The sequence below is a fragment of the Lysinibacillus sp. NPDC093692 genome, assembly GCF_050280125.1.
Classification (GTDB): Bacteria; Bacillota; Bacilli; order Bacillales_A; family Planococcaceae; genus Lysinibacillus.
Window position 1 is genome coordinate 1 of record NZ_JBNNUW010000002.1, and the last position, 115,343, is coordinate 115,343.

The window sequence follows — 115,343 nt, forward strand, 5'->3', positions numbered from 1 at the left end:
ACTTGATTCTTTATCCCATACATACCATTTGTCAGGTGTGTGTCCTGCAACAAAGTAGCGAGCTTCATCACGATATGATTGAGAAATGTCATTGACGAACACATCATCTAAAGAACCGTAAACACGCTTAGGATTGAGTAGTTTGATGAATTGAGGTTGTGGGATAGCTTTCATCTCAAGTACTCTTTGAGCAGTCTCAAGGGCTTCATCAGTCCATGTCACAACTTCGAAGTCACCTTCTAGTTCATCAATAGGCGACCAATTAGCTTCTAAGATTAAATCTGCTTCATTTACGGCTTCATCATCTGTGTAATAAAGAACCTCAACACTATCACCAAATTCCTCGTAGATGTCGAATGGCTCAGTAGTTGTAGATACAATAATATCGTCTGTAGACTCTGTATAAGCCACTATAGTAGGCAATTCACCAATGTAGTCATAAACACTATAAGGGTCAACACCTGTCTCTACAGTGATTAGAGAGGTGTCTGAGTCGGTGTAGTAAATAGCTTGAGGTTTGTCACCTAGTAAATCTTGAGCTTTGAACTCATTTTTATTTAATACAACAGAAGTAAATTGCTTATCCACAAAGTCAGACCACATAATCACTGATTTATATCCTGACAATTCTTTCCATTGATTCTCTTTGATTTGGTCAAGATTGTTCATTCCATATTGAATGAAGTTTTCTTCTGTTGGTGTAGTTGATTGCCAATCAGCACCATCATGGTATTTGTAATCTGAGTTGTGTTGAACTAGGTATTTGTCAGGAATAGGGGAGATTACTCTATCGTAGATTTCTATTTGGTCTATTTGCCCATTGAAATAATGTGCGCTTGAAACAGTGTGTCTTGCAATTATAAGATTGTTTGTAGGGGTGTTTGACTCTATTGATTTTGCTGTTGTAGTTATATCTGGAACGGTCATATCGTCTACATAGATTTTTATAGCATCATTATTTATTGAACCATCCCATGTAAAAAATACATCATGCCATTTTCCATCTAATATCTTTTTGGCTGTAGCTATTTGAAATGTTTGTATACTGTCTTGATGTAAACTAACCAAAATCGACCCATTTGTTTGTAATACAAATCTTAAACCACTACCAACTTCTGTTGTATTGGACAAAATATATTCAAAATTAGATAAAGAGCTATTATTGGATTTAATCTTAAATCTAACACTTTTTATTCCAATTGGAATAATTTTATTATTAAACTCTACATACTGATTAGTGCCATTAAAGCTCATAGCATTTCCTTTTCCATTCCAACCTGTTACACGAGTAGGGGAATTAACTACTGTTCCTGTGTATCCACCAATAGTATCCATAGCATTACCATTAGGTTCATCAAAACCAATAAATGTTTTAGCATACTTGTTTAAATTATCTTTACTATTAGCCATTGTATTGACCTCCAATATTCTTTCATATTAAAAGGACAACTATAAAACTAGTTGCCCTCAATCATTGCTGTTTTAAAATCACTACCAATAGGAATAGTAAATATTCTACCTTTCCCTAATGGTGTTCTGTTATTAGTCACAATTTCATATTCAGTTGTAGTTTTAGTAAAATCAATTGGTTGGCTATCAACTGCTGAATCAATCTCTCTTACTACTCCACCTTGAGCTAATATCATATATTCTGCTGTGTTAGGAATCTCTTTTACACGATTTGAAGTAGGAGATAAAACAAGGTTTTTATTGTCTTTAGTTTTGACAACTAAGCGCTTTTGAGTGAAGTCAGAAGGGGAGAGAGCCTTATTGTAGATTTGAAAGTCATCTATCTCCATATTATTCCAATATCTATAATTAGTGAAATTCAATGCACCGAAATGAAGTCCTCTTAAAGATGAATTACTTGAGTCCTCTAGCACAGCAATTTTTGATTTTGCTATAAGTTCTTCGTTTATATATAAGACTAATCCATACCCATCTAAAGTATTTTTATAGGAAATCAATATATCATACCATTCATTCAAATTTAATCCTTCTGTTGAGTTTACTGTGTATTTGATACTTTGATTTGTACCATAATATCCTTGGAAAATAAGTCTCATATCACTTTTATTGATAAAGGCATATAGTCCTGCTGAATTTGTGTTAACTGAATAGTCCTCAAATATGCACCCCTGTATAGCAGAAGGAGCAGATTTGATTTTTACCTTAAATCTTATTGTTTTATCTCCTATTGGAGCTTTAATTGTTGATGGCATATAATTATTAACTCCATTGAAACTCATAGCAGAGCCTTCACTATTCCAACCTTGCACTCTAGTTGTTCCGTTAACTGTGCCTGTATAGTCATTGCCTAGTTTGTCTACAACGTTTCCACTTGCTTCATCAAATCCAAACCATGCAACACCATGTAGAGTCATTAGTTGTTCAGTAGCCATTTATTTCACTTCCTTCTTGTTTTTCCTAAATGTGACCAAATCGTAGTCTAGCGATTACTAATACTACATAACCATTATTCTCTAACACATTTAGTCTTAAATATCTGAATTTTTCAGTATTATCAAAACGGTAGATTCTTTCTTCCGAAGGCAACCATCCAACTTCATTTTTAAATTCTGCAATTTTTTCAAAAGTAGAGTTATTATTAGAACCTAGTATTTCAAAACTTTTAGGTGAAGCTGTTATAGTTGAATCTCTACTTCTGATAGAAATAACATTAGTAAGTTTTTCTTCTCCAAAATCAATCTGAATCCATCCATTTGTAGTATTTGTTGGTGTCATCCAATAACTATCTGTTGATGTATCGTTATTAAAGGTTTGCCATATCATTCCTTTTATGTCAGAAAGATAGGAGCTTGCACTTGCAACCAATGGAGCAGGGGCATTATTAGATGTCATATTAATGTTGAACCAAACATTTTGTATATCTGTGTTCGCTCTAAACTCTTTAATATTTAAAGTATTAACTTTATCAATGCTATGTGTGAACACCTTCCCACTCACATTAGCAACAGGTGTGTCATTAAAGTATCTATGTTTATCAAAAGGCACATTTAATTGAATCTCTTTACCTTGTTCAATACCATGTAAAATCAAGTTTTTAGGAGAGTTATTAGGCATGTGAATTAGAGTGTTGTCTGCAAGAGAATAATATTCGTTTTTTGTTGGATTTTTAATAGTAATTTTATTGAAAATTAGACTATCATAGAATAACTTTAACTGTCCAATTGTACACAATGTTTGTGCATAACCATTGTTTGCAATTACTTTTAGTCTATAATATTTATACTCTACAGCTCTGCCTAATAAAAAATCCATATCTTGAGCCTTTGAAGTCCAAACAATATTTGTTCTTGTGTCTATAGTTACCCAATTTGAATTATCATCACTACCTTGAAATTCCCACGATTTAGCCATAGCTGTCAAATCGTTGTTATCAAAATTTCTACTTCTTATTGTGTATTGTGTGATTTTTGTTTTATGTGTAAATTCATAGCCTATATAATGTGGAAAAGCTGTATTTTTAGATGTCCAACTTTGGCTATCAACATTATTAAATGCATACCAATAATTATATAAGCTCTCTAGTAAACTATCTCCAAAAGACTGACCACTAGGTGTTGTGTCAGAAGTCATTATTGGAATTAAATTTTTTAGTTCTGTTGTCATGTAATTATTCCTTTTCTTATTGTCAAATTAAAAAAACAGCACTATTTAAAACTAATGCTGAATGGTTTTTTGTCTAATTTAGTTTTCCTAAGACCATCTTCTTTATCTATCGTTTTATCTTGTAAAATATAGTTTACATTAGCGATAATGTAATTTAAACCTGAAAATGAATTTCTACCATATTTAAGGAAATTTTCTAGTGATGATGAAGGTATCTTCTTTAAAGTTAATCCATTATAGCCAAATTGAATTTCCCCTATAACTATGTAATTAGTGCTACCATTAATTTCAATAATCTCTATTCTTAAATATCTAGCTTCAATCCCTCTAAATACAAACTCCCTATTTTCTTTTGTAGTCCAATTAGTTTGATTTTCTATAGTTCTTGCTTTACTAAAATTAATCCCATCATTGGAATATAGAATATTAAATTTTTTAGGTGTTGATGCTAGATAAGTTGTATCAGGTGATGCAGTAAGGATTAACCTATTAGCTTTTACCTTTTTACCGTAGTCAATCTGAATCCATCCTGTTAGTTGTCCAGTTGCACTAATCCATTCATCGTAATTACCAGAGATGTTAGTTCCATTAAAAGCTTTCCATGCATAATAACTACTATTATATTCACTACTAGCACTAGCCACTAGTGGAGAAGGGGCAAAATTCGAAGTCATTTTTGTTTCATACCAAATATCAACCGATTCTGTAGAGTAGGTTTTATTATTAGCTCTAAGTAGACTACCAAAAAGCTTCAAAGTATATTCCCAAGAGCATACTCCTGCATACAAACCTATATTCAATTTTGATTCATCATAGTTTGTGATATGATAGTTTGAATTAAATGTAGCATTGGAGTAAATATTTTTTCTAGTTCCTTCACCATAAAATAAGAAATTTGTGGCACAGTTTTCAATAGTGAATCCTGCACCTGAATAGCTTCCTACAAAATTCGTCTTAACCTCAAATACACAATTTGTGAATTTTATGGTAGATAAAGCGTTGTTTGAGTAAGCTAAACAAGGTGAAAGGCTATCAATCTTAAATAGACAATTAATAACCTCTCCTTTTACAGAGTTGCCACCAACACCAGTAATACAAGTTGGGTAATTACCACTTCTAGTTCCAACTTTAAAATCAAAAGTTATATGATAGGCTTTAGTTCCTTCATTTTGAAACATAATACAATGTGTATCTCTATTTTTATGTTTTGCGCCATCACATAAAAAAACGGTTTTTCCTTGTTCGCCAAAGAAAGAGATAGCTTTGTTATCATCCCATAGTCCACCTGAATCATAATCTCCTGCTATTCTAGTTACATCATATGTACCTGCTTTAGCATAAATAGCACCACCTGTTGTTCCACATCTTGAAATTGCATGATTAACAGTCATAAAAGGAGAGTTAATAGTGCCATTATTTGAATCAGAGCCATTAGTTGAATCAACGTAAAAGATATTGTTGAATGTTTGTTTAAAGCCATTTATATTTATACTGGGCATTATAGTTGCACCTGCACTTTCTCTTTTGTTATTCCAATTTTATAGATAGAGGTTTTCTGTCTAATTTAGTTGTCGTAAGACCATCCATGTTTTCTGAAATTTCATCTTGTAAAATGTAGTTTTTATCTATACAGATAGGTTGAATTTTAAGAAAGTAATGGCAACTGAATCACCTTGAGGTTCTTGTAACTTAAAATAATTTCATCAAGCCCTGTGTATACTCCACCGTTGTTTTCCAAGATGTTTATTTTGTAGTATCTGTACTTATTTTCGTTTTTAAAGTTGACTACTGTTACTTCAACATCAACCACTGTCCACTTGCTTACTGTTTGGAAAATATCAAATGAAATCGCATTATTTGAACCTTCAATGTTAAGTTTTTTAGGTTTATGCGTGTCAGGGATTCCTTTTGTAAATAGGGTAAAGTTATTAACCTTAACATTTTCACCAAAATCAATTTGAATCAACCAAAAGGAGTGCCATTAGGTGTTAACCGGTGCTCTATTCCTGTTTTATCTCCGTTGTAGGCTTTCCATGCAGGATAGGTTGTAGAGTAAACACTACTAGAACTAGCAACATAAGGCTTTGGTACTGTGTTGGAAGTCATTTTTGTTTCATAAACTGTGTTATTTGATTCTAGAGAGTATATTTTCTCTTCTTTTTTTAGTAAATAGTAAGGTATAACTGCTTTTTTTATGTACATAAAATCATCTGAATCTACATATCCATCTGTATAGAGTTTTGCGTCTATAGAGTAGATTTTTGTAACTAAAGAGTCTTTTATATGTTATAATTTCTTCTTTAACTTCAACATTGTAGTAACTATAATTGTATTTAGGTCTATTTACACCGCCAGTCCAATCCTAGCCTGCGTAAGTTCCTCTTTGGTATCTATATATCTTTTTTGAGTTACTGTTTATCGGTACGTAATATCCTCCACCTGATTCTTTATTTACTGCAATAGTTCCAGTTGATTCATCAAATATATATTTAGCATATCCAGTTGGGGTAGAAGATGTAGTTGTTGTTTGACCTACTACACCAGTATCAACTACAGAATAAAAAGGTCTTTTAAAAGTTGTGTATTTTTCATAGACATATTGCGATATTTTCACCTCACTTTTTAATCAAAACTAATACTAGTTGTTCTAATCGAGCTGTCTGAATAAACTCTGATTTTTCTGATATTTATTTCTAATTAATGAGTTTAGTCTTTTAAAAGAAGAGTCACTGCCATAAAATAAAATATTGTTATTTGAAAGACACTCCATCTTTTTCAAATAAGTTTTTTTGTCATACGCTAAAAGTCTAATTTAACTTACTGCCACTTTGTCGATGAAGGTAGAGTGAATACAATTCTATAGTACCTGTAAAATTTAGGATTTTTGAAATAGTATGTTTTTAGAGTTAGCCACGACAGCTCAGGAGATTCTATAGTTGTAGGGATTCAAATATTGTATTATCATTAGAACCTTGAATTGATATACACTTTTTGGTGTTATCCACACATTCATTTTCATTGAGTTATAGTTATATCCCATAAGACTTAAACCTTCTATTGTGCGACCATTAGCTACCCATCCTATAGCTGTTGTGATTCTATCAAAAGCAAACATGTAAGGTAACTTGTGCCTGCCACGATACTAGAACTAGATATTCCGCTAGGTGCAGTATTGGATGTCATTTTTGGAATAGCGTTGTTTAAAACTGTGATTCCCACTTTTTGGCTGAATTTTCTATACCTTCCTTTATTTAGAGTACCTTTGTTCATATCTAATTAAACAGCTATTGTATCTCCTAGCTTGTATGCTTCTCCAAAGTTTGTATTGGTAGAACCTATTCGAGTATTCCTGAGGAAGTATATGAGCGTTGATATGTGGACATCTGAGTGTTTCCTGTTAAACAACTTCCAATATCTTTTCCTAATACACGAATAAAGGTTAAACCAACTGCGTTAATAGTAATTTCTCAATACCATTTGCCACTTGTTATCAAACCTTTACTTACATAATAAGTAGTGCTAAATCCTTTGCTGATACTGTAAGGTTATCATTGTTCCATGTGACACTCATTTTTTCACCTCAGTTCTTATAGTTCTAATTTCAAAATATTTCTTTAAGTCAATTGTTTTACTAAATATTTTACCAACTCCATCTTTTTCTAAGACACCAATTCTTTGTTTCATTTCAGTAGGCATTAAAGTTGTAATTTCTCTGTCAAATAGTGGAGATAGAGAATCCATTCCCCGTTCTATGAATTGTGTTGCAGTAGGAAGAGTAGGGGAAACTGTAAGTAATTTTTTGGGGAAATACTCAGTTAAAATAGTAGTGTTTATATAAGTTCCATTACTAGCATATTTACTTTTATCTTTACATACTGTGCCAGTAGTCTCGTCCTGTGGATACCAAGCGACTAAATTATCAGACATACTATCTTCTTCTGAGAGTTGATACATGTTTGATGATATTTGTGACTCTGTTCTGACAACATTCCAAATTCTTGAGTCTTTTATTTCTCCTTTAAAAAACTCTAAATAACCCCCAGAAACAGGCTGATCCACTATATTTTAGCTCACCTTCCTTAACCCCATTTACATAAAATATAATGGTATTTCCATCAAATGTTGTTGCTATATGTGACCATTGGTTTAATGAAAGTTCATTTCCATAGCAATATCTATACGCACCACTCAAATAAAATCTTGAATAAGGTTTTCCATTAAGAAGACCTATGGAATGCCCTCCGCCTTCAACGTTTGACATGACTTCTTGATGTGTGCTAGAAGTTACATATGGTTTAACCCAGGTTTCTAATGTTACAACGTTATAGTTGTGGACTTTTGTTGTTCTCATATAAGGATTTGTACCGTTATAAAACACTGAACTAGTCTTTTCTTGTTCTACTTTTTTATATTCTCCATTATGTGTGATTAGTGATTTATCATCATTTTTTTCATATCCATAAACTATACTCTCTAATAATATTCGTAGTACTCCAAGTTTGATTAGATTGAGTATCTAAATTATACCAATTACCATCAATACCATTTGTAGTGTCAATACTTCCTTGTAGAACCCATGATTTAGGCATAGTAATTTTGTAACTCGCCTTCTTTCTTTGAAATAGAATCCCAAAAATCCATCTATAACTTCATTAGCAGTATAGAAATAATTTGAATCTACTTTATCAAAAGCCATCCATGTTGCATAAGAAGCACTAAGTACGCTAGAAGAAAATGCAAAGCCTAATGGTGAAGAGGTATTTGATGTTAATGTAGGTGCAATATATTTACTTGTTTTAGATTCTTTTTCTTCAATATATTCATTAGTGTTAAAATCACTTTTGGATATAATAAATTCATCTGTCACAAACCCTGCAAACAAATCAATTCTCACTTGAATGTACTTCTTAGTCTCAGACTGTATTGCTCCATCTTCCGCAATGACAATCCAATCAGACCAATTGACACCGTTATCTGAAACTCTAGTCAATAATGCGAATGAACTTGCGCCATTGACTGTATTATCTATAAAAACATTCTCGAATTCTTGGAAAATATCGCCTAAATCAATTACGTCAGAAGTCCAAGAGCCTTGTTCGACATAAACGGGATTTCCTTGACCATCAACATTAAATAGCTGTAAATAGCCTGTTGTTTTGTCAAGTGTTCCAGAGACACCGATAGATAATCCTATTTCTTTCTTTCTTTCTTCTCTATATTACCGCCTATAGTAGCCATATGAGCATTCTCTTATTTGATTACCCAATTAATTTGACCTGCACTATAAGCTTCCAAAGGGGCATAGAAGCGTTCTATTTCAATGCCTCTTGATTTGAATATCAAATGACCATTCATAGATTTGTTGGAAGTGATTTTAACTTCGATAAAAGGACTATCTTCAAAAGGAAGTGAAACAACAGGTTGAAAGAATAATTGAGTTTCTTCTTTTGTGTAAGTTGTCTTGTAGCCAAAATTAATTGACTTTAAGTTCGATTTTTGAATACCTTGTACATTGTTAAAATCAGTAAAGGCTTCTTTATATGTGATAAGGTCTTTGTTTTCAAAGTTTGTTGTTAAATGATATGTTCTTTCATCTTCATCATCTATGTACTCAATTTCAATCCTTCTACCATTTATGTTAAAAGAACCATCGGACATTTCGAAGAATAACTTCATCCCTTGACCGAACAAACCAAAACGTATGACTTGATTTTTTTGAATTAAATAGAAATCATTTTTCTTATGCGTAAGTAGGTCATACTCAGCATAGTTTTTACCATTTGCATAATCAGCGTTCCAGTTATAGGGAATACTGATTGCTTGATTGTTTCCTGAATTTGTGAATAACATTTTTATCAATCTCCTTCATTGTATTGAAGTATTTTTTTTAAAAACCATGAAAAATAGGGTAGGGGAGATAGCCCCGTACCCAGTAAAATCAATGTTTTATCTGTTGGATATCATTATGTTGCTTTTTATACATAACGGTAAGAGACACGTTGTACTAACAAGTTTTTACCTGCTGACGCTGTGATAGGTACATCGGCATACACAGAAATTTGAACAAAGTTACCACCTGCTTGGTGAGCATTTTTTCCATCAACATCAGTGTTGTTTGCTAAACCTAAAATCTCTTTAGCATTTGGTTTTTTTTCAATTTGGATAGCAACATATTCTACACTACCATCAATTACAGGATTTCCTTCAACAGTTACCCATGATGAAGGCTCTGTGCCATATGTTTCACCTGCTTTTGTTACTTTGTAAATAAAGCCATTTGGTTTTGTTGGTTGAACGTAAGTGTCTAATGTTAATATTTTTTTAGCAGACCAAACTTGAGCAGTAGATGCGTTCACGTTTGTAGTAGTACCTGTCGTACCTAAATCTTTCGTACCACTAGGGTTAGGTGTTCCTACGCCACCTTTACCAACAGGAACGAATGCATTTGCCCCTGTTTCTCCTAAACTATCTACACGAACTTTGAACCAGTTGTCTTTCACAGCCTCAACGATATTACCTGTTGAACTACCATCTCCACCTTTGCGATCACGAGTTGTGAAAACTACTTCTTCCATTTTAGAGCAATCTTCTGTTTCGCCACGATTATTCCAAATGTAGAAGACTTTAGTAGCTGACGCAGAGTCAGCGTCAACAGTACCGTAGTTTACTGTGCTTTTTACTTCGTTTGCCTTTGCGTTTGTTCCTTCGTACCATGATACTCTAGGTGCTAATGCCATAATTAAATTCCTTCTTTCTAGTTAATTTTAATCTTTATATTTACTGTCAGGTTGTATGTGTCATTATCAAAAGTAACCACGTTCAACCTGAAAACATCATTTTTGTTAACCTTTGCTTTTGTTAACTTGTGTAGTCTACTATCTTTGTAATTTCCTGCTTTGATGGTAACAGGGCTATTGATAATAGTAGACCAATTGACAAAATCTTTAGATAATTCTACATCTATTTCTGTAGCAACAGTTCCTTTTTTTGAGACAAATGCTTCAATATCTAAGATTTCTCCGTTGTGAGGGAATACTACATGAGGGTCTTGAACACCTTGCAGAACTTCTTGAGGACAAATGAAAACAATAGTTCTGTAATCTGTTTCAACGCTAATGTCTTCCATTTTGATATAATGCTCTTTTGACATAAGACCATCATATTTATCTGTGGCATTAGGAATGTTACCGCCTAAAGAATCTATCGGAATCCAATCTTTACCATTCCAGCGATAGCGAATACCTGTGTCATATACTTGAACAGTCCAACCAACATGTGGGTTAGGGTACTTCTTCGCTATATCGGCTTGTGTTTGCACAAAAGGTTGATAGATTAATACAGTAGTTTCATAGGCATCTTTGATAAGCTCAATGTGTTGTAGAGCTTTATCATTTGTTTCAAGAACAATATCGGTAGCATCTTTTGTTAAGTTTGTAGCGACAATCATGTTGTCTAAAACTTCTTCAAAGTTAGCAGTTTGACCGATTAATTCTTGAATCTGAGTTTTTGCTTCCTCAATAATTTTAAATAGTGTTTCTGTGCTATCTGTGCCATCGTAGTGAATAATCCTATTAGAAGGGTACAAAATGACACCTCTGCCTTTATACACAATAGAAATTGTTTCTGCCTCTCTATCTGTATTAAAGAATATAAAACCATTTGTGTAATCACAATAGAACTCGTTTTTTCCTAAACTGCTCTTAATAAACTTTTCATAGTTTACTTCGAACATGTTTGCAATCCTTACTCGATGTAGTTCATCAGGAATCTCTAATAAAGCCACACGTTGATTAACTACACGAGTAATGTCTAATCTATCAACGAAAGGGTCATTAGGTGTACCTTTTCGCCAAACAATATGAATAGGATTATTAAACTCTAAATAGTTTATAGGTTGTTTTTTTACTGTCAAATTCTCACCTTCTTTATGAACCTATTGTTACAGTAGAACTAGCTCCACCATTAATTTTTGAGCTAGTTCCTGCATGTGTAGTAACAGTAGAGTTGTCAGTAGCAACAGACTTACCATTAATAAATACATTGTTACTATTGCCAACTGTTACTGAGCCTTGAGCATTAGTGTGAGAACCACTAACATATACGCCACCACTAGGTAGCGAATATGAGTCATTCTCTGTGGTTTTGTCACCTTGAACAATTGGTGCTTTTCCTTCAATTGTTACGTTTGTTACTATTGATACTGTCTTACCTTTAACTGTTGCAGATGTTGGATGGTTTACCCATTCATAAATATCGTCAGAGTCCCAATCATTACAATAGCCTTCGTCATCCCAAGATACACAGTATGATGGGGTTTTTCCAATAAAATCATAAGTTTTATATGTGATATGGTTAGATGCAGTAGTATCAGAAATTGTAGAGTCTTTTAGAGCTATCTTTGCCATATAGAATCCTCCTAGTTTAAGCTAATCTTATTACCCTTGACTTCAACACCACTTGCTGAAATTTTGATGTAGTTATTAGTATCAAAACGAATCATTATATTATCTTTCTCCATAGAAATCCATGAATGTTGACCAAACTGCATTTTAGCATCTTGCCCTTTAACAACTCTGAAAAACTCAAACAGGTCAGTCTTAGCAACGAATTTTTTATCAGAGTGGAATCGAACTCCACCTTTAGACTCGAAGTAAACTGCTTGTCCTGCATCATCTGTGTCTGACTCATTGAAGTAGAATTTTGTCATAACACCATTAGGTGCATCATATTCAATAGCAAACTTTTTATTATCTTTGTAGACTTTTGCTTGCTCAGAACCACTACCGTATCCTCTACCATTTCCTGAACCGAAAATCATAACAGGGAAGGAGGTATCGCCTGTACCTTCGTAAGTGAACTCTAACTTTGTTTTTTCACTACCTGAGAAGAAAGTATTAAATCTCATGAAGTTTTTAGCAATATGGATAATATCTTGTTTCGTATTGCCTTTACCAAGTGTTTTCAGGCTATTTACTGTTAAATCTGAGATATATGAACCATCAATATCTTCAATCATTTCATCGTCATCACCCATGATGTATAACTTTTTAGCAAATAGTGAGCCATCAGTATCAACCCAAAATCTATCTTCGCCACTCTTGGTTTTAATTCTAATAGCGTCATTGGCATTTAAGAAGATGTCAGCGTTATCGCCATAGATTGTAATACCTTCTTGGTGGTCAAAAACAATTTTCTCACCTAAATTACCGTCAACAATTTTAAGGTTGTGAGTAGTAATGTCTTTCGCATAAAGTCTACCATCCAAACCAACCCAAAACTTTCTATCTCCATTAACTGTGATTTTAATACCATCATTAGCATTAAGGTAGATTATAGCACCGTTGTTGTCACCTTTAATTGTGATTCCTTTATACCAATCAAAAGTGATTTTCTCGTTCATATGAGCGTCTACAATGCGTAGATTTTTAGTTACAAGACCTTCTGCAATCAATGTGCCATCATCCCATAAAGGGTCATTTAACGAAGCGTAGAGCTTCTTAACCCATTTCCCATGCTCCCATTTCTCTAGAGCAAGACCGTTGGTAGCATTAAGGTAAGCACGATATCTACCATCATTTCTGACAGCTACGAAACCTTGTTTACCCATCATAAGGTTGTTATAGTAACTTCCCATATTAATACCTGAATAGAAAATCGAATCCTCAATAGCTTGCTTAAGCTTTGTTGATGCTTCATGATAGTCACTAAATACTTGAATAAAGAAACCTCTATCAGCAATCTCACTCGTTGTTTCCATCAGTGGATGCTTTTGGTCAATCTCAAGAAATTCATCTCTAATGATACCTTTTTTAGTAATAGGGAGGAATTGAGATAGGTAGGTTACAAGAGCTGTATATTTTTCAATGAGGTCTTTTGTGCTGTATCTCTCAATATCAGATATTGTAGTAGGGAATCTACCTTCATCTTGATTCCATGCTTCATCAAAGTCTGTTTCATTGTCTCTTTCACTCTTATTATATTTGTCAGCGTGTTTGAGAAGGGCTTTGTAGTCGGCGTGTATGCGGTGCAATTCTGTAGTAATCTGTAGTTTTTCAAGAGTTGTTAGTTTTCCGTCAGCAACAATTTTATCGAAAATACTTACATCAAAGAAATTGTTCTCTGCGTCTAGAATAAGGTCGCCAACATTATTAACAATCTTAATTCCTTCCGCAACCATATCTTTCGAATAAAGTGTTCCGTCAGGGTTAGCCCACATAACTTTTTGCCAATCATCATTTTTCCATCTTGAGATAGCGAAGCCAACACAGTCAGTTACTTCGACTTTTGTTACAGTGTTCCATGATTTTAGACCGAAACATTCTCCTTTTTCTTGGCGAATAATATTATCAAATTGATCTCGGAGATTATCTGAAACAAGACCAAGCCACATAACTTCTTTACCATCTGCGTTATAAATAGTAGTACGTGAGCCTTGAGTTTTCCATGCTCCTGATTCATCTTCGATATATAAATTAACACCTGAGATAAGTTTACCGAAGATATATTCGCCCCAAATACCGTCTTTGGAGATTGCATGTTTCCATGTGTTACCACGGTCATTTGTGATAGCCAAGAAGCCGTTTTGAATAACTAACCAACTATCAGGGTCGTCAAGCGATTTAACGATGATACCACGCTCTGAGATAGTTATTTGTTGGTCATAGCCTGCTAGGACAGCATTTTTTAATGAGTCCCACTTATTGTTGATAATTTCATTGATTTTACCGTTGTTTTCTTTCGATAGATTCCAACCATCTTTGTCCATCGACACAATAGTAGAAGTGAGGTCTGCTTTATTTAGCAAGTCCATCAACAATGCGCTACCATCTTTGAGGTCTTTCTCGTTAGCGATAGTTAAAGAGATTTCAAAATTCTCTAAGTCATAATTGATTTCAATGATTTTTGCTAGAATATTAACTTTGAGCCTATCGTATCGTATTCTGATACTGTCACCTAGACCTAACTTATCCCAATCATTTTGACACTCTATAACTGAGAGGAAATCAATAATGCTTACAGTTAATTGAATCTTTGGTTCTTGACTTTGTTTGAAAATTGTTTTAGCTTCTTTCATCAAATCTTCTGGGTGAGTGATAGAGTCATTTGTATACTCTTGGACAATGATAAAGTTTTGTAACTCTGCGTATTCATCATTAGTAAAGTTAGTAGAAGGTTTAAGTTTATCTAAGTGGACTTGCTTTTCACGTTCTGCATCTTGTACATCGAATCTAGCATTGTCAACGACTGCTTTTTGGTTAGATTCCTCAATCTCTTTTGCTCTAAGTAGTTCAATTACCTCAGCATGTCTTTCAGTTCCATCTTTAGTGCCTCTGTCGTTATATCCATCTTTACCCCAAAGACTCTTATCAGTTTGGAAATCAGCTAAAAGAACATCCCTTTCATCTTCTAATAGCATTCTTTCTACTGTTATTTTAGAAAGTCTATCAGATTCAATTGTAAGGATTGCTTGTAGAGCTTCAATTTTCTTAGAAATAGTTTCAAAGTCACTTTCTAAGCTTTTTACTAAGTTTTCATACTTTGTTAGCGCAATACATAAGTTATCACTCATGTAATCTGAGCTTTTAATAACTCTTTTGTTTTCTTTATCATATTCAAATGGATACATATAAAAAGAGAAGTCCTGTATATAGTCTTCTCCAAGTTGGTTTATTTTTCTGAATGTTAATCCATCTGAGCCAAATGCTCTTAGGCGAGTAACTGTTGTGCTACTATCAACTGATAGGTCAAAGCTTTCTAAGTATTTTCCATCACGAATATAAAATCCTTTATTTAATCCTACATTCTCAGCTTTATGAAACTCGATTACTAAATCCTCAGTGTTCCACTTGATTACAGCGTTCCATTTAGTCGCAATGTCATACATAACTTCTAATAGGGACATAGAGCTTACATTGTATTTTCTTTCTGCTGTTTCGGAAGTAGTGAAGTAGCTGTCAACATAACCGACAGTCCAACGTTTAATAGGAACTTCTAACAAGCTACCGTAAACATCTTCAAGAACACCATTTGCAACCTCTTTTAAGTTACCAACTTTTTCGTATTCACGAACATTTTTATCGCCTAATTGAACACCTAACGAGTAAGCTCTATACTCAATATAATCTTCATCACCATAACCTTTATTAGACTCATTGAAAAGAAAATATTCAGTCATATTACCAACAACATATTTAAAAATATATCGGTGCTTAATACGCTCGATATTTGGATTATCCATTGGGACTTCATCTTTAATAATGATTGTTGGAATTTTGAATGAAAGCTCATTAACTGTACTTAACTTTGTGTAGTATTGTACATCATAGGCTTCATTGATTTTAGCGATAGTGCTTTTATTTGGTTTACATAGAAAAAGACTTTTTTTAGGTAGTTTTAGGTTATAATCAATTTCACCTATCTTCACTATTCATTCCTCCTGTTTATTCTTGTAGAAGTATTGCTTTATGTCTAATGTCGAGGTCAAAGTCACCCTCAGATGTGATGTAGTTGCTTCCTCTAATTAGCTCTAGGTATTCATCGTTATGTGAATCATACCTGTAAACACCGTTAACTTGATTGCTTGAAACAATTTCTTCGTTCTCACAATCAATATATACTTCTTCGTTGTTATTAAGGTCTTTAAACTCAACTCTTTGACCTGTTGTAAAGTTAATAATTGCAATATTTCCTTTACCGTTTTTCTTTCTAATCCATAACTTAGGTTTGATAGGGAAGTCACCTGTATTCTCTAAGAAACCATATGGTTTTAAATTCATTTCAAAGGCTTGTAGATAAGGCTTGACAGACTCATTATCAGCAACCATGACTATTTGAAATTGGATATACAAACCTGTCAAAACATATTCATCTAAGAGGTCATAAGAAGTTATGTACATTCTTTTCCAATCAGTCCATTCGTTTTGATTGTAGGAAACTCTATAATAGTATTCTATCGTTTGGTTGTGAATGTTGATTGCTGACTCTTTGATATTTGCGATATATTTGTCTAAGTCATTTGAAATGAAGAAAGGAGGGGAGGTATAAATACCTCTAGGAACACTCAATCTTGACCAATTAGTCATAATATCACTCAACCTTACCGAATGGTCTAAATTCTGAGGAAATACCTACTTGTTTCCATTTAACTGTTGCTTCTTTTCTCCACACAACAGACTTGTCAATTACTGTAGTCCCTGTTACAACACTTGACCATACAGGTTCATTTTCACCTGTTAAGCCTTCTGTTTCACAAATGTAGTAATATAATTTACTACCGTTTGTAGGGAAGATTACATCATTAACTTTATAGTTGTAGTTAGGAAACCACTTATTGCCTATGGCATCATAAAACTCAACACCTTCTGATTGAAGGAAAGTAGGGGAGTTAACCATACTTTTCCCTGCTGTTACACAACGATAAATGTTTCCATTATCAGGTGTTGCTTTAATTTCTTGACCTACAGTGTAATTAACATTTGGTTTCCAACTAGGCGCATGTTTACCTTCACGAATATTTACCCAACCAACATAACTACCGATTACAGGGTTTTCATTCCAAATAATCTTTCCTTTTTCAATCATTTGACCAACAGCAAGGTTATTTGGTGAGCTTGTTGATTCTCTTAAATACTTTTCGATAGCGGAAAAATTTTTACCATAGTTAACAATTGTTTCTTTTATATCATCATTATCAAATGTGGTATTAGTAGTAATATCTAGTTCTAATCCACCATTAGTTTTTTCCATTAAGTTATTCCTCCCCAATTACTAGTAGTTGCATAAACATTTCCCCATGTTGATAGAGTAGTGTCTATTGTTAAACCATTAGATGTATTTTGCATATTGCTCATATCTCCCAAAGAGAAATTTGAATCATCTAATACAACATTAGAACCAACGTTAATATCACGAAGCTCAATGTTTTCCTTTGTTTGTTCAAAAGAGTAGCTGTATGGGGAATCACATCTAATATTTAATTCGATATATCCCTCATTTAATCCATTGTGAAATAGTTGACTATCACCCTCGAACATTGCATAAAACACTCTATTTGGGTTTGAATCAAACACTAGTGGCTTATAATGTGGTTGGAAGAACCAACGAGCTAATTTCCTCAGCGTGTCTTTGTTCTCCCAATCTGCAATAGCAAAAGACAAACTAAAAGAGAGTGGCTCATGTTCCACTCTCTGAAAGTAAGGTTTTTCACGATTTGCTATTTTTTTCTCGATGATTTGTCTGTTAGGGAGGAAGTTTTCTTCGAATAGACCATCGTCACTCCAAGCAATAAAAACTCCCATATCCTCAGAAGAAACACCATCATACATAAATTGTATTGCTTGTTTCATTTATCGTTTTCCTTTCTCTCTTAATAGTCTGTTTTTAATTTGGTCGCCCAATTTATCAATATCGTTCTTAGTTCCATTAAACTTGTCAATATTGACATGAACAACAGTTGAGTTATCTGTTGATGTTGGTGTACTAACTGTGCTTACTTTTGGTTGAGTAGGGAGGGCGATTGCACCGTTGATAGTTCGCATTATATTGTCCATGATAGAAGAAATGCGTAACATGCGTTCTGTGTCAAGGGGATTGCTCACAATCTCATTTTGGTGAAGTAGAGCTAACCTACCACCTTTACCATCTGTACCACCTGTAGAGCCAAAGCCTTTAGTCATACCACCTACATCCATACTAGCAGGAGAGCCAATAAAATCATTAGATTGATTTAATCTTAGATTACTAGCATATCTAATTAAAATATCTTTAAGCTCAGTGAAGCTAATAACACCTGAGTTATCCAACATGTACTGACCAAGTTCTGCCTGTTGTTTACCTGATAACTTGCTAAGTGATTGTTTATAGGAAACGTTAGGGGAGATAAGAGAAGTATTTTTCCTTCCTGAATCAGCAATTTTTGTAGCTGTCCCATTAATGGCATCTTTTTTGGATTTAGTGTCAGCTTGAGGCATTAGAGTTTCTTTCATGTATTTTGCAAGCATTACCTGCTTATCACCATGAGTCATAACTTTTCCTTTTTCTGCTGTTTGACCAAACTTTTTGATGTAATCTAAGTACTCTTGTGTAGAGAAACCACTATTACTAGCATTTTTATCGAAGTATCCACCAACTTGAGATAGTTGTTCTTTTGACATTGAGTCAAAGAGAGAGCCTAATGATTGGTTGGCGTCTATTTGAGAGCCTTCTTTTCTACCTTCGCTTGCAAGTTTATCAGCTTTATCTTTGATGTTTTTAATTCTAACTGCATCTGTTTGAGGATTTAGTTTGCCTGCAATTTCCTCATTCATAAACTTAGCCATAATAACTTTCATATCAGCATCGGTAAGTGATTTTGTTTTACCTGCGTTTTCAACTGTATTATGGGCATCAGTCTTGAAATCATGTTCACCTGTTACAGTGTCCTTTAGTCTATTCAAGTCTTCAATTTCTGCTTTTACCTCTTTGATTTTATCTAATAGACTTTCCATTTTATTTATTACATTCTCACGGATTTGAGCACCAACGGCTTCCATAGTACCATCGAATGTATCCTCAAGGTCAGGTAGACTAGCCTTTAGCATGTCAATATATTTATTGTATTCTGCTGTAATCTCTTCGTAGTGACCTTTCATCATAAGCTCTTTAAGTCTAATAAACTCAGCTTCGTCATTTAGTAAGTCAGAGTAATATTTTTCCCAATATTCTTTTTGTCTATTAAGATTTTTAAGAACCTCTTTGGAGTGTTCATCCTCTTTATCTTTTAGGTCTTCAATATGCTCAGTTTTATCGTCAAGCATATCATCAAGCTGTTGCTCACGCAGGTCTTTTTCATATTGGTATTTTTCTTCATTAATCTGTTTTTCAATCTCTGCAATTTGTTTTTGAAGCTCTTCTTTCTCTTTAATACCTTCATAAGTATTGACGTTAGAAAGAAGATTTAATTTGTTTTGTAGCTCTTGTTTTTGAGTGTTAAGCTCATCTAATTTATTGCCATGAGTTCTATCTCTATCAGCATCTTGTATCTCTCTGCGTTTAGCATCAATGATTTTAGTATAAGCTTCAAGCTCTTTGTCATACTGTTTCATCACTTTTTCGTGACGCTCTTCCTCAGCTTCAATTAACTTATCAATAGCACTAAGTTGAATGTCTTTAGCTTCATTTATGGCGTCTTTTAAGGCGTTTATCATATCATCTGCAAGCTTTTCACGCTTTTCTTCAATTTTATCTTCAATTGATTGTGTAAAGTTATCAATAGCATCTTGAGTGTCTTTAACAGATTTTTGGACACTAAGATATGATAAAGCAACTTCTTCAAGTTGCTCTTCGAGGTCTTGAAGCTCTTTTGAGCCTAAGTCCATACCTTGCATTTCTGCCTTCATGTCTATTTCTTTTTGCTTAACTTCTATAAGTTGCTTTTGATAAAGCTCCATATCAGATTTAAGAGTTTCTAAGTAGTCTCCTGAGCCTTCATCAAGCAACCCTCTTAATGACTGATTGTAGCTAAGCTCGAATTCAATATCATCTATTTTAATATCATGAGAAGTAGCGACAGCTTGAACCTTTTCATAATTTAATTGATGTAAAGCCTCATTAAGTTCAACAAGTTCTTTTTTTAGTTCGCCTGCTCTAGAAGTAAGTTCCTCATACATTTCAATTGTAAGATTCCCTTTACTTAGCATTTGGTTTATATAGTCAATTTCTTGTTTAGCAGTAGTTAATTGGCTTTTACGAGTGTTAGCCATAATTTCAAGAGTTTTTCTGTATCGTTCACTTGTATTATCAAGCGATTGAATCTTAACTTCTTCCCACTCAAGGGTTTTAGCAAACTTGTCTTGCTTATAATCGTAGCCTGATAATTTACCACTGATAATCTCGTTATAGTAAGCTTTGATTTGATTTTGAGATTGCAACATTTGCTGTTGTAGCTCATATCTTCTATCAATCAATTGGTCTTGTTGGTTTAAATCTAAACCACCTACATCATACATTTTTTGGATATATGCATATTCAGCTTGATAACTTTTTAGCTTACGTTGTTCGGCAGTATATTGTTTATTAACGCTATCTTCATACGCTTTTGAGTATTCAAGCATATTTTTTTGAAGTTCTGCTTGTTTTACAATAGCATTGTCTTCTATATCTCTATCACGTTTATAAGCATCCATTTGTGACTTGATAGCGTTGAAGTGATTTTCTGATATTTTATCATTATTAGCCATGATAGCTTGTATCATAGATTGTGATTCAGATTGCGCTCTTGCGTAATCATCATTACCTGAGCCACCACCTGCTGTAGCTCCTGAGCCTGCATAAGTGTTATAAGCGTTGTTTGCATAATTAACTCTGTTGTTGTGCCCTTTGCTACCTGCTTTTTCTCCATTACGCTCATAAAGAGTATTGAAGTTTGAAGCATGTTCGGTCGCAGTTAGTGTTCTGTTTAATGAATGTAGAGCTTGTTTTTCTTTGCCTTGAAGCTCTTTCCACATGAAATCAAGCTGTGTTCCTAAATCATTTGCACTAGTTCCTTTGCTCTTTGCGAAAGAGTTTAGTTCTGATAGTCTACTACCTCGCCACTGTGCAATACCAAAGGCGCTACCTTGAGCGTTTTTACCTGCTGTAGAGCTAAAGCTAGATTCTTGTTGAATATTCCCCATAATCCCTGCAACAGCACTATCGCTAAGTCCTTTAGATTTAAAGAAGTTCCAAACTGTGGCTTGAGTTGAATTTCCACTTGCCTTAGAACTACCACCTGAGGTTACACCTTGTCTAGCGCTAGTAATATATGAACTAGGATTGATAGTTTGGTTACTAGAATTTCTAATTTCATAGTGAAGGTGAGAACCATCTCCACCACTACCACTTCTAACAGTTCCAGTGTTACCAATTGTACCTAGCTTAGTTCCTGCTGTAATCTGTTGACCTTTAACAACAGATACATCATTCATATGAGCATAGTAATGTTTGTTGTTATTAGCATCTTGAATAATAACTAAATTACCATATGACTTATCTTCACCAATCTTAGTAGCGTCACCTGCTTTTAAAACTTTACCGTTGATGTTTGACTCAAGAATATCACCGATTTTACCATCTATATCAGTACCTCTGTGATTATCAGAACGAGTACCATATTGCGAAGTAATTTGTCCTGACCAACCTTTCGGTCTAACTGTACCACCTGTGCCTGAGACAGTTGTTGAACTTGAATTAGTTACTCCATTGAGGTCTTTTAGTTTTTGATTATATATGTCGTTTTGCTGTTGAAGTAATTTGTTTTCATCTGCAAGAGCTTGTCTATACTGTTTAGAGTAAGTAGGGTATTTCTTTTGTCTACTTTCAACCTCTTTTAAAGAAGTGTTAAGCTTATCAAGTGTTAAAGTATACTTATTAGTAATTTTCTCTAATTCTGATAGCTCTTTTTTTGCATCTTTTGTTGATTCACTGGCTTTATCACTAGATTTAGAGTAATTATCTGTTGATTCACTGGCTTTATCACTAGATTTAGAGTATTTATCATTAGAGGTACTTAAAGAATTGATTCCTGTGTTCAATTTTGCTAATTCTTGATCTAGTTTAGCTTTTGTTGCATCATATCTAGATCGGTATGCTATTGCAGTAGCCTTCATAGCCAATCCCGCAACACCGCTAAAACCAGACATAAGCAATGCATTTTTTTCATGGAAGTTTTTGGCTTTTTCTAATGCCTCTAGCTCTACTTGAAGATTTTCAACACGAGCTTTTGCACCAACGGCAGAATAGTAAGTTTGCTCTTCTTCTGAGTTGTACTTACCATCTGATAAGTTTTTGTAAGATTCAGTAAGAATCTTATTCATCTTATTCTCAGCCTCTATGCTTTCAATTCTAATCTCACCATTTTTAACAAGGTGAGGGTAGAGAGCCTTTAGCTTTTTCATAGCGTCTTCTAGTTTAGCCTGTTCATCTGTTGTTTTATTAGTTACGCTCGAAAGGTATTTATAAATACCTGTCAACTCGTTTGTCTCTGATATTTGTTTACCAGTGACACCTAGCATTTCCTCTCCTAGAGAGCTGAAACTTTTGATTTTCTGTGCGTACTCCACCATAGGGTCTATAACATCGGCAAGACCTTCTGCGCCTTCGTTATGAGTTTTGAAATATTCCTCAGCTTCTTTGCGCCCTTTACCTTGAGTTTCCATGATTTCTTTAATTGCTTTTTCTTCGTTAAGTTTAGATTTTATGAATGTATCAAGAGTTTTTTCATATGATTCATAAAGAGCAGTACCTTCTTTTATACCTGATTTAACAAGAGCATCTAGAATACTTTTCTTAATTTTAGAAAATGAATCACCATATTTTTTCTCAAGTTCTTCAGCATCAGTTATACCACTTTTTTTCATTTCAGAAATAGTATCTGCTAATTCAGTAAAGTTTTTCTCAATATCAGCATCTTTTTTACCTAACGCCATAGTTATAGCTTCATTGAAATCATCTAAATCAGACTCAGTTTCAGCTAAGTTGATAACACTGTTAGCAACATCTTCAAATACTTCTTGACCTTCTTTAGAGAAGTCTCCCGTCAATTTAATGGTATCTTCTAGGTCTTTTGTATATCCTGTTTTTAATACATTTAAACCTGACATAACATCTTTTTGACCTTGTAGAAGCTCGAAATAGATTTGTTCTAATCCTTCTTGAGTATTCTCTAACCTACGAATAGCACCATCAGAAAGATTTAACTCAGTCTTTTTAGCTAAAGCTTCTTTTGTTCTTTCAATTGCTAGTCTTACATCATCAATACTCTTTACAGATTTACTACTGTACCATTCTCCTTCAAGATTTATGCCCTTAGTAAGTTCATCCCTAAGTTCCTTGTAGTTTTTACTTACTAAATCCATTGTGTAGACATATTGGCCAGCACTTTTTAGGTTTGCTTCTTTGTCTTTATTGGCGTCTTTGATAGTGTCTCTGGCTGTCTCTTCTGCTTCTTCTTGCTCTTTTTTTCCCTTTTCAGCATTAAGTAGTTTTTGAACCTCAAGCTCTTGTTTTAGAATGTCAACTTTAGTTTCGGCTTGCATAGAAGAAACTAGAATTTTATTACCATATTCATCTTCACCTTTAACTAAGTTAGGAAGTAGTTTACCTAGTTCATTTTGAGTATCAAGTAATTCTTTATACTTTTGAGAATCTAGTTGTTGTCCTTTGCTTTCTGCTGAAAGTGTACTATATTTAGATAATAAGCTATCAATAGCTTTTTCATTGTCTGCAAATGACTTGATTTCTTGCTCATTTTTAGCTCTAAGTTCTTCCTTTGCTTTTTTAGCTTCCTCAGACCTAGCAGTAAAAAACTGAATAGCATAGCCTGCCACCATACCAGCAGCACCAAGACCACCAAAAGCAAAAGATAATAAATTAGCAGCTTTAGATCCTTTGTTCGATGCTTCTGTTGCTTCGTTGTTTGCACCTTTTAAATTTGTGTATGCTTCTGTTGTTGAAGTAATTGCTTCGCCAATCTCTAAAAATTTAGCTCCGCTGTCTGAGAATTGTTTTCCCAAACTGGTATCCTCAGACGTATTTTTTTTCAAGTCAGTCATTTTAGTATTAATATCTATAAGAATAGAGCGGAGTTCTTTAAGTGCTCCAATAGTTTCATTAAAGTCAGTAGGAGGTGAGGGTATTTCTTTTACATGAGAAGGTGCTTCTTTAACAGTAGCTTGTACTGTTTCTGAGCTAACGACAGGTGTAACATTTGCGACAACATCAATTTTGAACTTCGGTAAAGACATTTTATTAATCTGTTCTGAAATGCGTAGCTTCGTTTTTTCAACATCAAGCTCCATAACAGTTTTAAGACCTTGTAGTTCTTTCGTTTCAACAGTGTCTTTAATATGATTAAATGCGCCTTTAGCAAGTTCTAGTTTTACTTTTGCCTTAGCGAAAATAATTTTTTCTAGGCTTTTATTAATGTTTTCGACACTAGCCTTTTTTTCTAAAATAAGCTCAATTGGTTTTTGGTTTACTTTAACAGTCTCTATAAATTTGTTAATATTTGCTTTAGATTGTTGATAATTTACACCAAAAGAAATCTGTAGTGGTTGCACCTGAATTTTCTTTAAAGCACTCTTGACTGTAGTTTGTGTTGCTTGTTCATTAACATAGAAAATCAAAGATTTCTTAGCTTGTTTTTGGTTGTTTAGGAAAGTTTGAATGTTTGCTTTACTTTGTCCAACTGCAACATCAAAACTAAGGTTAATGTTTTTATTTTTATGCTTGTCTAAAAATGTTTTGATGTTTTTATTAGATGCACCAACATTTACACCAAAAGTTAGTTTTTTATCTTTCATTTCTTTAGATAAGAATGTATCAATCCTTTTTTTGGATTTATCTTTATCAATATCTAACGAAACCAAAAACTTTACTTCGTTATTTGTAATACTCAAAATGTTTAGCTCCTTCTTTATTCGTCGTTGTGCAACTATTTTGTTGCAGTCTAAAACCCTCAAGTAAACCCCTAACCGAAATAGGGTAGGGATGTAATTCAAAGTATTAGAAAATATCATCTAGTTCATCTGAATCATCTTTTATAACATAGATAGATGTTGTTTCAGTAGAGATGTGATTTAAAAGCACCTTAGCTTTATTAATGTCTTTTCCTTCTTCAACTACTAAGTGTGTCGCTCTTGAGCGTCTAAGTGCGTGGGGTGTTAGTTTATATCCTAAGATATAATTGAACTTATTAGTAAACCACGCATTGAAAGCGTCAGGACTAAGTTCTTTTGTTTCACCATTCTTAAACTTACGAACGAAAACATATGGGTTATCGTCTTCACCACGAATTTCAAGCCATTTTAAAATAGCTTGTCTAGCTTCTTTGCTATACATCAGTTTGATCGGTTTACCAACCTTACCTTTACCTTTACCACGAACATGAGGTGTTGCGTAGAAGTCTTTGTTCTTTACCTTAGGCATATCAAAGAACTCTTTTTTCATCTGAGCAATTTCTGCTCTACGTGCGCCTGTGCTGTAGCTTAATAAGAAGTAAGCAATCATTTGATACTCACCTTCTTTTTCAAGCTCTGCAATAAGCCTGTCAATATCTTCTTTCGCTACAATATTCTTTTCTCTCACAAGCTGTTTAGGAGGGGAGGGAATAGCCTTGTTGAAGATATTTCTAAATTCAGGGTAGTCTTCGCCATAGTAAAGTTCAATATAGTTACAAAGTGAACTTACTGCTGAGCGTTTGAACTTAACAGCATTAGAAGATAACTCTAATGACATCAAGTGATTCTGATAATCTAAAGCGTGTCTTGCTTTTAATTTGTGGATAGGGCTGTTGTCAAATTCATCTTTAACATATCTCACAAAGATTTTTAATGCGCTTGTATATTGTTTAAGTGTTTTATCTGATAGATGTTGTTGTTTCAAGAACTTATTAACAATCTTTCTATTCCACTCATTACATTCAAGCCATTCTTCATTAGTTACAGGAGGTATTTTAATTGCCATTTTCTCACCTCCTTCAATTGTTGATACCTTGCTCTAAAGCTTTTTTAAGGTGTTTGTTATAAGTAGTTTTATCTAGCTTTTCTGCTGTTGCTTTTGCAAATGGTCTAGGTTCAGCCCATTTTTCATCAGGGTTATACCAACCATTCTCAGAATTGCTAGAGGTGTGCTGTACATCACTTCCATTTTCAATTAGCTCTGAAATAAAATAGCCATCCATTGAATCACTAGTGAGGTTTTCAAAGTCAGAAGCGAAGGTATTTCCATTAAGCTTATGTTTTGTAAATACCATATTTCTAGCGTCAGAAAGACTGCCAGCATCATAACTACGCTCATAATAGTCATAGACTTCTGTGTAAACAGAATCTACCATTGCGTGTCTAAACACGTTTAGAACTTGTGGGCTTTTAATGGTGTCCTTCACTTTACCTTGAACATATTTTTCTAAATCCTTGATATTACTGAATGTAGGCAATTACATCACCCTAACTTATTTAAAATCTCCTTTTGTTTCTAATGCTTCATTAATTGCTTCTTGAGCCAATACAGCTTTTTCAGCAACCTTGTTTACACGTTCGATTACTTCTCCAACTTGATTTTGGTCAAAAATTTCATCGAAGAATAGGTCAAATAAACCAATCTTCATTAATGCTTCCATTGCCATAATCTTTTCTTCGAACGTGTCACCGATTTCATTTTTAAAGTGAGAGAAGTATTTAATAATAAGCAATAGCTCATATTTAATTAGTTGTTCTTCACTTTCAAAGAAACTGTATTCTTTTTCGATTGCGTACTGCATATCGTTGAATAGCTCAAGAGTTAGCTTCTCAACTTGAGTGCGGTCAAAGTATTCGTTATACTTAACTGTTTTTTTAGTCTCAGGGTCAACTACGAATGTAGACATTACATCTACTTTCTTAGATTCAGCTAGAATCTCTTTTAATTTAATTGGTGACTGTCTTTTTGTTGTCATGGTAAAATCTCCTTTTTATCGGTTAATAGTTTAGAAATAAAAAGGGGAGAGGTTGACCTCTCGCCCTAGTTTTTATGACATATTATTATATTTCTTATTTACGTGGTTTAAGCAGGATTGAACCCATTTCATCTGCACCTTTAGGGTTAATTACTGCAAAATTGATTTCAGGTGTGTAAACATTACCGTTCTCTAATGAAATATCAAACTCACCACTAGGGATTGTTTCAGGGAAATCAAATAGAATATCTGCTTTTACTTTTGCAGTATCTAAGTCATAAGCAATTGTTTTCATTTCTACTCTGTATTTTCCTGCGAACTTAGTAGAATCAATAGAAATTCTTTGACCTTCTACTTCCTCTTGATAGAATACATGTAACTCTTGTCCTGCTTTGAAAGTGCCATTAGCTCCTGCTAATTCAACAGCTTTCTTAGTTTTGTCTGTTAAAGAAACAACAACATTTAAAGTCTCTTGCGTACCATCAGGTAGTTCAACTTGTGCTTTAGTTCCTACGATAGCACCATCAGGTAATACGATTTCGTTTGCAGAAGTGGCGCTGTCTACAACAACAATACCTTTAGTATTTGCTGTGAATTGACCTTTACCGTTTTCTTCTACAGCTACACCTTGAGTCATTGCCCAATACTCAATATCAGCTACTGCTGAACGCATTGCTAAATCAATTGCTTTGTCAGTACGAATTTTGTAAAGTTTTTTGTTACCGATACCACCTTTAAGGTCTTCTTCTGAGATAGAGCCTTTGATACCTGCTAACTGTGCTTCCGCGTTTAGTACCACTTTACCTGTTTCTAGGTCAGTGATTGTTACATCTGCTGTGTCTTGAATTACGATTTTACCCATTGAGTAAATTCCTCCATTTATTTATATTGTGTATGAGCTACATTTGAAGTAGCCCACCAAATTTCTTGTCAAATTCATTCTTAGATATTACATCATCTTCTAATTTGAATAAGTCAATATGCTTATTCCAAGATTCAATGTTTACCTTCTCTGCAACTGTGGCAAATAGGGTAGATGTCTGATAGTTATAGATAGCTCCAACACGAGCATAAATAGCGTAAACTTGAAAAATGTTCATTCTACATACATCATCAAAACTGTTACTTGTACTTGCGACAATAGAAGTAACAATATCAACAAATGTCTGCTCCTGTGAGGATTGTTGTTTAAATCTTCTAGAGCGTTCAATAGCTCTTTGAATTTCTTCGTTAGGAGAAACCTTGTCTTCTGTGATTACATTCATATCCATAATTAATCTTCTGACAAAGTGAAAACTCTCACTAGATTCAAAGATTATTTCGTATTGTATTTCTTCATTTCCATCAAACACTAATTGAAAAATCTTCAAATAAGCATTTAACAACTGTCGTGTACTAAGAACAATCTCTAATAGGTCTGCTTCCTTGATTTCCGTTAAGGCTTTTAGACTTGATTCATCTGCCATAGCTTCTTTTAGTTGATTTCTATAGTTGTAGTAGATGTGTAGAGAGTTTTGAGCGATAAGATTTATCTCAGCAGCATGACTAAGATATTCTCGATAGGTTAAAAATCTGATAGAACCAAATTTCGTATCTACTGTTTCACCGAAAATAAATAAATTCTTATCGTAGTCTAGATTTTCAATGTGGTGCATTATTTCTTACTCACATTCATTGTGTATTGATGTAAGAAGCGTCTATAATGTGTTGGGGCTTCACGAGGGTTGCCTGATTTGTATTCGAGCTTACCAAAGCCTGCAATACGCTCTAACGCTATCAGCTCATTAATCCTGTCAGATATTCGTGATATTCTTAAATCTCTGTCAAATGATTCATGAATAAAAATGTCAATGTTAACCTCTTGTTGTGCTACTAGATAGCTTTCAATTACAGGTCTACGTCTACCTTCGTAAATGTAAATCTTGCATAGTTTATTTTCTATTAGGTCAGAGGTTTTTTCGCCTAAAACAACTCTCTCGTCAACTAGTTTCCAATAATCATCACTTTCAATGTTTACTAAGTTTGGTAACTTAGGGTCAAGTGGGTCGGGATGATAGTTTTCTTGAGTGTCATATCCTTTAGGCTCATATTTTAATAATCTCATTAGTTCTTCATCAGTGATTAAAATTTGATATATGTTTGAGAAGAACTCTACTGTTGAACTTTGTTTAATCATGTTATTGGAATCCTTTACAGTTGGATTTCAATGTAACCAATACCGTTCATTACATGTTCCATTGATACGGTAACTTGATACTGATTCTGATATATGGTTACAGTTGAGTTAATTTCAGGAATGTGATTTGCTAAGGTAGTTTTAAAATAACTGAACCATTAGGAAAGGGAATAGAGAGTTATCATCCTGAGAGTAAATCTTGTCAGTCATTATACAAGGCTTTTTAATATTTATTTTTTCTGTTTTATAGATTGGTCTAACCAACAGTGTTAGTAACCACCTTGATTTTTCTTTCGTTTTAATAGGGAACTCAGTGTTATAAAGTTCACCGATTAACTGAGGATATATTTCATCATCAACCATGTTTGTAACAAGGTAAGTGAAGTCTCTCCAAATCAGGAAAAAACAAGAATTTACGCCCATAAAAAGATCTAATGTCATTTACGATACTAGGGATTGGTAATGTTTCCTGCATATCAATAAAAACATAAGATAGGGAAGGAGAATCTAAGATATAGTTCACCATTTGTCTTTTTGTGGAATTTTACAAGTCTTTAATTGTGTTATCATTAGCTCGAACCCTTTTTCTACAAGCGCTAAACATTACATCATTCCTGTTCTAGTTTTTGTATTTGTTTTTCAATCGTGTCAATAGTTCCAAACACTTTGCTTTTAATGAATGGTTTATTGTCCTCTTTAATACACTCTTTAAGCAATCCATTAAGAATAGCATGAGTTTGAACAATCCATGCGCCATCATATTCAGGTGTGATTTCTTTTACGTTATGAACCTCAAAAATAACTGAATTAATGTGGTCAGGTAGCGTAGAAACACCTTCCTCATATAGTGGCAAAATCTTAAAGATAGAGCCTTTTAATGAGTGCATATAGTTTAAATAATCTAATTTTGCAATCATTGTGTGTTATCCTTTGATATTAAATAATTCTTTTACATAAGCAACGCTATATGAGCCCTTAAGAAGCGGGGTGAGTTGATTTCATTAAAATTAGCTCAGCTAAAGTAATGTATTGAACAACGCTAAATTTAGCCCATTCAAACTTTTCGCTAGTGCGACTGGGAAATTAAAACTAAATTGGTGTTGCTAATCGAAAAACGATTAAATCATTACGATTAATTTCTAGTCGTTTTTTTAGATCTAGCAGTAGTTTTTGTAACTTACGCTTCTTTTACAGCTTTCGCATATGAACCAACGATTTCAGCTATATCATTAGAAGCTTCTTTGAAGCCTACTTCATAACCTTCGTCATATGCTTCTTCAATAGCTGTTTCTAACGTGCTAGCAATTAACTGTGATACGGCAATATGAAAGGCTTGCTTAGGTTCAGTGCCGATTTCAATTAAATTTTCGAAAGCATCATATGTTGTACATACTTGACATTTTGTTTCTTCCATTGTTTTCATGCTCCTTAATACTTGATATAGAATGTAGCTTTACGACCATTTCTATCAAGCCATAGTAGTTTTTGGTGTGCCTTAGAAAGTAGGCGACTGTCTTTTGAATAGTTGTTCGTTCCCGCGAAACCACCATTTACTATTAGGTCTACGCCATGAATCTCATTCTCAAAATTCTTGTGAATATGACCTGCGAAAATAGCAGTAGGGAACTTTTGAATCATCATTGTTAGGTCTTGAATCACTTTGCTATAGTTGTCTAAGTGACCATGAACACCGAAGTAAGTTCTACCTAAGATTGTTGCTACTATGATTTCGCTGTCATACTTGTTGTCCATCATAGTAACATTCGGCAAGTTTTCTAAACGAGCTCCCATATACCATGTGACAAAATCATGGAAACTCTCAGTCTTAATTTCCTCCTCTTTGCGAGAAGAAATTCTGTCATGATTACCTTTGACACTGTAAACTTTAACTTTTTCAAAGTAGTTTGCTAGAATAGCGACAAGTCTAGCCAAAGCTTCAGCTACTGACTTAGTTTGCTCAACTGCGGTTTCTGTTTCACCAATCTTAGTAAGGCGGTGTAGATTGCCCTCAATTAAATCACCTAATTGCATGATATGAAGCTCTCTAGCTCCTGTTAACTCTTGATAAGCTATTATTTCATTAATTGTTTGTTCAATGCGTTCATAGAACACTTCTTCATTAAATGTGTTCCAATGGTTATCTGTTACCATTCCTTTGTGAAGGTCTGATAACATTAAAGTAAGAGATGTGTCACCATTATATTTAACATCTGCTTTCTTGTAGTTAAGTGGTCTAGCGTTGTTGATTTCATCTTTAATAGAGTCAATCAGCTTTTTAAGCAAGTTATCCAACCTTGCTTCGTGGCGTAAGAATTGTTTGTACTCACGCTTTTGGTCTTGAACTTGCATTTTAGCAATCTCAAGCTCTTTAATTTTGTCGTTTAATTCTTCTAGTTCTCCAGAGGTATTAGCGTTCTGCTTAATAGCGTAATCTCTACCTTGTTTGAAAGCTTTATACCATTTGCGATAATATGATTCACCGAAATTAAGTTTAAGCTCTTTGTTAAGAAGTTCACAAATACCTTCCCATGTAAGACCAAGAATCTTTTTGTTCTCACAGATTCGATACTTGTATTCTTCAACGATTTCATTAGGAAGTTGTTTAGTGTTCATCTATTAATCTTCCTTAAATAAGTCTTCTTCTTGTTCTGCATCTGTTTCAGAAGATACATTGAACTCGTTAATAATTGCGATTGAATCTTCTTCTTTGATAGAAAGAGTGATGTTTTTACCATTAAATTCTTCCAGTAATTTATTTAGGCTATACTTGAAATCGCCATCTTTAACAGATTCAGTTACGATTAACTCTCCTAAAGTCCAATCAATATCAAGTTTACCTTTTAGTTGTATTGAATTAGTGCGCTTTGCCATTATTTTTTAGCACCTGCTTTAACTGACTTTTGAACAGCTTTCGCTTGTAATAAGCCATTTGGTGTAACAGGGAAGATAGCAACGCCACCACTGTAATCTACAGCGTGATAAGTTTGCTTTTTATCGTATTCAACTTTTCCATTTTTCTTCACAGATTTGCCAAGTTTATCAAGCTTTACTGCGTAATGTGTGTATAAGTCAACTACTGCATATCTAAGACCATACATAGTCTTAATTTTTCTAATGTGTAACATTTCTCATTTCTCCTTTACTCTAGTAAATTCAATATTTTATTGTAGGGGCTAGTGGGATTGAACCAATGACTTTGGGTTAGGAATCTAACGTTTTATCACTAAACTAAGCCCCAATTACAACAAAAAACACTATTAGAATAGTACGTCTTTCTAATAGTGAATTGATTGTCTTAATATTCAGTTATGTAGTAGACACATTCACCTTACAGAATAATAATGATTCTTTAGCTTGTTTTAAGATTACTGTGTCTGAATCACACCCTATATTAAAGAAACAAAGAGAAAGGAGAGTAAATGAAAAATTTTATTCACTTTGCTTTGTTTCCTGAATATAAGATGTAATATGAGGGGGGAGACGATTCGAATCTACTCCGCTTTTGCAATAGATTGACATTCTGCGCAACTCCCATAGAGCAACCTACAGGATTTTACCCTGCGAATAATATAATTGCTGTCAATTCTCTTAAGCAATTAGTAGCTTCATAAGATTAAGCTCAGGAACAGAATCGAACTGTTGTTTCTTGATTAAAAAGCAGATGTAATGTAACTATCTAATCGAGCGCATAGTGGAGGAGAGCGTTGAACTCACAGAGGCTTGCTTATTAGACAAGGTGAAATACGGATTCACTCCTGTTGGCTGACTAGGCAGTGGTCGAACATGCAATGATACGATAAACTTTTTATAGATACTCTAATTTTATTAAACCATCTATTCTATACATTGTGTAATCATCTTTCGATATTGCTGTGTTTGAAGCAAAAATCTCAAGATTCTCTGCTTCTTCATCATAAATATCGAAATACCTATCCAACGCTATCTCAAATGCTCTTTCCTTCCAACGGTTATCTATACTATCGTCAGATTCTTTAGAATACAAGTAAGATTCATTAACTAGTTCGTTGTTAGTTTCATATGTTAAAATATAGTAATTCATAGTTATATCCTTTTTAGTAGGGCATAGGGTATTCAAAACTCTAAATACTCGAAAGAAAATCGAGTGCCGTAGTCCACGTCAAATGCCCCCAAATTTTATTGGCGCGCCATGAGAGATTCGAACTCCCAACCGACAGGGTAGAAACCTGTTGCTCTAATCCATTGAGCTAATGACGCATATTTGATTTTCAGCATTGAGCGTAGTTAAGGGAAGAACTACGCTCAAACTTTGATTCTGAGGAGGTTTAAGTTATGAAATCAAAAAGAACTTCTCACTTTATCTTGCGAAGGGTAGGTAGCACCCAAAGTTCTTTTAGTTGTTTTTGTAGTACTTGATTAGGTGTAACGCTCTCTAAGATTGCTTTGCACAAGTTTTGAGAGAACTTACTTACTAATTATGTCTCAGATGTTTACTTAATCCTAATTTATGTATTTGTCTTGTTTGTGAGTTTAGTTATTATCTTACTCATGTGTTCGCAAGATGTTAAAGAGGTAGGAATAACACCTTGCGTTCAATAAGTTTATTAGCAGTAGCTTAAATAGGTAAGTGACTAACCTTGTATATTTCATATTATATTATTATCTTACTTTAACAAACGGTTTTATCAAAATAATTTGAAAATAGTGGTTTTTTTAATAAAATCCGAATAAAAAGGTGAAATTCACACAGTATCACACCGATCATTTCCTGAATTAGTTAATAACTGTTTTTTCTAATACTTCCTTGAAAGTTTTTGAAACAGCAAACTTTGTAGCCAAGTGAGTTGGTTTAACCACTGGTGAACCATCTTGAGGGTTACGGTAAGTACGCTCAGGTTTTACTTCAACCTTGAACTGACCTAAAGTACCAAAACCAATATTAACTTGACTTTCAACGATAGCACGAACATACGCTTTTTCTACTGAATCAAGAACTGCTGTTCCGAAGTCTTTTGTTATTTGGATTTCTACGCTATCTGTGTCACCTTCTAAGATTTCTTTAGCTAACGCTTTTGATACACGCATCGTTGGTAGTGTATCTTGTAGTTCCTCAGCTAAGATTCCTGTAATAAAATCTGTACGACCTAATTTAGCCATTTTGATATAAGCTCCTTTTTCTCTGAAAAATAAAATGGATTTTATCGCCTTTGGGCAGCGAACTAATAATCCGATATATTATTATGTTATTTTTAGCGTAAGTTAATCTTCACTACTATTAATAGTGATTCCTAGTTGTTCCTTATCTTCTTCTGATAGACAAGAGAAATTACTATAGCGTTCTGAGCCTTTGCTAATTTCCTTTACTTTCTTATGAGATAAGACTTCTAGGTTCTTTTCCTCTTTAGTGAGGTAGTAAGCGAACATATCCAAAATTACTTTAGTGTTTTGCTTTTCCCAAGTAAACAATAGATATTCTTCCAATGTCATTGTCTGAGCTAGAAATTCAATTTCTTCTTTAAGAAGGTGTTCAATGACTTGCTTGCGTTGTGCAAAATTTAGCGAACTATCTAAGTTCACTGTTAGGTGTGGTAGTAAAATTTTCATTTTATTAATTAACCCTCTCATTCTTTAAGGCGGTGGGAAGTGACATTTGCAATACTTTTTTGTACAAGCTGATTTAGCGACATGTTTTACAAATGGAAAGTAAACGATCTTTTGCTGATTTATTGTCACTATAGAACTCGTTTGTTGCAGGTAGGTGTTCACCGCACTTATTACATTGTTTTGTTTTTAAACCTAGAGTGCTTGTGTAAATTACTCTACGCCATTGACGCTCATTCTCTTTCACGACTGCTTTGTAAACGGTCTTGAGCGCTTTCTTGACATTCTGATTCTCAATGCCTATAGCTTCACCGATTTCTCTATGGGTGTAGCCTTTTTCAACCATTTTAATAAGAAGTAACTGTTGATTCGTGAAGTTACATTGATTGATTAGTCTGTCCAATGAAGCATAAGTCGCTATCACTTCTTGATTAACAGCTTTAACCCCTGTAACGTCAAGTGTGCTACCGCCGCCTAAGAAAAGGTTATCATCATATTTGTATCTAAACTCTATTAAAAGCTCAACCACGCCAATGTCATTCATGACGAAGGGTTGAAACATTAAGTCCTTACTAGTAATGTGTGCCATGCTAAATCTTCCTTCCTATATAATGTAACTTTCACCAACCTTTTGTAGTTGATTTTGACTTTAGTTATTATATATTATTTCGTAATTTTTGGATGTGTTTTTTGAAAAATATTATTTTTTAATTATATATGTTTTTAATATAAATATATTTATAAAAGTAATGTAATGATATAAAATAAGAGAGTGACATGAAAAGGTTGCGTTTAAGTATATTCAGGAGAAAGCAGGGGTAAAATTGCCAAACATATTACACCAAAATACTAACCGCCTAAAAGTCAAGGTTGCAAAGGTGCTGTACTATAAGGAAGAAAGTATGTGGGGCATTGTGAGCGTTGCACCAACTAAGATAGAGGGTGACTTCGAACCTGAGCTGAATCGCTATAACAACTTTGTTATTAGAGGTAACATTCCAATGGCTATGAATGTGGGGCAAGAGTATGACATTGAAGTAACGGATTTGCAGACAGACGCTAAGTATGGTGAGTTCTATGAGATTATTCGTATTCATATAGAAGCACTTGACACAGTAGAAGCACAACAGCGCTTCTTACAAGCTGTTCTATCAGAGTATCAATCAAAGCTGATTCTTGAAGCATTTCCTAACAATATGATTGTAGATGATATTAGAGATAATATAATTGATATAACTACAATAAAGGGTTTCGGGGAAGCTACAGCTCTAAAGATTAAGAGAGAAATCAAGAGAAACAAAGACCTAGGAGCTTTAATTTCGGAACTTGCTGACTTGAACCCATCAGGGAGAATGTTGAATAAGATTGTTGAGAAGTTTGGAAATTCTACAATTGCGCTATTCAAAGCAAAAGAATCTTTATATTATCTATGTATAGTTTCAGGTCTAAGCTTCAAAAGAATTGACAACATAGCTCTTATGCGTGGGGAAGATAAGTTTGGTCCAAAACGCATTAAGGCTTACTCAGAATACTACTTTGATGAAATTGCTAATCAAGGGCATTCATGGGTCAATGAGCGGGAGTTCCTAGAACAGGCTATCAAGGAACTTGATGTTAATGGCACATATATTCGCGACTATATGAATTCAGAGGATGGTAAGAAAAACTTCTATTGGCAACAGGGGGATAAGAGAATTTCTTCTATTTTTATGTACAACAATGAGCGCAACACATTACGAAATTTACTGAGACTTGCTACTAGATATGAAGCACCAATTGGCTTTGATGTTGATGAAGCAATCAAAGACGCTGAGGCGGCGCTAGATGTAAAATATACTGACGAGCAAAAAAATGCTATTCGTGAGAGTGTTCTACACGGTGTGTTTATTATAAATGGTAAAGGTGGTACAGGTAAGACTACTGTAGTCAAAGGGATTGTCGAGGTATTAAACTCTTTAGGCCTTACTTATAAAGCATGTGCATTGAGTGGTAAAGCTTCACAGGTTCTTTTATCGAAAGATATTGACTCTGCAACAATTCACCGCACGTTTGGAATTGGTGTTAAGAAGTCAGATGATGAAGAAATCGGTGGTGGTAAATCATTCTATGATGTAATAATCATTGATGAAAGTTCAATGGTAGATGCAGGACTGTTTAACCAAATGTTATCTAAAGTTCAAGATGGTGCTAAGGTAATTTTAGTAGGGGACAGTGGTCAGCTTTCAGGTATTGGGCATGGGGATGTGCTTCGTGATTTACTTCAAACACAATACTTCAAAACTATTGAGTTAAATCAAGTTCACCGTCAAGCCCAAGATTCTGGAATCATTGAATTAGCTACAAAGATTCGTGAAGGTGTTCAAGTTTACTCTGCTAACCAAGAGGGCATGATAAAGTTTGGAAAGAACAAAGACATGATTATGGTCAACTATCAAAACAAAGAGGATATGCCCGAAAACGTTGAGAGAGTTTTAAGAGGTCAAGCAAAGAATATCAAAACACCTCAAGACCTAATGGACTTCCAAGTTGTTGTAGCTATGAAAGAACGTGGTGCTATGTCAGCAAAAGCAATTAATAACCTAGCTCAATCAGTCTTTAATGACCTAGAGAAGCCGTTTGTGTCTTACAATGGATATGACTTCCGGGAGGGTGACAAGGTTATTGTAAAGGGCAATAGCTACGAAATCAGCTACTATGATGATTTAGAGCATTATTATAATGTGCGAGACAATGAGTTAACTGAAAATGAGATTCAGGAACACTTATTAACATTGGAAACTGACGAGGAAAGAGTTGAGTTTTGTGATAGTATTCCAACACCAAACATTGGTGATTTATTCAATGGTACCATGGGAATAGTTGTAGATGTGTTTGAGAAAATAGACTATAACACAAACAAAATAGTTCAATGCTTGATGATTAACTTCGAGGGACTAGGAATTAAAGTTTACCAACAGTCAGAACTCGATAGTTTGGAACTAGCTTATACTGTAACTTGTCACCGGATACAAGGTTCAACTATCAAAAACGTAGTAGTTATATTAGATTACTCTGCATATTCACTTTTATGTAGACAGTGGGTATATACAGCAATCACTCGAGCTTCAAAGAAATGTGTATTACTTGTACAATCATCTGCTTTAGTTAAAGCAATCGGAACAGACGCTAGTGGAAACCGTCAAACATTTTTAGGTGATATGATTAGAGAATTACACAAAGCTAAAGGAGATTTAGAAATGGTAATTAAGCAAGTCGCTAAGTTGCAATAAGGTTACGCACAGTTGCATCATCTGCTTAGGTTATTAATAGTAATATTACAAAGGTGATATAATTATATATAAAAAATAAGTATAACACAGTACCAAAACGTCACTTTTTGTGTTTTAAGGAGAGAATGATTTATGCTAATAGAAAAAGTCTTGTTTAACAACTTCTTCAAGAAGGACAACAAAGACAACTTCATAAACCTAGATATTAACACTTTTGAATTGTTTGGTGAACTTCTAGCAGCAGGGAAGTTGAAAGGAAATAGGCATATGAAATTTGCCTTTAGTTGTAAATCAAACAGAGAAGCGGATGGATTATATAAGCAAGAAAAAGGGGTTATTAGATTCTATTGGTTTAACATCTACTACTCGTGATTTTCTAATCAGCAACATGAGGGGAGCGAAGTTACAACTTTGTCATACCTTGGCTATGAAGTAGCACAAGATTTTTTAGCTAAGTTTAATAGTCGCTATGTGTGTAAGGGACCGCTTTTAAATATATTCGTGAGGGTAAGGCCCGATTAGAAATTTATATAGAAGGTGATGGAAATTGCGAATGTGGTTGAAACTCAGATTTTAAGGAACGAATCAAAAAAATTTTGAAGAAACAACATTATTAAATAACGCTCATAATCAAAAATATAGTATATTTTAAAGTTATATAATAATATTTTCGATAGTGTGTATATATGGTTGTTGCAAATATTATTAGAATGACTAATAGTAGCATTGGAATTTCAATTGAACAATTTCTTAAAGCAACAGGAGCACAGAAATGAAAATACTTATAGATACAATTTAATAGTCATATCAAATTTCTTTGATACTGTTTTTGGTAGACATTATTCAATCATAACAGCTACTGTATATTACAGCGATAAAACAAGTTTCCTAAAAGGTTTGACAGAATTAGCGTTTATAACTAAACTTCCTAAAGATACGGTAAATATAGAAAAAATAGGTTTTTAGCTACTGTTATACTGAAAGGTTTATGTTGAATAAAAAAATCAAAATTGTATTAAAGTTATATATTTACATTGGTGGTAATGACGTCAGAGGAGTGCGACTGAGATGTTGTTAATCTGGATATATTTTAGTAAGTGGAATGGGGAAAGGTGATTAAAAACGGACTGGAAAAATGAGTTAAAAAGATTCGGAATAAGCGTAATCCAGCCCATTCTAATTAGAAAAAGTTATTGTGAGTAACTTAATAATATGTTATGATATAATAGTTTTTAGAAATGCATTATATAGCATGAAGGGAGACATATTGTTGTGAGTACTTACAATGACTTCATCCAATCAGTTAAAGATAACATTCATAAAATACATGAAAACAATAAAACTAGAAGGGAAGTAGAAAATCAATTAGCGATATATGGTATTAATAAAGGGGAACTTCAAAGATACTTTAATGATATTGACACACTTGATGAAATAGATATAAGAGCAATAGCACTAATAGGTGAACAAATATATATAAAATTTGGTATCGAAAGTCTTGACCTTAAAAAAACATTTAATAAAAATGAATTGAACGATATTAGAGTTTTTTATAACACAAAGCAAAATGATTATATAGATTATCCAATTGTGATACATGATGTAACAATGATTGGTCAAGGTAGTTATGTTTTTCCAATTGATTATAAATTCATAGCAAGGCTGTATAATAGTAATAAACTGAATTATAATTTTGAAGTTCAAAGGCAACCGAAATTTGTCAAAAGGAAAGACAGAGTTATCAAAGCCCCTTTTATCAATCAGAATAGTGTCAAAGAAATTACTAAGCACTTATTAAACGGTACGTTAGTTCCTACAAATATTGTGTATAATGCCAGTCTAGGTAGTTCTAATGAGAGTGAAGAATTAATCTACAATAGCAAAGAAAGAACTCTAACAATAACAGACGGAACACGTTTGGATATATTAGATGGTATGCACAGAACGATTTCCTGTTTAAGAGCTTACTCAGTGAATAAAGATTTGGATTTTAATTTTATTGGACTTCTTTTTAATTTCACAACGAAACAGGCTCAGAACTATCAGAGCCAACTAGCAAAAGCTAACCCTATTCCTAAGAGCAGAATACAGGAACTTGAAGCAAGTAGATACGCTGACTTTGTAGTTCAACAATTGCGCATAGATAGTGAATTGAAGGATAGAATAACGTCTAGAGACAGACTAGGAAAAGGCACAAATGAACTAGTGAGCTACGCTGTAATATCCAATGCAATTGACAGTACTTTTGAAATGAAAAATAAACTCGAAGCGCTTGGAAATTATAATTATTTATCAGAGTACTTTACTTACTTATTTGGTTACTTCCAAGAAGATTTAGAACAACTAGACAATGGTAACTTAATGTTTTATAACAAGATGTTCATAGGACACATAAAATTAGCAAAGCGAATGAAAGAACACAACATACCTTTAAGCAACCTCAATCATATTTTGAGTGGTATAGACTTCAATAGGGAAAATAAGATTTTTAAAGACTATGGAATAGTTGTAAACGGTAAGGTAGCTAATAAAATTGAAAAATCCATAATAAAACTATTTGATGATATTGAGCTAAAGGGGAAATAGATAATGACAATTCAAAACAATGTTTTAAAATTTGATAAATTATATAACGGTGAAGAAAAAAAGGCTTTTATTAATCAATATGAATCAGTTGATAGTCAGTTAACAATTTATTGGCAATTCCTAAAAGTAGCACCTTTTGAATTTCAAGCAAATAAAGATATGTCAGAAATGACAGGCGCAGAAATAAAAGAAATGTTATTAAGCGCTGAGTGTTCAACAATAACAAGTGCTATCAATCATATTAATACTTATAAACGATATATTGATTACATGACAACTACAAGCCCATTCTATGAGTTTGAAAGCTATTCAGAGCTTGCAAGTGAGATAGTAGCAAAGGAGAAAAACAAGCGCTACAGCAAAGAGGAATTAATGTTCATGTTAGATGAATTAAATAACTACACTGACCAAGCATTGTTACTAGCTTTATTTGAGGGAATCAAAGGTAAATCATTTAGTGAATTATTAACATTAAAAAGAGAAAATCTTCATGTGATAGAGGAAAAAGGCTTCGAAGACTACTATGTTGCAGATGTATATGACGAAGGAACTAAAGAAATTAGACGAGTAAGAATAAGCGAAGATCTTTATAAATTACTTATTTTGGCAGATAAACAAACAGCATATAGAACAAACAATCAAGATGAAATCATAGAGACCCCTTTTAATGAATATGAATATATTTTTAAGAAAGCAAAAAAAGGAAGACAGGGCGGTAATGTATTAGACAGACATTTCATCACTAGAAAGTTTGTATTCTTTAAAGAGTTCTTTGGTAACATCTATTTAACTGCGGAAGACATTGTTCAAAGTGGTATGATGTATATGGCATATACTTTGTTCAAACAAAGTGGAAAACTAGGAAAAACGGAGCTTTTAACTATTGGAGAGCATTACGATACTATTATGGCAACATCAAATGGAAAAGACTATTATAGAAATATAACCGACTTAAAAAGAAAAATATTTAATGAGCAATTAGGGAAACTATATAGTGAGCTAGAAGGTGTTGAATATTCTGATTGATACATTCTTTTTAGTGGCATTGTGCTTCCACAGTGTCACTAAAACATAGGTATTAAATTATCACTACACCTTAAAAACGACAATTAGTTGTTAATTTCAACATATTTGGTTGTCGGTTGTTAAATGTTTGTATAAGTAATATAATAATATTTAAGAATCGACAAGCGTATATGTGATAAAATGACTACTGCTAGTATAGCTTTTTGACACGGAAGCCCTTGTTTATGTTCTATCAAGATGTTATAATTGACTATGTTGTCAAAAGTAACTAATAGGGCAAGCGTTTCTAGTAATAGTTACATATACCTTCAAAAGAGAAAATAAAACATATCGTTGGGGGAAAAACTAAACAATGGCACATCCTATTAGTATTCGATTAATGATGAAAACACATGCAAGTAAGAAATTTGACGAGTTGATTGAGCAATTTGAATATGCTCAAATGCTTATTTTATTAACTAAAGAGGGAAACTTCCATAGTTATCCAATTGAGGATAGAGAACAAGACGATGACGAGTTCTATGTTGATTTGATTTTTGGAGACATGAAAGCTTTTAAAAAAGAAAAAGAAGTATTTGAAAAATTACAAAGTGTTCATTTTGAAAGTGATAATGGCGAACTATTTGAGTTTAAGTTTCTTGAGTCATTGAGTGTTATTGAAGTAGTAGAACTGTCTGACATCGACACTATCTTATACAATCCAAAAACACTTGAAGCGTTGCTCGATTAAGCTTTACAAAAAAAGTAGCAAAATGACTAATAAACCTTTATAGTAAGTCGATTATTTTATGATTTATGAAAGTGGTTAGTGTTTATAACACTAATCGTGTATCACAGAAAAATTTTATTATAGCCGATACAATCGTTTTGTATACAAGCGGTGCATGGGTACTAGAATAGTACTAAAGAATCATATGATTAAGAGCTTTAAATCAGTTATTTTTGAGTTGGTTGCCATTATGATAAACAAAATATCGATAAACATTTAGACAATCTAAAATTCAATCTAAGTGGTATGTTTCGTACTATGCTTATGTACATTGGTTGCAAATTGAAATTAAACAGCACCTCAAACTGAAGTGAATAAAATATCTTAAAGTAATCCTTATGTAATACCGAACTCATTTCATTTTAAGACGGGGCTTTTTAAAAGTTGGAGTGGAAGTACACCTACATAAGTTGAGGGTGTTGAAATCAAACAAACACACCAATGTAACATCGAGAAAGTTTTTCAGACGTTATTCATATCAATTTCATATTGGCCAAAACATAGTACAAGGTATTGTAACAGATGTGTGTTTATCTTATTTTCTAAAAATACCTTGCACTAACAGAAATGTTGTGTGAGGTATTTTTTGTTTTCACAAAACTCGGTTTAAACTACTCAGAAGTGCTGACTACATTTCTGATAAAATAGCAATTTTACTTGCGAAGGATAGGACAACAAACAAAAAACAACGTAATAAAAAGAAACTAGAAACTGCTATTATCAACGACTTATCTGTAAGCTACACAGTTGAAGTTAAAGGTAATGGCAAAAAAATTGCTTTAAATAGAACATACATTCGGTTTTGTGTATATTAGTAATGATTAGATTCTTAAAATATCCGTTTCAGATCGGAAATATTAGTTTCTATCAATCATATGACCTATAGCAACACAACACAAGCAGTGAGCTAAAAGTCATAAGCTATATAGGTGTTACTAGGGATAGACAGACATGTGAACGCACTACCACGTCTATGCCTAGAACCCTTATATAAGAAAGAAATGAAAGGTAATGGATAAGATGATGTTTTTATATGAAAGTCTTCATAGCTATCAGAAAGACTTGATAGATGAAGAAATTGAAGAATATATTAAAAAAATGATAATAACTAATCGTGGTTTTAATTACACTGAAAGTCAATTTCAATCTTTAATAAATGAAATAGTGATATATGGAAAACAAGTCAACAGCTTTTTAGGAGAAGCAGTCAATTGCTTTAATTTAAAACAACTAGTAGTCAAGTCAAGGGCAATAAAGATAGCCTATGAACTAGAGCAGAGCAATCTAAGAAGTAAAACAAAAAGAGCTCTAGCAAATAAAAGAGAAGAGATTGTAAATCAACTTCAAGAAAGCTACGATATAAGTAATGATATAATATCTTATAAGTATTCATTTAAAGATTTTTATATGAATACTGAAAAAATTTCAGAACCACATATGGAAGATGAAACAGTGTTTGTGTTTTTTGGAGAGCATTGATAGGTATAGCTATAGATGTTCTTTTGGATTATTCAATACCAACAGAAGATGATGTATATAACTAATTAAAAATATTAAGAAAATCATAAGTGCTATTAATCGTAAATCCACAATGACCAGTTGGGAATTAGACAAGTAGAGGAAGATTGGTTCGAATAAACTATTAAAAATTTCTTGATTTCTCGTTATATAAGAAATATAATGACATGTAATATTCTTATTTGATTTTCAAAAACAACATAATAACATTATGGTGAATTTATAATAATGCGTGACAAGGAAAAAGATGAAGTATGCATGAATAGCAGAGCAGGTTTTTTGACAATGGACCTTGTTAGCTTACGAGTGAACCTGATACAACTTAAATATTAGGCGACCAGTGAATCAAAGTGGGTTGCGGAAGATTGAATACAGTCCTTTAACTAACAAGTGTAAGGAAAGAAAATGATCTTCAGAGAGATGGTTCATTTAAATGTGAATGTAAAGGAGGTGGTAGCTCAAAAAAGTGATACAAGCTTTGTTCCTTTTCTTGAATGACTATACATATAGCTCTCATAACGCAATGACTAGCTCAACTGATTACAAGTCAAACAATACAACCAATACTAGCTTTAAAACTAACGCAAGTTCATAGAAGGGTGGTAGCTAAGTATTACGAGCGTAGAAAGTTGTTCTTTTAGAGCATTCCGGTTTCTTCATTGAGCTACCTGAACTTGAGTATGGCAGCATATATAAAGCTTTAACTATGCCAAAGGAACGTATTGAGGAAATCAAATACGTTTCAGAGAAGCTATAGGTTAAGGTGTATGTTCCAACACTAAATCAAGATGAAATAGTAAAGTAGGTTATTCTAGTTCCTTTCCTTAAATTAGATTACTTGAGCTTTGATACAGTGTTAAGTCCCTATGACGTCATTGTTACTAATATTAATCAAAGAAATTGAATTAAACAACGTTACACCACTCTTAGTATTGGAAGCATTCTCTATGAATAATGAAAGTCTTTCAAAACAAAAGCTAGTTTCAATTATCAGTCAAGACGTTTGGGGATACGCCCAAGTTGACTTCATTAAAAAGATAATTTCAATTATAGATGTATTGACTATCGAAGTGAGTGGAGGTACTTATGAACCTAGCGATTATAAGATAGATATTCTTAACATGCCTACTTATCCTTATAAGTTCTTGATATTTACGAGAATGAAAAGGGTAAAAGTAGGAGTTGAACTATTAAGACTTGTGGCACATTTGCTGTCCTATGGAAATTACATAAGTAGTGATCGAACACCTGAGGAAGTAGAAATTGTTTCTAGATTGTAACACCAACATACAACGCACCAATTCCCATTCAACTTAGATAATAGCTCATACGTTAAAAAACCTTTTCTTAGTAGCGGAGGCTAAAGTGTTGGGATTATTAGAGAACATGGAACAGTGAATATGATTATGTTTATCAAAATTTATTGAGCCACCTAAACGACAGGTAATTATTAATGGATTCCAAGAAAAGAGCTATATCATTGGCTCTTTTATCTGTAATGACAAGGATGTCGGTCTTTCATGTAGATAAGGTGGGGAGATTACCGAATGGGATTCTCAATAGCTAGCAATTGTTCATTTAGAGGAAAAATGAAAGAGGCAATATGATAATTACAGCATGGGTATTATTAATATTCTTTTGAGCATTTGGTTTTTGGACTACTGCTCAATACTACTTTGGTAAAAGGACTTTAGGTTATCGAGCTCGTTTAGGACGAACCTAACTTTATCAGAAACTTGTGGTGGCTACTCAAATGAATCAATGCAGATGTTAACTTGTGTAATCACTAGAATGGAAGAGACTAAAATTAAAACAGTAATCAAAGAGTTTGATAGTCATTCTTTATAAGAATCACAGTCGTTGCAGAAGTAAAAGGTGGTACTTTCACTAAAAGAGATATTCATTAAAGGTGGGCTTTTCCTACCCTTTTAATTAATAGATGATTAGGGGCTATTCAACATGACAATAATTACACTACAACACACACAAGATACATATGAGTCTTTACAATTATTCCGATCCATAGAAGAAATGAATAAAGCCGTAATGGCGCATAAACGCTTAAATAAGGAGCAATTAACTAAATCAACATATGCTGTCCTAGACTTCATTTCACAGTGGTCTTGCAAGTATGTAGGGGTGAGCTACCTTTGTCAGAAAAGAATCGCGGAGAGCCTAGAAATAAGCTATAAAACGGTTCAAAGATCTATTTCTAAATTAGTAGAATTGAACGTTGTGAAGAAGTTTAAAACAAAACGAGCTACAGGTGACAAGCGACAAAGCAGTAATATCATTGTAATTCAACCAGCTAAAGAAAATGTCCAACCCAAATGTCCACCCGAAGATACTCTTATCAATACTCAAAATATTAATAAAACAAATGATACAGAAAAAGAGGGTCTTTCTTTAAAAGAAGCTGATAAGGAATCTTTAATTAAAAAAGGATTAGTAAAGAAATTACCTGAAACATTACAACGTGTATTAGCCCCTTTCTTTGACGCAGATGAAATTTATAAATTAGCGGGAACTATTTATAAAGCTAAATCTAAGGTTGATAAAGCTATTCAAATTGAAGATTATTCAAATGAATACTACCAATGTATTCTAAGTGTTATAAATGCCTATAAACGAGGTAAAGCCGATTCATTACATGGTCTGTTGTTCCATGCTATTAAGGCTACAACAAAGACTATATGGCTTAAACAACGTGCTACAGGTGGTATTTGGTCTTCATTTTTAAGTTGATTTAAAAGTGATATAATAATAACAGAGATGAATTTCATGCTTGTGATGATTGTTGTTCTAACCATGAAAAAAGATATGTTTATAGTATTGTCTCCTAAAACGAGTAGACAATTTATTTGAACTTGAATAATCTAGAAATTTAAAATTTTAGACATTTCATTTGGTAAAACCATAAAATAATATATAATGACAAATGTATTTTTCGTATCTATGATATGAACTATAAAGGTATCACTTGAGAAGTAGTAAAAGAACTATTGGAGTTTTAGAACGCCACTATCAAGCAATATTGCAGGTTGGCGATAACGTTAAAGAGTGTTTTACAGTGTCAAAATTACTAGATAAGCATATTGAAACTGTCTGAACACATCTTGAGTCATATGAAATCATGTATGACATAGTAATTAGCATAAGAGAGGTTTGCTCAAAAGTTATGAAGTCAGAGGAACTTGTAACGATCGAAGGGAAATGAAGGTCTTAAATGACACATTTTGGAATTGATTGGAGAAAAGGAATTTGACTAAAGAAAGTATCAGGTTCGTGGGCATTGACCCATCAACTAAAACAGGTTTTGTTATTCTTGATTCTAACGGTGAGGTAGTTGTAGAAGAAGAAATTCGAGCAACAGCTACAAAAGACCCTGCTAGAATGATTGGAATAGCAAAACAAATTAAATCGTACTTGCAACCAAATGACAAAGTTGTTATTGAAGGTTTCGCTTACGGTGCTAAGGGTAAAGCAGTAGACTTCCAATATGGACTAGGTTGGTTAATCAGAGCTATGCTTTTTACTGAAAAGTTCGGTTATTCTGACGCTACACCAAGTCAGGTGAAGAAGTTTGCCAGCAACAAAGGGAACGCAAAGAAGGAAGATTTAGTGCTACCACTGTATAAGAAGTGGGGTTATGAACACCACTCAGATAATGTGCGTGACGCATACATTATGGCTCGTATGGCGTACAACATGTATAATCACGCTGGATTGCAGAAATACGAGCAAGAGGTACTGAGTAAAATGATAAAGCCAAAATAATAATAAATTGTAAAAAATAATAATTTATAAAAGGGTTATTAAAATCACTTTACAAAAATAACATAATAATATAATGTGAAAATTATATATTGGTGGCTTGTTAGTTACTTAACAAAAAGCATAATAAGATTTGAAAGGTAGGGATTGTAAAATGGCAGAACAATTATTACGAGAAGCATTAAATAAAATTGAGATAGTTGGTTTCGCTCAAGAATCAACACTCGAAAAGAAAGAGTTCAAAGACAACATAGGTAAACCTTACACATGTATAAGCGGTGACATTACTGTTAAAATCAGTGAGGAAGAAACTCAGGTTGTGTCTTACTTCGCAAAAGAGCTTACACAAAAAGGCGAAGTAAATAAAAACTACAAAGCCTTAACTACTATCATGAATGAACTAGTTACTGTTGCTGACGTTGCTCAAGGAGTATCAGAAGGTGAGCCTTCCCGTATTGAATGTCAAGGTAAATTAACTCTAAATGAGTACAAAGGCAATGATGGAGAAGTTAAATCATTCCCTAAAATTAGTGGTCAATACGCACCTATTCGCTACAAAGGCGAAGCAAAAGATTTCAATCCAAAAGCTAAGTTTGATATTGAGGGAATCGTGAAATCACTTAAAGCAGAAACAGATAAAGATGAAAATGAAACAGGTCGATTAAAAATTCAGCTTTACGTTCCTTTGTATGGTGGGAAAACAATTCCATTAACATTTGTAACAGGTGAAACATTGCCACAAGGCGGTAAAGACTACTTAACTGACAACTTCCAATCTCGTGCTTCTGTGCGTATTTACGGTGATTTAGTTAACAAGTCTAAAAAAATCGAACGTGTAATTGAATCAGGTTTCGGTGAAAACAAAACTGACGTAACTTATGAGCGTACTCGTGAGTTTATCGCAACAGGCGGTACATTATACGAGGAAGGTGTTCACAAAGAAGTATTCGACATTTCACTTCTTAAAGAAGCATTAGCTAATCGTGAGCGTCATTTATCAGCACTAAAAGAGAAAGAAAAAACTGATGATAAACCAAAACCAACAGCAGGTTTTGGTAATGGTTCTCAACAAACAAATGCTAAAACAAATGAAAAACAAGATGATGGTTTAGATGATTTATTTGGTGAAGATTAATTCTTCTAAGTAATGAAATAATATCGTAGATTTCGATAATTAAAAAGAAGGTTGACAATCACCACTTTCTTTTCTGAATAGGCGGTTGTCAACCTTCTTCTATTGAATAAATTTTAACAGAAAATGGAGAGTTAAACAATGACAATCGACTTATTAGCTATTCAACCACATCAAATTTCTCGTGATCTTCGTGAAAAAATCGTAGTAATCTACGGTGAGCCAAAGGTTGGTAAAACAACTATAGCTTCACAATTTCCCAAAGCTTTATTACTAGCGTTTGAAAAAGGCTATAACGCTCTTGCGGGTGTTATGGCACAAAACGTTACTAAGTGGGCTGACTTCAAGAAGGTATTACGACAACTTGAAAACGCTCAAGTTAAAGAAAAATTTGAAACTATTATTGTAGATACAGCAGACTTATCTTATGCTTCATGCGAGAAGTTCATTCTTCAACGTGAAGGCGTAGATAAAATCGGTGATATTCCTTACGGTGGGGGCTATAAATTAGTTCGTGACGAGTTCGATACAGTGTTACGGTCAATCCCAATGATGGGTTATGGTCTTGTAATGATTTCACATGCTCAAGTACAAACGATTACAGCAGAAGATGGAGCAGAGTATTCAAAAACAGTACCGACATTAACAAAACAGCCTCGTGGTATCGTGCTGTCAATGGCTGACATTATCGGTTACGCTAAGTCAATCGAACGTGAAGGTGAATCTAAAACAGCATTATTCTTACGTGGTACACAACAATTTGAAGCGGGTTCACGTTTTAAACATACACCACCTGTTATCAAATTTGAATATGAAGCCCTAGTGAAAGCAATCGCTGACGCTATTGAAAAAGAAGAAGTTGAAAAAGGTCAAACAACAGTAGTTGAAAAAGGAGTTAACTTATACGCTGAGGAAGAACTACTATCGTTTGAAGATTTAAAAACTGAAATCAAAGACCTTACAGCTAAATTAGTTGAAAAACAAGGTGCTAACGTTGCGAAAAAAACAATGAACAACCTTGTGGAACTACACTTAGGAAAAAGTCGAACTCTAAAAGATGTGACAGAATCGCAAATAGAACAACTGTCTTTAATTGCTTATGATTTAAAACAAATGTTGTAAAAATAGCGTAATGATATGTGAGTGGGGAGTGTTAGAGATAGCGCTCTCTATTGTCGCTTGTAAAGGGTGGTAAGTTGTGGCAAGAGCATTACCAAAGTGCAAAATTTGTAAAGAAGAAATCAATAAGAATGATGTATCTAGTTTTATTAAAAAGAGTAGTGGTTATTTCCATGTTGACTGTGAATCAGAAAAGGGAGATAAGGAAAAGAAGACATGTAGTTTCTGTAATGGAGAGTTCGAAAGCGAAAAGGATATTGTGAAGCGTGGTAGCTTAACAGTCCATCAAAGTTGCTTAGAGCAATATCATCAATCTAGTGAGAAGGTTGAAGTGAAGGTTAGGGTGAGAACCTGTCCTAAGTGTAAAGAGAAGGTCAATCCCCTTGACGTAGACGCTCTTGATACTGACACAGCAACTTATCACAAAGCTTGCTATAAGAGCATACAAAGACAAAAGAAAAACCGAGAGGAACTACTTGATTACATTGCATTGAAATACAATGTTGAGTTTCCAACCGGCTTTATGTTAAAGCAAATAACTGATTATCACAATAAACGAGGTTACTCATACAAAGCAATGCTAGTGACCTTAAAGTATATGTTTGATGTTGAAAAAGTTCCTACTAAGGAGGGTGTAGGATTAGGTCTTATACCTTTCTATTTCGAGAAAGCCAAAAGCTATCACCAAAAACTAAGAAAAGCAGGAAACTCAGCTAACAACGTTACTATAAACAACAAGACAGTGAAAATCAAAGCTGTTGCCCCTGTTAAGGCAAATAGAGTAAGTCGCTATGATTTAAGCAGCATGTAAGGAGAATGGGAAATGAGTAATAAAACACTCTTAGCTCTACAAGATAAATTTGCTTATATTCCAATATTCGCTAGACTTCTGAATGAACCTGATGAAGTGTTGAGTTTATCTAGTGGATATAAGCTAACACCGAATGATTTCCCTGAGAGATTTCATAAGATTTTATTCACAACAATAAATGAGCTTTATCATGAAGGTGTCTCAAAGATTGGTAAGTTTGAGATTAACGCCTATTTACTAAAAGGATTTACTAACCAACACCGAATATATAAGGACAATGGCGGTGATGAATATGTTGACAGAGTGATGGAACTAAATGAGCCTGATAACTTCGATTATCACTATAACAGAGTTAAAAAGTTTTCATTGCTTAGACACTATACTGAGGTTGGTATTGATATTTCAGACATTTATGATGTTGATGTTTTTGAGCTTAAAGATGAAGAAGAACAGTCAGAACGCTTCAATAAATTGACTATAGTTGACATAGTGAAACACATTGACAGCAAAATCATTGATATTAAGTCTGAATTTTTGATTGAAAAAGAAGGTGTCGGTAGTCACTTATCTGAGAACATTCGAGATATTTTCTTCAAGAAAACACTAGCTCTAAGTTATGGCGCTAACTTAACAAGTGGCTATCTTAACACAGCTTCTCGTGGCGCACGATTGCGAAAGCTTTACTGTATTTCAGGTAACTCAGGCTCGGGTAAAACTCGTTCGCTATTAGCCCACATCTTAAATATGTGTGTAACTGATATTTATACTGATGGTAAGTGGGTTAAAACCAACAACAAAGGGCGTGGATTATTTATCTCAACGGAGTTAGAGGAAGAAGAAATTAAGATTCCTGCGGTATGTTTCATTGCTGATGTTGAAGAAGAGAAGGTTCATAACAATGACCTAACGGACGATGAAATTAAGCGTTTAAAACACGCTTTTAAAGTTTTAGAACAAACACCTGTATGGTTCGAAGAATTATTTGACTTTGATGATGATGATATTGAACATGAAATCGAGAAACATGTAAACAAAAATGGTGTACAATATATTGGTTTTGACTATATGCATTCAACATTAAAGATGTTTGATAGCCTAGCAAAACAAGGCGCACGTAACCTTCAAGAGCACCAAGTATTGCGTATCATGTCAATACGTTTAAAGAACATCTGTAATCGCTACAATGTTTGGATTGGTACATCTACTCAGCTTAATGACACATGGAAACAAGGTGCATTAGACCAATCGGCATTAGAAGGCTCTAAATCTATAGTCAACAAACTGGACTTAGGGGCAATTCAAATTCCTCTTACAACTCAAGATGAGGCGTTGTTTGATGAAATTAAAAAGACCGCTAACTTAGGTTTCCATTTGCAACCTACTCACACAATCAACATCTATAAAAATCGTGGTAACAAGTGGAAGTTAATTCGCATTTGGGTACATTTCAATTTAGGTACTCTACGAATGACCGACTTATTTGTAACTAACTATAAAGGTGAAGTTATCTCTGATATTACACCAACTATGGTTGAACAGTTCCTAGAAGTTGATGAAAATGAAGAAACAGTTGTTTTCAACATCTATGCAGAAGATAAAGAAGAAATCATGGCTATCATAAAAGAAGCTAATAGCTATCAAGATGAAGGTAGCATTGGAGATTTATTTGGGGGCTAGGTGATTGAAATGTATGACAAAGATAAGTTGAAAAGTGAGCTAACAATTGAAGATATTAAGACAATTCTGACAGAGTTAGGGGTTCAACACATTGAATCACACCTAGAAAAAGGTCACATTATAACTAACACCATTTGTCATAACATTTCAGATGGAAAGATGAAGTTATACTACTACATAGATGATATGATTTTTCGTTGTTATACAGATTGCGGTAGTAATTTTGATGTATTTGACCTAGTGATTAAAAGCTATGCTTTAAAAGGCGTGGAAATTAATCTGATAGGTGCTATTAATTGGATTCTAAGAACTCTTGGAAAGACAAATGATTATACAACTAGACCAGAGGGTTTTGGGTATTCCTATGTTAGTAGACGAGAAGAATTAGATTGGCTTGATAGCTTAATAGTTAAGAAGCCTGTCAATATTGAAATGAAAGTGCATAGAGAATACACTTTGAAATTGTTTTCTAGAAAGCCTCACCCATTGTTCTTATATGACAATATCAGTGAGGAAACAATGAAAAAATATGAGATTATGTACTATGAGAAATCAAATAGAATTGTCATTCCTCACAGAAGACATGACACAGGTGAGTTGATTGGACTTAAATCTAGGTCATTAAACTTCGAGGACATTGATAATGGATATAAATACATTCCACTAAAGATACAGAATGTACAGTATTCTTACCCAACTTTCCAAAACCTTTATGGATTGTATCAAAACAAAAACTTCATTAAAAAGATTCGAAAAGTAGTTATTTTTGAATCTGAGAAGTCAGTAATGCAGTTTGAAACCTACTTTCCTAATCAGAACTTTAGTGTAGCTCTATGTGGTAGTAATATTAGTAAACAACAGGTGGAAATGCTAATTAACTTAGGCGTACAGGAAGTTATTATTGCGCTAGATAAAGAGTTCACAGTTCTCAACACAAAAGAGGCTAACATATATGAAGAAAAACTAGAGCGACTTTGCTCAATGTTTAGTAGCTACGCTAAGGTAAGTATGATATGGGACAGGTGGAATCTGCTAGATATAAAGGACTCACCTTCTGATAAAGGTAGAGGGGTTTTTGTTGAGTTATTCAAAATGAGAAGAACTATTAACACAAAGCAATGAATAACGCAATGGAAGAGCAATTAAAATATTAGAAGTATCAGTAGAAATTGCGATGTAGATTGCTTACTTAGATGAAGATACAAAAATCAATTTTGGCTTAACACCTGAAAAAGAAAAGAAGCAAAGGAAAATACCGAAAATATTGAATTTGCAATGTTATTTCTAGGTGCATAAAACTTTAAATTTAGGAAAATAAGAAACGGCAAAGATTATTTAAAAGTAATATAATGATATTATCGGAGAGTGAATTCGTTGTACAGGTTAATTAGCACATCCAATATTGTCACGGATGATTTCCTGGAAGTGATTCTAGGGAATCGTGGCATTACAGACAAAGAGCGGTTCTTAGAACCAAAAGCAAGTGATGAAATTCACTACTCAAACTTACACAACATAAAGGAAGCTGTAGCGCTGTTCAAAGAGATTGAGAACAGAGGGAGAGTAGAAGTGAGAAAGATAAGAGTTGCATTAATTATTGATAGTGATATTGATGGAAACACAAGTTCAGCTATTCTCGCTTCATATATCGAGAATCTATTCCCTCATATTGAACTTATCTTCTTATTCCATGAAGGTAAACAACATGGTATTACAGAGGATAAAGTGAAAGAGATTGTAGAGTTGAATAAGGAAACAGCTCTTGACTTATTAATCGTAGCTGACGCAGGAACAAGCGATTATAGACAACAGTATCTCATTAGTGAAAAACATGAAATACCTATCCTAATCCTTGACCACCACGAAGCTGAGAATGGTGAATCAGAGTTTGCTCTGGTAGTCAACAACCAACTATCAGATAACTATCCTAACAAGGCCTTATCAGGTGTAGGGATCGTATACAAGTTTTTACAGGCGCTTGACGATGAATATGGCTACATGGAAGCGGAGGAGTATTTAGACCTTGTAGCGCTTGGCAATATCGCTGACAGCATGGACTTAACAAGTCCTGAGACACGCTACTTAGTGTATGAAGGACTAAAAGATATACGCAATGGGTTCTTAAAGGAAATCATCTTAAAACAGATTGGTGACTTTAAGCGTGTATATCCCCACACCTTGGCTTTCGGTGTTATCCCTAAAATGAACGGTATTATCCGAGTAGGGAAACCGGAGGAAAAGATTGACTTATTCAATGCTTTTAGAGGGTTTGAGCAAGCTACAGTGAATCCTCGCTCTAAGAAAAGTGAGACACTTCCACAAAAGGTAACTCGACAATGTGTCAACGCTCATAAGCGTCAGAAGACAATGCGTGAAAAATGGGTTGTCAAAATCAGGGAGCAGATTGTAGAAAAGAATCTTCACGAAAATGCGTTTCTTTTGATTGAGCTAGAGGAATCATTTGACCGAGACTTAAGTGGCTACCTTGCTGGAGCGTTAGCAGGAGAGTATAGAAAGCCTGTTCTAATGTTAGTGTGGGATAGCAAGATAGAGCGCTTCTCAGGCTCTCTACGTGGTTATGATGGCACTATGAAGAACACTAAGGACTTTCTAGAGGGATTGAATTTGTTTGATTATCTAGGTGGACACCAAAATGCTTGCGGATTCAAGATTTCAAGAGATTCATTATTCAGTTTGAATGGTGCCATTAATAGCGCTTTAGAGGAACAGAATCTAACAGGTCATCAGAAGATTGATGTTGATTTCTATTTAGAAGATGGTCAATTAACTACTGAGCTAGTTAATAAAATTTTTGAATATGAGTACCTGTGGGGCAAGGGAGCAAGGAAGCCATTGTTTGCAATTGATATTGAAGTAGACACTAACAGGATTAAAAAGTCTTCAAGCTCAAACATGATTGAGTGGTATCACAACAATATCAAATTTTTACAATTCACATGCGATAGACGCTTACTTGACCTGATGGAAGACGGTCATATCGTTAACCTAACAATCGTTGGAAGCTTAAGTGTGAACTATTTCTTGGGAAAAAGCACACCACAGTTCATAATTGAAGATATAGCAATAGGTGAAAAAACAGAATTAACACCAATTGAAGAAGTCAAAGTAGATGATTTATTTAATTGGTAAAAATAACAAAATTGAATGTTTTATTATTGTGATGATGGCGATTTTATTAATATTTAGTAGAGGAAAATCTAGATGAAAAGGAGAGTAGCAATTATTAAAAAACACAATGAATTTTTTAATAATAATGAAAGCTATTGCCTTGTAGGTGAAGACAGGGCTATTTAGTTTACAATGTTGGCGACCTTGTTTCTTGATGCTTTTAGCTTAGGGCTCATAGATTGAAAACGAGTCTTTCGTGATGGGTTGGTAAGCTGATGATCTAATAGGCTTTATCAATTTTAAAGTCCCAATAGGTGAGTAATCAAATGAGATTTTGGAAGAAAAAGAAGAAAGCAAAACACGCAAAGAAGAAAGAGAAAGATGACATACTTGATTAGTTCTCAGATAGTGTAGACTATTATTGTTGCTTGTTTGAAATCTTTAAAAAGAGTAGGAAAAACTACTCTTTTTTTATTTACAAAAATAACAATATTATATATGATGTTGATTATTGGAACTATGTTTATTTAAAGAGGAAAAATAAGAATGAAAAACAAGAGTAAATACGACTTACAAAATGTTTGGTCAAAAAAATAAATTGAATTTATTACGAAAAAAAATTTTCTGTGAGTCAGTAGTATAGTGTAAATGCAAAAGAAATGAATAGTGATGAAATGCCTGTTAGAAAACAAATTGCTTTATTAATGAGTGAATTAGCGGCAAAGGGGAGATGGAAATGACAAATAAAATACATAAAAATGAGAATAAGCATTGGACTGATTCTCATTTAAATTATATTGAAACCAATTATGGTGTAAAAGACATTGAAGAAATGTCGAAATATTTAGGTAGGAGTGTTGAGGCTATTAAATGTTCCGCAACTAAACTTTGAGCAAGTCAAGACCCTAAACTTGCTCAAAGATTAATGACAACAAAAGAGCTTGCGAACTACGGACTACCTGCTAAAAAGTTTAAGAAACATGGAACTTCATACAATGACTATAGTTTTGGTGTTGAACAAGATAAGTTTTGGGATTGGCTCGAAAAACATAGAGAAAAAGTAAGTTTAGACCCTAATAAATTTGAGCGAAATGAAATATTGCCTGAGCCTGTTTGGTTGCAAGAGGTCATGGTAAATGGTGTTGCCTATGCCAGAAGAAAATGGTCGAAAAAGTTAGAAAAAACTGTTTGGGACATGTAGTACTTCAATCAAAAAAACATCACTGAAATATCAAAAGAGGTCGGAGTGACTTTCGGGAGTGTGCGAAGAAAGCTTGAGCGTGTGCAAAAACAAAAGACAAAAGAAGCTAAACAGAAGAATATCAAAAATGATATAATAATATATGGATTAGCAATAGGTTAATTCCTAAGGATATTTTTATTGATTGGAGAAGATGATATGTGCAAAACTTGTGAACTACACAAAGGAGACGTTTGGATATGCACATGCGAAGGTGAATGTACTTGTCGTATCGAGCTTCACGCACATACAGACGTTAGTAATATACGATTATTAGATAGTATCAACTCTGTTAAGGAGCTGATACAGACAGCGTGGGATATTGGTCTTAAAGGTTTAGCTATCACTGACCACGAAGCCCTTTCAGCACACGTAAAAGCCATTCAGACGGTTCGTGAGCTAAAGGAAAAGGGTAAGATAGGGAAAGACTTTAAATTGATTCTAGGCAATGAGATATACCTTGTAAATAGCTTAGAAGAAGTTAGAGATAATTATCAATCAGGTGTAACTAAATTCCCTCACTATCTCCTTTTAGCTAAGAACAAAGAAGGTCATGAAGCTCTCCGTATTTTATCCTCAAAAGCATGGGAGAACTCATTTTACACAGGTACTATGGAGCGAGTACCAACAGTCAAAAAAGACCTTGAAGCGATTGTAAAGCAGTTCCCTAATACACTGATTGCTACAACTGCTTGCTTAGGCTCTGAAAGCTCTTACTATATCCTAGAAGCTGATAAGGCTCGTTTAGAAGGGGATGTACAAAAGAAACAATATAATATAAAAAAATTAATGTATTTTATTGAGTGGAACATTGAGCTACATGGTAAAGATAACTTTTATCTTGAACTACAACCAAGTGCTGATTATGAGCAATCAACAGTAAACAAAGTGCTTATCAAGTTAGCACGAAAATATGGTTTAAAGCTAATTATCACCAATGACGCTCACTATCTACGACCTGAGGACATGCCTATTCATGGAGCATACCTAAACTCAAAACAAGATGAACGTGAGACTGATTCATTCTATGCTCATACTTACTTGCACAAGGCTAGTGAGATTTATGCGAAAATGAGCTATTTAGATAAAGGTGTTGTCAAAGAAGCTTTGAAAAATACAATGGCTATAGGAAAAATGATTTGTGACTACACAATTGAGGGTGACACTATCATTCCTGTAGCTAAGTTACCTGAGTTTGAGGTGGCTCACCTATTTAAAGGTGGCTATAAGAAATATGGCTACATTGAAAAAATGGCACACTCTGATAATGAACAAGATAGATACTTGCTTCATTTAATCGAGAAGGGCTTCAAAGAGAAAATTCCTTATCGTGAAATGTCAAAAGAAGCATTTCATGAAGTAATGGCTCGAATAAACATAGAGCTAGAAGAACTTTGGGAAATGTCGATTATCCTAAATCAATCAATGGCTAGTTATTATGTTACAGTCGCTAAAATCATTGAGCTAATTTGGGGTGATGATTGCGGTGAAGCTTCACGAGAAGAAGGTTCAATTGTGGGTGCAGGGCGAGGTTCTGCTGTAGCTTTTTTAATCAACTATTTAACTGATGTTACTCAAGTAAACCCAATGCTTTATGGTATTGAAGTTCCCCATTGGCGACACTTACACAAGTCTAAGCCTGATATTTCCGCGTTGGATATTGATATTGATGTAACTTCAACTAAAAAAGGCTTCCTCTTTGACCGAATGAGAGATTTCTTTGGTAAGAAACAAGTTATCCAAGTATGTACTTTCGGTACTGAGAAAGCAAAATCTGCGGTTCAAACAGCCTGTCGTGGTTTAAGTATTGATAGAGATGTAGGTTTATATATTGCTTCACTTATTCCTGTAGAACGTGGCGATATGTGGCCACTGAAAGATTGTCTTTATGGAAATGAAGAAAAAGGTAGGAAACCTATCAAACAACTTATTGATGAAATCGACATGTATCCAAGACTACGTGAAACAGCTTTAAAGATTGAGGGATTAATCAACAAGCGCTCAATCCATGCAGGCGGTGTACTTGTTCTTAATGAAGAATACACCAAGATGAATGCAATGATGAAAGCACCGAATGGAACACCTATCACACAGTTTAACTTAAATGATAGTCAGGCATGTGGAGCTATCAAGTTCGATATTCTTACAATTGAGGGTAACGATAAGATTCAAGAGTGTATGGAACTTCTATTAAAATATGGTGAGATTGAGTGGCAAGGGACACTTCGAAAAACATTCCATAAATACTTCCATCCTGAAATCATTGACAAGAGTAACCCTGAGTTATTTAAGATGATTGGTGAAGATAAGATTGTTGACTTATTCCAGTTTTCAACACAATTAGGCCAGGCTGTTATCAAGAAAGCTCAACCTAGAAGCCTTATTGAGCTTGTATCATTGAACTCTATCATGCGACTTATGTCAGAGGGTGAAGAACAACCAATTGATACATTCATTCGATACAAGAATGATATTAACCTTTGGTATGAAGAAATGCGCCAACATGGTTTAACTAAAAAAGAAGTCGCTATTTTTGAGAAGTACCTAAAAGCTTTAAACGGTGTAGCTGATACACAAGAAGCTGTAATGCTTATGGCTATGGATGAAAACATAGCAGGATTCACCGTTAAAGAAGCTAACTACCTTCGTAAAGGTATAGCCAAGAAAAAGGCAGATGTACAGGAAGAAGTAAAACAAAAGCTATTCTTATGGGGGAGAGAACGAGGAACCCGTGATGAAGTAATAGATTATTTATGGTTACAGATTTCACGAATGTTAGGTTACGCTTTCTCGATTCCTCACACTTTAGCGTATACTCTTATAGCTATGGTTGAAGCGAATCTATCATACAATTACAATCCCCTGTATTGGCAAACAGCATGCCTAACGGTTAACTCGGGCTCTTTGGAGGTAGAAGAAGACGCGAAACAGAAGTCAACCAACTATGGCAAAGTAGCAGAAGCCATAGGAAAGATGAAAGGTCGTGGTATTAATATATCACAACCACTCATCAATCGAGCTGAGTTCGGCTTTGTACCTGATATTGCAAATGACCGTATTATCTTCTCGATTAAAGGTATTGTAGGAATTGGAGATGAAGTAGCTCATACAATTCTTGCTAATCGCCCTTTCGCTTCGTTTGAAGACTTCTATGAGCGTATGTATGTTGAGAAGCGAATACAGAAAAAGCACGTTATCCAGCTCATTAAAGCAGGTGCATTTAACGAGTTTGGTCAACCAAGATATATTATGAGAGATTTCTTATTAAAAGAAATCGGCATAAAAGAGAGCCTGAATATGCAGAACATGAAGTCTATCATTGATTTAGGATTGTTAGATAATCCTGATTTGCATATCTATAAAGAGCTATTCAACTTTAAAGAGTATATCTCAAAGAGTGTTGTTCGAGTGGAAAAAGCATCAAACAAATGCAGTAAGACAGGGTTTTCTAAAGATAAGATTCTAGGGCTAGATGAAATTGCAAAGCAATTTTATGAGAAAACGTTTGACGGTAGTTCTGTTCGTGGATATAATTATGTTACTCTTGAAATATCGGAGAAACAATTCACTAAAGAGTATAATGAAAAGATAAAGCCTTTCAAAGAGCTAATAACTACGAAAGAGTTCATCAAACTTTATAATGAAGCCATGTTTAAGAGAGAGTGGTACAAAACAGCTAAAGGCTCAGTATCTAAATGGGAAATGGATTCTATCTCATATTATGAGAATGATCATGAGTTAATCAATGTGAACATGGAGAAATACAACATTGTTAACTTCTTTGAACTTGATGAAAAACCTGTAGTAGTAGGATATTCGCATTTCAAAGATAACAACATTCATAAGCAGAAGGTCTTTACTATTGTTGGTACTGTACTTGACAGAAACAAAACAAGACATACAATTACTGTATTAACACCTCATGGTGTAGTTACTGTGAAAACATATGCAGGAGCTTTTGCTCACTATGATAAACAGATTTCACGCAAAAAAGGCGAGAAAAAAGAAGTGATTGAGAAGTCGTGGTTCACTCGCGGTAATCTAGTGTTGCTCAATGGTTTCCGCAGAGAAGAACAATTTGTATTGAAAACTTACAAAGTCAAAGGTGAAGAAGTTCAACACACTGTAAACCTAATACTAGGTGTTGAGAAAAATGGTGACTTAATTCTTCAAGATGAAAGAGCAAGAGCTTACTAGGCTCATATTCTTACTACAGGAAGGAAGGAAGTTATATTCTATAAATGAAATTCAAGACATATGTCTATGTTTCAAATGTGACAAAGTAAGATTTCGTAGAATTTAGCGACAAGTTTAATGAAAAACACTAAGGTATCAAAAGTAATGTTATCAACTCTAGTGACAGGAGGGTTAGTTTTTATTTCATTAGTTTTTAATGTAACAGGCTATGAAGTAGAAGCACCGAATATAACAAAAGGAGAAACACAAATTGAGCTACCTTCAAGTGCTTTAGTTCCAACGTTTAAATCACCTGAACAGTCAGCAAAAGAAATCAAAGCTGAGGGCGAAAAACTCCAATATGAACGAGAAGAAAGAGTACGAATCGAGCATGAAAAAGCAAGATTAGCAGAAGAAGCTCGTTTAGCAAAGATTGAAGCAGAACGCAAAGCCAAAGAAGAAGCAGAGCGTAAAGCACGTGAGGAAGCTGAATGCAAGCGTCAAGCAATGCTACAGCGACGAAGAGAAATAGCGAGGCAAAAGCAAATAGCATACCAAAAGCAACAAACAAATGCGCAACCTCAAAAACAAGCGCTAGCAACAAATGGTGTAGCGTTCAATGGTAGCTACTACACACCATATTGTAACGGTTGCTCAGGTGTTACAGCAACAGGCTATGATGTTCGTAGTTCGATTTATGTTGATGGTATGCGAGTGATTGCTGTAGATCCCCGTGTTATCCCTTTGTACTCTATTGTTGAGGTTTCAACACCTAACGAGAAATTTAGGGCAATTGCTTTGGACACTGGTGGAGCAATCAAAGGTCACAAGGTTGATATTCTTGTAGCTGACAAACAAACAGCTTATAACTTAGGTAGACATACTGTTTACGTTAAAGTGATAAGAAACGGCAAATAGTTTCTTCAAAACTTTAAAAAGTAATATAATAATATAAAACTGGGTATGGAGTTATGGTTGCGGTTTTCCTCTATACCCATTTTTGTTTAAGGAGAAACACTATGGTGAATAAAGAGAAACTTATTTAATAAATAATTGATGAACTGACTAGCGTGGATTATAAGGGCTATCCATTGGGTGTAAATGGATTCACTGACGAAGTACGAACCAGGCTTGAAACAACTAAAATAAATAATGTTGAAGTACAGTATTTCCGAGATTCACAATATGCTGACGGTGAACCATCTGTAATCGTTCCCTCAATTCAAAGGGGGTTCGCCATGATGAAACTGAGCTTAGCTACTACTGAACTATAAAAATATTAGGGAGAAGCATTTACTTTATAAAAGTAACATGATAATATGTTTATAACTTATAGTGGTTAATGTAAACTCATTTGTACAGATGAGAATTCTCGTTCAATCAATATAAAAGGAATATAATGATATATAAGTGAAGTGAGAGATATGGTAGATGAAACAATTGAAGAAAACGAAATGCAACAATGGGAATCACTTAATCCAATAAGTTCAATGCAAGAAATTTTAGGTTTAATGCAAACTTTAGAACAAAACTTTTTCTTAGCCAAAAAAATGGAGGAAGGCTTAAATAATCGACAAGCGATTTATTACATGCACTTGAACTTGACCTAGATAGAAAAGAAATTAATGCTGTTTACAGGGCGAAACGCGAAATACGATTTAAGCGCAGAGATATAAAAGACATACTGATTAATTTAGTAGAAGCTCAAAACTTTATCAAAGCAAATTACAAATTTATTAATGAGTGTAATGAAGCCATAAAAAAAATGCAACGCACATCTCAGAAGGTTTCTAATCGCAAGTACTCTTATGCAATTGTGAAGCATTAGCAAAGGTCATTGATTTGGAAAATCACCCTGATATTATTCCTTTTATCCCACAAGAAGAAAGACAAAGTACAGAATTAATGTCACAAGTTGAAAAGTTCAGTCAAAGATGGGGTAAACAAAAGTGATAGACATTATTTTTGGGAGGAGGTGAAACCTATGAAACGTAATAGATTCAGAGTTTCACGCTTAATAAAAAGGATGAAAAATAATGTGATGACATAAGCTGAAGGTGATGCATCTACCTCAATATGTTATGAATAAATTACACAATGGAGAACAAGAGATTGTTATTCCAATTTGTAGGCAACTGCATGATAAATGTCTAGTTGATTATCTAAAAGAGTATCATAACAAGTTTAACTATTGGTAACTGGGAATAAAGGGAAAGATAATGACAGAAATAATTGAACAAAAGAAGTATAAGGGTAAACTCAAGGAAGAATACGCATTGAAGATATGTACGAAGGTGTAGCACTTGCGCTTTATGTAGCAGGTTATCAATTGTTCTTCATGGGAGCTGTTGACATGAGTTATGTCGATAATTGAAATGTTCCAATCAGGTGCTACTAAAGTATTGGAAATATAAGGAGTTTGAGGCTTTGTTAAAATTTGTTGCAACTCATATAGCATGGGCTATCTTAATAACCATAACAGCAATATCAGTAATATTGGGAGAGTACAAATAGGGTTGGTTAGGAGCATAAGAAATGACTAGAACAACAGCTAGACAAAAAGTACTTGAAGCACTACAAAACACACCAAGCGGTTTAACAAACAATGAATTGATTAAAATATCACCTAGTTTTAGAGCAAGGTTATCAGAGCTTTATGAGGAAGGTCATATTATTGAAAAAACACCACTACAAAATGGGGTGAATCTGTACCGATACAAAGGCTTTGAGAAAAAAAAGCTAAAAGATGCTTATAGTTCTTTGGTTCATGTTCTTTACGAAAATGGTCACAAAGATGTTGTGGAAAAGCTATCTACAATTTTAGGAGAAGCTAATGTAGTCCTTCACAGAAAAACACTGAAATAAGTTATTAAATCAATAAGAATCACAGTTAAAGCTGTTGACATAGATAAGTAACTAATGGAGAGGGTTGTTTAAAATGGAATCAGTTGAAATGGTGACATTATAAAAGCAGAACATGTACATCTGCTAGAAAAAAATGTGCTTCTTAATTATTAACAAGCTTGTGGTATAGATAATTGGAGTGGCTATGGTGAAGCAATGAATGATGGAGGAGAAGAATAATGTTATTACTAAATAATTATGACTTTACTATCAATCGCTTTCCTAATGGAGAGTAGAATCTCCTTAATATCTAGGAAGCAATCGTATTTTCAAAGCATAAAAGGTACATCACTTCATATTAAAATATCGAAGTGAAAGATTAGTTAAGGTTAATCAAATATATATATAAGGTGCATAATGGTATGTTAAATTACGATCAAGAGCAAGTTATGATAAACTCAATCCTTGATAGAAGGAGCAAACACTTAGCACAATTAGAGCGTGATTCTGCTTCTTCCTCTCAAAAGAAAGTTTGGAAGAGGTTTTATGACAGGCTACTAGGTAAATACTCTGTTTCTTCCGAGGTGAAATATTATGGCTAAACTAACGGACGAAACATTGGATTGGTTAGGTGATATGTTTGTTGAGAATGAGATTCTTGATAGGCATGGTGTTACTTTCGAGACGTTTGTGAATTGGTGGAAGATAGGTTTGCTAGAAAAATATGATTTAGTATTTTAAAAAACTTATTAAAAGCAATATAATAATATCGAATGTTATTAATTTAATTTAGAGGCGGTGAGAAACATGACAAACTATAACACTCAAAGGTTCGCAATAGAAGTTGAAATTATCACTACTAAATTAGTGGAAACACTTAAAAGTAAGAATGCTGATTATGGCAACAATGTTGACAAAAACATTGACGAATGGGGATTATCTTCATTAGCTATTCGCTTAGATGATAAACTCAGTCGATTCAAAAATCTAATCAAAGAAAGTAAAACTCGCCAAGTGTCAGATGAAGCTATCGAAGATACTTTATTAGACCTAGCAGGGTACGCGATCTTAGGTTATCGCAAAATGCAAGAAATGAACCATAAAGTTGTAGATAAGATTGACAAAGAGGTTGCAACAGTAATCGAAAAAGCATTAAAAGAAGCTACAACTCAAGATAAACGAACATTAGGATCAACAACTTTTACGTTCAACTGTTAAAAGTTATATAATGATGTATTTAAAAGGGGGATGTTTTTAACGTGGTTATTCTTTATACACGCACAGTATGCCCAAAGTGTACTTTAATCAAAACACTTCTTGATTCAGCAGAGGTGGCATACGAACAAGTCAACTTAGACTTTGATGAAAAAGCAGAAGTGGAGCTAAAGGAAAAAGGATTCATGGGCCTACCTATCGCACTTGATGAAGGTCAATATTATGCTGACGTTCCTTCAATTCAGGCTTTCATTGCTCAAAAGGCATGATAGCCTACGCTAGTAGAACAGGTAACGTGAGAGATATTGTGGGAAGACTAGATAAGTCTATTCCTATAAGGGAGATTACAGCTAGTACTATTGTTCAAGACCCCTATTACTTACTAACTTATACAGATAAGCTAGGGGAAGCGCCTGAGGTAGTAAGACAATTCCTATCTTCACATGAAGAAAATAGGGAAAATCTTAGAGGTGTAATCGCAAGTGGTAACACAAATTTTGGAAAGCGGAATTTTTGTGGCTCTGCTATTGAGATCTCTCAGTGGTTAAGAGTTCCAATAATACGCATGATTGATCTGCGAGGTAATCAGGATGATATAGCAACTATTAGCAGTAGCTATAGAAAAATGATTGCAGGTGAACAAGTTTGAAAAATTATTTAATGTTAAACAACGAGGTTCTTAATACTTACAAAACATTGGGTATTATTGACCGAAAGAAGGACAGAGAAGCTACAAGTGACTTCTTCTTTGAAGAGATCAATCGTAAAACAATGTTCTTCCATACGCTTGAAGAAAAGATTAACTACATAAAGCGTGAGAATTATTATGAAAAGGAATTCTTAGACAAATATTCATTTAAGTTTGTCAAGAAAATCTTCAAACTAGCTTATGATTATAAGTTTAGATTCCCAACGTTTATGAGTGCTAGTAAGTTCTACAGCTCATATGCACTAAAAACTCGTGATGGAAACAATTTCTTAGAGCGGTATGAAGATAGAATGGCTATAGTTGCCTTATATCTAGCTCAAGGTAAGCGTAAAGACGCTGAGGATTGGATTCATTACTTAATGCGTAGTTACCAACCTGCAACACCAACTTTCATTAATGTTGGTAAGAAAGCTCGCGGTGAGTTTGTGTCATGTTTCAAGATTGCTATGGCAGACAACATGAACTCAATCGCTCACAATATCGGAAATGCTCTACAGCTGTCGAAGCTAGGTGGTGGGGTTGGTATTTCACTAACTGATTTACGTTGTGCAAAGGACCCAATCAAAGGCATTGAAAACCGAGCGTCAGGTGTTATACCTGTTGCTAAGTTGCTAGAGAACTCATTCTCATATGCAAATCAATTAGGTCAACGAGCAGGTTCAGGCGTTATTTGGCTCAATGTGTTTCATGGTGATATTGAGGACTTTATCTCAGCTAAGAAACCAAATGCAGATGAAAAGATTCGCCTTGCTACTTTAAGTACAGGTATCATTTTCCCTGATATTTTCTTCGAGTTAGCTCGTCAGGATAAGGATATTGTTCTATTCTCTCCTTATGATATTAAGAATGAGTATGGTAAAACTATGTCTGAAATCTCGATTACTGACATGTACTACGAGTTACTTGATAACCCTAACATTCGAAAACTGAAACGCATTAATGCACGTAAGTTATACACTGACATTAAGAAATCTCAAATTGAGAGTGGTTATCCATTCGAAATGTTTGATGATAATGTCAACAAAGCACACCCATTGAAAAAGATTGGGCGAGTGAAAATCACTAACCTATGTACAGAAATCATGCAATTAATGGAAACCTCTGAAATCAATGATTATGATGAAGTAGATATTATTGGTCTTGATGTAAGTTGTAACTTAGGCTCACTTGATATTCACAATGCAGTTAAAGAAGAAGACTTCGATAAGTTAGTTAACGCTTCAATGCGGATGCTTACACAAGTTTCTCTATTAACTAACATTAACAATGTGCCTGCGGTTGCTCGTGCTAACCAAGAAATGCACTCAGTAGGATTAGGTGTTATGAACCTCCATGGTCACTTTGTTTCTCAGGGTATCATGTATGGAAGCGAGGAAGCCAACGAGTTCATTGACGCTTTCTTCACTGCATTAAACTACTACTCTATTAAGGCTTCTGTAGAGATTGCAAAGGAACGTAAGAACAAATTCTATCGTTTCGAAGATTCTGAGTACGCAAGTGGTGAATACTTCGAGCATTACTACAGAAAAGAACTAGTAATTACTTCTGAAAAAGCTAAACAGGCGCTAGGCAATGTTCCAATCATCACTATAGCCATGTGGAAAAAATTAGCTCAAGAAGTTAAAAAGCATGGTATGTTCCATGCATACAGATTGGCAATTGCACCTACAGGTTCAATTAGTTACATTAGAAGCTCAAGTGCTTCAATGTCACCAATCACAGAGCGTGTAGAAGTGCGAGACTACGCTGATTCGAGAACAATTTACCCCATGCCTTACCTTGATAATAACAACAAACATCTTTATGTTGAAGCATACGATATGGATATGTTTAAGATGATTGATTCCTACGCAATCGCTCAGAAACACGTTGATCAAGCTATTTCAATGACATTGTACATCAAAGATAATTGGACAACAGAACAGTTAGCTAAAGTGTATATTTACGCATGGCTAAAAGGGATTAAATCAGTCTACTATGTGCGACAACGTATGCAAACAATTGAAGAATGTGAAAGTTGTTCAGTATAAAAGAAGGTGTTATAGATAAATGGAAGTATTATCAGAAAGAGCGTATATACAAAAAAGATTTGAAAAAGTCTTTGAAGCTGTCAATTGGAATAAACAATTAGGCTTACATGAGGTCTTTTGGAAACAACAGGTCAAGCAGTTTTGGTTGCCTGAGGAAGTAGCTGTATCTAAAGATCTTTTAGGTTGGAAGCAATTTGAGTTTCAAGTAACCTATATGCGAGTTTTAGCAGGGCTTACTTTACTAGATACAATTCAAACTAACGTAGGTATGAATGAGCTTTCACGCTTTGTTAAGAAACTACAGCAGAAAGCATTGTACTCTTTGTTTGGGGCGTTTGAAGCAATTCATGCTAAATCATACAGCTATATCTTTACAACACTTGCAACGAACTCTCAGATTGATGAAGTATTCGAATGGGTTAAGACCAATCCATATCTTCAATATAAAGCGAGTAAGATTGAAGCAATTTACTCAGCTATTAAAGAAGATGATGATGTTTCACTATGGAAAGCGCATTTTTCTTCTGTGATGTTAGAATCATTCCTGTTTTACTCAGGGTTCTTCTATCCACTTTACTTAGGGGGACATGGGATACTTAAAAATAGTGCTGAGGTTATCTCATTAATCGTCCGTGATGAATCAATTCATGGGGTTGCAGTAGGTTACGAAGCTCAGGAAATGTTTAAGACGTTTGATAAAGCAACTCAGGATGAATTAAAGATTTGGGGCTATGAGCTTTTAGCAGACCTTTATATCAATGAGTTAAAGTACACAGATGATGTGTACGCTGAAACAGGGGTAGGTGGTAAGGTTAAGGCTTATGTGCGCTACAACGCAAACAAAGCTCTAATGAACTTAGGCTTAGATACTATGTTCCCTGACGAAGAAGTAGACCCAATTGTTTTGAACGGTATTCGTACTGATTCAGTGACACATGATTTCTTCTCACAAAAGGGCAATAGTTATACAATGGCTAATGTTGCACCTATCACTGACGAAACATTCAACTTTAAAGGGTACAATATTTAATTGGCGCTATCAAAAATAATATAATGATATTAAATAGAAAAATATTATTGGCGTTCAATCAAAACGCTGATAACACTAATGCAGAGCTCGAAGCCAACAAAAAGCTTCAAGATAAAATAAAACAACTCATCAAAGGAGATACAGAATAATCTATGCAGAAGCAATTTGTAAAACCACAGGTTAAAGATATTGTCTTTGACCGTAAGCAAAAATTTGAAGGGCGAGTATCTTATATCAACTTCCAAAATAAAACAGCAAAAATTGAAGTCATTGTTGATACAAATAAAGAGCTTCAACAACGTACAACAGAGCTTGTTGAATCCAAGCTGTACGACTTAATCGTGTTGGAGAAACATCCTCGTAAAGAGTTTGACAAAAATCGCCATTTTACACTCGTAAAAGAGTTCCAAAGTGCTTTTAATCACCCTGTAGCTGAGAAGCCAACAGCAATTGGAGCAGAAAGAGGTTTAAAACGTACAATTTGGGTAGGTGAGGAATTAGTTGAGTTCCTACACGCTTGCTCAAAAGACAAAGAACAGTTCGCTAAACTTTATTATGCTTTCCTCGAAGGGCTAGGTGAAGCATACAAGAAGTCACTAGCAACTAATTTCATCCAAGATAATACTGAGCGTATTGTCGCAATGGCAGACGCTCTAATAGACTCAGACTACTTCCTTAAAGGCTCGTTTGTGGAATTAGGTGTACTACCACAACAACTATTCGAAATTGTCCATGCTTCTAACATGAGCAAGTTGTTTACTGACGAAAATGGTAAAAAGCACCCTAAATATCGCGAGGATGGGAAAGTTCTTAAATCACCTGAGTTCTTCCCACCTGAACAAAAATTGAAAGAAGAAGTTTTACGTCAAGCTCAAGCTTAATGTATTAGCAGGGGGGTACCCTGCAATTTCTCTAAGAGGTAAACGATATGCAAAATTTCTCTAATACAGAGTGGGAAGGCCTAACAGAAGAAGAGGTTTTTCTGTTAAATCGAAGACTAGTTATTACTACAGTTAGAAGAAAGTTTCCTAATAATCAATACTTTTGTAAAGCTCATATGCTTGATCTAGATGATTTAGTGCAACTTGGGAACATAGGGTTACTAAATGCAATCAGAACTTTTGAGCCTATTAGAAAGAGTTCATTTCGAACGTATGCAATCAACTGTATATCATGGTCTATTTCTACCAATGCAAAGAAAGAATCTCTACGCACAGTTAATACTCAATCATATGATTTAGCTAATGTTATGAGTGTAGATACACCACTTAATATGAATGGCAATGAGGAAGAAGCGGTAATTTTCCTCAACACCATAGAAGCAAATGAAAATACTAGCGAAACTGCAGAAGGTAACTTGTTTCAGCAGCAGGTTATTGAGTTCTTAAAAGCAGATAAAGATATAGATGATGAATTGTTATATATTCTTATTGCTAGAACAAAAGAGAAAACAATGAGGGAGATTGCCAAACATTTTGACAAGCACCCTAACGCAATCAGTCAACGATTAAAAACTCAGAAAGCTATTCGAGTTAAAAATCGCTTGAGGAAATTTTTGAAGAATAGAGATTATTAATGTACCAAACAGCAGATAAGCAATACAACACAATTATTCAACAAATTCTAGATAATGGTATTATGGATAGTCCTGAGCATGTGCGAACTGTCTATGAAGATGGAGAGAAAGCACCTACAAAAGCGATTATCAATGTACAGATGAAATTTGACAATAGTATAGATGCTATTGTGTTAACAACAAAACGAGTGCCATTGAAAGACCCAATCAAAGAACTATTTTGGATTTGGCAGAAAATGTCTAACAAAGTCTTTGACCTACAGCAAATGGGCTGTCACGTTTGGGATGAATGGGAGCTTAAAGATGGAACAGTCGGAAATGCTTACGGTTGGCAACTTCGCAACAAATACCAGCGAATTATAGCTGACAGAACATTCCTAGAGATGGTTCGAAATGGAGAGTTATCTGAGAAGCCTGATGAAGTTCTTTCGGATGAAGAATTTGAGAACGCTGTGGCTTACTGTGAGGAATACATAGAGTATGTTGACTTAAATCAAGTGGATTACTTATTGTACATACTTAAAAAGAACCCTCACTCACGTAGAATTAAGACTACTCTGTGGTGTGTAGAAGACTTACAAGAAATGGCTTTACAACCATGTGTGTATGAAACACATTGGCAACTGTTTGATGGAAAGTTGGCACTTACTGTAAATATCCGTTCTAATGATATGGCATTAGGTAACCCTTATAACATCTATCAATACTCAATTTTGCACCGATTAATCGCACAGGTGACAGGTCATGAAGTTGGTGAGTTGTGTATCAACATTGATAACGCACATATCTATGACAGACACTTAGAGACTATCGAGAAGCAGATTAAGGGAGAGTTGCATGAGCCTCCTACAATTTGGATTAACCCTGAAGTAAAAAGCTTCTATGACTTCACAGTGAATGATATTAAGGTTCAAGATTACAAACATAATGGTACATTCTCTTACGAAATTGCTATATAAAAGGAAAAAGTAATATGAATTTGGCGAGTTAAAAGGAGAGAAACAAACAATAACCAAAGAAACTGAACCAAAATTTGAAGTGATAGGTTTTGAAAGAATAGACTTCGATTTTGAGCAAAAAGTTCTTAATGGAGATAATGAGGTCATTTGAAAAAGACATCAAGCTTTATGTAGATGAAGCTGGTACTTAAATACACGTGAAGATTCTAAAGATGTTGAATTAGGTGGCCTAACATTAAGCGTTTCGTGTGTGTAAAGCTTTTTAAACCACCAAAGAAATATGCCAAAGACCTAGATATTCTAGGTTTTTTCTTTTTGGGAAAAAGTTTAAACATTTTTCATAGCTTTACTTGTGTGATACTTTGCAAAATTCTGTAAAATTAATAGGTGGGTAAATTTACTGTTATTTTTCTAAAAAAGCGTTATGATAGTAGGAATGATATGGTAATACAGCACCAAAGAAAGTAGGAAAAGACATGACTAAGTATGAAACATTATTGTTTGACGTGGATGACACGTTATTAGATTTTGATTTGGCTGAAAATGCAGCACTTGACCGTTTATTTAAACAGGAAAATATTGCAGCAACTCCAACGATGATTGCGCGTTATAAAGAGATTAATGAATTTATGTGGCGTGCTTTTGAACGTGGTGAGGTGTCTAAAAATACATTACATAACACTCGATTTTCGATTGCATTAAAGGAATTCGGCTTAGATGTAGATGGGGAGTACTTTGAAGCGGTCTTTCAAAAATATTTGAAGGAGGCACATCATTTTGTAGATGGTGCCTACGAAGTAATCGAACAGCTCGCCGATAACTATGATTTATATGTCGTTTCAAATGGTAAAACAATGACTCAAAATAAACGTCTAGAGGATTCAAATTTAGCACAATTTTTTAAAGACATTTTTATTTCAGAGCAAACAGGCTATCAAAAACCAATGCCAGCTTTTTTCGATTACGTTTTTGATCGTATCGAACTTATAAATAAGGACAAAACCTTGATTATTGGTGATTCCTTAACATCTGATGTAAAAGGCGGATTACAAGCAGGAATTGATACTTGCTGGTTTAATATACGTGATATTGAAAATACAAGCGATATTCAACCACATTTTGAAATTAAAAAACTTCATGATTTACACATATTATTAGATAATAAAGTAACAATTTGATAAGTACATGTCTGAACTACGCTTCAACTGTTCGTAAGTCTGAACAGTTGAGGTGTAGTTTTTTGATTGAACAAATCTTGAAAAGTATTATACTTTTGGGAGTTGAATCCAGTAGTAGTTCGTGCATTCAGCCAAAGACATTGATGCCAATAACAGTTATGTTGGTGTTTTACATTCTTTAGGAATTATAAACAGGAAAACGCCATCTACATTTGATTCAAATGCTATCTTTAAGGGTGCCCCAAACGACAAGACAAATTTATTACAGATAAAATGCTAGTGGTGACATTAGATGTTGCACGTAGGATTTAATAGTAGTCAGTAAAAGTCGAGGACATGATGTCTCTCGACTTTTTTTGTTGTTTTTTTCAGTGAATGAATTTGGCGCTATTAGCATGAATTTTTTTAGTATTACGTATTATACAAAAGAGGTACCACATATAATTTTTTTTATTGCTACCTAGATAAGTCATAGTACAGTGAACATGCTAGTTAGAAGCATAAGAACAAAATCTATCGGTTTATTTATCTCATATAAAAAGTGCAGTTGCGGGAGAGGAATAGTTCATAATCTACAAGCATGGGGAGTGACAATAGTGAAAGATTCAGAAACCCTATTAATGAAATTACATTACTTTGCTAGTATGCTTGAGTTTTTAATTGACAAGCATAATCAAGATCAAATGGTAGGTTATTATTCAGAGCTAGAGGAAGTGATTGATGATTATTCTTCCTTTATAACTAACAGTGAGAATGAAAATCAATGGCATAATTTAAAACAAACTTATGAAATCTCACTATTAATCGAGAAGTTAAGAAAAATGTCCGCTGATTGTGTGAAAATAATGGAAAAACATTGGGCTTTGAAATACTTACATGAAACCGAAGAGATGACGGATTATTTTCGCAATATAGAAGGCTGCATTGAAAAAGAACATAGTGGCTTTCCTATTACCAATAAATCGAAGGTGTTAGTAGTTGGGTCAGGTCCGTTTCCAATAACATTATTATCGATTGCTACACGTACAGGAGCAGATGTTTTGGGTATTGATATTGACGATGAAGCTATTCTGTTGGGGAGACAAGTGGCTACTAAACTTGGAAATCATACAATTCAGATTGAAAATAAATCAGTGGATGAACTCCAATCCATTCAACAGATTAGTCATATTATTTTTAGCTCAACAGTCAACTGTAAATATGACATATTAGAACAATTACATGATTTAACAAATAAGGACGTGATGATTGCGATGCGTTATGGGAATGGATTAAAGTCTCTTTTTAATTACCCAATGGAAACAGTGGATGCAACAAAATGGCGTATAGTCGAGAAAATTGCAGTCTCTCAAGGTGTATTTGATATCGCTTTATATCAAAAAGTATAAATACTAAATTATAAGGAGAATCATATGACATTTTTCAAAAAGGTTTTATTATTAGGGACAGGGCCAACATCTGTTCAACTAGCTGTGAATTTTAGAAATCATTTCAATAGCAAGGTGGGGATTGCTGGTCGAAAATCTTCACGTTCAAATATGTTCTTTGAAAAAACAATCAAACAACAACTTACACTTAAAGCACATATACAAAATAAACAGCATCAGTCTGCAGCTGGAGAATGTGTGATTGATTGTCTTTTTAAAGGGTATAATACAATATCAGGAGATTGGGATACCATTGTTCTCAGCGTGACTACAGATGCCTATATAGCTGTATTATCACAAATTGATATCCAAGTTTTGAAGCAAGCCAAGTGTATTATATTGATTTCTCCTACATTTTGCTCGAATCAATTAATTTCTAACTATTTAAAACAGATATCCTCCTGTGTTGAGGTGATTAGTTTTTCTACATATTATGGTGATACTAGATGGTTAAACGGTGTGCCATCGAATGAAGTGTTAACAACGGGGATAAAGAAAACGGTTTATATTGGATCGAATCAATCAAAATCGGAACATATGGATAAACTAAGCGAGTTATTTTGTCAGCTAGGAATTCATGTGAAAGTTTTAGCATCACCATTAGAAGCAGAAACAAGAAATATTTCTTTATACGTACATCCAGCACTGTGTATGAATGATTTTTCATTAAAGGCAATATTTGAAGAGCAAGGGACTATAAAGTATGTTTATAAGCTTTACCCTGAGGGACCTATTACGTACACAATGATTCGCCATTTGCTGAATCATTGGAAAGAAATGATGAAAATAGTAACGCATGTGAATATTCAACCTCTAAACCTTTTGAAATTTATGGTAGATGATAATTATTCATTACAACCGTTAAGTATAGCACGACAAGATATCGAAGATTTTGAAAAACTGGAGTCTATACATCAGGAGTATCTGTTGTATATACGTTATGCATCGTTATTGATTGATCCATTTTCTAAACCAGATCAAGAGGGAAGATACTTTGATTTTTCAGCTGTGCCTATAAAAAGGATATTTTTGAATCATGAAGGTATATGGGATATCCCAAGAATGCCAAAAGAGGATTACTATCGCCTTAAAATTATTCAAGGGGTAGCTAGAGCTTTAAAAATTAAATCTCCAACGATTGATCAATTTATATTTACGTATGAACAAAAGCTCCGGCAAGTAGTAGCATCATCATCTGAGAAAATGTCCTTTTCAGAAGCGTTTCAAATAAAAACTTTTTCAAAAGATATTAATATGATTTGTAAAGAATTAATATAAAAACCGGTGATGGTGGACATTTCGGTGGCAACCTAATGTTTAGGGGATGGTATACGAATGAAGGACATATGTTACGTTTCATTTTAGTGTCATTTTACAGGGGAATGTTTTGTTTTTGAATGGAGTAGGTGTTTACCAACCCACAGATATTTATTGAACAGTAGATTCTAAAGGTATAAAAATCATTAGAACGGGCAAAACCTTTTATGAGACCAGTTTCCATGAAAGGGGAAAAGACGATGAATACTGTTTTAACTGTAAATAAACGCGATAAAGGGCGTCATTCATCATTAACTCAACTTAGACAGAACGGTGCTATTCCGGGCGTTGTTTATGGCTACCAAATGGAATCCACAGCGGTATCACTGGATGCCAGACAATTTGCAAAAATGTTAGCTCAATTTGGCAATAAAAATGTCTTCCAATTAGATGTAGACGGTCAACGGGTCAACGCAGTATTAACAGAAGTACAACGCTGTGCGTTAAGGGGCAATGTAAAGCATGTAGATTTTAAGTCCATCAATATGTCCGAAGAACTAGAGGTTGATATTCCAGTAACGGTTACGGGTCATGCTATTGGAGTTGCAGATGGTGGATTCCTATTACAGCCTAATCGTGAAGTTCGTATAAAAGTAAATCCGTCAGAAATTCCTGAAACAATAGAGGTGGATGTGACTGATGTAGCAATCGGGACATCACTTTATGTAGGAGGTATTCGCGAAAAGTTCTCTTTTGAAATTTTACAGGAAGATGACTATACATTAGTGACGATTACACCTCCTGCCGCTGAAAATGTACAGGATGACGACATAGTGGATGGGACCCCTGAAGTAATCGAGGCTACTGGGAAAAATCCATCTGCATCAGAAGAATAGCAACAAAAAAAGGAGCCATCTTACACGTACGGTAAGTGGTTCCTTGCTGTTTATTGCATAAACTGCTGTAAAGATTTGTTCGATTATATATAGTTGAACTGTATATTGCAACCGAATAAAAAAAGACAATGCAAAAGTGCATTGTCTTGTAAGCCTATACTACAGCGCTTTTCACGCCAGTCCATCTCATAAATAATTTTTCATTATACGTTAAAGCAAACTGTACAATCGGTCCGAGTCCGAAAGCCATTAGCACAGTACCAACGCCGATAGGACCACCTAGTAAAAAGCCGATTAAAGCGACACTTACTTCCATAGTTGTTCGAGAGCGTGTGACACTCCAACCAAGCTTATGAACCATAAGAAGCATTAATGAATCACGAGGACCAATCCCTAAATTTGCCACCATATACATACCGCAACCCCAGCCAAGTAATAGTAAGCCACATACATATGAAAGAAGTTGCATCCAAAAACCATCTATATCAGGAATCAAATAGTTAAAAATATCAATAAAAATTCCTGCTAAAAACATATCTATAAACGTACCCGGCAGTGGAAATTTCTTTGTAATTACTATATCAAACGCTATTATGGCTAGTCCGATGAGAATGGACCAAGTACCAATAGTTAATCCCATTGTTTTAGCAAGTCCAATATGTAATACATCCCATGAACCAACACCGAAAATCTGACCTTTAATTGTCAATGTTATACCTAAGGATAAAAGCAAAATACCCGTTAAGAAGAACAGACACCGTGTGAAAAATGCTTGCTTCATCATTATAACCCTCATTCTAAAAATTCATGTTGTACAACAAATTATTATAACAATAGATTTTAAAATGAATCGAATATTGTCAATTCGTATTTTTCAAAAAAATATGATTAGGTAAGATAAATCAGGACAAAATAGTAGGGATAAGAAAGGATGAGATGACATGACCTCTGTGCGAGAAGAAATACTAGAAGTTTTAAACCGTGAAAAAATAGGAACGATGGCGACCGTCGAGAACGGCAAACCGTACTCACGCTATATGACATTCCAACATGAAGATTTTGTATTATACACAGTTACGAATAAACATTCTGAAAAAATGGAGGAGCTTCGCAAAAACCCATATACACATATATTATATGGATACGAAAATGGAGGCTTTGGTGACACGTACGTTGAAATTGAAGGGAAGCTAACAGAGATTCTAGAGGAAGGAATAAAAAATAAGTTAGCCGAACTTTTTACAAGCATTTTCGTTGGTAATCAAGATGAAATGATTACACTAAAAATCGAGCCGATTCGTATGCGCTTGATGAATAAAAAAGGCGATCCACCTAAAGAGCTTGAATTTACAAACGACCATTAAGCAGTGGTCGTTTTTTGATTGCCGCATGATCATTGATTCTGTACACATTACTTTTTTTGTTATTATTAGTTAAAAAAAAGGTGGGATGGGTGGCTGCCCCCCAGGAAAGCACTTAGGCGTAAGTGAAATCAACCACTCGTTTTGCCGAAGGGGACATTTAAAAGGATGCAATAATTCTCAAAAAATTTCCTCGATCATTTTGTTTCAACATAATGAACCGACCTAAAAGCATAGCTGCTTTCAGGCGGTTTTTTAAATGGGATATATACGTGCTTTTAACTGCTTATTTAAAATAGAAGCCTGCGTCAGTGCTTGTTCATCGTGACGTATCTCACCAGGCTTGTTTGCCTCTCCAATAATGTACGAGGAGAACGGCATCTTTAAGAAGTCAAAAATATACTGGAATTGCTGGATCATTGGTAGACCCTTTATATATGGGGCATCACCACCGACAGCAAGAACAATGGCCTCGGTAGTTTGTAGTTTTTCTTTTAGCTGTGGAAAACGCTCATCTCGAATAGCATGACTCAGTCGATCCACCATGTTCTTCATTATTCCTGACATGCTGTACCAATAGATCGGTGTGGCAAAAATAACAACATCACTTGTTAAAAACGCTTGTATAATTTGATCATAATCATCATCTACAAACTGAAAGCCGTTGTCATCGTGGCGCAAATCGTGAATAGGCTCGACCGTTAAATTTTTTAGATCTATTTTTTTATGATGTAAGCCCTCTAATACATAATTAGCTAGTTGTTCACTATTACTATCGGCTCTAGAGCTACCAATAAATGCGGTAATGTTCATGAAAATCCTCCTCTGTCCTTCAGGTTATAACTAGTGTAAACTTAACTTTATTATCGATAAAGCTGAATGTTTCGATGAAATGTATCGAAAAAAACGATTTAGGGGTGGGGAAGATGGATATTAAACAGCTGCAAACGTTTTTAACAGCTTCAGAAACGTTAAGTTTTACGCAAACAGCACAGCTATTAGACTATGCTCAATCGAGTATTACAGCACAAATTAAATCGCTTGAAGAAGAGCTTGGTGTAGTCCTTTTTGAGCGGCTTGGAAAACGCATTAGCCTTACAGAGGAGGGTGAGCGATTACAACAGTATGCCCAAAAAATGCTAGATTTAAATATGGAGATGAAAAAAGCTGTATTAAATGAACAAACACAAGCGGTATTAAAAATTGGTGCACAGGAAAGCCAATGTGTATACCGTCTGCCAAGTGTTTTACAACAATTTCAGAAATCCCATCCACAAGTCAAAATCATTTTTAAACCTGTGCATACAACCGAAATAGCCAAAGATTTATTACAGTCAGGCAATCTAGATATAGCATTTATTACGGATGCATATAAGGAAACACCTATGTTACATCGTGAGCGACTTATTCAAGAGCAATTAGTTTTTGTAAGTGCACCTACTGATAGCAACGAGGAGAGAGCAGTATTTTCTTTACAGCAACTTTCAAATGAAACGATGCTTCTGACAGAGAGCGGTTGCTCCTACCGTAATCAATTGGAATTACAGCTGCAGCAGGAAGGTTCGCTACCAATACAAATGATTGAATTTGCAAGTATTGAAGCCATTAAGCAATGTGTGATGGCAGGCTTAGGTATTACATTCTTACCTAAAATGGTGGTCGAGAAGGAGCTAAAAAACCAACGTTTACAAGAACTGATTACAGCAACGAAATTAGCAGACATTTTTACGGATATCGCTTGGCATAAGGATAAGCATATATCTCCGTATCTCGCTGATTTTATAGAGATTGCTATGAAAATGTATAAGAAGTTTTAAGGGCATATATTTTTTACCCGGACCTTTTTTCAAAATGGATTCTTTTTGTTTACTGACTAAGCAATCTTTTAAAGTACACAGCTGTATCAAAAAAATGCGAATGAATTTTTTAATTCATTTCGCACTTTTTAGTTCTTTTCACAATTGAAGAGTATTATTGTGATTTATAAAGGTCCTTACAGTTCGACCTATGATAAATTTATTGTTTCTTCAAAGTCCCAGAAAAGTTCGTTCCTTCATCATGCTCTTTGCGACAATCTACCTCGGTAATTTTAAGCGCATTATTAAGACGTTCAAATTCTAATACACATCGATTGCCGTTTGAAGATTTATTCATCACGGCCTTCGTGTTAGAAGTAATCGTCGCTGTACCATCGACACTCCCTGCAGCTGTCCCATCATTCGCAGTAATGAAAATAGTAAAATTTTTGCTTGTTGCGTTTGAAATGTAGGCATCACGGCGATTAAAATCAGTGGAGCCTGTACCCCATTTATAGTAATACGAATAGGTACCATTCCAAGCACTATTAGAAGGTGCTGTCAGCTGCATTGTTTTATCAAGCTGATTTTGGCCATTTTTCGCTCGTGTATTTAATGAAGTATTACTTACATTTTCGTGAATTTTTTGTGCGTCTTCTGAAATCTCATAAAAATTTCTTTCATCCATACGGTGGAGCATTGTAACGACTTGAGCTCGCGTCATATTGTTTGTCACGCCAAAAAACTTCTGCAAGTTACGGTTTTCATACTGTAAGTTTTGACCAGTGGAAATGTAATAATCGAGTAAAAACTGTATTGATTGATCTAATCCACTTTTACCATTTGCTAAATGTGTAATAGCCTGTGCCACAACACCGCGCTTCACATTAGCTCCTCTAATAGTGTTATCGAAATATCCGTTTAATGGAACACCATAGCTTGCAAGTCGATTGTAAAATTCATCAGACCAGTTTGCTAGAGGGGTTTGTTTTTTTAGCTCATCATAAGGTGATTCGAGCTCGTAAAAATTAGCAAGTAGTTTTGCAAATTGTTGCTCCGTGATTGTTGCATTGGGCTTAAATGTACCGTCTGCATAGCCATTAACGATATCATATTCCTCTGCCCACAGGATGGCTTCATACGCATAGTGATCTTCTGGTACATCTTTAAAACCAGCAGCTTGCACAGTGTATCCACTTGCCACAACCAGTATGGGAAGCAATAAAGCGAACACTATTTTTATCATTTGTCTCTGTCATCCTTTCTTTCGTACTATTAATAGTTTGAAGGATATGGATAAAAACTGCAAATTTTTCTAGTTTATTTTAAGTAGAAAGGATGAGATAGAGCAATCCTATAAGCGATTCATTTAGGAAAGAAGGAATAAACAGAGATGTTGAATAGTTTCAATAAATATCTCCAAAAATGGATGCCTATTTTAACGCCACTAAGTTTAGTGATGGGTGTATTGTTGGGGAATGTAGGGCATCAGCTTTTATTTTTAGTGCCATGGCTTTTTGCATTTATGACGTTTGCAGGTAGTTTAAATATGAGTTTTGAAGGGATAAAAAATCTTCGGAAATATTCAAAGGTTATAGTAATAGCCCTTGTATTTTTACATCTGATGATGCCGATGTGGGCCTATTTTGTATCAACCGTTATCTTTCATGATCATTTACTAACGATTGGCTTTGTCTTAGCAGTCGCTGTGCCAACTGGAGTAACGAGTTTTATTTGGGTAAGTATTTGTGGAGGACATCTTCCATTGTGTCTTGCAATTATTTTAATCGACACACTTATATCCCCCGTAGTTATTCCTGCTTTACTACATATTGTTGTGGGGCAAACAATCGAAATTGATACTGCAGGTCTAATGTTAGATTTACTTTGGATGATTGTTGTACCTTCACTTATAGGTGTAGCGTTGAACGAGTTGACTAAAGGCAATATTGCGGTGACACTAGGAAAGAAATTAGCCCCTTTTTCAAAACTAAGCTTATTTACCATTGTGATGATTAATAGTAGCGCAATCGCTCCGTATATTACACACTTTAGTTGGGGGCTTGTCGGTGTTATTTTAGTCGTATTTGTTCTAGCTATATCAGGGTATGCGCTCTGTTTAGTACTCGGTCATATTCTTTGGAAGGATATAAGTATTATTACAATGTTCGTTTTTACTGGAGGGATGCGCAATATTGCTGTAGGAGTAGTGATAGCGACGACATACTTTCCTACAAAAACGGTTATGCCAGTAGTGTTTGGCATGCTATTTCAGCAAGTTCTAGCCTCGTTCTTTAGCCGAATAGTTGAGCAGTATCAGTTGAAAGTTGCGAAAGGCTAAATATCTTAGCAATTCTTTTGTGGAAGGTAAATAAATTTTTTAAGACTTACGCTATCGATTGTTATTAAGACGCCACATTAATTGTTCCAAAAGAAGGAGAGGCACAAAAATGTGATGTAAGATCATCAAATGAAAATAGCGAAATATGAGGTTTCCAATACGCCACCTTCAGAATATGATGAAGATAAGCAGTATCCATCGTTATGTAGGATGGGGGAGATATTCTATTTTAAAATTTTACAATAATAATAAATTGAAAGTAAATATCAGTTGTGCATGCGAAAGTATTATGAATGCTAATTATGTCTCATAAGAAAGAAGAGTGCGCGAATGAAAGAATTGGATGATTTGAAACTAACGATTCTTCCGTTAATTATTTTGCTGATTCTTATACTTTTTTGGAAACTGACCGAGTCTGTCGGAGCGGGTATGTTGATTATTATTTTCTGGATAGGCTGGCGGCGCCTTATTAGAAAATCACTATAAATTGAATATGAGTTACCGCCAGCTTTATTCAAAAAAGTTAAACATCGTTTGATACTGGAATCAAACGATGTTTTTTTGCATTTGCCTCTAATCTTCTGCATAGTTCTTACTTTTGAAAAACGACTATGTACGATTATTTGTAATTTTGTTACTATGTAGTAATTAATAAATGAAACAACAAGGAGATACGGCATGTGGCATTATCGGAATGTATGGATTATTTTATTGGGCGAATTTGTCGTTGGTCTTGGCTTATGGGCTGGGATTATAGGCAATCTAGCTTTTATGCAAGAGGTCGTTCCCTCTGATTTTCACAAATCATTAATTATTTCTTGCGGTATATTGGCGGGCTTAATAGTAGGTCCGTTGGCAGGACGTATTATTGACAATTCGCAGAAAAAAACAGTTATACAGTGGGCAAGTGTAGGACGAATTATAAGTGTTTTATTTATGTTTATGGCACTTTTTACAAATTCGGTTGTATGGATGATTCTTTTTTTAATTACGCTGCAAATAGCGGCAGCCTTTTATATGCCTGCTCTACAATCTATTATTCCAATGATTGTTAAGGATAAGGACTTAATCACACTTAATGCTTGGCAAATGAATGCCCGAACGATTTCAAGGATTATTGGTACGGCTGCAGCAGGATTCATGTTAAGTTTCTTTGACTTGAAATGGTTGTACATCATTTCATTTATTGTCTATATTCTGATGTTTGTTATTACGAGCTTCCTACAATTAGACGAGATGGCTGATCACTCATTATCAACTAAGGAAAAGGGAGGCTTTAAAGAAGTGTTACCGATGGTGAAGGAGCACCCAATTGTTTTAATGACACTTGTTTTAATGTTAATTCCAACATTATTTTTAGGTTCCTTTAATTTAGTTATTATGAAAATTTCTGAGATTCATCATTCAACGACAATATCTGGATTATTGTATACAGTTGAGGGCATTGGTTTCATGCTTGGTGCAGCTGGTTTAAAATTGATTACGGAACGGGTAAAAATTGGGACACTCCTCTTTACTTTAGCATTTATCATCGGTTCGATGGAACTCATGCTACTATTATCGGATATCAAGTTTTTTGCATTAGTAGCTTTTGGCGTTTTTGGTTTTTCAGTAGGCTGTTTTTTCCCAACAACCATGGTGATTTTTCAAAAGCAAGTGCCAAAAGATTTTCATGGCCGATTTTTCTCATTCCGTAATATGATTGATTCTGTCATCTTTCAGGTCGTCTTATTGTCAACAGGTATGATGCTAGATTTAGTTGGTTTAAGTGGATTGGGACTAGTTTTTGGTATAATCAGCTTAAGTTTAACGATCACTTTTTTACTATATTCAAAGAAAAAGAATGTTGTGATGCAGGCGTATTAATTAAAAAGGAACTGTCAAATCTGTATTCTACTTTGACAGTTCTATCTTCTTATTAAGTTTTATATACATTTTACATAGTAATATTTAGGATGCGGTCTATGGACGGTACTTCTGCTTTCTTACTTTTATGACTAACGAGGACAGGTTTGTTGAAGGAAAAAGTAATAGATGATATTTATATTAGAATTCTAAATAGTATTGCGATCTCTTGATAAAACATCTACTTGTCCAATCTCTGCAATGAATGATTTTGTTGAAGTTGTCGAATGGGCTGACAAAATGGTTATGTTTTAATCATTAAGATAAGTAGAAAGAAGGTATTGAAAGATGTTTGGAAAAACACAAGACCCGATAGAGACTTATATAGAATCACCCGATAAGCTAAAGAGCTTATATAGGCGAGTGTTATTCGTTGTTAGTCTCTCACAAGTTTTTGGTGGGGCAGGGCTTGCAGCAGGTATTACAGTAGGGGCTCTTTTAGCTCAACAAATGTTAGGAACGGATGCTTATGCAGGGGTACCTTCCGCTTTATTAACTTTAGGTTCGGCGGGGACAGCTTTAATTGTAGGGAAACTATCTCAACGTTATGGGCGTCGTACAGGGTTATCGACAGGTTTTATTGTCGGAGGACTCGGTGCAATTGGTGTAGTGATTGCTGCCATGATAAATAGTGTCATTTTATTATTCGCTTCTCTACTAATCTATGGCGCAGGAACTGCAACAAATTTACAAGCCCGCTATGCAGGGACAGATTTAGCCAATAATAAACAACGAGCAACTGCTATTAGCACAACAATGGTGATGACAACATTCGGAGCTGTGGCAGGGCCAAATTTAGTAAATATTATGGGTGAATTTGCAGTTTCTATTGGTGTGCCGGCTCTTGCGGGTCCATTTATCTTATCAGCAACAGCATATATCCTAGCAGGTCTGGTCCTTTTTATTATGTTGCGTCCGGATCCATTAGAAATAGCGAAACTGCTTGAAGCGCACAAACAAGAAAATGAGCATGGAAATAAGTCAGAATCCTTAAATAAAAAAGCTCACAATAAAAGAGGTCTTACAGTCGGTGCAACGGTGATGGTACTTACGCAAATTGTAATGGTTGCTATTATGACAATGACACCCGTACATATGAAACATCATGGCCATGGTTTATCGGAGGTTGGACTTGTTATAGGGTTTCATGTAGGTTCTATGTATCTTCCATCGCTCGTAACAGGTATTCTTGTTGATAAAATCGGGCGGACTGCCATGAGTATTGCTTCCGGAGTGACGCTGTTATTTGCTGGCTTATTGGCGGCGTTCGCACCAAGCGATTCTATGCTTCTATTAATCATTGCTCTATCTTTACTTGGGTTAGGGTGGAACTTTGGCTTAATAAGTGGTACTGCACAAATAGTAGATTCGACAGAGCCTTCGACACGTGCAAAAACGCAAGGGAAAATCGATGTTTTAGTTGCATTAGCAGGAGCTTCTGGTGGTGCTCTCTCAGGCATGGTAGTGGCTAATGCAAGTTATGCGGTATTATCTTTAGCAGGGGGGCTTTTATCGTTAGTACTTATCCCCATTGTAATTTGGTCAAGAAGAGCTTGAGATAAATTAGATGATACAAAAATTATTATAAAACTCTATTAAAAAAACAACTTAATTTAAGGTTCTTTTGTTGGCATACGGTACTCCGTAATGTAAATCAAAAGAACCTTTTCCTCTTAATAAAAACAAATAACTATGTAATTAGCTATTTGTTTTAACTGCTTCTGTTTAATTAGATGTCTTAATTACCTCATTAAAGGCTGCAATAATTACCTCGATTTTATATCCCGCTTCGAGTAATTCATTAGTTATTTGTTCATATGTTCATTCCTTGATAATTTTTAAATCTAATTAGTCGTTATAAAATTGTAAGCATTGACAATGATTAAATATTCAGTTTTGGATACAAAAGTACATTTAAAAGACCGCAGCGTGTTCAGAAGCTACAGAAAAAATTTGTAGGAATGCTAATTTGTAATAGGGATAGCGTTTTGCAATAATAACTTGAGGCGTAGATGAAGGAAATATAATTGACACATTTTGAATACATGGAGCAACTTTTTTTATGTAGGGATATGTTTTAGTACTTTGCCTCAATTGGTAAAAGTACCAAAATGATAATAATAAAAAAATGTTCAGTATAATATTAACCTAATTTCCAATACTAAATTTGTTTTAAAAATAAGGAAGGAGGTTTCTATAAGTGAGATATCTTAAATGGGGTGTAATTGGTGCTGTTATTTTGAGTGTAGCTAGAGGATTTCAAAAGGGTACTCTTCAACAGTTCACAAAAAATATTTCGAACAAATTAAATCTACAGAATACTCAACAAATGATGCAGCCAATGCAACAAATGGCACAATCATCGCAGCAAAAGTTTCAGCCTTTACAACAAATGAACCAATCTTCACAACAATCGAAGCAACCTCAACAACAAGTAAACGAATCTTCACAACAAATGAATCAATCATTACAAAATACAGCCATTAACTCTTCATCGAGTAATTCTTCGAAATAATAATGTATTCAAAAAAACAATTGCTATGAATTAGAGGAATCTGGTGGAAAAAGCTTTTTTGACATTAAAACAATTCCTCAAATTGACCTTAAGTAGGGGAAAAGATATTCAATGGAACAAATAAAGAATTTAAAATCGTTGAAAGAACTATTTAAATTTTCCGCTGATGTGATTTTTCAAACATATAACTTTTTTCAACATAAAGTACATTTTATCACATGTGATTCAATGATTGACGAACAGTTATTAAATGGTGTTGTTGTTACTAGAGTTCAATCCTTATTATCTGGTTTATCTACAGAATTATTAGAAATAAAAATAATGAACGATTTGCATATACCTAAATTGCAAAAAGTAAAAAAAAAATCCGATGCTATTACGCTGGTTTATACAGGGAATGTACTGTTGTATTTCGAAGAAGAAAACATACTTTTCTCAAGTAATATTTCAAAAAAACCAAATCGAAATCCAGAAGAAACCCTAATGGAATCAGTTTTAAAAGGACCGAGAGACAATTTTATTGAAGATATTTTAATCAACATCGCTCTAATACGTAAAAGATTACCCACCAATTCATTTAGTGTAGAGAATTTTGAAATTGGAAGGCGTTCTAAAACAAAAGTATCGTTGCTTTATATGCACGATATAACAAATAAAGAAATAGTGAATGTAATTAAGAAAGAGCTAAAACAAATAGACACAGATATTGTGTTTAGTGGTGATGTACTGATGGGGGAAATGGGAAAAGGAACAAAAATTATACCTAAACATGATTATACAGGTCGTCCTGATTATGCATTGCAAGCTTTAATGAGAGGACGAGTTATTATATTGGTTGATGGAGTATCGTATGCCATAATTGTACCAATTAACATAACATTACTTTTTAAAACAAGTGAGGATTATGAGTATCCCATTATTGTAAATTCTGTAGAACGATTAATGCGTTTAGTAGGTATTTTTATTAGTATATTTTTACCGGGATTTTGGATTGCTATATCGACATTTCATCAAGAGCAAATACCTGTATATTTATTAGCGTCGTTAGTAGAATCGAGAACAGGAAATGTATTGCCAGTCGCTCTAGAAATGTTTCTAATGCTATTAATGTTTGAATTGTTTTATGAAGCAAATCTTCGTCTTCCATCTATTATCGTGGGGACACTAAGTATTGTAGGAGGATTAATAATTGGTAATGCAGCGGTTAAAGTTGGATTAACATCTGCTCCAATGCTTATAGTTTTTGCTATTTCAAGCATTGCAGGTTTTACATTAGTTAATCAATCCTTTATAGCAGGGGCAGGTATTTTAAGGTTTTTAATTATATTTGGATCTGCTATTTTTGGCTTGTTCGGTTTTTTTATATCAATGTTCTTCATTTTTCTTTATTTAGCAAACGTACGGGTATACGGTGTTCCCTACTTAACTATTTTCGCAGATTTGGTTTGGGCTGATATAAAAACATCCTTGGTGCGTCAATCTCAAAAAGGATATAGTCAACGTCCAAAATTTTTAAAACCGCAAGATAAAACACGAACACATGAAAAGTGCTAGATGGGAAAATTAGGAGCTGGAAAAATGAGCAGTCTTTTTTTTATGATTTTCCCACTTTCGAAATAGAACGTTCGTACGGGTATATGGAACATACATTATTTTCTGTTGATAATCATTTTGTAAAAGGGGTTGGTTGTTCCAATTTGATGTATATGGAAATGAACGATTGTAAATTCTTAAAGATGTAGTAAATATAATTAAAACACGTATAGAGAAAGTTGGATTACTAAATGAATTTTCACAACACAATGCAACTGAAAGTTTTTCGAACTGTAGTTTTGGATACCGGTGGTGTGATATATCGAATTCCGGCAGAGACTATTACGCTATCGGAGAATAAATTCTTGTATCACCTGTTTAAGGTTATTAAGTAAATGAAACAATTTCTTTTCTTAATCAGTATACTATTGGTATTGTCTACTATTGCATGTCCTATCAAGGCGGAAACAAATACTGTTCCTATTATGAAAGAAAGTATTGAGAGCATGAATCAAGAAAGAGAAACAAGTTCATTAAGCCATATCAATATACCGAATAGACCTCCGAAGAATCCCTTCTTAGTAGATGGACTATCTGGGCTCTCTCATTGGGATCCTGCCCAAACGGATTCAACTGTGGTTCCAGCTCCTTCTGGAATTAAGAAAATTCCTAAAAAAAAGATTCAGCGCATTCCTGGAGGTTTAATCAATATCTGCTATGTAAGTGGTCCGGTATATCCTACAGGAGAACAGACTATTTGGTTGGCAAACAATAATCGTATTGCCAAAGTTCTGATTGATGATGAGCAATTTGAATTAATTTCCGAGTTTAAAATTCCTGGTCAGTCTTATTTATCGCCCCAAGATGCTGATGCAGTAACGGATAAGCTAGATAGTTTCGAAAGTGAGAACGAGTTATTGGCTTACATCAATAAGAACTTCCCTAAATACGCGGAAGATATTGCTGTTCGTGCTGGGGTGTATCCGATGATGGATTATGAAGGGAATTTTTATACCGTTGTGAATGATAGCATTATGGTTTTTGGAGACAAACATTCGTATGATCCATTTTCGGAAATTGAATTAAAACGGAAATTTACACTGCCAAAGGAGTTATTAAATCCAAACATGAAATTGTCAGATGCATTGTTAGGATTGAATCTTACTTATGACGGCAAAGTGGTCTTTGTAACAGGAGGCGGTGTAGTTGGGGTTATTGATCGTTATTTCAAAGAGCAAGTACAGTATATTAAGCTGAGTGGGGAAACTATTTCAAACTCCTTTTCTCTTGATGAAAAAGGCGGTATTTACGTGGTATCCAGTAAATATATGCACAAATTTGTTTGGAATGGTAAGAAGCTCAGTGATAATCCAAAGGATGGGGCCTGGAAATCAGAGTATGAAGTGGGAGAAGCAGCAGGTGGTATAAAACTTGATGTAGGGTCAGGATCTACTCCGACTCTTATGGGGTTTGGGGATGACAAAGATAAACTTGTCGTCATCACAGATGGTTCCAAAGTAATGAACATTGTTGCTTTTTGGCGTGATGAAATTCCAACAGACTTTAAGCAGCAGTCTGGAACAAAGTCTCGTCGTATTGCGGGACAGATGAAAGTGAACTTCGGCCAAAATAATTTGAAAGAAGCACAGTCAGAGCAATCGGTGGCTATATTGGGGTATGGTGCTTTTGTAGTCAATAACAGTCTTCCTGATAAACTTCCGACAAAGCTTGAAAACGTTGTTGTTTCTGGGGTGACACGACCAGGGCCAAAAGGTGTTGAAAAATTTGAGTGGGATTTTAAGACGCATGAGTGGAAAAGAGCATGGGCGAATCCAAATGTGAGTTCTCCATCGGTAGTACCTATGGTAAGTGCGGGTAGTAATCAAGCTTATTTCAATGGTTATGTTGATGGGGCTTGGGAGATTACTGGACTCGACTGGGATACGGGGAAGGTTAAAACGCGTCTAATTTTAGGAGACAGTCAAGCATATAATGGAGCTTATTCCTTGATTCAGGTTTTGCCAGATGGTGATATTGTTTACGGAGGTTTAACCGGATATCTGAGAATCGATGCCAAATAAATAGAATAAAAAATTTTTGTGGAGTCGTTTATTTAATAAGTAAATAAAAAGGTTTACTTCTTGTTAAAAAAGGGGTAAGCCTTTTTGTTACTACTGATAATGATGGATTATGTTACTCGATATAGCCAGTAGCGCTTACAACACAAATTAATCGCAATGAAGGTCTAGAGGGCTATTGGGACGGCAGATAAATTACAGGCCCAAATTCGGCTGCGCATCAGCTCCAGATCCTTGTGATGACAGGCCGTGATACGACGGAAGCCCGTTTCTATACAGAAGGCGGCGATGAATATATGGAGATGTCCGGATATTTATACGTAAGTGAATCCAACGTAAAACCGCTGGATGCAGGCCAATCATCCAAAATTAGCTGCAAGCAAACGGGCATGCGAGATGGTTTACGATCCCGCAAGCGATAGCAGGGAAAACGATGACCGTGGTGTTGTCATCAAAGAGTTCATTCGCGGTGTATGATGAGAAGGGAGTGTGCGTCAATTTTACCGTTGTGAGTGGCGATAACAAAGTAAAAATGCCGAAGGACGGAACGATTGTTTTTGTTGTATCATACAAGCACGATAAAAGAGGCTAAAATAGTTAATAGCCCTTAAAATAAAACAATCTAGAGGTATTTAAGATTGCAATAGAGATAATAGCGGATACATATCTAGATATTTTACATAAGTTAATTTAGATGAAAAAATTTAGGTAAATAAGGGAGTGTGTGTTCATGACTCAACCATTTCGGCGAAGTCCGGGTTCAACCCAACCACAGCCACGTCAAATAAGTCCAGGTTCAATACAGCCACAACCATTTATAAGTCCAGGTTCAATACAGCCGCAACCATTTATAAGTCCTGGCTCAATACAACCACAACCGTACCCACCATTTCCACCATATCCGCCTCAGTACCCACCATTTCCACCGCAGTATCCACCACAATATCCACCATACCCACCATATCCTCCACCACAACAAACTGGTGGATGTATTCAAAAATGGGCTAATATGAAGTTAAGAGATGGAAGAACTTTAAATGTATTTGTGACTTCTATTGATGAAAAAAGTTTAGGTGGCTTCCTACCTAGTGGCCAACAGGTTGCAATAGATTTAAATGAAATTACATTTATGACTTGTTAAGCTTAAAATGATTTAGCAATAAAAAACAACATTAAAAGTCAATAGGTAAAGTACTACCTTTAACACACGAGTCACCAAATGTCTGCTAATGACCTAAAGCAGACATTTTTTAATGAAGGATTTTAATGTACCATAAACCGTAATTTGCCTTAGGTACTAATCGTAATGTCGATGTTCGTTGATAACTTAAAATCCTAAATAAGGTTCCTTGCTGGGAATTCGTTATTGTAAGATATGATGTTACATTAAACAAAAGGTTAAGAACCATATTGACAATCTAATATTTTTTTATTATCATTTAAAAAAATAAAATTCCGTATAACCCCAATAATATGGTTTGGGGGTCTCTACCAGGAACCGAAATTCCTGATTACGAAGAAAGTACAAAACTTGTATTTTCTTTGTAGTCAGGAATTTTTTTGTATTTTAATCTAAAAATTTATTTCAGGAGGTCAAAAATGAACTTTTTAGCATTACCCAAAATTGAACTTCACTGTCATTTGGATGGAAGCCTAAGGGGTGAAACTATTATTGATATTGCACAGAAGGAAGGTATTCAGTTACCCTCTTTTGATAAGGATGAACTGCAAAAGGAGCTGATTGCTCCGTTAGAATGTGAATCCCTTGATGAGTATTTAAAAAGATTTTCTCTTCCTAATTTGGTCATGCAGTCCAAGGAGAACCTAAGAAGAATTACTTTTGAGCTATTTGAGGATGCAACAAGAGAAAATGTGAAATATTTAGAAGTTAGATTTGCCCCGTTACTTCATATATTACAAGGTCTTGATGTTGAAGAAGTTATTCAATCTGTTATAGAGGGAATGAGGGACGCCGAAAGCTGCTACGAAATAAAAGGAAATATAATCTTGTCTTGCATGAGGACAATGTCTGTAGAAAGCGCATTTGAAGTAGTTGAAAAGGGGAAAAAGTTCCTAGGAAACGGTGTGGTGGCAATCGACCTATGTGCATCCGAAGAAGAAGGCTTTTGTGAAAAATTCGTAGATCCAATTGCATTAGCTAAAAAATATGGCTACAGAGTTACTATTCATGCCGGTGAAACAGGAATTGGTAAAAACGTTCTAGATGCTGTTGAACTGCTAGGTGCTGAAAGAATAGGACACGGAGTATTTATTAAAGATTGTGCCGAGGCTTATAAGATTGTGAAAGAAAGACAGGTAGTGCTTGAAATGTGTCCAACAAGTAATGTCCAGACGAAAGCTGTTCATAATTATTCAGAACATCCGATTTATAAGTTTCATAAAGATGGAATAAAAGTGACATTTAATACGGATAACAGAACAGTATCTGATACTACAATGGAAAAAGAAATTTATTTAGTTGACAATGAATTTAATCTAACTGAAGAAGATTATCGACTAATTTATTTAAATAGTGTAGAAGCATCCTTTGCCGATCAAGAAACTAAAGAATGGTGTTTGGCACAATATTAAAGAAAATTAAAATTAGCAACACAAACTATCCCAAAACTCGAACATTTTTTTAGGGATAATGTAAATGAAACAACATAAAGAGCTTTGCTACTTATAATTTGTAGCAAGGCTCTTATCTTTTTGAGTAAAATTAAATAACTTTATTAATTCTTTTCAAAAGAGATACTAGTACATACACGGTTTATCAGAGATTGGAATTGTTATAGGATTTCATGTAGGTTCTATGTATCTTCCATCGCTCGTAACAATAATTCCTGAGATAAAATCGGACGAACAACCATGAGTATTATAAGTATTGAAAATATAATAATTTCTACTCTTTACTCCACCTTCCTTTTTGTCTAAGCAACTTTATTCGATATGAATAAACTTAATATATGAAGAGGAGGTGAATATAAAATGGCATCATTTGAAATTGGAGCGAGAAGTCTTTTCAATTTTCGAAACGAACGCTTTTTCCTATTAGTTGAAGATGAAATTACAATTCCAGAACAAGGTGTGGAGATTGATCCGGTTAATATCTATGAGATTGACCAACAAACTTTCAATTTTATTAGAGATGAAGGAGATACACCTGTGATTCGACCAGTTATTAATCTTCCAACTGTACCACCTGGATTTAAATTAGAACGAAAATGTATTTTTACAGTTGATAATGCATATTACGTAATTTATGATTTAGAAAATGGTACTGATAACAATGTTTTATTAAGAATCGGTGCAGCTTTATTTAACTCCTTGAGAAATTCTGGTGTTCGTGAATGTATTCCTCAAGATTTCATTAACTAAATGTTATTGCCATTTTAAATGTAGGGGTACAAAAAACAAGCGACCAATTTTATTGGGTGCTTGTTTTTTTATACGCCTGGCATGCAAATCCAATATCGAGTAAATGAGGCGGAGAGATGGTGTGAAAGTGTATACGCTTTTCTGGGGAGGTCTGATGGAAAAGTGAAGTATCTTCATAACCATTAGATGTAATTCCCAAGCCTTTGTTCAATGAGTAAAACGTTACAGGCAAGAGACCACTAAAAGTGTCATAGTAGATTGTTATATGGACATTTTTTACATAACGATATACCTCTAATTGTTTAATTGTTTAAGGAAAACATTCTTATTCTTATTGCGAATTTCAAAAGAATTTTAAAAATAATATGGAAAAGAGTATTTTTCTAAAAATTAAATTCATTTTATCTATATCTCATTTTGATACAATGAAATTAAAAGAAAAACATAGTGAAATTTATGAATTGAAAAGTATAGAAATGGAAAACAATGTAATTATAAGAGAAAGATTGGAGCAAATAATGCAAAAAACAATTTTAATTGTAGAAGACGAAGATATTTTACGTGAAATCGTTAAAGATTATTTATTAAATGAAGGTTACGATGTGTTAGAAGCAGCAGATGGAAAAGAAGCTTTAACGATATTTGAAGAACATGAAGTACATTTAATTATTTTAGATATTATGCTGCCAGAGTTAGATGGATGGTCTGTTTGTAGAAGGATTCGTAAAACATCTAATGTACCCATCATTATGTTGACAGCGCGTGTAGATGAAGATGATACATTACTTGGTTTTGAGCTAGGGGCAGATGATTATGTTACGAAGCCTTATAGTCCACCAATTTTATTAGCAAGAGCGAAACGATTAATTGAAAGTCGAAATTCTTCAGCAATTGAATCAAATGAAGATACATTATCCAGTAGTGGCATCTATGTACATTTTCCCTCACGTGCAGTAACTGTAGATGGAGAAACTATAACTCTAACACATACCGAATTTGAAATATTAACGTATTTAATGCAGAATCAAGGGATTATTATTACGAGAGAACAAATAATAATTAAAATTTGGGGTTATGAATTTGCTGGGGATGATCGTACAGTCAACAGTCATATTCGTAATTTACGTCATAAATTAGGACATAAAGCAACTTGTATTGTAACTGTTGTCAGGGCTGGATATAAATTTGAGGGGAATGTATGAAAAAAGGGATTGTATTCAAATTATTTTTGCTAACAACAGCATTATGTACACTTATTTTAGTTACTATTTTTATTGGACAAACCCTTTTTTTTAAGCAATATTATGCTAACAGAAAGGTCAATGAAATTAAAACAAGTATTGAGTCTTTTGAAAAAGAATATGTAAAGGCCGAGAATGATTTAAAAACAATTCAAGAGCTGGAACAAAATTTCTACCAAGAAAATACATCATGGATTACAACGTTAGATAGTGTAGGAAATATTAAAACTGCAAATGATTTTTCATTAGAAATACAATTAGATCCTTCTAAAAACAAGAATTTTTCTAATCGTGTCATTCATATCCCACTGTATAGTTTTATCGATGTAGAAGATATACATCGAACGGCTTTTCTTTTAGAGCAGGGCAATCGAATTACTATTGATGGCATACAAAAAGGTGAAACAATAGTTCCTGCAATTTTAACAGTTGAAAATGGTAATGTTGCTTTAGAGAATAAGCAACTATCAGAAATGTTATATGGAAAACAAACTGCAGAACCTATACCAAAAACAAACTCACAAATATATGTAGTAGGTAGTATTAAGAAAGTACAACTCCCACAGGGGATCGTAGGGACAAATTTTATTTATGCCAATCGTGTGTTGATCAACAGGATAAAACAATTTCAAGTGAATTTAATGATGAATGAAAATCATACTAATACTAATTTTGATTCTACAGAAATAATGGATTATGAAGAGAATGGTGTTAAATATAAACTAATAATTAAACCTATAAAAGATTCAAATGGTAAAACAAATTATATTTTTGCTATGACATCATTACAACCAGTAGATGAAGCCGTTCAGATGATACAAGATTATTATGTATATTTAATTATATTTGTATTGCTTCTTATAGTTTTAGTATCATTCTACTACTCCAAAAAAATTGCTAAACCATTGTTACAAATAAATAATACGACCAAAAAAATCGCGGATTTAGATTTTTCGGAAATGATACCTATTACTACGAAAGACGAAATTGGCAGTTTATCGCACAATATTAATACGCTTTCAAAAACTTTGAATTCGTATATTATTCAGCTACAGGAAGATATAGAGAAAGAGAAACAATTAGAAAATACACGTAAAGAGTTTATTTCCGGCGTTTCACATGAATTAAAAACGCCTTTAAGTATTATGAAAAGCTGTATTTCAATTTTGGAAGACGGGGTCGCTAGTAATAAAAAAGATTATTACTTTAAGGCAATGTCAAAAGAAGTAGATAAAATGGATACGCTTATCATTGATATGCTGGAGCTAGCAAAATTTGAGTCCGGTACGTATAAGATGGAAATGGATATTTTCTTTATTGATGAGATTATAGAATATATATACGAGCAAGTAGCTTTAGACATAACTAATAAGCAATTACATGTCCATAAATATCTTTCTAAAATTGAAGTAGTTGCAAATCAAAATAGAATTGAACAAGTAATTACGAACTTTATTACCAATGCTATTCGTTATACGCCAGAAAACGAAAATATTATTATTTCAACTATTGAAGAAGAAGAACGCGTAAAGGTATGTGTAGAAAATAAAGGGGCACATATCGCTCCAGAACATTTAGAGAAAATATGGGATCGTTTTTATAGGGGGGATACCTCCCGTAAACGTTCCAAAGGTGGGACAGGATTAGGGCTTGCTATTTCTAAAAATATTTTAGAATTACATGGCGTACAATATGGTGTATCAAATACTGAAGATGGCGTATTATTTTATTTCTATTTAAATAAAAACGTGTAGATTTAAGTTCTACACGTTTTTAATTTTAAACAAAATCGATCTTATCTGCATTTTATCTTTATCAGTATTCATTAATATTTTCATTAGAAAATGAGTTGAAAGCTGATAGGAGATAGTTGAAATGAACAAAAGAGCGATATTGTTTATAATTATTATGTTAATAGTAGGCACAGGCTATAGTTTAGTAAGTGCTAAAGGACAGAAAAATATACCAAAAGAAGATTTCCGCTTGAGTGGAAAAAAGAATGTCATTGATCCTGAGCATGGTGGAAGAGATAGAGGGACTACAGGAAAGCTCCTAGGAACAATTGAAAAAGACCTAAATTTAAAAGTAGCTCAAAATATAAAAAAAGAGATAGAAGGTAGAACGGATGCAAAAGTTATTTTAACACGTGAAGAGGATACTAGTTTACTTCCAGAAACGGATCAAAAAGAAGAATTACAAGCACGTGTCAAAGTAGCCAATGACCATTCAGCAGATCTATATATTAGCATTCATCATGATGCTTTTGAGGATACAAATGTAAAAGGAATAACAACTCATTTTGGAGTTAATAAAAGAAAAGACAAGCAATTAGCTAAAATCATACAAAGATCTATTTTTAGTAAAAAGATAGATACTCGCGATAGAGGTGTTCAAGGTAGTGATTTTCTTGTTTTAAGGGAAAATTCTTCACCAGCAATTTTAATTGAGTTAGGATTTACATCGAATGAGGATGATGAAAGAAGAATGAATTCAGCAGAATTTCAAGCTAAAACACAACAAGGTATTGCTGATGGCATTATTGAGTATCTTACTAGTTAACAAAAAAATAAATTGAAAATACAATTCTTTCTTTATTATTTAATCAGAGGGAATTGTATTTTTTGTATGTTGAATTAACTAACAGGACTCTTAGTTGAAGAAGATGTTTGTTTTTCATTTAACAATAGTGATTAATATAAAGCATTAAAAGCTTTACATTGACGTTGCGTAAATGATTAGGCTATTAGAAAAGGAGGAGATAACGTGGAAATAATAAAAATCAACTTAATCAATAGCTTAGAATTCTATGATAAGTGTTTAGTAGGAAATGGTAATGAGGACTCATTCCGATATGAATTGATGCAACCAATGAAAGCAATGTGGAATTATCTAAATGTACCGTTAAAAGCAACGCAATCTAATGGATACGATATTATTATGGCTTCAGCGATGTTAGGGATTTGGACTCCAAGAAAATCTATTCAACAGGTTAAGGATAATTTGCCAGAACTTATAGAGTCTAAGATCTTTGAAGACTATCAGGAAGTGATTTCAAAAGGAATTGATGAATTTGAAAAGATTGGTTATTCTATTCCACTAGAAGAAATCTATGTAAATATTCTTTTAGGGGATGAAGATAGTCAAGAAATGAAAGTAAATAAAGGATATTCAGGTTTTGGTGGTATACCAGGATTTATTATACTAATGGTTATTCCAAATGACTTTAATAAGAAACGATTAAAATCAGCTTTAGCACACGAGTTTAATCATAATGTACGTTTTACATTTGAACCATTTAATCATGGTGACGTGACTGTAGAAGAATATTTAGTATTGGAAGGCTTAGCCGAATGTTTTGCTGAAGAAATGTATGGGAAAGAATTGATAGGACCTTGGATTGAGGATTTTGATAAAGAAGAGATGGAGTACTCAATCGAAGTGATAAAAGAAGGACGAAAGACTAAAGGTTTTGGAGAAGTTTCAGCTTATATGTTTGGTGATGAGGTTGCAAAGAAGCAAGGGTACAGTCCTGTTGGTTTATCAGCGAATGCTGGTTATACGATTGGTTACCACTTGATTAAGCAATACTTAGCCAACAGTAGCAAGAGTATTGCTGAAGCGACACTGACGCCCACTGAAGAAATAATAAGAGTCTCTAAATTTTTCGATTGATAATTTTTAAATTTGCAGTTCACTTCATTTATAACTCATACAGTGAATCGTTAAGTGAACGGGCAACGGGGCTTTACTTCAATAAGGAGTAGAGCCTTTTTCTACTGAAACGAACGGAACAGGATAGTCAAACACAATGTGGATATATGTGGTAAAATAAATATTAAATAAAAGCTTGGAGAGTGAATGTAGTGAGGGTACTATTAGATTTCATAAGAATGTTTTTTTACTCATAATCTTTTATTTGATTTCAGGCAATATTATTGTTTATATCTACCGAAAATTAGGGATGAAATATTCGAATACTTATGGAATCATGATGGTAATCTCAATTTTAATTCTATTTACTGTATTATATCGAAATAAACTACAATTTAGTGGATGGTATAAAGGAGATGTTAATGACAAACTCTCAAAAACATTGACAAAATGGCTGATTTCAATTGCTCTATTATTATTATCACCTCCTATCCTAAGTTTCTTATTGCAATAACGAGGTGCTTTAGTGCAATAAGGGTTTCAAAAATAATCAAACTTTTAATAAAAAAATTTAATCTTCCATATTAAATAAGAGCATGTTTTGATCAATCTTTTTTCAAAACATGCTCTTTAGATTGTTCTCAAATAAAGATTGATAAAGTTATTTTAATCAAACTTTATTACAAATCTACGCCTTTGATAATGATGGATAGAAGATATACCATTAAAAGTAGATCGTGGTTAGGGAAGTATAGTAAAGAAGGAAACGTATAAGCATTTAAATACATTCGTTGTAGTTTAATACAATAAAATAGAGAGTGGGGAACACTCTCTATTTTAGTTATTTAAGGGCTTTATCAAATGTTTTTTCTATTTCATCAGAGTCTTTTGAAATTGCTAAGAGAATATAGCTATCTTTTGTTTTCAAGACATGTTTTTCTATTAGGAAATATTCTTCTGGTAAATAGTCTTTAAAACTTTTTGATTTTTTTTCGATTCTATTTGAAATTTTCTCTTTCATGGTGTCTACATTTTTCATATCTTTTACTTTAATCACAGTTATTTCATCAGCATTAATGTTTGTAGGGGCAGTAAAAAGAACAAAACTGTCCACTTCATCAGCATTTATGTTATATAACTTTTGAAGTTTTTTATGATCTCCTTCTTTCATTTCTTCTATATTTGTAGTTTGTTTTATTTGTTTTCCTATTTCTATAGCGGAAGGGTTATCAGATGTTTCTTGTTTTCCAGAACAACCACTTAAAACTACTAGTGTAATTGTGCAAGCAAAAATAGTAATAACAGATTTTATATTAAAAGATTTTATTATATTTCTCATAGGTTTAATTCTCCTTGTCGTTTAAATCAGTTATAGATGAATCCTCAAAGAAAGTATTTGCATTGTAAAGCAGTAGCATTTCTTCGATTTTGTTTTTTTGTATGAACATATTTAGGTTATCGGTATAGTATCTAAGATCAATTATATGAATTTCACTAAAATGTGATAGTAAAAAGGGAAGTAAGGCATTTGCATAAGAATCTTTTACAATTAATAATTTTTTTCCATTCGTATTTTCAGTTGTTATCTTCACGAATGGATGATTTCCGTTGAAAAAGACAGTATATTTATCTTTTTTCTTAATGTTATTCATCTCATAAAGGGATTGAGAGGTTTTCGCTTCATCGACATACTCCACTTTGTATTTGATAGCTTCCTTAGGCTCGTATATTTCAATGCTATCCGGATCTATATGTCTAAAACCTGCTTTTGAATATAGTGAACCATAGAAACTATTCGTAATTTTTTTTATGTTGAATGACCCTTTTTGGATAGGAGTAAATTTCATATTTTTACTCAACTCTAGGTAGGCATAATATGCGCCTTTAGTAGTCCAATGATGATCGGTTTTATAAAATATATATTCATTCTTTTTTGAACTCAATATTGGGTATACATCAATAAAATTAATTTCCTTATTCAAGGATTTCTTTACTTTATCAATATACGTAACCTCATCAACACGCGAAACATAATTAGGAAGTTTATTTTCTAAAATACTAATTGCCGTAGGTACCAACATTACGTGTTTTTGCACATTTGGATTTGCAAGATGAAAATTATTGATTGCTTCAATTTTACTTTTCACATCTTGATCTTCAGGTTTGTTAAATTTTTGAAATAAAAAACCATTCTTACCGATATACACTCCGTTATTTTCTTTTTTACCGATTGTTCGATCTATATCAGATTTCATGCTGATCCAAAAATCTCTATATGCAAACTGGTCAGAAATATATTTTTCATAGTTAGGAGTGAATTTTTTATCTAAAAGATTTTGAATAGAGAACGCGGGTAACTGTTCTAAGTTTCTATTCTCTGAATCTGAAAATGATTTGTTTGGAGTTAATAAATTAATAGTGAACATTCCACCTATAAACAGTGACAACAAACATGCCATTATACGTTTGTATATTTTTTCATAAGTATTCAAATAACTCACCTCTTTCAACTAAATATGATATAGATAAAAATTAAAATCTAAAATATAGGAATGGGTTATAAGTGTCGTTTACTAAATATGCAGTTGAAAGAACTACTAATATTACATAAAAGATTGGCATGCAAATAGCGCCTGGCAATTTCAATTGTTCTCTTATATAAACAAGTGCCTTTTTGGGGAATGGTGTTGAACAAATAGTTAAGATGCAAAATAGCATAAAATTAGTTGATAGATAATAGAGTGTATTATTATCCAAGAAAGCAGTTTGATTAAAGCCAAACATTGTTCCGATGAAACTAATTGCTACTGATAAGTTATCAAATTCAAAAAATACCCATCCAATTAATACGATAATAAGTGTGTACACATGTGCAATAATACGCATTCTATTTTTAAGCCATTTTAAAAGAAATAGCTTTTCTAGTGTTACAAATAATCCGAAGTACAGCCCCCAAACAACAAAATTCCAGCTAGCTCCATGCCATAATCCTGTTAAGAACCATACTATTAACAAATTTCTAAGCTGTTTGAGTAGTCCTGCCCGATTTCCCCCAAGAGGGATGTATACATACTCTCTAAACCAAGAGCCTAGTGAAATGTGCCATCTACGCCAAAACTCGGTGACACTTCTCGATATATAGGGATAGTTAAAGTTTTCTGGAAAATCAAAACCAAACATTTTCCCTAAACCTTGAGCCATAGCCGAGTATCCTCTAAAATCAAAATAAATTTGGAAGGCAAATGCAATAATCCCAATCCATGCTGTTAAAATAGTTAGGTCTGACATAGAGGTTGATTTAACACTCGTCCAAAGAAGTCCTATATTATTAGCTAATAGTACTTTTAGTGCAAGACCTCTAATAAATAGCTCCATTCCTTCGCCAAAACGATCTAATGTTACTTTTCTATCTTGTAATTGTTTATCAATATCGCTGTATTTTACAATAGGCCCTGCGACAAGTTGTGGGAACATTGTTACATAAGTACCGAAAGAAATAATATTTCTTTGTGCATGTACTTTACCTAAATATACGTCTATCACATAAGACATCGTTTGGAATGTATAGAAAGAGATTCCTATTGGAAGAGGGAGAGTCTCAACGTGAATATTTAAGTTGAAAAGGGTATTGATGTTGTCCACTACGAAACCATAATATTTGAAGAATCCAAGTAATCCTAAATTTATTATGATTGAGTTAATGAATATAGCTTTTGTAATACCCTTGCGACTTCTATATTTGTCTATAAGTACTCCATTCACATAGTCAAATAGGGTGGAGAATATCATAATGACTATATATACTGGTTCACCCCAGGCGTAAAAAATTAGACTGACTATAAATAATACAAAGTTCCGAAGAAACTTAGGGGATATATAATATAAAAGAATTGTTAATGGTAAAAATACAAAAAGAAAAATTAAGCTGCTGAATACCAAGATTCGTCACCTCCTAAATAGTTAAACTTACTTTTTAAAAATTTACAGTCCCTCTAGACTGTAAATTTTTAAATATGGACACTACTTAACAGAAATTTTTACAAGGTCGAGTAGCTGCGTATAATAATTAGCTTTAAAGTGTACGCCATCTTCATCATGTAAATCTGTATTTTTATCAAAAATCGGAGATAGATCAATGTATTCTGCTTTTTCAGCTTTTGCTAACTCTTTAAGTTTCGCATTATATTCATCAATGTGTATATATTGTGGAAACTCCTGTAATGCTTTATCCGTAACAGGTGTTACAGATAAAATGTGTATTTTTACATTAGGAAGCTTTTCTTTTACTTTTTGTATTAGTATTGAATAATTATCTAATGAATACTTGACTGGATTATCGATAGGGTTTCCTTCAAGATCCATTGGCATTAGTAAATCATTAATTCCAAAACTCATAAAAATATGTTCAGGGTTTCTTTCTACTACTTTGTCAACATCCCCCTCTAATGCCATAACTGTAACTTTACCTGCGTCAGCGATAACATTTATATCATCGATTAATTCTTGATAATTAAGTCCTTCTGTAACAGAATCTCCAAAAAACAAACTATTTTTAAAAATAGATTTATATATGTCTTCCGGTTTTTTTTCATGCGAGGTATTTAGTGTGACTGTATTCGAAGTTTTTTCAGTTCCCTTATCTGCACAGGCTGCGGAGGTTAGTGCAATAGCCCCCATCATTAGACAAATACATACTTTCTTTAACATCTTTTTCTTCCTCTCAAATCATATTTTTTGTAAGCGATAGTGTTTGCATAAGCATCTGGCGTTTACAAAATATAGATTAATGCTTTTGGATAAAGATAAGATGCAGATAAGATATAAATCATTTAAAGAATAGACAAAGTGAAGGAAAGGAACAAAAAAATTTAATGTTGTTATTATGCAAATTCAATTTAGAGAATATGTATTGTGATAATTAAAAAGGAAGCGAATTGTTGCTTGTAGCAATAGTTCGCTTCCTTTTGTATTAGTTTTATATAATAAATACGATTTTGTATGCCTTTAAGGGTTTATTTCATTTGATTTTTTAAGTACTCCAACCAAATTGAGTAAAATTCAGGCTTAAAATGTATACCGTCCTTCACATACAGATCTTTACTATTTTTGAATATCGGAGATAAGTCGATGAAATTTACTCGTTCGTTTTTCGCTAACGTTTTAAAACCTTCATTAAAATCATTAATATTTTGATAGCGCATTTCTTTCTGTGCACGTTCCGGTGTAACGGGTGTAATCGATAGGATATTTATCTTTGTGTCAGGTAATTTTTCTTTTATTTCTTGAATCAGTTGAGAGTATTGAGTTATAGCAGATTCTTTTGTATCGATAAGATTACATAGTCCAAGCAAAATAAATATATTTTTCGGCTTTTGGTTAACTACTTGTTCAACATCTTTATGAGCATCTCCAATTGATTTCCCAATAGCACTTACTACGTTAGCCTCGTCCAATAAATCAAGATCATGAAGTCCATCTGTTATTGAATCTCCTAAAAATACACTTGTTCTAAAAACGGATCCAAATGTAGAAGTATCTATATTAGACACAGGGGAGGATTCTTTTTCAAACATTGTGGAAGAATAATCCGATTTAGCGATTTTTTTCTCGCTATCGAGATTTCCGCAAGCCGATAAGACAGTAATTCCTAACAATGGGATTGTAATCAGTTTTTTTATCATAGACAGTTTCCTTTCGTATTATGTCTTGTCTAGGCTTTGCATATAAAGTGTTTTGCAAATCGTTCTGAATATAAGTTAATAGATGGAGATAAAGATTAAATGCAGATTAGATTGAGGTAAATTAAAGAATTAAAATAAGGTAGTTTTAACTATTAGAAGAATCAATATTTTCTATAGTAAATGAACGTGTTAATAGATCGTTAGCTAGTGGATCTGTACTACCATGATAATAAAAAGAAAAGACGTATCGTTCAGAATCCAAATGTAATCTTTCGAGATGTATCACTATCTTCAGTTACCTGGATAGCGCATTAGGAGTTACCATAGCAATTGTAGCAACATTGACACTTTCTCACGCACAGTCAGGCAAGATGTAAGTAAAGAATTAAAAATCATAATCCCTTAGTTGATAGGAAAATAATGAATTGGAATAAATAAAAGTAGTTAATAATTAGATTGATATCCTTAATCCAAGGAATGAGTTCAACAAAATTCTAGGAGAAAACGAAAATAAGTATAGTGAATGGCAAAATTTTTATTTAACTAATTTATAAAAAATACTATTCTTTCAAATTTTTATAACCAGGAAGAATAGTATTTTTATTTTGTTTGTATTGATTACAAATTGTAATGACATAAGTGTAAATAATACTATTCTTTAGCTTACTTAGATATTATCTGCATGTTATCTTTATCTATCTCCAATAGACTATTTATTGTAATAAACATTTGAAGATAATAAATCTAATAGAAAAGGTTCAGCTTTATAACAAGTAATAGTTAATAGAGAGAGGATAGACAAATAATGAAAGAATCAAAGAATAAAATAAATGTAATAAAGGTAGTAAAATCCCTAGGAATTGTTCTAGCAATATCTTTTTTCATATTCTTTTTTATTGGAAAGTTAAACTCTATTCCAGCAAATATGCAACAACATGAAAAAGAACTATATGATGCATCACCAAAGAAGCAAGAAAGCCCTGATAAAAAGCCAGTCGAGAAAGTTGTTTATTTAACATTTGATGACGGTCCTACTACATTAACAAGTCAATTTTTAGAAGTATTAAAGGAACAAAATATTAAGGCAACATTTTTTATGATAGGAAGTAATTTGCAAAATACAAATTATCAGGAAAGTGTAAAGCGAGCAGTAATAGAGGGACATTATATTGGTGCACATAGTATGTCACATAATAGTGATAAGCTATATAAAAAAGGACAATTCGTACCAGAGATGAAAGAAACGTTAGCGCTTATATATGATATTACCGGTACAAATCCTAAACTAGTTCGTCCACCGTATGGGTCTGCACCAGGATTGGAGAGTAAAGAAATTCGCAATCAAATTGCAGAATCTGAAATAATGGTGTGGGATTGGACAATTGATTCTCGTGATTGGGAATTAAAAGATAATCCAAATCAGATTATAGAAAATGTAAAAAGACAAACAACAGAAGATGTAGAAGTTGTTTTGATGCATGAAAAACCACAAACGTTCCATGCTCTTCCTGATATCATTAAATTTTATAAGGAGCAAGGATATGAATTTGGAGTATACAACGATGCAAGCCATTTTTATCTAAACTTCCAAAAGGATCACCGACTATAACAGATAAATATTATTTTTAGACTGTAGTTTTTGCTAATAAAAAAGGAGAACTTTTAATTTTTTTAAACAAATAATCAAGCAATATGCCGATCTTTCATAAAGAAAATCGGCTTTTTCCCTACTGAACACCTAGAGGGAAGAAACTATAAAAAGGGTCACTTGGGATAGGAGTGACCCTCAGTAACAAAATTCGGAGGTGTAAGGCTAAATTAGCTTTACATTACTATTTATATGTCGTGATGACGTTGTTTGTATAGTTCATAGCCTGAGAAACTAGATTTAATTTCTTTCAGCAACTGTCTTATGCGAAAGCACAACGTCTGTTGCGGAAGTCTCCCACCTCTATAGTTGGTCAGATGGATGTGAATTTAAGCTACTTTTCAGCGGGTGTAAAATAGCCGCGGCCTCGTTTCACGCTACAGCTAAGAAATGTAAATTGAATTTTTATCAGTTTTAAGCTTTAACCTTTAACCTTTAATCCTAACAATGAAGCAAATCCAACCGCTTGTTCCGAGGATACTTCACAGCCTTTCAAGCTTTCCAACGTAACATTAAGTCTTTCAAATTTACATGTGCTAATATCAATGCCTTGTAGTGACGTTTGCGAGAAATCAACATCATTAATATCACTTTGAGAAAATATTACCTTATTAAAAGAGCATTCATAATAGTTCGCACCCTGTAGATTTGAATTATCGAATATTACTTGTTTTAAACGAGTCTCAGAAAAGTTACATAAATTTGCAATACAATTTTCAAAAGAAACGTTTCCTAAATTAGATTCTGAAAAATCTAGCCCTAATGTTTTACAGTTTTTAAATTTGACTCGATGTATGATGCCTTCACAAAAGCTGGAATTAGATAAATCACAGTTTTCAAAAATTACATCAGTCAAATCAATTTTTCTAAAAGTAACATTTATGAATCTTACATTTTTAAAAATAACTTTTGATAAAATTAGTCTTTCGACATCCTCGTTATCAATTACAGTGTTAGAGATCATGCAGTTTGATAAATATGGTTCTTCTTCATAATAAATATCTTGAAAATTCGCTTTTTCTAAATGTAATGGTAATTTTGGTAATTCAATTTTGAAGCCTTTTGCCACAATAGCACACCTTTCAATACAGTTATTTACTACTAATATAAAAGTTTAAATAAAAGGCCTTAATTATATAAGACTATATTTTTTAGTAAAAGTGTGTGCAACATGATTGTTTGAAAAGATAAATTTATTAGTATTTTTAAAAAGTGATTTTATACATTTCTAAAAATCGTCAATCATAAATATTTTGCTGACCGTTAATCCTAATGGAGCGGTGTAGTTCAATAACGCATGATGTTATACTTTAAGGGAATTGTAAAAATTCGATGTTCATTTACTTAATTAAAAGGCTAAGAATATGTTAGTGAGGTATTTTAAATAATGATGAAAATAGTACCCCCTAAGCCTTTTTTCTATAAAGGTGGAAAGAAGGCCGTTTTACTATTGCATTCTTTTACTAGCAATACTATTGATATGAAGAAGTTAGGGAAGTATTTACAAAAGAACAATTATTCTTGCTACGCGCCATTATATAGTGGGCATGGTTTAACAGCAGAAGAACTTCTCACATATAGACCATCAGATTGGTGGCAAGATGTCCTAAACGGGTACCAATTGTTGAAGGATGAAGGTTTTGAAAAAATAGCTGTGATTGGTCTTTCTCTTGGTGGTGTGTTTGCATTAAAAGTTGGTCAAGAGTTGGAGATTAATGGTGTTGTCACAATGTCAGTGCCAACAAATAGGGAAGCGGCTTTTCTCCAAAAGCGTGTCTTTCATTATGCAAAAGGATACAAACAACTTGAAGGGAAAAATGAAGAGCAAATAAATTTAGAATTGAAACGTCTTCAGAATATGTCTATCGATTCATTAATTGAGTTCCAACAGCTAATTAATACAACGATGAATAAACTAAGACTTTTAACCTCACCAATTCGTATATTATATGGTGAATTAGATGAACCATTGTATAAAGAGAGTGCAGAGGTGATTTTTCAAAGCGTTGCAACAAATCAAAAAACAATAAAAGGGTATCCGAACTCTAAACATTTAATGACAATAGGCACCGACATTAACGACGTGAACAAAGATATTCTTACATTCTTAAATGATTTAACTTGGTAATTTCATGAAAAAGCAACTAATCTTTAAAGTGGGAATTTTATAAGGGAAGAGTAGAAAAGCGTTCCTGTTATTACAGGAACGCTTTTCTACATCTGCCTGTAAAGATACATTGGGATGAGATTAATTCCCTTATAAAAGAAAAGAGTGGTGAAAAGGTTACTTGAAAAATATGGAGATTAAATATTTGAACTACTATGAAAACAAAAAGTAGACGATCACCGATCATTTGACAACAAAATCGAGGGTTAAAAAAATTCGAATAATTTAAAATGATAATGGTGTTTTTACCATTAATGGATTTATTATTAAAAGATTTGCGTTTGGATTTATTTAACCTTTAATGTTCAGTAACATTAGTTTAAATTTATTGAATTAAAACTTACAAAATTATAAGGTACATGTCATCAAAATTAATTGTTAAAACTAAAATTGTGTTTTAGAATTACTATTGTTGAAAATTTATTAAAGGTCACTCGTCCTAAAATGAACCGTATTTTGTATTTGAAGATTGCAATCCATGACGAATGTAATAGTTAAAGTAAAAGAAACTAGAAAATACTGCTATCTGAATGTTTCTTTTATTCCTAATAAATTGGAAATATGAATAAACATTTTAATATACAATGAGGTATTCCTATATACCCCGTAAATGTTAGTTGAAAAAATAACATATGCTGGGGGTTTTTATGAAAGAGGTTTACAAAAGTATGGAGTAATGTACTAGCTGTCTTCAATTATATTTAACAACTTGACAGAATTCTAAATGGGGAGTAAGCTACATTAGCTGCGAAAAAAGCTATTGTGAAGTAACATTTTTTAAGTGAAATACTTATAATCTAAGTTAATACAGAATGTTAGCTTAAAATCATCGTATGCGATAACGGCTACTGACCTGCATCGGTAAAAACGCTACGTCTTGTGGCATTACCGAAATAACCGACATCGTTTCGGCCTTCACGCAGGCATAATTGATTGTTAAGTAAGTAAAAGAGGTGTAAAAATGAAAAATTTATTAAGTAAAAAAGATGGCCTTTTAAATAAATTTTTAGGGATATATTTATTAGCTGTTTTAATGTTATGGATGAAAACATACATCGCTCAAACAGCACAATTTAAACTAGGAGTAGAAGGAGTACTTCAACAATTCCTTTTACTAATAAATCCACTAGGTTCCGCAATGCTATTTCTAGGATTGTCATTTTTATTTAGTGGAAAGAGAAAATATACATCACTAGTTGTAGTATACACTCTGATGTCTATTGTTTTATATGCTAATATTGTTTATTACCGATTTTTTAGTGATTTCATAACATTACCTACTGTTACCCAAACGCAGAACTTCGGAGATTTAGGTGGTAGTGTTCTTTCTTTACTAAAACCTTATGATATCTTGTTCTTTGTAGATGTATTTGTAATGTTTTACCTACGATTCTCAAGAAAAGTACAAAAAGAGTCTAATCGTTTAGGATATAAAAAAGCAACGGCAATCATTGCATTTGCATTGGCAATATCCGTCCTAAATTTAGGGCTAGCTGAAGCTGATCGTCCGCAATTATTATCTCGAGGTTTTGATAGAAACTATATTGTGAAATATCTAGGAATGTATAACTATACGATTTATGATTCAGTAGAAACGATGAAAGCATCTTCACAGAGAGCTTTGGCGGATAGTAGTGATATTACAGAAGTGATGAACTATACAAAATCTAACTACGCCAAACCCAATGCAGAATATTTTGGTGCAGCAAAAGGAATGAACGTCGTCTATTTACATTTAGAATCATTCCAAAACTTTTTAATCGACTATAAATTAAACGGTGAAGAAGTTACACCTTTCTTAAATTCATTAGCAAAAGATAAGAATACAATGTATTTTGATAATTTCTTCCATCAGACAGGTCAAGGTAAAACTTCTGATGCAGAATTTATGCTGGAAAATTCTTTATTTGGGTTACCACAAGGATCTGCTTATATTACTAAAGCACAAAATACGTACCAAGCAGCTCCTAGTATTTTAAAAGATTATGGTTATACATCTGCTGTATTCCATGGTAACAACGGAAGCTTCTGGAATCGAAATGAAATTTATAAATCATTTGGATTCGATCACTTCTTTGATGCTAGTTATTATGATACTGGTTCTACAGAAAACATGGCTGAATACGGATTGTTAGATAAACCATTCTTTAAACAATCTGAAAATCTTTTAAGTTCGTTACCACAACCTTTTTATACGAAATTAATTACGGTAGGGAACCACTTCCCTTATAAAATGGATCAAAGCTTAGTTACAATTGATAAAGCTAATACTGGAGATTCAAGTGTAGATAATTATTTCCAAACAGCACGTTATGCAGATGAAGCAATCAAACAAGCATTCGACCAATTAAAAGAATCAGGTTTATATGATAATACGATGATCGTTCTTTATGGTGACCATTACGGAATTTCAGATAATCATAATGATGCGATGGAACAAGTCATTGGAAAAGAAATTACACCATATGAAAGTGCTAATTTGCAACGCGTACCATTATTTATACATGTTCCAGGAATGCAAGGTGGGACTAACCATGCTTATGGTGGTCAAACAGACCTTCTTCCAACGCTATTACATTTACTGGGAATTGATACGCAAAAATTTGTTCAATTTGGTTCAGACTTATTATCAAAAGAGCATGATGAAATTGTACCATTTAGAAATAGCGATTTTGTCAGCCCTACGATTTACTCAATTAATGGGAAATTTTATGATAATAAAACAGGTTTACTACTAGATGATAGTCAATTAGAGCTTGCGAAAACTATCAAAGATCAAGTAGATCTTAAACTGCATCTATCAGATAAAGTAGTGAATGGTGACTTATTGAGATTCTATACGCCAACAGATTATACGCCAGTGGATCCTTCTAAGTATAATTACTCGAAAGATGCAGATGTAGAATCTAATTAACTAGTACCATATACAAGCAGTTGAATTGATATTTAAGAGTTTTATTTTCATAATGTCACATCAGAAAAGCGCGAGAGATCAATGTTTCTAATATTGATTTCTCGTGCTTTTTATAGTTTTGAACCAGTGTTAACCTAGCCTCTTAACGGCGAGTTATTATGATTAGATAGTGATGATACTACGCATGATAAGAATTATTTTAACCATATTAAAGATAAAATTCTCTGGGTAGATTTAGGGGATGATGATTAAAATAGTATAAACCGGCAGAAATAAAGGTTGCCGGTTCTGGATGATGAGTATCAATTTATTTTGTACTGTTTTTATTTGCAAATTGACCAGAGGCTTGATTTTTGTTAGCTTCTGCTTGCTGGATTTGTTGTCTAATTTGATTAACATCAGTCTCATTCCCGAATTCTTCGTTCATCGAGTTTACTGAACCAGAAGCTTGATTTTTGTTAGCTTCTGCCTGTTGGATTTGTTGTTTAATTTGTTGAACATCAGTCTCATTCCCAAATTCTTCGTTCATCGAGTTAAAGTTTTGGTTGTTGTTATTCATGGATTTCACCTCCTGAAAGTAGTCTGTACAGAAGATGTTTTATTATTCGAATAAAATAATCCTAAGGCAGAGTTAATACCAGCTAACATTAACTGTATATTACCTCGTAATTTATTAATTATTGAACAGTTAAAAAAACCCAGTAATAAACTGGGGTAATCGCCGTATCCTAATTAACGATGAAAATACGGTAGAAACTTTGTTCAATAGGTCTCTTTGGGAGTGAAATGGCCGATTCCTTTTAATTCAAAGTCAAAAAATTTAAGAATTAGTTCATTTTCAGTTTCAATACAGTAAGATTGAGCAATATCGGCTTTTCCTCCTTGTATAATATTTGCCAGTATAGGAGAGAAAAGGGGTAAATCAGTCAAGCTTAAATGTTTCGCCCCTTGAAAATGCACAGTATATGCTTCTTTGAAGTGTTCATTTTTGGGGTTGTTTGCTATATAAATGGAGTTACTCTCAAGCTGTCTCCATACATCGTCAGAATAAATGTTAAGAAGATGGGGCGTAAAGTCTTTGCTGTTAGCTACAAAATCATCCATTTCTTTCTTATAAACAAGCTCACTAAAGAACGGGGCATCAATATTTACAACTGCACTTATATCATTACGCTCTCTGCCTAACCGCACACTTGCAGCACCGCCCATAGAATGCCCGAATACACCAATTTTCTCTGTATCGATTTGTTGATAAAGGGGGTTATTATCATTTTTTGACTTTTTAAGGATCGTATCAATGACAAAATTCATATCGTCTGTTCGTAATTTCATCCATTTTTGAATGAGATTGTACATTTCTTCATTCGAGTAAACGCCTTTATTCATATTTGTGACTTCATGACTAAAATCTGAATTGATCATAACTACTGTCCCATCCTCTGAACGAGTATAGAAGGAGTGATAGGGATGATCGATTGAAACGACTACATAACCGTGGCTTGCCAGCTCAGTATAGGTAGAACTGTTGCTTGTCTTGATACCGTATGCCCCGTGTGAGAACACCAATAAAGGGTATGTTCCATCTGCATTTTTGGGATACCAAAATTCTACATTAACAAATCTGTTGTCCCCGTTGTCAGTAAATTCCTCAATACGATTCTTGTCAATGTATGTGTCAGTAGCGGTTGCGACTTCATATTCTCCTGTCACTTTTGGTGATGGGTGCTGTGGAAAAATAATTACAGGTGAAAGTGCTAATGCAAATGTCAATATCATCATAATGGACTTCCACACAATGTTAGAAGTTTTGTATGGTTTGATATTTGTTTTGTTAAGAATAAGAGAAACAGTCCCATTTACGGCTAATAAGAAAAGAAGTATAGCAAGCATTATCCAGCGGAAAGCCCAGTCAATCACCGATGAAATAGTAAGTAGTACAAATATAATAAATACAGCAATTCTAATCCAATTCTTTATTTTTTTGTGGTTTTGCTTAGTTGAAAGGCAATAGATGGCAAAGGTAATCTCGAAAATCAAAGCGACTAATAAAAGTAAAATTCCCATATTCATAACTCCACCTCATTGGAAAAATTTTTTTGTAAAATCATCATATGAAACGGATGGAAGGATGTATATGGAAAAACGGTAAGCTGTATTCACAGGCCAATAAGATGCAAAAAAACGGCAAGCTCTAATGCTTACCGCAAAAATAATTTGTTATAGACAACAACTGCTTATTATTTATGACTAAAAATCCTTCTTAAATGCCTTTAGTTTTTCATTGATTTTTTTTGCATCTTTTTTATCATTTTGCCATGATAGTAGACGAACAATAATATAGATTACGGCAATTTGCAGTGCAAGAATGATTACTTCTGATGTGCTATTAATAAGATTAAAAGCGCTGCTAATGGCAATCAATAGAATCTCCAAAGTGAAGAAATGAATAATAATCCTTATTCGCATTTTCTTCTCGCTTAGATCGTAAGGAGAATATAAAATAAATCTGGTTAATGCACTTAAAAATGCAAATGCCATAATGATATAAATTGATTTCAAATCAAAGGCCATATCAGGATAAAACATTTGACGCAACAAAGTAATAATCATGATTATGGATGCGAAGATGATAAAGAAATTCTTAATGATCTTTTGCAGAAATTCAAAAAAATTCATATGTATCCCTCTTTACAAACCAAGCATTTTTTTTAGGACAGGCACATACTGCCTTGAAATAACAGCGCGTTCTCCGTTATCCAGCACCGCTTCGAATCGACCACTTATGGTCGGATAAACAGATGAAATTTTGGTGATGTTCAAAATGGTTGATTTCGATGCGCGAAAACAGTTTTTTCCTTTACATAATTCTTCTAACTCGTATAGTTTTTGTTTTGCCTCAAAAACGTTGTCCTTGCAGTAAATAAAAACTTTTCCCTCGACTGCCTCGAAATAATAAATATTATTTAGCTGAATGCGGTGAATACGATCATTTTGATTTCCAAGTAAAATAGGGGTTTCAATTTTCAGCTTGCTAATGATTTCATTTATTTCGTCATCAACTTCATGACACTTAATAAGAATCTCTTCTTCGAATTCTTGGCTTATTTTTTCTATTGAAATCTTCAAATGATCACCCACGAAAACTCAAATTATTTATTTCTGTTCAGTTTTGTAAACTCAATTGAAGCATGGCTAAATAGGTTTGTTTATCCTAATGATAACACCTTTTTATACAATTATTTGAATTCTTTCAGATTGCTGTATGGATTTTATATTATGATAGTAGCCAGAATCGGCTAAGTCAAGTGTAGGAGAAAGGGCGTTTTACAGATAAAGTATAAGAAATTTCACTAACGGAGCACGTAGTTTTACCAATGGTGACTGATATTTTTATTACGTAAACAAAGACTGAATCCAATAAAAATAGATCATGCGTATCCCTTAAAAGATGCAGCCAAGGTGCATTCTAGAATGGAAGATAGAAACTCGGTTGGAAGAATTCTGTTGAGGCCTTAGGTTAATTGATAATGAAAAGTGTAGTCCATTTAATCAACAATTAAAATCTATCATATCAATGAAGTGGCTTATTTTGATGCCATTGAAAGTTGAGTATGCATAGATAGAGGAAATATTAAAGGGTCACCGGAGGATAGTGACCCTTGTTGAGATTTAGTTGGGAGGATAATTTTAAGTCTAAATTTGTATTATCCTAATAGTTATGAGCAGTATAGGTGGCGGTATTAGGTATTAATATCTCATGAAACTAGTGCCAACAATAATTAGAAGAATGAATAGAACAACAATTAGCGCAAATGCTGAGCCATTGCCATATCCACTACCACTACCACAATATTCAGACATAGTAAATCCCTCCTTTCTTATACTTTATAATATGTAAAGTTGTCAAAAAGAGTTGCTATATTTATCTTAGGATGCCTTAGTAAAATGTTGAAAAAAATAGCATTAGATGATTATGAACGTAATTTTAGGCGCTGAACATTGGGAGAGGAAGTATAAAAGGGTCACCGGAGGATTGTGACCCTTAGTACAGATTTGAAGTTGTAAGGTTACATTAGTATTACCTTACACAAGTTATGAGCATTTGTGGCGGTATTGGGTATTAATATTTCATGAAACTAGCGCCGACAATAATTAAAAGAATGAATAGAACAACAATTAGCGCGAATGCTGAACCTGTACCATAACCGCCACCACTACCACTGCCACAATTTTGAGACATAATAAATTCCCTCCCTTCTTTAATTTATACTATGCATCGTAATCAAAAGGGATATTGATTATTAACTATACAATGCTTAAATAATTTTAGAAAAGGGGCGTGACACTCAAAAGTGATTAGTAATCAGTTCATTTTAACAATATAAAGTAATTGAATGCTATTACATGAAATTCAAGAAGGCAGAGGGATAGATTTTTTCTGAATTCTACAGGCAAGTTAACATGAAAAGGATCACTTTAAAATAAAAGTGATCCTAAAAGAAGGAGGTGTAAAGTTAATTAGCTATATCCTATTATTTTTTGTTGTGAGCAAAAAGGGTCCGAAGATTAATACATGAAACTAGCGCCGACAATAATTAAAAGAATAAATAGAACGACAATTAAAACGAATGATGAACCGCCATAGCCGCCTGAAGAGCCACCGCAATAGTATCCCATGAAATATTCCTCCTTTCTATTTCTATAATATGTATGGTTGTGGAAAGTAAGGGGGTATTTATCCTATTTAAATTTTTTTAGAATTAGGACTGCTTGCTTCTTTTGTGTGAAAACAATGTTAATTACAGTCATGTTCAGTTGGAAATGGCTTTATATAAATAGGAGGTAGCTATGTGTATAAAGACAATGGGCGAGGTGTGATAAGATTTGCTCTATGCAGGTCCAACAATTGAATACCCTTCCATTTGTATATAAATATAATTATATAG

Annotated in this window: 101 protein-coding genes, 1 tRNA gene, 2 pseudogenes and 1 riboswitch; of the genes and pseudogenes, 54 read left to right on the top strand and 50 right to left on the bottom strand. The window is 33.8% G+C overall.

What is annotated here, in order from left to right:
• The 34 genes from ACQKN4_RS02790 to ACQKN4_RS02955 all read right to left on the bottom strand — a co-directional run.
• The coding region (locus tag ACQKN4_RS02790; RefSeq protein ID WP_427482154.1) for a LamG domain-containing protein at positions 1-1,410 on the bottom strand (1,410 nt) is incomplete at its 3' end.
• Between the two features lie 47 nt (positions 1,411-1,457).
• Complete coding sequence (locus tag ACQKN4_RS02795; protein WP_427482156.1) at positions 1,458-2,402, bottom strand: LamG-like jellyroll fold domain-containing protein; 945 nt, start codon at positions 2,400-2,402, stop codon at positions 1,458-1,460.
• 25 nt (positions 2,403-2,427) lie between these two features.
• The gene (locus ACQKN4_RS02800; protein WP_427482158.1) at positions 2,428-3,633 is read right to left on the bottom strand and encodes a discoidin domain-containing protein; all 1,206 of its coding nucleotides are present in this window, start codon (positions 3,631-3,633) and stop codon (positions 2,428-2,430) included.
• A 41-nt stretch (positions 3,634-3,674) separates the two neighbouring features.
• Positions 3,675-5,132 (bottom strand): discoidin domain-containing protein, encoded by a 1,458-nt coding sequence (locus ACQKN4_RS02805; RefSeq protein WP_427482160.1) that lies wholly within the window; start codon positions 5,130-5,132, stop codon positions 3,675-3,677.
• A 146-nt stretch (positions 5,133-5,278) separates the two neighbouring features.
• Complete coding sequence (locus ACQKN4_RS02810; protein ID WP_427482162.1) at positions 5,279-5,599, bottom strand: hypothetical protein; 321 nt, start codon at positions 5,597-5,599, stop codon at positions 5,279-5,281.
• 396 nt (positions 5,600-5,995) lie between these two features.
• On the bottom strand, positions 5,996-6,247 hold the full coding sequence (locus tag ACQKN4_RS02815; RefSeq protein ID WP_427482164.1) for a hypothetical protein: 252 nt from the start codon (positions 6,245-6,247) through the stop codon (positions 5,996-5,998).
• A 953-nt stretch (positions 6,248-7,200) separates the two neighbouring features.
• Complete coding sequence (locus ACQKN4_RS02820; RefSeq protein WP_427482166.1) at positions 7,201-7,692, bottom strand: hypothetical protein; 492 nt, start codon at positions 7,690-7,692, stop codon at positions 7,201-7,203.
• On the bottom strand, positions 7,652-7,984 hold the full coding sequence (locus ACQKN4_RS02825) for a LamG-like jellyroll fold domain-containing protein (RefSeq protein WP_427482168.1): 333 nt from the start codon (positions 7,982-7,984) through the stop codon (positions 7,652-7,654). The genes ACQKN4_RS02820 and ACQKN4_RS02825 overlap by 41 nt, the downstream gene beginning before the upstream one ends.
• Positions 7,985-8,149: 165 nt before the next feature.
• On the bottom strand, positions 8,150-8,623 hold the full coding sequence (locus ACQKN4_RS02830) for a hypothetical protein (RefSeq protein ID WP_427482170.1): 474 nt from the start codon (positions 8,621-8,623) through the stop codon (positions 8,150-8,152).
• 260 nt (positions 8,624-8,883) lie between these two features.
• A complete protein-coding gene (locus tag ACQKN4_RS02835; protein ID WP_427482172.1) occupies positions 8,884-9,483 on the bottom strand; it encodes a hypothetical protein in 600 nt (199 codons plus the stop codon).
• Positions 9,484-9,608: 125 nt separating this feature from the next.
• Positions 9,609-10,370 carry a hypothetical protein gene (locus tag ACQKN4_RS02840; protein WP_427482174.1) on the bottom strand — a complete coding sequence of 254 codons (762 nt, stop codon included), beginning with the start codon at positions 10,368-10,370 and terminating at the stop codon, positions 9,609-9,611.
• 17 nt (positions 10,371-10,387) lie between these two features.
• A complete protein-coding gene (locus ACQKN4_RS02845; RefSeq protein WP_427482176.1) occupies positions 10,388-11,545 on the bottom strand; it encodes a hypothetical protein in 1,158 nt (385 codons plus the stop codon).
• A 13-nt stretch (positions 11,546-11,558) separates the two neighbouring features.
• On the bottom strand, positions 11,559-12,038 hold the full coding sequence (locus ACQKN4_RS02850; RefSeq protein WP_427482177.1) for a hypothetical protein: 480 nt from the start codon (positions 12,036-12,038) through the stop codon (positions 11,559-11,561).
• Between the two features lie 11 nt (positions 12,039-12,049).
• Positions 12,050-16,057 (bottom strand): phage tail protein, encoded by a 4,008-nt coding sequence (locus tag ACQKN4_RS02855; RefSeq protein ID WP_427482179.1) that lies wholly within the window; start codon positions 16,055-16,057, stop codon positions 12,050-12,052.
• Positions 16,058-16,073: 16 nt separating this feature from the next.
• Positions 16,074-16,715: a hypothetical protein gene (locus tag ACQKN4_RS02860; protein ID WP_427482181.1), complete on the bottom strand. Its 642-nt coding sequence runs from the start codon at positions 16,713-16,715 to the stop codon at positions 16,074-16,076.
• Between the two features lie 4 nt (positions 16,716-16,719).
• On the bottom strand, positions 16,720-17,379 hold the full coding sequence (locus ACQKN4_RS02865; protein ID WP_427482183.1) for a hypothetical protein: 660 nt from the start codon (positions 17,377-17,379) through the stop codon (positions 16,720-16,722).
• Complete coding sequence (locus tag ACQKN4_RS02870) at positions 17,379-17,978, bottom strand: distal tail protein Dit (protein ID WP_427482185.1); 600 nt, start codon at positions 17,976-17,978, stop codon at positions 17,379-17,381. The genes ACQKN4_RS02865 and ACQKN4_RS02870 overlap by 1 nt, the downstream gene beginning before the upstream one ends.
• Complete coding sequence (locus ACQKN4_RS02875; protein WP_427482187.1) at positions 17,979-25,046, bottom strand: phage tail tip lysozyme; 7,068 nt, start codon at positions 25,044-25,046, stop codon at positions 17,979-17,981.
• A gap of 106 nt (positions 25,047-25,152) precedes the next feature.
• Positions 25,153-26,112, bottom strand: a complete 960-nt coding sequence (locus tag ACQKN4_RS02880) for a tyrosine-type recombinase/integrase (protein WP_427482189.1) — start codon at positions 26,110-26,112, stop codon at positions 25,153-25,155.
• Positions 26,113-26,125: 13 nt separating this feature from the next.
• Complete coding sequence (locus ACQKN4_RS02885) at positions 26,126-26,584, bottom strand: hypothetical protein (RefSeq protein ID WP_427482191.1); 459 nt, start codon at positions 26,582-26,584, stop codon at positions 26,126-26,128.
• Positions 26,585-26,599: 15 nt separating this feature from the next.
• Complete coding sequence (locus tag ACQKN4_RS02890) at positions 26,600-27,082, bottom strand: hypothetical protein (protein ID WP_427482193.1); 483 nt, start codon at positions 27,080-27,082, stop codon at positions 26,600-26,602.
• Between the two features lie 94 nt (positions 27,083-27,176).
• Positions 27,177-27,944, bottom strand: coding sequence for a hypothetical protein (locus ACQKN4_RS02895; RefSeq protein ID WP_427482195.1), 768 nt, complete (start codon positions 27,942-27,944; stop codon positions 27,177-27,179).
• 37 nt (positions 27,945-27,981) lie between these two features.
• Positions 27,982-28,737 (bottom strand): hypothetical protein, encoded by a 756-nt coding sequence (locus ACQKN4_RS02900; protein ID WP_079561203.1) that lies wholly within the window; start codon positions 28,735-28,737, stop codon positions 27,982-27,984.
• Positions 28,737-29,258, bottom strand: coding sequence for a hypothetical protein (locus tag ACQKN4_RS02905; RefSeq protein ID WP_079561204.1), 522 nt, complete (start codon positions 29,256-29,258; stop codon positions 28,737-28,739). Before ACQKN4_RS02905 ends, ACQKN4_RS02900 begins: the two co-directional genes overlap by 1 nt.
• Positions 29,259-29,866: 608 nt before the next feature.
• Positions 29,867-30,175 carry a hypothetical protein gene (locus ACQKN4_RS02910; RefSeq protein WP_079561206.1) on the bottom strand — a complete coding sequence of 103 codons (309 nt, stop codon included), beginning with the start codon at positions 30,173-30,175 and terminating at the stop codon, positions 29,867-29,869.
• Positions 30,176-30,435: 260 nt separating this feature from the next.
• Positions 30,436-30,672 carry a hypothetical protein gene (locus ACQKN4_RS02915; RefSeq protein WP_079561207.1) on the bottom strand — a complete coding sequence of 79 codons (237 nt, stop codon included), beginning with the start codon at positions 30,670-30,672 and terminating at the stop codon, positions 30,436-30,438.
• 14 nt (positions 30,673-30,686) lie between these two features.
• Positions 30,687-31,871 (bottom strand): metallophosphoesterase, encoded by a 1,185-nt coding sequence (locus ACQKN4_RS02920; RefSeq protein WP_079561208.1) that lies wholly within the window; start codon positions 31,869-31,871, stop codon positions 30,687-30,689.
• Between the two features lie 3 nt (positions 31,872-31,874).
• Positions 31,875-32,129, bottom strand: coding sequence for a YonK family protein (locus ACQKN4_RS02925; protein ID WP_079561209.1), 255 nt, complete (start codon positions 32,127-32,129; stop codon positions 31,875-31,877).
• A complete protein-coding gene (locus ACQKN4_RS02930) occupies positions 32,129-32,383 on the bottom strand; it encodes a hypothetical protein (RefSeq protein ID WP_079561210.1) in 255 nt (84 codons plus the stop codon). Before ACQKN4_RS02930 ends, ACQKN4_RS02925 begins: the two co-directional genes overlap by 1 nt.
• A 680-nt stretch (positions 32,384-33,063) precedes the next feature.
• Positions 33,064-33,318, bottom strand: coding sequence for a hypothetical protein (locus ACQKN4_RS02935; protein ID WP_079561211.1), 255 nt, complete (start codon positions 33,316-33,318; stop codon positions 33,064-33,066).
• A 99-nt stretch (positions 33,319-33,417) separates the two neighbouring features.
• Positions 33,418-33,494, bottom strand: a tRNA-Arg gene (locus ACQKN4_RS02940).
• A gap of 516 nt (positions 33,495-34,010) precedes the next feature.
• Positions 34,011-34,394 carry an HU family DNA-binding protein gene (locus ACQKN4_RS02945; protein ID WP_079561212.1) on the bottom strand — a complete coding sequence of 128 codons (384 nt, stop codon included), beginning with the start codon at positions 34,392-34,394 and terminating at the stop codon, positions 34,011-34,013.
• Between the two features lie 102 nt (positions 34,395-34,496).
• Positions 34,497-34,862, bottom strand: coding sequence for a hypothetical protein (locus ACQKN4_RS02950; protein WP_427482199.1), 366 nt, complete (start codon positions 34,860-34,862; stop codon positions 34,497-34,499).
• Positions 34,863-34,914: 52 nt separating this feature from the next.
• Entirely contained in the window at positions 34,915-35,427 is a 513-nt protein-coding gene (locus ACQKN4_RS02955; protein WP_427482201.1) for a hypothetical protein, read from the bottom strand.
• 235 nt (positions 35,428-35,662) lie between these two features.
• Between ACQKN4_RS02955 and ACQKN4_RS02960 the strand changes: the two genes are divergently transcribed.
• The 35 genes and pseudogenes from ACQKN4_RS02960 to ACQKN4_RS03130 all read left to right on the top strand — a co-directional run bounded on the left by ACQKN4_RS02960 (position 35,663) and on the right by ACQKN4_RS03130 (position 76,185).
• Positions 35,663-38,107 (top strand): AAA family ATPase, encoded by a 2,445-nt coding sequence (locus ACQKN4_RS02960; protein ID WP_427482203.1) that lies wholly within the window; start codon positions 35,663-35,665, stop codon positions 38,105-38,107.
• A 132-nt stretch (positions 38,108-38,239) separates the two neighbouring features.
• Positions 38,240-38,479 carry a hypothetical protein gene (locus ACQKN4_RS02965; RefSeq protein WP_427482205.1) on the top strand — a complete coding sequence of 80 codons (240 nt, stop codon included), beginning with the start codon at positions 38,240-38,242 and terminating at the stop codon, positions 38,477-38,479.
• 900 nt (positions 38,480-39,379) lie between these two features.
• Positions 39,380-40,693, top strand: coding sequence for a DNA sulfur modification protein DndB (locus ACQKN4_RS02970; RefSeq protein WP_079561217.1), 1,314 nt, complete (start codon positions 39,380-39,382; stop codon positions 40,691-40,693).
• A 3-nt stretch (positions 40,694-40,696) separates the two neighbouring features.
• Positions 40,697-41,719, top strand: a complete 1,023-nt coding sequence (locus tag ACQKN4_RS02975; RefSeq protein WP_079561218.1) for a hypothetical protein — start codon at positions 40,697-40,699, stop codon at positions 41,717-41,719.
• 352 nt (positions 41,720-42,071) lie between these two features.
• Positions 42,072-42,449 (top strand): hypothetical protein, encoded by a 378-nt coding sequence (locus ACQKN4_RS02980; protein WP_079561219.1) that lies wholly within the window; start codon positions 42,072-42,074, stop codon positions 42,447-42,449.
• Positions 42,450-43,499: 1,050 nt separating this feature from the next.
• The gene (locus ACQKN4_RS02985) at positions 43,500-43,967 is read left to right on the top strand and encodes a hypothetical protein (RefSeq protein WP_427482209.1); all 468 of its coding nucleotides are present in this window, start codon (positions 43,500-43,502) and stop codon (positions 43,965-43,967) included.
• Between the two features lie 986 nt (positions 43,968-44,953).
• Complete coding sequence (locus ACQKN4_RS02990) at positions 44,954-45,286, top strand: hypothetical protein (RefSeq protein ID WP_427482211.1); 333 nt, start codon at positions 44,954-44,956, stop codon at positions 45,284-45,286.
• A gap of 454 nt (positions 45,287-45,740) precedes the next feature.
• Positions 45,741-45,854 (top strand): annotated as a pseudogene (locus tag ACQKN4_RS02995) (DUF2179 domain-containing protein); the annotation flags it as partial.
• Positions 45,855-45,965: 111 nt separating this feature from the next.
• Positions 45,966-46,751 carry a hypothetical protein gene (locus tag ACQKN4_RS03000; protein WP_079561223.1) on the top strand — a complete coding sequence of 262 codons (786 nt, stop codon included), beginning with the start codon at positions 45,966-45,968 and terminating at the stop codon, positions 46,749-46,751.
• A gap of 516 nt (positions 46,752-47,267) precedes the next feature.
• Positions 47,268-47,783, top strand: a complete 516-nt coding sequence (locus tag ACQKN4_RS03005) for a crossover junction endodeoxyribonuclease RuvC (protein ID WP_240518255.1) — start codon at positions 47,268-47,270, stop codon at positions 47,781-47,783.
• Positions 47,784-47,934: 151 nt separating this feature from the next.
• Positions 47,935-48,915 (top strand): hypothetical protein, encoded by a 981-nt coding sequence (locus ACQKN4_RS03010; RefSeq protein WP_079561224.1) that lies wholly within the window; start codon positions 47,935-47,937, stop codon positions 48,913-48,915.
• A gap of 138 nt (positions 48,916-49,053) precedes the next feature.
• The gene (locus ACQKN4_RS03015) at positions 49,054-50,034 is read left to right on the top strand and encodes an ATP-binding protein (protein WP_079561225.1); all 981 of its coding nucleotides are present in this window, start codon (positions 49,054-49,056) and stop codon (positions 50,032-50,034) included.
• Positions 50,035-50,110: 76 nt separating this feature from the next.
• A complete protein-coding gene (locus ACQKN4_RS03020; protein WP_427482215.1) occupies positions 50,111-50,842 on the top strand; it encodes a hypothetical protein in 732 nt (243 codons plus the stop codon).
• A gap of 12 nt (positions 50,843-50,854) precedes the next feature.
• Complete coding sequence (locus ACQKN4_RS03025; protein ID WP_427482217.1) at positions 50,855-52,519, top strand: DnaB-like helicase C-terminal domain-containing protein; 1,665 nt, start codon at positions 50,855-50,857, stop codon at positions 52,517-52,519.
• A complete protein-coding gene (locus ACQKN4_RS03030; RefSeq protein ID WP_427482219.1) occupies positions 52,520-53,641 on the top strand; it encodes a hypothetical protein in 1,122 nt (373 codons plus the stop codon).
• A 252-nt stretch (positions 53,642-53,893) separates the two neighbouring features.
• Positions 53,894-55,669: a DHH family phosphoesterase gene (locus tag ACQKN4_RS03035; protein ID WP_427482221.1), complete on the top strand. Its 1,776-nt coding sequence runs from the start codon at positions 53,894-53,896 to the stop codon at positions 55,667-55,669.
• 715 nt (positions 55,670-56,384) lie between these two features.
• Complete coding sequence (locus ACQKN4_RS03040) at positions 56,385-56,540, top strand: hypothetical protein (RefSeq protein ID WP_427482223.1); 156 nt, start codon at positions 56,385-56,387, stop codon at positions 56,538-56,540.
• A 33-nt stretch (positions 56,541-56,573) separates the two neighbouring features.
• A complete protein-coding gene (locus tag ACQKN4_RS03045; protein WP_427482225.1) occupies positions 56,574-56,849 on the top strand; it encodes a hypothetical protein in 276 nt (91 codons plus the stop codon).
• A gap of 198 nt (positions 56,850-57,047) precedes the next feature.
• Positions 57,048-61,085 (top strand): PHP domain-containing protein, encoded by a 4,038-nt coding sequence (locus ACQKN4_RS03050; RefSeq protein WP_427482227.1) that lies wholly within the window; start codon positions 57,048-57,050, stop codon positions 61,083-61,085.
• A 117-nt stretch (positions 61,086-61,202) separates the two neighbouring features.
• Complete coding sequence (locus tag ACQKN4_RS03055; protein ID WP_427482229.1) at positions 61,203-61,982, top strand: 3D domain-containing protein; 780 nt, start codon at positions 61,203-61,205, stop codon at positions 61,980-61,982.
• A gap of 506 nt (positions 61,983-62,488) precedes the next feature.
• A complete protein-coding gene (locus tag ACQKN4_RS03060; RefSeq protein WP_427482231.1) occupies positions 62,489-62,674 on the top strand; it encodes a hypothetical protein in 186 nt (61 codons plus the stop codon).
• A 925-nt stretch (positions 62,675-63,599) separates the two neighbouring features.
• Entirely contained in the window at positions 63,600-63,929 is a 330-nt protein-coding gene (locus ACQKN4_RS03065) for a hypothetical protein (protein WP_079561235.1), read from the top strand.
• A gap of 573 nt (positions 63,930-64,502) precedes the next feature.
• Positions 64,503-64,649 (top strand): hypothetical protein, encoded by a 147-nt coding sequence (locus ACQKN4_RS03070; protein ID WP_170938950.1) that lies wholly within the window; start codon positions 64,503-64,505, stop codon positions 64,647-64,649.
• Between the two features lie 66 nt (positions 64,650-64,715).
• A complete protein-coding gene (locus ACQKN4_RS03075) occupies positions 64,716-65,126 on the top strand; it encodes a nucleotide modification associated domain-containing protein (RefSeq protein ID WP_079561236.1) in 411 nt (136 codons plus the stop codon).
• 41 nt (positions 65,127-65,167) lie between these two features.
• Positions 65,168-65,392, top strand: coding sequence for a glutaredoxin family protein (locus ACQKN4_RS03080; RefSeq protein WP_079561237.1), 225 nt, complete (start codon positions 65,168-65,170; stop codon positions 65,390-65,392).
• Positions 65,389-65,772 carry a ribonucleotide reductase stimulatory protein gene (locus ACQKN4_RS03085; protein WP_079561238.1) on the top strand — a complete coding sequence of 128 codons (384 nt, stop codon included), beginning with the start codon at positions 65,389-65,391 and terminating at the stop codon, positions 65,770-65,772. The genes ACQKN4_RS03080 and ACQKN4_RS03085 overlap by 4 nt, the downstream gene beginning before the upstream one ends.
• Positions 65,769-67,862, top strand: a complete 2,094-nt coding sequence (gene nrdE, locus ACQKN4_RS03090) for a class 1b ribonucleoside-diphosphate reductase subunit alpha (protein ID WP_079561239.1) — start codon at positions 65,769-65,771, stop codon at positions 67,860-67,862. Before ACQKN4_RS03085 ends, nrdE begins: the two co-directional genes overlap by 4 nt.
• A 19-nt stretch (positions 67,863-67,881) precedes the next feature.
• Positions 67,882-68,892, top strand: coding sequence for a class 1b ribonucleoside-diphosphate reductase subunit beta (nrdF, locus tag ACQKN4_RS03095; protein ID WP_079561240.1), 1,011 nt, complete (start codon positions 67,882-67,884; stop codon positions 68,890-68,892).
• Between the two features lie 152 nt (positions 68,893-69,044).
• On the top strand, positions 69,045-69,773 hold the full coding sequence (locus tag ACQKN4_RS03100) for a hypothetical protein (RefSeq protein WP_079561241.1): 729 nt from the start codon (positions 69,045-69,047) through the stop codon (positions 69,771-69,773).
• 47 nt (positions 69,774-69,820) lie between these two features.
• Entirely contained in the window at positions 69,821-70,468 is a 648-nt protein-coding gene (locus ACQKN4_RS03105) for a sigma-70 family RNA polymerase sigma factor (RefSeq protein ID WP_079561242.1), read from the top strand.
• Positions 70,468-71,427 (top strand): thymidylate synthase, encoded by a 960-nt coding sequence (gene thyA / locus ACQKN4_RS03110; RefSeq protein ID WP_079561243.1) that lies wholly within the window; start codon positions 70,468-70,470, stop codon positions 71,425-71,427. Before ACQKN4_RS03105 ends, thyA begins: the two co-directional genes overlap by 1 nt.
• A 476-nt stretch (positions 71,428-71,903) precedes the next feature.
• Complete coding sequence (locus ACQKN4_RS03115) at positions 71,904-72,605, top strand: YjjG family noncanonical pyrimidine nucleotidase (protein ID WP_427482236.1); 702 nt, start codon at positions 71,904-71,906, stop codon at positions 72,603-72,605.
• A 596-nt stretch (positions 72,606-73,201) separates the two neighbouring features.
• Positions 73,202-73,993, top strand: a complete 792-nt coding sequence (locus ACQKN4_RS03120; RefSeq protein ID WP_240518257.1) for a nicotianamine synthase family protein — start codon at positions 73,202-73,204, stop codon at positions 73,991-73,993.
• 24 nt (positions 73,994-74,017) lie between these two features.
• Complete coding sequence (locus ACQKN4_RS03125) at positions 74,018-75,310, top strand: opine metallophore biosynthesis dehydrogenase (protein ID WP_079561245.1); 1,293 nt, start codon at positions 74,018-74,020, stop codon at positions 75,308-75,310.
• A gap of 239 nt (positions 75,311-75,549) precedes the next feature.
• Positions 75,550-76,185, top strand: coding sequence for a 50S ribosomal protein L25/general stress protein Ctc (locus ACQKN4_RS03130; protein ID WP_079561246.1), 636 nt, complete (start codon positions 75,550-75,552; stop codon positions 76,183-76,185).
• Between the two features lie 154 nt (positions 76,186-76,339).
• Here the strand turns inward: ACQKN4_RS03130 and ACQKN4_RS03135 are convergent, their stop codons facing one another.
• The gene (locus tag ACQKN4_RS03135; protein WP_079561367.1) at positions 76,340-76,966 is read right to left on the bottom strand and encodes a YczE/YyaS/YitT family protein; all 627 of its coding nucleotides are present in this window, start codon (positions 76,964-76,966) and stop codon (positions 76,340-76,342) included.
• A gap of 160 nt (positions 76,967-77,126) precedes the next feature.
• On the opposite strand from ACQKN4_RS03135, the gene ACQKN4_RS03140 reads away from it, so the two are divergent.
• Positions 77,127-77,549, top strand: a complete 423-nt coding sequence (locus ACQKN4_RS03140; RefSeq protein ID WP_079561247.1) for a pyridoxamine 5'-phosphate oxidase family protein — start codon at positions 77,127-77,129, stop codon at positions 77,547-77,549.
• Between the two features lie 252 nt (positions 77,550-77,801).
• On the opposite strand, the gene ACQKN4_RS03145 is transcribed toward ACQKN4_RS03140, so the two are convergent.
• Complete coding sequence (locus ACQKN4_RS03145) at positions 77,802-78,359, bottom strand: flavodoxin family protein (protein WP_079561248.1); 558 nt, start codon at positions 78,357-78,359, stop codon at positions 77,802-77,804.
• A gap of 113 nt (positions 78,360-78,472) precedes the next feature.
• Between ACQKN4_RS03145 and ACQKN4_RS03150 the strand changes: the two genes are divergently transcribed.
• Positions 78,473-79,363 carry a LysR family transcriptional regulator gene (locus ACQKN4_RS03150; protein WP_079561249.1) on the top strand — a complete coding sequence of 297 codons (891 nt, stop codon included), beginning with the start codon at positions 78,473-78,475 and terminating at the stop codon, positions 79,361-79,363.
• A 199-nt stretch (positions 79,364-79,562) separates the two neighbouring features.
• On the opposite strand, the gene ACQKN4_RS03155 is transcribed toward ACQKN4_RS03150, so the two are convergent.
• Complete coding sequence (locus ACQKN4_RS03155) at positions 79,563-80,588, bottom strand: S-layer homology domain-containing protein (protein ID WP_427482242.1); 1,026 nt, start codon at positions 80,586-80,588, stop codon at positions 79,563-79,565.
• 147 nt (positions 80,589-80,735) lie between these two features.
• Between ACQKN4_RS03155 and ACQKN4_RS03160 the strand changes: the two genes are divergently transcribed.
• From ACQKN4_RS03160 to ACQKN4_RS03225, 14 genes and pseudogenes are all read left to right on the top strand, one after another.
• Entirely contained in the window at positions 80,736-81,683 is a 948-nt protein-coding gene (locus ACQKN4_RS03160; RefSeq protein ID WP_079561251.1) for a bile acid:sodium symporter family protein, read from the top strand.
• A gap of 678 nt (positions 81,684-82,361) precedes the next feature.
• On the top strand, positions 82,362-83,549 hold the full coding sequence (locus ACQKN4_RS03165; RefSeq protein WP_427482246.1) for an MFS transporter: 1,188 nt from the start codon (positions 82,362-82,364) through the stop codon (positions 83,547-83,549).
• Positions 83,550-83,876: 327 nt separating this feature from the next.
• Positions 83,877-85,145 (top strand): MFS transporter, encoded by a 1,269-nt coding sequence (locus ACQKN4_RS03170; RefSeq protein WP_079561253.1) that lies wholly within the window; start codon positions 83,877-83,879, stop codon positions 85,143-85,145.
• 643 nt (positions 85,146-85,788) lie between these two features.
• The gene (locus ACQKN4_RS03175; RefSeq protein WP_176166745.1) at positions 85,789-86,103 is read left to right on the top strand and encodes a hypothetical protein; all 315 of its coding nucleotides are present in this window, start codon (positions 85,789-85,791) and stop codon (positions 86,101-86,103) included.
• 111 nt (positions 86,104-86,214) lie between these two features.
• Positions 86,215-87,657, top strand: coding sequence for a spore germination protein (locus ACQKN4_RS03180; RefSeq protein ID WP_079561254.1), 1,443 nt, complete (start codon positions 86,215-86,217; stop codon positions 87,655-87,657).
• A 413-nt stretch (positions 87,658-88,070) separates the two neighbouring features.
• On the top strand, positions 88,071-89,717 hold the full coding sequence (locus ACQKN4_RS03185; protein ID WP_427482249.1) for a hypothetical protein: 1,647 nt from the start codon (positions 88,071-88,073) through the stop codon (positions 89,715-89,717).
• A gap of 125 nt (positions 89,718-89,842) precedes the next feature.
• Positions 89,843-90,306, top strand: a pseudogene (locus tag ACQKN4_RS03190) (hypothetical protein); the annotation flags it as partial.
• 138 nt (positions 90,307-90,444) lie between these two features.
• Positions 90,445-90,855, top strand: coding sequence for a hypothetical protein (locus tag ACQKN4_RS03195; protein ID WP_427482251.1), 411 nt, complete (start codon positions 90,445-90,447; stop codon positions 90,853-90,855).
• A gap of 294 nt (positions 90,856-91,149) precedes the next feature.
• A riboswitch (purine riboswitch) is annotated at positions 91,150-91,248 on the top strand.
• A 65-nt stretch (positions 91,249-91,313) separates the two neighbouring features.
• Entirely contained in the window at positions 91,314-92,306 is a 993-nt protein-coding gene (gene add / locus ACQKN4_RS03200) for an adenosine deaminase (protein WP_427482252.1), read from the top strand.
• A 399-nt stretch (positions 92,307-92,705) separates the two neighbouring features.
• Positions 92,706-93,095 (top strand): spore coat protein, encoded by a 390-nt coding sequence (locus ACQKN4_RS03205; protein WP_079561258.1) that lies wholly within the window; start codon positions 92,706-92,708, stop codon positions 93,093-93,095.
• A 518-nt stretch (positions 93,096-93,613) separates the two neighbouring features.
• Complete coding sequence (locus ACQKN4_RS03210; RefSeq protein ID WP_079561368.1) at positions 93,614-94,297, top strand: response regulator transcription factor; 684 nt, start codon at positions 93,614-93,616, stop codon at positions 94,295-94,297.
• Positions 94,294-96,090, top strand: a complete 1,797-nt coding sequence (locus ACQKN4_RS03215; protein WP_427482255.1) for a sensor histidine kinase — start codon at positions 94,294-94,296, stop codon at positions 96,088-96,090. Before ACQKN4_RS03210 ends, ACQKN4_RS03215 begins: the two co-directional genes overlap by 4 nt.
• 121 nt (positions 96,091-96,211) lie before the next feature.
• Positions 96,212-96,895 carry an N-acetylmuramoyl-L-alanine amidase family protein gene (locus ACQKN4_RS03220; RefSeq protein ID WP_427482257.1) on the top strand — a complete coding sequence of 228 codons (684 nt, stop codon included), beginning with the start codon at positions 96,212-96,214 and terminating at the stop codon, positions 96,893-96,895.
• Between the two features lie 204 nt (positions 96,896-97,099).
• Complete coding sequence (locus ACQKN4_RS03225) at positions 97,100-98,008, top strand: DUF2268 domain-containing protein (RefSeq protein ID WP_427482258.1); 909 nt, start codon at positions 97,100-97,102, stop codon at positions 98,006-98,008.
• 820 nt (positions 98,009-98,828) lie between these two features.
• Here the strand turns inward: ACQKN4_RS03225 and ACQKN4_RS03230 are convergent.
• From ACQKN4_RS03230 to ACQKN4_RS03250, 5 genes are all read right to left on the bottom strand, one after another.
• Entirely contained in the window at positions 98,829-99,326 is a 498-nt protein-coding gene (locus ACQKN4_RS03230; RefSeq protein WP_427482260.1) for a DUF4358 domain-containing protein, read from the bottom strand.
• 4 nt (positions 99,327-99,330) lie between these two features.
• The gene (locus ACQKN4_RS03235) at positions 99,331-100,479 is read right to left on the bottom strand and encodes a DHHW family protein (RefSeq protein WP_427482262.1); all 1,149 of its coding nucleotides are present in this window, start codon (positions 100,477-100,479) and stop codon (positions 99,331-99,333) included.
• Between the two features lie 40 nt (positions 100,480-100,519).
• Positions 100,520-101,926 carry an MBOAT family O-acyltransferase gene (locus ACQKN4_RS03240; protein WP_079561262.1) on the bottom strand — a complete coding sequence of 469 codons (1,407 nt, stop codon included), beginning with the start codon at positions 101,924-101,926 and terminating at the stop codon, positions 100,520-100,522.
• Between the two features lie 81 nt (positions 101,927-102,007).
• Positions 102,008-102,694, bottom strand: coding sequence for a GDSL-type esterase/lipase family protein (locus tag ACQKN4_RS03245; protein ID WP_427482265.1), 687 nt, complete (start codon positions 102,692-102,694; stop codon positions 102,008-102,010).
• Between the two features lie 305 nt (positions 102,695-102,999).
• Positions 103,000-103,668 (bottom strand): GDSL-type esterase/lipase family protein, encoded by a 669-nt coding sequence (locus ACQKN4_RS03250; RefSeq protein ID WP_427482266.1) that lies wholly within the window; start codon positions 103,666-103,668, stop codon positions 103,000-103,002.
• Between the two features lie 805 nt (positions 103,669-104,473).
• Between ACQKN4_RS03250 and ACQKN4_RS03255 the strand changes: the two genes are divergently transcribed.
• Complete coding sequence (locus ACQKN4_RS03255; RefSeq protein WP_427482268.1) at positions 104,474-105,277, top strand: polysaccharide deacetylase family protein; 804 nt, start codon at positions 104,474-104,476, stop codon at positions 105,275-105,277.
• Positions 105,278-105,737: 460 nt separating this feature from the next.
• Here ACQKN4_RS03255 and ACQKN4_RS03260 read toward each other — a convergent pair whose 3' ends face one another.
• Positions 105,738-106,385: a pentapeptide repeat-containing protein gene (locus ACQKN4_RS03260; RefSeq protein ID WP_427482270.1), complete on the bottom strand. Its 648-nt coding sequence runs from the start codon at positions 106,383-106,385 to the stop codon at positions 105,738-105,740.
• Between the two features lie 318 nt (positions 106,386-106,703).
• On the opposite strand from ACQKN4_RS03260, the gene ACQKN4_RS03265 reads away from it, so the two are divergent.
• Positions 106,704-107,444 carry an alpha/beta hydrolase gene (locus ACQKN4_RS03265; protein ID WP_240518258.1) on the top strand — a complete coding sequence of 247 codons (741 nt, stop codon included), beginning with the start codon at positions 106,704-106,706 and terminating at the stop codon, positions 107,442-107,444.
• Between the two features lie 1,000 nt (positions 107,445-108,444).
• The gene (locus ACQKN4_RS03270; protein ID WP_079561266.1) at positions 108,445-110,397 is read left to right on the top strand and encodes an LTA synthase family protein; all 1,953 of its coding nucleotides are present in this window, start codon (positions 108,445-108,447) and stop codon (positions 110,395-110,397) included.
• A gap of 307 nt (positions 110,398-110,704) precedes the next feature.
• Here ACQKN4_RS03270 and ACQKN4_RS03275 read toward each other — a convergent pair whose 3' ends face one another.
• From ACQKN4_RS03275 to ACQKN4_RS03305, 7 genes are all read right to left on the bottom strand, one after another.
• A complete protein-coding gene (locus ACQKN4_RS03275; protein WP_276207748.1) occupies positions 110,705-110,965 on the bottom strand; it encodes a gamma-type small acid-soluble spore protein in 261 nt (86 codons plus the stop codon).
• 194 nt (positions 110,966-111,159) lie between these two features.
• Positions 111,160-112,467, bottom strand: coding sequence for an alpha/beta hydrolase family protein (locus ACQKN4_RS03280; protein ID WP_427482273.1), 1,308 nt, complete (start codon positions 112,465-112,467; stop codon positions 111,160-111,162).
• A 177-nt stretch (positions 112,468-112,644) separates the two neighbouring features.
• A complete protein-coding gene (locus ACQKN4_RS03285) occupies positions 112,645-113,073 on the bottom strand; it encodes a DUF3021 family protein (protein WP_079561269.1) in 429 nt (142 codons plus the stop codon).
• 12 nt (positions 113,074-113,085) lie between these two features.
• Positions 113,086-113,523, bottom strand: coding sequence for a LytTR family DNA-binding domain-containing protein (locus ACQKN4_RS03290; RefSeq protein ID WP_079561270.1), 438 nt, complete (start codon positions 113,521-113,523; stop codon positions 113,086-113,088).
• Between the two features lie 621 nt (positions 113,524-114,144).
• On the bottom strand, positions 114,145-114,258 hold the full coding sequence (locus ACQKN4_RS03295) for a YjcZ family sporulation protein (RefSeq protein ID WP_079561271.1): 114 nt from the start codon (positions 114,256-114,258) through the stop codon (positions 114,145-114,147).
• Positions 114,259-114,517: 259 nt separating this feature from the next.
• Positions 114,518-114,637, bottom strand: coding sequence for a YjcZ family sporulation protein (locus ACQKN4_RS03300; protein WP_079561272.1), 120 nt, complete (start codon positions 114,635-114,637; stop codon positions 114,518-114,520).
• A gap of 326 nt (positions 114,638-114,963) precedes the next feature.
• Positions 114,964-115,074, bottom strand: a complete 111-nt coding sequence (locus tag ACQKN4_RS03305) for a YjcZ family sporulation protein (RefSeq protein ID WP_079561273.1) — start codon at positions 115,072-115,074, stop codon at positions 114,964-114,966.
• Positions 115,075-115,343: the final 269 nt, after the last annotated feature.

Excerpts from the sequence above, each read along its gene's own strand:
- ACQKN4_RS03305 (WP_079561273.1), bottom strand. The coding sequence starts at position 115,074 with ATGGGATACTATTGCGGTGGCTCTTCAGGCGGCTATGGCGGTTCATCA.
- ACQKN4_RS02900 (WP_079561203.1), bottom strand. The coding sequence starts at position 28,737 with ATGCACCACATTGAAAATCTAGACTACGATAAGAATTTATTTATTTTC.
- ACQKN4_RS03230 (WP_427482260.1), bottom strand. The coding sequence starts at position 99,326 with ATGAGAAATATAATAAAATCTTTTAATATAAAATCTGTTATTACTATT.
- ACQKN4_RS03075 (WP_079561236.1), top strand. The coding sequence starts at position 64,716 with ATGACAAACTATAACACTCAAAGGTTCGCAATAGAAGTTGAAATTATC.
- ACQKN4_RS02825 (WP_427482168.1), bottom strand. The coding sequence starts at position 7,984 with ATGAGAACAACAAAAGTCCACAACTATAACGTTGTAACATTAGAAACC.
- ACQKN4_RS03205 (WP_079561258.1), top strand. The coding sequence starts at position 92,706 with ATGGCATCATTTGAAATTGGAGCGAGAAGTCTTTTCAATTTTCGAAAC.
- ACQKN4_RS03125 (WP_079561245.1), top strand. The coding sequence starts at position 74,018 with ATGACATTTTTCAAAAAGGTTTTATTATTAGGGACAGGGCCAACATCT.
- ACQKN4_RS03300 (WP_079561272.1), bottom strand. The coding sequence starts at position 114,637 with ATGTCTCAAAATTGTGGCAGTGGTAGTGGTGGCGGTTATGGTACAGGT.
- ACQKN4_RS03180 (WP_079561254.1), top strand. The coding sequence starts at position 86,215 with ATGGAACAAATAAAGAATTTAAAATCGTTGAAAGAACTATTTAAATTT.
- ACQKN4_RS03085 (WP_079561238.1), top strand. The coding sequence starts at position 65,389 with ATGATAGCCTACGCTAGTAGAACAGGTAACGTGAGAGATATTGTGGGA.
- ACQKN4_RS03165 (WP_427482246.1), top strand. The coding sequence starts at position 82,362 with ATGTGGCATTATCGGAATGTATGGATTATTTTATTGGGCGAATTTGTC.
- thyA (WP_079561243.1), top strand. The coding sequence starts at position 70,468 with ATGTACCAAACAGCAGATAAGCAATACAACACAATTATTCAACAAATT.
- ACQKN4_RS03015 (WP_079561225.1), top strand. The coding sequence starts at position 49,054 with ATGACAATCGACTTATTAGCTATTCAACCACATCAAATTTCTCGTGAT.
- ACQKN4_RS02840 (WP_427482174.1), bottom strand. The coding sequence starts at position 10,370 with ATGGCATTAGCACCTAGAGTATCATGGTACGAAGGAACAAACGCAAAG.
- ACQKN4_RS02980 (WP_079561219.1), top strand. The coding sequence starts at position 42,072 with ATGGCACATCCTATTAGTATTCGATTAATGATGAAAACACATGCAAGT.
- ACQKN4_RS02895 (WP_427482195.1), bottom strand. The coding sequence starts at position 27,944 with ATGGGTAAAATCGTAATTCAAGACACAGCAGATGTAACAATCACTGAC.
- ACQKN4_RS02990 (WP_427482211.1), top strand. The coding sequence starts at position 44,954 with ATGAATAATGAAAGTCTTTCAAAACAAAAGCTAGTTTCAATTATCAGT.
- nrdF (WP_079561240.1), top strand. The coding sequence starts at position 67,882 with ATGGAAGTATTATCAGAAAGAGCGTATATACAAAAAAGATTTGAAAAA.
- ACQKN4_RS03025 (WP_427482217.1), top strand. The coding sequence starts at position 50,855 with ATGAGTAATAAAACACTCTTAGCTCTACAAGATAAATTTGCTTATATT.
- ACQKN4_RS02945 (WP_079561212.1), bottom strand. The coding sequence starts at position 34,394 with ATGGCTAAATTAGGTCGTACAGATTTTATTACAGGAATCTTAGCTGAG.
- ACQKN4_RS02910 (WP_079561206.1), bottom strand. The coding sequence starts at position 30,175 with ATGATTGCAAAATTAGATTATTTAAACTATATGCACTCATTAAAAGGC.
- ACQKN4_RS03130 (WP_079561246.1), top strand. The coding sequence starts at position 75,550 with ATGAATACTGTTTTAACTGTAAATAAACGCGATAAAGGGCGTCATTCA.
- ACQKN4_RS03215 (WP_427482255.1), top strand. The coding sequence starts at position 94,294 with ATGAAAAAAGGGATTGTATTCAAATTATTTTTGCTAACAACAGCATTA.
- ACQKN4_RS02850 (WP_427482177.1), bottom strand. The coding sequence starts at position 12,038 with ATGGCAAAGATAGCTCTAAAAGACTCTACAATTTCTGATACTACTGCA.
- ACQKN4_RS02890 (WP_427482193.1), bottom strand. The coding sequence starts at position 27,082 with ATGACAACAAAAAGACAGTCACCAATTAAATTAAAAGAGATTCTAGCT.
- ACQKN4_RS03040 (WP_427482223.1), top strand. The coding sequence starts at position 56,385 with ATGACAAATAAAATACATAAAAATGAGAATAAGCATTGGACTGATTCT.
- ACQKN4_RS02865 (WP_427482183.1), bottom strand. The coding sequence starts at position 17,379 with ATGGAAAAAACTAATGGTGGATTAGAACTAGATATTACTACTAATACC.
- ACQKN4_RS03210 (WP_079561368.1), top strand. The coding sequence starts at position 93,614 with ATGCAAAAAACAATTTTAATTGTAGAAGACGAAGATATTTTACGTGAA.
- ACQKN4_RS02905 (WP_079561204.1), bottom strand. The coding sequence starts at position 29,258 with ATGATTAAACAAAGTTCAACAGTAGAGTTCTTCTCAAACATATATCAA.
- ACQKN4_RS02920 (WP_079561208.1), bottom strand. The coding sequence starts at position 31,871 with ATGAACACTAAACAACTTCCTAATGAAATCGTTGAAGAATACAAGTAT.
- ACQKN4_RS03250 (WP_427482266.1), bottom strand. The coding sequence starts at position 103,668 with ATGATAAAAAAACTGATTACAATCCCATTGTTAGGAATTACTGTCTTA.
- ACQKN4_RS02870 (WP_427482185.1), bottom strand. The coding sequence starts at position 17,978 with ATGAAACAAGCAATACAATTTATGTATGATGGTGTTTCTTCTGAGGAT.
- ACQKN4_RS03045 (WP_427482225.1), top strand. The coding sequence starts at position 56,574 with ATGACAACAAAAGAGCTTGCGAACTACGGACTACCTGCTAAAAAGTTT.
- ACQKN4_RS02805 (WP_427482160.1), bottom strand. The coding sequence starts at position 5,132 with ATGCCCAGTATAAATATAAATGGCTTTAAACAAACATTCAACAATATC.
- ACQKN4_RS02795 (WP_427482156.1), bottom strand. The coding sequence starts at position 2,402 with ATGGCTACTGAACAACTAATGACTCTACATGGTGTTGCATGGTTTGGA.
- ACQKN4_RS03070 (WP_170938950.1), top strand. The coding sequence starts at position 64,503 with ATGGCTAAACTAACGGACGAAACATTGGATTGGTTAGGTGATATGTTT.
- ACQKN4_RS03060 (WP_427482231.1), top strand. The coding sequence starts at position 62,489 with ATGGTAGATGAAACAATTGAAGAAAACGAAATGCAACAATGGGAATCA.
- ACQKN4_RS03135 (WP_079561367.1), bottom strand. The coding sequence starts at position 76,966 with ATGAAGCAAGCATTTTTCACACGGTGTCTGTTCTTCTTAACGGGTATT.
- ACQKN4_RS02965 (WP_427482205.1), top strand. The coding sequence starts at position 38,240 with ATGCTAATAGAAAAAGTCTTGTTTAACAACTTCTTCAAGAAGGACAAC.
- ACQKN4_RS02935 (WP_079561211.1), bottom strand. The coding sequence starts at position 33,318 with ATGAATTACTATATTTTAACATATGAAACTAACAACGAACTAGTTAAT.
- ACQKN4_RS03050 (WP_427482227.1), top strand. The coding sequence starts at position 57,048 with ATGTGCAAAACTTGTGAACTACACAAAGGAGACGTTTGGATATGCACA.
- ACQKN4_RS03150 (WP_079561249.1), top strand. The coding sequence starts at position 78,473 with ATGGATATTAAACAGCTGCAAACGTTTTTAACAGCTTCAGAAACGTTA.
- ACQKN4_RS03000 (WP_079561223.1), top strand. The coding sequence starts at position 45,966 with ATGACAATAATTACACTACAACACACACAAGATACATATGAGTCTTTA.
- ACQKN4_RS03270 (WP_079561266.1), top strand. The coding sequence starts at position 108,445 with ATGAAAAATTTATTAAGTAAAAAAGATGGCCTTTTAAATAAATTTTTA.
- ACQKN4_RS03100 (WP_079561241.1), top strand. The coding sequence starts at position 69,045 with ATGCAGAAGCAATTTGTAAAACCACAGGTTAAAGATATTGTCTTTGAC.
- ACQKN4_RS03115 (WP_427482236.1), top strand. The coding sequence starts at position 71,904 with ATGACTAAGTATGAAACATTATTGTTTGACGTGGATGACACGTTATTA.
- ACQKN4_RS03280 (WP_427482273.1), bottom strand. The coding sequence starts at position 112,467 with ATGAATATGGGAATTTTACTTTTATTAGTCGCTTTGATTTTCGAGATT.
- add (WP_427482252.1), top strand. The coding sequence starts at position 91,314 with ATGAACTTTTTAGCATTACCCAAAATTGAACTTCACTGTCATTTGGAT.
- ACQKN4_RS02860 (WP_427482181.1), bottom strand. The coding sequence starts at position 16,715 with ATGACTAATTGGTCAAGATTGAGTGTTCCTAGAGGTATTTATACCTCC.
- ACQKN4_RS03160 (WP_079561251.1), top strand. The coding sequence starts at position 80,736 with ATGTTGAATAGTTTCAATAAATATCTCCAAAAATGGATGCCTATTTTA.
- ACQKN4_RS03285 (WP_079561269.1), bottom strand. The coding sequence starts at position 113,073 with ATGAATTTTTTTGAATTTCTGCAAAAGATCATTAAGAATTTCTTTATC.
- ACQKN4_RS03195 (WP_427482251.1), top strand. The coding sequence starts at position 90,445 with ATGACTCAACCATTTCGGCGAAGTCCGGGTTCAACCCAACCACAGCCA.
- ACQKN4_RS03220 (WP_427482257.1), top strand. The coding sequence starts at position 96,212 with ATGAACAAAAGAGCGATATTGTTTATAATTATTATGTTAATAGTAGGC.
- ACQKN4_RS02835 (WP_427482172.1), bottom strand. The coding sequence starts at position 9,483 with ATGTTATTCACAAATTCAGGAAACAATCAAGCAATCAGTATTCCCTAT.
- ACQKN4_RS03255 (WP_427482268.1), top strand. The coding sequence starts at position 104,474 with ATGAAAGAATCAAAGAATAAAATAAATGTAATAAAGGTAGTAAAATCC.
- ACQKN4_RS03170 (WP_079561253.1), top strand. The coding sequence starts at position 83,877 with ATGTTTGGAAAAACACAAGACCCGATAGAGACTTATATAGAATCACCC.
- ACQKN4_RS03295 (WP_079561271.1), bottom strand. The coding sequence starts at position 114,258 with ATGTCTGAATATTGTGGTAGTGGTAGTGGATATGGCAATGGCTCAGCA.
- ACQKN4_RS03140 (WP_079561247.1), top strand. The coding sequence starts at position 77,127 with ATGACCTCTGTGCGAGAAGAAATACTAGAAGTTTTAAACCGTGAAAAA.
- ACQKN4_RS02800 (WP_427482158.1), bottom strand. The coding sequence starts at position 3,633 with ATGACAACAGAACTAAAAAATTTAATTCCAATAATGACTTCTGACACA.
- ACQKN4_RS02930 (WP_079561210.1), bottom strand. The coding sequence starts at position 32,383 with ATGTTACACATTAGAAAAATTAAGACTATGTATGGTCTTAGATATGCA.
- ACQKN4_RS02955 (WP_427482201.1), bottom strand. The coding sequence starts at position 35,427 with ATGGCACACATTACTAGTAAGGACTTAATGTTTCAACCCTTCGTCATG.
- ACQKN4_RS02985 (WP_427482209.1), top strand. The coding sequence starts at position 43,500 with ATGGATAAGATGATGTTTTTATATGAAAGTCTTCATAGCTATCAGAAA.
- ACQKN4_RS02975 (WP_079561218.1), top strand. The coding sequence starts at position 40,697 with ATGACAATTCAAAACAATGTTTTAAAATTTGATAAATTATATAACGGT.
- ACQKN4_RS03065 (WP_079561235.1), top strand. The coding sequence starts at position 63,600 with ATGACTAGAACAACAGCTAGACAAAAAGTACTTGAAGCACTACAAAAC.
- ACQKN4_RS03010 (WP_079561224.1), top strand. The coding sequence starts at position 47,935 with ATGGCAGAACAATTATTACGAGAAGCATTAAATAAAATTGAGATAGTT.
- ACQKN4_RS02925 (WP_079561209.1), bottom strand. The coding sequence starts at position 32,129 with ATGGCAAAGCGCACTAATTCAATACAACTAAAAGGTAAACTTGATATT.
- ACQKN4_RS03055 (WP_427482229.1), top strand. The coding sequence starts at position 61,203 with ATGAAAAACACTAAGGTATCAAAAGTAATGTTATCAACTCTAGTGACA.
- ACQKN4_RS03145 (WP_079561248.1), bottom strand. The coding sequence starts at position 78,359 with ATGAACATTACCGCATTTATTGGTAGCTCTAGAGCCGATAGTAATAGT.
- ACQKN4_RS03245 (WP_427482265.1), bottom strand. The coding sequence starts at position 102,694 with ATGTTAAAGAAAGTATGTATTTGTCTAATGATGGGGGCTATTGCACTA.
- ACQKN4_RS02880 (WP_427482189.1), bottom strand. The coding sequence starts at position 26,112 with ATGGCAATTAAAATACCTCCTGTAACTAATGAAGAATGGCTTGAATGT.
- ACQKN4_RS02950 (WP_427482199.1), bottom strand. The coding sequence starts at position 34,862 with ATGAGAGGGTTAATTAATAAAATGAAAATTTTACTACCACACCTAACA.
- ACQKN4_RS03265 (WP_240518258.1), top strand. The coding sequence starts at position 106,704 with ATGATGAAAATAGTACCCCCTAAGCCTTTTTTCTATAAAGGTGGAAAG.
- ACQKN4_RS03105 (WP_079561242.1), top strand. The coding sequence starts at position 69,821 with ATGCAAAATTTCTCTAATACAGAGTGGGAAGGCCTAACAGAAGAAGAG.
- ACQKN4_RS02915 (WP_079561207.1), bottom strand. The coding sequence starts at position 30,672 with ATGGAAGAAACAAAATGTCAAGTATGTACAACATATGATGCTTTCGAA.
- ACQKN4_RS03155 (WP_427482242.1), bottom strand. The coding sequence starts at position 80,588 with ATGATAAAAATAGTGTTCGCTTTATTGCTTCCCATACTGGTTGTGGCA.